Source organism: Chitinophaga lutea, assembly GCF_003813775.1.
Lineage (GTDB): Bacteria > Bacteroidota > Bacteroidia > Chitinophagales > Chitinophagaceae > Chitinophaga > Chitinophaga lutea.
This window is the reverse complement of the sequence record NZ_RPDH01000001.1, coordinates 2,132,083-2,247,425: the sequence shown is the minus strand read 5'-3', so window position 1 is coordinate 2,247,425 and position 115,343 is coordinate 2,132,083. Positions and strand designations below refer to the sequence as shown.

Below are 115,343 nucleotides of genomic sequence, written 5' to 3'. Positions count from 1 at the left end.
TCAAACTGGCTATGATTTCGCTGCACAAAACATTCCGCGAGCACAATTTCCGCTCCCGCATGCTGCTGCAGGTACATGACGAGTTGGTATTCGATGCGCACCTCGACGAGGTGGAAATTATCAAACCGCTTATCCTGGAAGGGATGCGCAATGCCATGCCCCTGGGCGTTCCCGTGGAAGCCGAGCTGGGCACCGGTAAAAACTGGCTGGAGGCGCATTAACCCGCGCTTCCCGCCTGTACATTTGTCATCCGAAATCTGTCAATTCTTTCCTGGCATGCCCCTTGCATTTCCGGAAATCCTTTACTAGTTTTCACATATGATCCAAACCTCAAGGTTACAGTTGTTGCCCTGCACGTTGAAATATTTTGAAGCGTTGTTGCACGGGAATGAAGCATTAGCTCAGATTTTAGGAGTAGATGTACCGGAAAACTGGACAGAATTTCCTGAAATGGTGTTGGTAGCTTACGATAAGCTGCGCAATGATCCGGCTTTACTGGGATGGTTCTTTTACCTGGCCATCCATAAGGCGGACAACCGCCTCATCGGCACCGGCGGCTTCAAAGGCCGCCCCACGCCCGATGGTGTGGTGGAGATCGGCTACGAAGTGTCTGTCGACTACCGGGAGCAGGGCTACGCCACGGAGATGGCGGAAGTGCTGATCCGTTTTGCATTCAACCACTCCTACGTTCAAAAAGTGATTGCCCATACACTCGAAGAATATAACGCCGCCGTGAAGGTGCTGCAGAAATGCGGCATGCATTTCGCCGGCGCGGTAAACGGCACCGATGCGGGAGAGCTCTGGCGCTGGGAAATTACCCGTGAACAATATGAGTCCGCCCGCGCCGCCCACCAGGCGTCCGATATGCCGTAAGCTTTAACCCGACCCGCCGCACTGCATGGAACCTTTCGAACAATTCAGACCGGTGCTGTTTTCCATCGCCTACAAAATGACACAAAGCGTGCAGGACGCCGAAGATATCCTGCACGACGTGTTTGAGGCCTTTGCCCGTCAAAACGCCGGCAGCATCGCCGTTCCCGAAAATTACCTCGTGAAGTCCGTGATGAACCGCAGCATTTCCCTGCTGGAAAAGCGGCAGCAAATGCAGTACCCCGGGGTGAACCTGCCGGAGCCCCTCTTCCAGGAACGGTACCCGCAGCTGCAGGCGCGCGACGTTTCCTTCGCGCTGCTGGTGCTGCTGCAAAAACTCGGGCCCGGCGAACGCGCCGTTTTTATCCTGAAAGAAACGCTGGATTACGGGTATCCTGAAATTGCCGGGATGCTTTCCCTGAAAGAAGAATATTGCCGCCAGCTGCTGCACCGCGCCAAAGACAGGATCCGCTCGGACAAAAAACGGTTCGAACCGTCTGACGAAGCCCGGAAAGCGCTGTACGGCGCGTACCTGCAGGCCTGCACGCAGGGAGAAGTGCAGCCCCTCATCAACCTCTTCCGCAACGATATCACCATTTATTCCGACGGTGGCGGCAAGGTATCCGCAGCGCGCCATCCCATTACCGGCCGCGAAGCCTGCACCGGTTTCCTCGAGGGCATATACCGCAAAGCCGGAACAGGCCTGGCTCCGAGGCTGATGATGCTCAACGGCGAAATCGGCATCGCCTTATACGATCATGCCACGGGGAAAGCGGAAACAGTGATCCTGTTCGGTATAGCGGACGATTTGATCGACGCGATGTTTTTTGTGCGCAACCCGGACAAACTGGCCGGCATCCCGGATCTCGCAGGTTGACGGCGGGCTTCCTGCTCATTCAGGAAAGCGGCGCGCAGCGTAAACACGAGCAGCGAAGCGAAGAGCACGCCCGTAGCGCCGATGGCGTACGAGCCTTTCAACCACCCCGTTTTCAGGTAATGCACCGCGGCGATATGCAGCGCCACCGCCGAAACAGCCAGAAAATAATACGGGATAAAGAAAAACGACATCACCGTGTCTGCCAGGCCGGCGGCGGCGAAATAAAAATCGGTGTCGATCCCCGCGCTTCTTCCATACATCACCGCCCCTACATGCACCACGAGGAAAAACGCCAGGTAGAGGCCGGAGGCCGTCTGCAGCCGCTCCACCGCCGTCCGCTTCTTTTTCCCGAACGCCAGCCCAAGGCCCGTCACGATTTGAGACAGCACGGCCAGCAGCAGGATGGTTTCCACCACCGGGTGCCGGTACACTTTCCGGAGCAGGCGCATCAGTTCCACATGCTGCGCCGCGCCCGCCAGCGCAGTTGCCTGGTTCGCCAGGTGGATGCCGATGAATACCGACAGTGTGATGCCGGAATAATAATGCCATGTGCGGGTACGGGAAACCGGTCTGTTCTTCATATGATTTTCTACAAGGACGGCGCAGCGCCTTTTTTGTGACAGCTTCGCCGTTTTTTATTTTTCCTGCATCATTTTCCCGGCGCTGCCGCTCATCAAACATCTGGTGCGCCGTAAGCCCGGTATCCATTACATTTGCCCATTATTACAACAAAATCTGTCTATAAAATGAGAAAAGCGTTGTTGATGGGCGTGGCCGTATGCCTGAGCATGGCCGCCGCCGCACAGGTGCCTCTGACGAACAAGGGGGGCAGCCAGTACCAGTTTACCGTACTCAAAAGTAACGACGCCTTCGGCGTGCAGAACCAGGGCCAAACCGGCACCTGCTGGTCTTTTTCGGGCCTTTCTTTCTTTGAATCGGAATTGCTGCGCAAAGGCAAGAGCAAAGATCTCAACCTGAGCGAAATGTTCGTGGTGCGGAAAATGTACCCGCTGAAAGCCGCTAATTACGTGCGCATGCACGGCAAAAGCAACTTCGGCGAGGGCGGCGGCTTCCCGGACGACCTGCTGTGCCTCCGCAACTTCGGCCTGGTGCCGCAGGATGCGTACGACGGCAACCGCGACAAAACCTATAACCACAGCGAAATGCTGAGCCTGCTCGAAGGCATGGTGAAAACCCTCGGCGATGCCAAAGCCGTGAATCCTTCCTGGCAGAAAGCGGTAGACGGCGTGCTCGACGCTTACCTGGGCGCCACTCCCGAAAAGTTCACCTACAACGGCAAATCCTACACTCCGCAGTCTTTCGCGAAAGACCTGGGGCTGAATGCAGACGATTACGTGATCATTTCCTCTTTCAACCATCACCCCTTCTACAGCCAGTTTGTGCTGGAAGTGCCGGATAACTGGAACTGGGAAAAAGTATACAATGTTCCTTTGAATGAATTCAACACCATCGCCGAGCAGGCAGTACTGAACGGCTACACCCTGGCATGGGCGGCCGATGTCAGCGAAAAAGGATTTTCGTTCAAAGACGGGCTGGCCATCGTTCCGGAAAAAGACTGGATGGATTACAACGAAAAAGAACGCCTGGCGCTCTTCACCGGGCCCGCGAAAGAAAAAGCGATCACCCAGGAAAACCGCCAGCTGGCATTCGATAATTTCGAAACGCAGGACGATCATGGCATGCACATCACCGGCCTGGCGAAAGATCAGCAGGGCAATAAATTTTTCATCGTGAAAAACTCATGGGGCACCAAAAACGAGTGTGGTGGCTATTTCTACGCTTCCCTCCCGTATTTTGCCTATAAAACCACCTGCTTCATGGTGAACAAAAACGCCATCCCGAAAGAGCTGGCGAAAAAGATGGGACTATAATACCGGTCATGCTATACCAAAAGAGCGGCCTCTGTATGAAGCCGCTCTTTTTTTATGCGTTATACCAGTTCTTCCCAGTTGCCCGCGCCTTCCCTGATCAGTTCCGGCTCCGGCCCGGTGCAGTCCACCACGGTGGAAGGCAAAATTCCACCCGGCCCGCCGTCGATCACAATGTCCACCAGTTTGCCGAATTTGTCGTGGATGATTTCCGGATCGGTGTATTCTTCCACGTATTCGTCGATGGGCAAAGATGTGCTCATAACGGGGTTGCCCAGTTCTTTCACCAGCGTGCGGCAAATGAGATTGTCCGGCACACGGATACCCACCGTATCGCGTTTTGTTTTCAGCATTTTCGGCACCTGCCTGCTCGCGGGCAGAATAAAGGTGTATGGCCCCGGCAGCGCTTTTTTCAGCAGGCGGAACAGCGGCGTATCCACACTTTTCGTATAATCGGTCAGGTGGCTGAGGTCGTAGCAGATAAAGGAAAAATGCGACTTCTTCGGATCAATGCCCTTGATGCGGCAGATGCGTTCCACCGCCTCGTGCTTGAAAATATCGCAGCCCATACCATACACGGTATCTGTGGGGTAAATCACCACCCCGCCGTCTTTCAGGCACTCGATGATCGTTTTCAGATTCCGTGGGTTGGGGTTTTGCGGATGCAGTTCTAATCTCATAATCCTGTTTTGTATATCTGTATAACAATCGGCACTACAGCAATGTTGCTTTTGAAAAATACGCAATAATCTTGCTAACTTTCCGCCCGGTATTGAAAAACACCTGGATGAAATTAAAAGGAATTGTCCCCAGAACCTGGCGGCTGTTAAAAAAAATATTTCTCATACTGTTCGTAGCACAACTGTTGTACATCGTTTTACTCCGCTGGGTAAACCCTCCCATCACGGCCACCATGATCAGCAGCTGGTTCAGTCTTTGGGGCTCCGATAAATCCTTTCAGCGCGATTATGTGCGGCTCGATGAAATGTCGCAGCACGTGAAACTGGCCGCCATTGCGAGCGAAGACCAGTTGTTCCCCGATCACGACGGGTTTGATTTCAAATCCATCGAGAAGGCCATGAAACATAATAAAACGAGCAAAAAGATCCGGGGGGCCAGCACCATCAGCCAGCAGGTGGCCAAAAACGTGTTTCTCTGGCAGGGCCGCAGTTACATCCGCAAGGGCCTCGAAGTCTATTTTACTTTTATGATCGAAAAGATATGGGGTAAAAAACGCATCCTCGAAATGTACCTCAACGTGGCGGAAACGGGCGAAGGCATTTTCGGCATCGAAGCCGCCGCCCAGGCGTATTATCATAAACCGGCCGCCAGCCTCAATCGCGAGGAATCCGCCATGATCGTCGCCTGTTTTCCCAATCCAGTAACGTACACGGTGGTGCCGCCGGCCCGTATCACTTACATCCGCCAAAGGAAAATTCTGCTGCAGATGCGTAATCTTTCAGGTGATCAGGATGTGATGGAGTTGGTGAAATAAGGTATTTGTTTAATGTCTTGTTAGGGATCTGATATTGATATGAATACTTTTTAAGCACTTTTCCTTCATTATCTCTGATTAATTTCAGGCGTCCCAATTCGTCATATAATTTATTACTCCAATAAATTTCATCGTGGCCTTCCTATTTGTTCGTTTGCATACTTTTCGTACGACAGAATTAAGCTTTCCCTACACGAAATTGGCAATTCAATTTCAAAAAAACGTCTTTCGGGATGTCCAAATTCTGAAATGAGAAACCGGGTCCCATCGCAAAGTACATGATTGATCACAAAGGTATCAATTTGACCACTGCTTTTGACTATTGCCAAGGAATCCAGGAAATCAATCTTCTGGGCTACAATTCCACCGGTCAAACCTGTTGAATTAACATAGTGGTACTTCCATTTTAATTTCATTCCGTTATTCCGTAAAACCAACCCTTGCATCTCGTTCACATCGCTTCCTTTATAGAACGTATAGTAAGACACGTAAACCGTATCTCCTGAAATACCGGTAATCTCGGATGCGTCTGGCAATAGACGAATAGTATCGACTAGTCTCCCTTTTTTAAAAATCTGTAGTATTCCTTTGTCGAGATCAAATTCGTCATGCCTTTCAATTACAACCATGTCACCTTTAGTGAATATCTGACCTATCGGTTTACTACTGACCGGGGAAAAATCACAAGAAGAATACAACAAGATCGAAAACAGTATGCTACTTCTCAGGACGTGTGCACTTTTCACAGTCACTCAAATAAATTTTGTAATAATTATCTTTAACCTATTGTGCGGTTATGATTCATTCGTATCCTAATATGCTGATTTCTTCAAAAATTATCCCGTCGGGTCAAGAACGCTGCCAGAAATCTCTATTTAATTAGTAAAAAACCTTCCGATCATTGCCACCCCTCCACGGCCGCAACCGCGGTTTTCAGTCTTTCTTCATAGCTGCCGCGGACGTCTGCCCAGGGCAGGCCGGAGTTGATCACGATGTCGCGGTAAATGTTGTAGAAATATTCGCGCTCTTCTGGCCGCGGGTGTTCCCGCTGGGGGTCGTCTTCCCAGGGAATGTCGATATAGGTCAGCAGGTAGCCGTTGTACCGGCGGCCGGCGATGAGGTCGAGGATGCGCGGGTCGCAGTCGCCGTACTTCGCTTCGCTCCACACTTTGATCACGTAGAGGTCGGTATCGCAGATCAGCAGCCCGCCCGCCTGCGCGGCCGCTTCGTCTTCGGCCCGCAGCTGTCCTTCCGCGATGGTCAGGAGATCGTTTTCTTCATACGGCCGGTTCAGCGTTTCGAGGTAACCACGCGCGAACTCTTTCACCCACACGGTGTTGAAATGCGCGGCCAGCTGGGCGCTCAGCGTACTTTTCCCGGTCGACTCCGGACCTATGACCACTATTTTTTTCAAGATTTATTTTCGTTTAGTTGCAGGCGGTAGAGCTTCAGCCAGTGAAAATACCCGTTTACCGCCACAATAAACAGGAAGATGGTTAAAAAGGCGTACAGCGGCTGGGCTTTGTAAAACAGCAGCGGCACCGCTACAAAGTTGGAGACGTTCAGGAAGATCCAGTTTTCGATCTTGCGCCGCGCCAGCAGCCACATGCCGCTCCAGGCGGTAGACGATACGAAGGCGTCGAGCACGGGCACGGTGGAATCGGAAAAGTGTTCCAGCACGAGGTAAATCACTCCCCAGCCGAGCAATGCGATGGCCAGGGCGATGCCCATCTCCCGGCCGTCGGTGCGCGATATTGCCACCTCTCGGTGCCTGCGGTCGCGGTGCGTCCAGTGGTACCAGCCGTACACGCTCATGATGAAATAATACACGTTCAGGGCCGCTTCGCCGTACAGGCCCACGCCGGGCTGCACGTAGGCGTATACGATCAGTACCGTGCTGATGATGCCGGTGGGGTATACCCACACGCTGTTCTGCCGCGAACACAGCACGCTCACCACGCCGAACAATACGGCCGTCACGTCGATCCACGTCATTTGCTGCAGCCCGTCTATAATGCCCTGTAAAAGTTGTTGCATATAAAAAATTGGGGTTGATGAAAAACTCATCAACCCTTATGAAGATTATTCTTTGTCGCCGATAAGCACACCGGACACGTTCCAGGCGCTGAAGCTGCCGCCCTCGGGTTTACCCAGCGGGATGGCCACCTGCAGCGTATGCGTGCCGGGTTTCAGGTCGTGCAGCGGGATCTCTACCGGCAGGGTGAGCGTGCCCGGGCACCAGTTGGATCGGCTCAGGTCGGACGACGAAAGGCCGTTGCCGAAATTGCCGGATGCCGGGTTGAGCAGGCGGTATGTGCCGCAGTCTTCGCGCCAGGGGGTAAAGTGGTACACTCTTTTGCCGTCCGCAAAAATCTCGTTCTGTTTCGGCACAAACTCGTCGCCGCCGCCCCAGCCGCCATGGCCGGTGGTGATATAACGCAGCTTCAGGTTCTTTACGCCTTCGGGAATGTTGACCGTTACGGTGAGGGAATCGGTGTCGAACATGGTGCCGTATTCCTGTCCCGCCATTTCCATGAGGTTGGTGCTGTTGAACACGGGCATGATCCAGGTTTTGGAGGCGGCGCTGTTTTCGCCGTCGTAACCGGGATAATATTTGAACTGGAGGCTGGCTTTGTGCCCGCCTTTATCGTAGTTGCCGATGAAGATGCCGATCCACACCTCGCCCTGCAGGCGCGGCAGCAGCGCGGTGATGTCCTGTTTGAACACGGCGGAGTCCGCCCAGTCGTACCCTTTGATTTTAGCCTGCGCGTTGAAGTGGCGCACGCCGAAGGGCGTGAAAAAGCGCATCAGTTCCAGCGGCGGCAGGTACTGGTCAGTAGCCGTTACGCCCTGGTATTTTTTGCCGTTGCGCGCGTTGTATAACGGCAGCGCCTGTACGCCTTTTTCAAGGCCGTCGAGGAAAGAAACCGCTTTGTCGGTGGGGATCATGAATACGGATCCCGTACGGTCGTACGCATCGCCGTTGGAGTACTGCACCAGTTCCGCAAACAGCCGCTGGCCCGGTTTGGCGGCGGGCAGGCTTACTTTTTTGAGGATAACGGTGCCGCCGGAAAAGCGGTAAACGGTGTTCAGCTGGTTCGGCGCCGGGTTGGCGGGATTGTTGCCGAAGGCGATCTGCTCGCGGTCGAATATACCGAGGGTGGTGTAGCGGCTTTCGATCACCTGGCGCTGGTACGTGGGCTCGTCTACCAGCGTGCCCCACGAAGCCGGCCACGACAGCTCTTCTTTGGTGACCGGGCGGTAGGTGATGTTTTTGGCGAAGGTTTCCGCGTTGCCGTTGCGGATGGTTTTCAGCACGAGGCCCAGGCCCGGCGCGATGGTGATGTTGGGCGTGCCTTTGATTTTCAGGTCGTTCGTGTACCAAACCTCGATGGTGTTGGAGCGGATGAAGACCTTTGCTTTTTTACAGGGGATGCCCAGGATGGTGTCTGTACCCGGCAGCAGTTCCGGTTTCACATATTCCGCGAAGGGTTTTTTCAGTGTATAGCCGCCCAGCACCTGGAAACTGGCCTGCTGGCCGGTGTGGAGGAATTGCTGCTCGGTTTGTTTGCCCTGCGGCGCCAGCCGCACCTGGGGGCCTTTGATAAAGAGTTGCTGTTCACTGCGCGTTTCTTTTCCGTTGTTCCGGAAACCGTACGTTACCACGGCTTCGGTTTGCTGTGCGTTCACGGGCGCGCTGCAAACGCCCAGCGCGCATCCTAATAAAATCCATCTCATGGGTGTAAAACTAAACAATCGTACACGAAAAAAGCGCAACCGGTAAGGCTGCGCTTCTAACACTATCATTCACTCAACTATGGCTTATTCAGCTTCCGCCACCACTTCTTTCACTTCGGGGATCATCCTTTTCATCATGCCTTCGATGCCGGCTTTGAGGGTGATCATGGAAGAGGGGCAGCCGGAACATGAGCCCTGCAGCATGAGGGTCACCACACCATCCTGGTAGTCTTTGAACTGGATGGCGCCGCCGTCCATTTCCACTGCGGGTTTTACATGATTTTCCAGCAATTCCTTGATACGTTGCACTACGTCGCTTTCGTCTCCGGTAAATACGGGACCTGCCACGATTTTATCTTCATTGATCACGGCGCGGTTGTCTTCCAGGTATTCCTTCAGGAATTGTTTGATGGTCGGGATCACATCCGTCCAGTCCGTATCGTTGGTTTTGGTAAGCGTAACGAAGTTGCTGCAGATGAACACACCCCTGATGAAGGGGAACGTGAACAGTTCTGCCGCCAGCGGCGAAGGTTCGGTGCTGGCCGCATCAGGGAAATCGATAGATTTATTCGGATACAGGAGCTTGTTCACCACAAACTTCATCGTTTCCGGGTTCGGCGTCATTTCCGTATAGATACTAATAATGGGATTTCCTGTTTTTATCATTATATACAATTTTCTCCCGCAAATTTAGCGAAAAATGGCGACACTTCCGGCCCTTCTTTTTCCCGGAAGAAACGGAGAAAACTAAAAAACGCTGATCTATTTAGTTATTTTTGCAATATGCAACTTACTAAAACTCTGCATGCCCGAAAGCGGATTGCGCTGATTGCGCACGACCACAAGAAGGCTGAAATGCTGGAATGGGCGGTGTACAACAAAACCGTGCTGGCCCGGCACGAACTTTATGCCACGGGTACTACCGGCAAAATCATCGAAGAGGCGCTGGACGTGTCCGTTCGCAAACTGCTGAGCGGCCCCCTGGGCGGCGATCAGCAGATAGGGGCTGCGGTGGCCGAAGGGCGCATCGACGTGATCATCTTTTTCTGGGACCCGATGGAGGCGCTGCCCCACGACCCGGACATCAAAGCCCTGCTGCGGCTCGGTGTGGTATGGAACATTCCCATGGCCAGCAACCGCGCTTCGGCGGACTTCCTGCTCACATCGCCCCTGATGCACCAGGAATATTCGGCCATACTGCCTGACTACAGCCAGTACCTGGGCCGCAAAGTATAACCCGCGCCGGCGGCTTCTTTCCCGGTATAATTCCACATTTTTGTTCATGTACTGCAGAGCGGAGGAAGGGTCTTTTCCCCTTTTGCCGGGTGGTTTTTGCCCGCTTGCCTGCCTCGATGCGAAGAATCCATCATTTTAAGCCCCATTTGCCGGCGTTTAGCGGCTTCCCACACACCGCCGGGCGCTTTTTCCACCTGTTCGGGTGTATTGTATGGATGTCAGTGCTTTGGTAACCCTATCCTCGTCCACTGTTCTCGCAATGCCCGCCTCCCTTGCCGGGAGGGGAAAATGTGCACGAGTGCAGCATATGGCTAAAATCGACCATGCCGCCATTTTTATCCTGTGCTGTAAAATTCCCCTTAACCCGCAGGGCAAAATGTGCATAAGTGTAGAATGTGGCTAAAATCGACCATGCCCGCCATTTTTATCCTGTGCTGTAAAAAATCCTCATTAACCCGCAGGCAAAAATGTGCATGAGTGCAGAATATGGGTGAATATCGACCGGGGGGCGTCATGTTATCCCGCTGCCCCGATCCCGGCCTGAAATTGTACGCGAATGGACAAAAATTTGATCTGAGTGGAGATTCTGAGGGCAAAAGACGAACCTACAACGAACCTACACTAGGGGAAAGACGAACCTACGCCCAAAAGGGAAGATTCGTTGTAGGTTCGTTGTAGCTTCGTTGTAGGTTCGTCTTTTACGGAGCCTTCACTTTGGCATGCCCCTGTTTATAATGCCGTAAAAGCACATCTTCCCCGAAATCGTTCTTCAGATCCCGGAAAGTGGTATGCACGTGATTGGCGTTGTTCTGGGTATTGTCGTATTCGATAATGAATGTGGGGCCCTGGATGCGGTAGTAGTGCCCGGCGCCCCAGGTTTTGCCGCCCGCCCAGGCAAAATGCAGGTTCGCCCAGCCGGCGGCGGTTATTTCTTTCCATAGCAAATCGGCCATCAGCTTGGTGTAACGGTCTACGTACACGGCCACCAGCTTTTTGAGCTGCTGTTGCTGGGCCGGCTGAAGCTCGGCATAGCCCAGTCCCGGCGGGTCCTGCAGCCAGGCTTTCCGTTTGTTGCCCGTGATGATGTCGGCCGGGGCTTTTTCGGCGATCACGGCTTTGGCGAGTTGGTCGCCGTTGAAGGTTTTAAGCAGGTCGAACGCCAGGAGGGATTCTTCTTTTAATATCTGTTGCCCTTTCTGCGGGCCGTCCGGCACAATGGCGGGGTTGGCGCCCATGAACGCCGGGGTGCCGGTGATCAGGGTGCGGTCGGCAGCCGAAAAATTGAGGGAGAGGTGATGCCCTTCCATCCGCCAGCCCCAGGGCTTGCCCGTAGCGGGCTCCCCGAAAAAGGAAAAATAATATTTACCCGGGTCGCGGTAACCATCGTCCGGGCCGCGGCCTTCGAGGGCGCGCAGGATGTGCTCGGTTTCCACGATGGCGGTGGCTTTTTTATAGCCTTCACCGCTGAGGCAGGTTTTCAGCAGCATATATGCCTTGCTGCGCTGGGCGTCGGTCATTTCTTTCAACGGCAGCCCTTTCCGGGCGCGGGGAACGAAATGCCAGTTGAAACGCTCTTCTTCGTCCCAGGGAAAACAGGCCTGGCGGCATTGTGCCGTGTCCAGTACGGCGATAAACGCCTTTGCGGCTTTTTCGATGTCGCCGGGAGCGGACTGTGAAAATGCCGTGCCCCGAAACAGTAATATAGATATGAGGAGGAAGTGACTTTTCATGCGCGTGGAATGTGTCGTATCAAAATACAACTGTTTTGGGAGGAATGGAAGTACCGGTAATTAAAGGCGACCGGGAACAGCGGTAACACCCCGCATGCTGCGACCCGGCGTTCCTTCCGGCCGTGCTTCATGACCGGCAACAATTACCAGCGGCACAGCCGTTGATAAAACAATGATGTGCAAATTCGCCGGGGTTGCCATGCCGGAGCATTCCGTCTTTTCCGAAACCGTGTACACGGCACAGCGCGGTACATCCATTCCCGGACAGCGTTGCGCCAGCCCCGGCCGGACGCTTGCTTTATACACGCAGGCTCAATGCCGGGTTTTCCCTGTTCATTCATCACTTATCAACAACCTTAAAACGCACTTAAATTTTTATCCTGCCGTTATTCCGGCGTCACATTTGCTGGTAATGAGTGTGTTCCGCATTTGGGATTTGGCACCCGGCGCTTTATTTTCGCAATTTTCAGGGATAAACGTAACAGGAAAAAATGGTGAAGTATCTATTGGCTGGATTATTATTGTGCGGCGGCATGGTGCAGCAAGGCAAAGGGCAGTTGCCTCCCAAAAGGGAATTGAGGGCGGTATGGGTGGCCACTATCGAGAACATCGACTATCCGTCGAGGAAAGGCCTCAGCTCACAGCAGCAACAGCAGGAGTTTATCGCCCTGCTCGACCGGCACCAGCGCAACGGCATCAACGCCATCATTTTCCAGGTACGCCCGGTGAGCGACGCGTTTTATGCTTCGCCCTACGAGCCCTGGAGCGAATATCTCACCGGCAGGCAGGGTCAGCCGCCCATCCCCTATTACGATCCGCTGGAGTTCATGGTCACGGAAACGCATAAACGCGGCATGGAGTTCCACGCCTGGTTCAATCCTTACCGCGCCATCGCCAACATCCGCACCAGCAGCGTTGCCCCCAACCACATCACCCGGCTGAAACCGCAGTGGTTCGTTACCTACGGCGACAAGCGGTACTTCGACCCCGGCATCCCCGAGGTGCGGACCTATGTGACCGATGTGATCCGCGACGTGGTGAAGCGCTACGACATCGACGCCGTGCATTTCGACGATTATTTTTACCCTTACCGGATCGCCAACCGCGAATTCCCCGACGGCAATTCTTACCGGACGTACGGCAAAGGCCGCTTCATCGACGACTGGCGGCGGTCCAACGTAGATACCATCATCCAGATGCTCGGCGCCGCCATCAAGGCGGAAAAACCCTGGGTGAAATTCGGCATCAGCCCCTTCGGCGTATGGCGCAACCGGGATAAAGATCCCGACGGCTCGGCCACCCGCGGCCTCTCCAACTACGACGACCTGTATGCGGACGTCACCAAATGGCAGCGCCTGGGCTGGATCGATTACCTCATGCCGCAGCTGTACTGGGAGTTCGGCCACCGGCTCGTTCCGTACGAGGTACTGGTGAACTGGTGGGGCGCCCACAGTTACGGCCGCCATATGTATATCGGCCACGGCGCTTACCGCCTGGGAAGCTCCGCCAGCTGGCGCGATCCCGGGGAGCTGCCGCGCCAGGTACAGGCTACCCGTGCCCTGAGCACCATCCAGGGCAGCGCTTTTTACAGTTCAAAGTCGTTCGACGGCAACCCCCTCGGCATTACCGACTCCATGCGCAACCACCTCTACCGCTACCCCGCCCTGCGGCCTACCATGCCCTGGCTCGACAATACGGCGCCCAAAGCGCCCTATTTCACGGACGCGTTCGAAAAACCCGACGGGCTGGAGATCCGCTGGGCCGACGACGACACCAGCGGTCAGACGCGGCAGTTCGTGCTGTACCGTTTCGAGGAGGGGCAGGTGATCAATATCAACGACCCCACGAAGATCATCGGGCTCATTCCGCAGATGCCCGACCCGATGGTGATCGACCATAGTTATATTAAGGGGCGTAGTTATATTTATATCGTTACCGCTCTTGACCGTATGCAGAACGAGAGCATGATCAGCGATCCCATGCGGGTTTTCGTGAAAAACGGGAAGGTGGAATTCGACTTCGAACCCTGACGCACATAGTTTTACACAACTTATTACCACGGCCGGGATCAACCCGGCCTTTTTGTTGCCCAAAACCCCTTTCAATTTTCATAAATTTCAAATAGACCGGCTGCCGATTTTAAATATTTCTAAATTTTTACCGTTTAATAGAGTTTTATGTAAAAAATACCGCGATCCTTTAGTATCTTTAAACCGTTCCCAAAAGCAATTACGGTACATCCACCCGGGGGAAAGTCCCTGACGGGGAGCGTGTATCTGAAAAGGAAAAAATCTATATAGCCAATGCGAAAAGTGAGCCAAGAGCAAGGTTTGTATCGTCCGGAATTTGAACACGACGCGTGCGGTACAGGCTTTACCGCACATATTAAGGGGCGCAAGTCCCACCAGATCATCCGGGATGCTTTGACCATGTTGGAAAACATGGAACATCGCGGTGCCTGCGGTTGTGAGCGTACGACAGGTGACGGGGCCGGTATTCTGATCCAGATGCCGCACGAGTTTTTATATGCGGAATGCCTGAAACTGGGCATTCGTCTCCCGGAAACCGGTAAATACGGTGTGGGCATGGTATTCTTCCCGAAAGAACCCCGCTGGCGCGAAGAGTGCCGCGAAATCATACAACGCTGCGCCGAAAAAGTAGGGCTCGACATCCTGGGCTACCGTAAAGTGCCCGTTCGTCCCGACGGCATCGGTGAAACCGCGCTTTCCGTTGAACCGGAAATCGAACAGCTGTTTATCGCCTGCCCCTACCAGATCTCCGACCCGGAAGAATTCGAGCGCAAACTGTTCGTGCTGCGTAATTATATTACCAAAACGGTACGGAACTCCATTCCGAAAGACAAAGCCGAGATCTATTTCGCCTCCCTCTCGCACAAGATCATCGTATACAAAGGCCAGCTCACCACTTACCAGGTAGGCCATTATTATACGGACCTGCGCGACGAAAGGATGGTATCCGCATTCGGGCTTATCCACAGCCGTTTCGCCACCAATACTTTCCCCAGCTGGAAACTGGCGCATCCGTTCCGGTACATTGCCCACAACGGTGAGATCAACACCCTGAAAGGCAACCTCAACTGGCTCCGCGCCGGCGAGAACAGCTTCGTGACCAAATATTTCACGCCGGAAGAGATGGAAATGCTCGCCCCGATCGTGGAAGAAGGCCAGTCCGACTCCGCCAGCCTCGATAACGTGATTGAACTGCTCAACCTCACCGGCCGCTCCCTGCCGCACGTGATGATGATGCTCATCCCCGAAGCATGGGATGGCAACGACGCGATGGACCCGGTGAAGAAAGCATTCTACGAGTACCATGCCTCCCTGATGGAACCCTGGGACGGCCCGGCCTCCATCTCTTTCACCGACGGCAAGATCATCGGCGCCACCCTCGACCGGAACGGACTCCGCCCTTCCCGCTTCGTGGTAACGAAAGACGATCGTGTGATCATGGCGTCTGAAGCCGGCGTACTGCCCATCGATCCGAAAAACGTGAAAGAAAAAGGCCGCCTGCAGCCCGGCAAGATGTTCGTGGTGGACATGGAACAGGGCCGCATCATCGGCGACGAAGAGCTGAAACAGTCCATCTGTTCCCAGCAGCCTTACGCCGAGTGGCTCAACAAATACAAGATCCGCCTCGACGAACTGCCGGAGCCCCGCGTTACTTTCACGCACCTCGAAAAAGAACAGATCTTCAAATACCAGCGCGCTTTCGGTTATTCCACCGAAGACCTGGAAACCATCATCGCCCCCATGGCGATCGATGGCAAAGAGCCGGTAGGCTCCATGGGTACCGATGTGCCCCTGGCGATACTCAGCGATCAGCCGCAGCACATCACCAGCTACTTCAAGCAGCTGTTCGCCCAGGTGACCAACCCGCCGATCGACCCCATCAGGGAACGCCTCGTCATGTCGCTGGCCACCTTCCTGGGCAACAACGGCAACCTGCTCGATGAAGATCCGCTGCACTGCCATAGCGTGGCGCTGCCGCACCCCGTGCTCACCAACTACGAACTGGAAAAGATCCGCAGTATCGATACCGGTATCTTCCAGGCTAAAACGCTGCATACCTATTTCAAGGCAGACGGGAAACCCGGCTCCATGGAAAAAGGCCTGGCGCGCCTGTGCCGTTACGCAGTGGATGCCGTGGAAGACGGATTTGAAGTGATCATCCTGTCTGACCGCGCCATCGACTCCGAGCACGCCGCCATTCCTTCCCTGCTGGCACTTTCCGCCGTGCACCACCATCTCATCCGCAAGGGTTACCGCGGCCAGGTGGGGCTGGTAGTAGAAGCCGGCGACGTATGGGAAGTACATCACTTCGCTACCCTGCTGGGTTTCGGCGCCACCGCCATCAACCCGTACCTCGCCCTCAGCACCATCCGCGATATGCGCCTGAGCGGCAAAATGCAGACGGAGATGGATGTGGACAAACTGAAAAAGAACTACATCAAAGCCGTGTGCGAAGGCCTGCTGAAGGTGTTCTCCAAAATGGGCATCTCCACCCTGCAATCATACCAGGGCGCGCAGATCTTCGAAATCCTCGGCATCAACAAAACCGTTGTTGATAAATATTTCACCGGCGCCGTATCCCGCATCCAGGGCATGGGGCTCGACCAGATCGCCCAGGAAACCCTGGCCAAACACTGGACCAGCTACGGCCGCAAGGACACGCCGGTTCAACGCCTGCCCACGGGCGGTGTGTACCAGTGGAAACGCAAAGGCGAGTTCCACCTCTTCAATCCGACTACCATTCACCTGTTGCAGTATTCAACACGGATGAATGACTATAACATTTTCAAGAAATACTCCAAAGCCGTGAACGAGCAGAGCGAAAAAGCCGCTACGCTCCGGAGCATGTTCACCTTCAAGCGCAACCGGCCTTCCGTGCCGCTCGAAGAAGTGGAATCGGCTGAAAGTATCCTGAAACGTTTCGCCACCGGGGCGATGAGCTTCGGCTCCATCAGCCACGAGGCGCACTCCACGCTGGCCATCGCCATGAACCGCATCGGCGCGAAAAGCAATACCGGCGAGGGCGGTGAAGATGAAATGCGTTATGAGTTATTGCCCAACGGCGATTCCATGCGCTCCGCCATCAAACAGGTGGCCTCTGCCCGCTTCGGAGTAACGAGCTACTACCTCACCAACGCAGACGAACTGCAGATCAAGATGGCACAGGGCGCCAAGCCCGGTGAAGGCGGGCAGTTGCCCGGCCATAAGGTAGACGACTGGATCGGCAAGGTGCGGCACGCCACACCCGGTGTGGGCCTCATTTCCCCGCCGCCTCACCACGATATCTATTCCATCGAGGACCTGGCGCAGCTCATTTTCGACCTGAAAAACGCCAACCGCGCCGCCCGTATCAGTGTGAAACTGGTATCCAAAGCCGGTGTGGGCACCATCGCAGCAGGTGTGGCCAAAGCACACGCCGATGTGATCCTGGTATCCGGCCACGACGGCGGTACCGGTGCTTCGCCCATCAGCTCCATCAAACATGCCGGCCTCCCCTGGGAGCTCGGCCTGGCCGAAACGCACCAGACCCTGGTGCGCAACAAACTCCGCAGCCGCGTAACGGTGCAGACGGACGGGCAGCTCAAAACCGCCCGCGACATCGCCATCGCCACCCTGCTGGGCGCCGAGGAATGGGGCGTAGCCACTGCCGCGCTGGTGGTAGAGGGTTGTATCATGATGCGTAAATGCCACCTCAACACCTGTCCCGTTGGCGTTGCCACACAGGATCCCGAGCTGCGCAAACGCTTTGCCGGCGACCCGCAGCACGTGGTGAACTTCTTCCACTTCCTGGTGGCCGAGTTCCGCGAAATCATGGCCGAACTGGGCTTCCGCACCGTGGAAGAAATGGTGGGCCAGGTAGAAGTGCTCAAAGTACGCGACAACATCACCCACTGGAAATACAAAAACCTCGATCTCTCCCCGATCCTGTACAGGGAACCCGCTTCAGACGAAACCGGGCTGTACAAAACGGAAGAGCAGGATCACGGGTTGGCCGAAGTGCTCGACTGGCAGCTGCTGAAAGCTTCCAAAACCGCACTGGACAGCAAAACCCGCGTGTACGGACAGTACAAGGTGAAGAATACGGACCGTACCATCGGTACCATCCTTTCCAACGAAATTTCCAAGATCTATAAAGGCGAAGGCCTTCCGGAAGATACCGTGCATTTCAAATTCACCGGTTCCGCCGGCCAGAGCTTCGGCGCGTTCAACACCAAAGGTGTAACGCTCGAACTGGAAGGGGAAGCGAATGACTACTTCGGCAAAGGGCTGTCCGGCGCCAAGCTCATTCTGTATCCCTCTACGGAAGCAGGTTTCAAAGCGGAAGAAAACATCATTGCCGGCAACGTGGCCCTTTACGGCGCTACCTCCGGCGAGGCGTACATCCGCGGTAAAGCCGGCGAACGCTTCTGCGTACGTAACTCCGGCGCCACGGTGGTAACCGAAGGCACCGGCGACCACGGCTGTGAATACATGACCGGCGGCAGGGCGGTGATACTGGGTGAAACCGGCCGCAACTTCGGCGCGGGCATGAGCGGCGGTCTTGCTTTCATTTACGATGTGAAGAACACGTTCGCCAGCCGCTGCAACCTGGACATGATCGACCTGGACCCGCTGGGCGAGGAAGATGCCGCACAGCTCCACGACCTGATCACCAAACACCACGCCTACACGAACAGCACCGTGGCCAAGTTCATCCTGAGCGATTGGGAAAACCAGCTGCGCCATTTCGTGAAAGTATTCCCGAAAGAATACAAGGCCGCGCTGAAAGCAGCTGCGCAAAAAGGAGTGAAGAGCAAAGCGTAACAATCAACTTTTAAAGAGATCAAGCAGAGACAGATATGGGCAAACCAACAGGATTTCTGGAATTTACAAGGGAACTGCCCGGCAAGGCAGCCCCTGAAAACCGGGTAAAACATTACAACGAATTTATGGAGCGCTTCGCTGAGCCCAAGCTCAACGAACAGGCGGCGCGCTGCATGAACTGCGGCGTACCTTTCTGCCACAGCGGATGCCCGCTGGGTAATGTGATCCCCGAGTTTAACGATGCGGTGTACCGTAAAGACTGGCAGGAAGCATACGATGTGCTCACCTCCACCAACAACTTCCCGGAATTCACCGGCCGCATTTGTCCGGCCCCCTGCGAAAGCGCCTGCGTACTGGGCATCAACCAGCCGCCGGTAGCCATCGAAGAAATCGAGAAACACATCATCGAAATAGCGTTCGACAAAGGACTGGTGAAAGCCAAAGCGCCCCGTATGCGCACCGGCAAGAAAGTGGCCGTGATCGGCTCCGGCCCCGCAGGCCTCGCCGCGGCAGCCCAGTTGAACTACGCCGGCCACAGCGTGACCGTGTTCGAGCGCGACGATAAACCGGGCGGACTGCTCCGCTACGGCATCCCGGATTTCAAATTGGAGAAATGGGTGGTAGAGCGCAGGATCAGCCTGATGGAAGAAGAAGGGATAGTGTTCCAGTGCAATGCGAACGTGGGTGTGAACGTTAGTGTGAATGACATCCTCCGTGAATACAATGCAGTTGTGCTGGCAGGTGGCTCCACCATCCCGCGCGACCTGGCCATTCCCGGCCGTGAGCTGAAAGGCGTGCATTTCGCGATGGACTTCCTCAAACAGCAGAACAAACGCGTCAGCAAGCTGGCCGTTGAAGGCGAAGATATCATGGCCACCGGCAAAAACGTGATCGTGATCGGCGGCGGCGATACCGGCTCCGACTGTGTGGGCACCTCCAACCGCCATGGCGCGGCCAGCATCATGCAGCTGGAATTGATGCCCAAACCTCCCGGCATGCGTACCGAATTTATGCCCTGGCCTACATATCCCATGGTGCTGAAAACCTCCACTTCGCACGAAGAAGGGGCCGACCGCAAATGGGCCATCGCCACCAAAGCGTTTATCGGCGACGAAAAAGGCAACCTCAAGGCGCTGAAACTGGTGGATCTCCAGTGGGCGCTCGGTGAGGGCGGCCGTCCCGCCAGCTTCGTGGAAGTGCCGGGCTCGGAAAGAGACGTTCCGTGCGAGCTTGCTTTGCTCGCCATGGGCTTCATACAACCGCAGCATAAAGGCATGATCGACGATCTCGGTGTGGAAACCGACGACCGCGGGAATGTAAAAGCAACGGAAAAAGCTTATCAAACCTCCATCCCCAAGGTATTCGCAGCCGGCGACATGCGCCGCGGCCAATCCCTGGTGGTATGGGCGATCAGTGAAGGACGGGAATGCGCGAGAAAGGTAGATGAGTTCCTGATGGGCAGCTCCCAGCTGGAGAGCAAGGATCATTCACTGATGTTCCTGTCCATGTAATCAATCAGATTTTAAAGTTTTCTCATAAGCAGGTTTAGATTTTGTTGTAACCTTCAGCCGGGCCGGGTTTTTACCCGGCCTTTTTTTTGCTGTACGGGATAATGTTACGGCGACTGTATTTTTCCCTAAATTTAGGGGACTAACCAAAACCTCACATTTTATGCGTTGGCAAGGACGCCGTGAAAGCGGCAACGTAGAAGACCGCCGCGGTTCGCGGGGAGGGCTGATTGCCGGTGGCGGCATCGGCACCATCGTGATCGCCCTGCTTGTTTATTTCCTCGGCGGCGACCCCTCACAGGTCGTGAATACGCAGCCCGGCGCGCCACAGGGGCAGTTATCCCCGGAACAGCAGGCCAAAGAAGAGGAATCGGCCAAGTTCGTGAAAGTGGTGCTGGCGGAAACGGAAGATGTGTGGAATAAAATCTTCGCCCAGAACAACCAGCAATACCAGGAGCCGAAGCTCGTGCTGTTTACCGAAATGGTACAGTCCGCCTGCGGCAATGCATCCAGCGCTTCCGGCCCGTTTTATTGCCCCGCAGACCAGCAGGTGTACATCGACCTGTCTTTTTACGACGAGCTGAAAAACAACCTGAACGCCCCCGGTGATTTTGCGATGGCGTATGTGATCGCCCACGAAGTGGGGCATCACGTGCAGAACCTGCTGGGCATTTCCGAAAAGGTGCAGCGCATGCGCGGCCGCCTCAGCGAAGCCGAATACAACAAGATGTCCGTAAAGCTCGAACTGCAGGCCGACTTCCTGGCCGGCGTCTGGGCCCATCATACCCAGCAGCTGCAGAACGTGATTGAGCCCGGCGATATCGAGGAGGCCCTCAACGCCGCCAACGCCATCGGCGACGACCGGCTGCAGAAACAATCCCGCGGGTACGTGGTGCCCGATGCCTTTACCCACGGCACTTCCGCCCAGCGCATGTACTGGTTCAAGAAAGGGTTCCAGACCGGCGACATCAAACAGGGCGATACTTTTAACAGCAATGAATGATCCGATATGAAAAAACAGGTTGTTTGGAAAGGTTTGTATTACCAGATCATGGAGTATTGTAATATCGAAACAACTGACACGGACATACGAATAGACGGCACCATCGTGGGTGTTGCGGATGATCTGCCGCTTTCCGTAACGTACGATATTGTGACAGACAGCGCCTGGCGGGTGGCCTCCCTCGAGATGGCCATTGAACAAGGCGGCGAGTGCACCTGGATTTCCATCCAGCGCGACCCCGACGGCAAGTGGACCCAGAGCGGCCACGCACGCCCCGAATGGGCAGACTGCATCGACATCGATATTTCCCTCACGCCCTTCACCAACACCCTGCCCATCAACCGCCTCCGGCCCGGCCCTACTGAAAGAACCCGGCTCGATGTGCTGTACATCAACGTGCTGAAGGGAGAAATCAAGCCTGTAGAGCAGCACTATACCCGGCTTTCAGAAAACGTTTACCTGTACGAAGGCGTAGTCCGCGACTTCAAGGCGGAACTGACGGTAGATGAAGACGGGGTGGTGACAACATACCCTGAATTATTCACACGCCTTCAATCCTGAAGGGAATAATACTTCCGCAATAAGTACTGGTAAGGAGCCGGATGATGATGCACAAAAATGTTTTTGCCGTCGAAGGGAAAGCGCCGGCGATATTCCGCATCCGCCAGCAACACGATGGGCGTGCCTGCCGTCATGTAATTATTACTGAACACATACTCCGGCTGCTGGAACTGCGGCAGGTGTTTTGCAGACAGCTTATACACAAATCCACCGAGATATTTACGGAACCGCCTAACAGAACGGTTCGTGGTGCGTGTGAGTTTATTGTATACCATGTTCCCGTACAACCGCACAAAAAACTTCTGCTTTTTCAGCGCGCCATTCAGGCTCACGAAGGGGTTGGCGTTGTTGAAATCTTTCACGGTCTGCAAAGAGAGCGGCGTTTCCGGCACCCAGTCTTCGCTGTTCACCACCCGGAAGCCCCAGCCGTCGCGGGTAAGATGGTCGAAATCGTAGGCGTAAAACAGGTTCCCCGGTTTGGGTGCCGCGCTGCAATAGGTTTTATAACGGATGTCTTTCGGCATATCGGCCAGGAATGCAAGGTAGGAACGGGTGAGAAATGCGATGGCCCCGCCCTGGCTGTGGCCTACGATCAGAAATTCTTTCGTGCCCGCGACATATAGCGCCCGGATGTGCTTCACCATATCGGGCGCCATAAATCCGAGTGCGGCCGTCCAGCCGGCATGTACATATGCTTTTGCCGTGTCTTTCGCCAGTTTGTAGGAAAAGCGGGTACTGTCGGTCAGCTGCAGCGTTCCCTGCGCGGGGATCATGGCAGCGTAGAAGTTGGCCAGCCAGCTTTCCGTTTTGCCGATGGTGCCGCGTATCTGGATAATGGCCACGCCGTCGCCGCGTTTCCATAGAAACCAGCGGTTATAGAATCCCACTTCGGGAGAGGTGTATAAATGTGTATAACCGGCCGGCGCTTTTTTATTATCGGCTGTATCTCCGGTTTGAGGGAGTTTCAACAGGTCGCTGTATTCGCGGGGGTCGAAGCCCGCCTTGAGCTGTTGCGCCTGCAGGGGAAAATACAGGCAGCTCAGTATTGCAAGGAATAAAAACCGCATTCCGCTTTTTCGTAAAATAACAAATAATGTGGCCGTTTGTTGTTTCTCCGTAAATTGCGGACATGGTCAACATCGTTACTGCGGAACCGCACCAGCTGCAGATTGTGCGCGACATTGCACTGGTCACCTGGCCGCATACTTTCCGGGAAATTCTCACGCCGCAACAGATCGATTACATGCTGAACATGATGTACAGCCCCGCCGCGCTGCAGCAGCAAACCGGCGAGAAGGGCCATGTGTTCCTGCTGGCGGAAGTGGATGGAACCTTTGGCGGATTCGCGTCGTATGAACTGCATTACAAACAGCAGCCCGTTTGCAAGCTGCATAAAATATACATTCTTCCTTCGATGCAGGGAAAACAGGTGGGCAAAGCGCTGCTCGGAGAAGTGGGCCGCATCGCCCGCGAGGCCGGCATGCTGCGGATATCGCTCAACGTGAACCGCGACAATAAAGCGACCGGTTTTTACGAACGCATCGGTTTCACCAAAACCGGGGAAGAAGATATCGACATCGGCAACGGTTTTTTTATGAACGATGCCATTATGGAAATGCCGCTTTAACGGAAACATCCTATGACGCCACTGCATTTTTTCCGGTACCTCCTGGTGGGTACCCTCCTGCTTTTTATGACTTCCTGCGCACGCAAGGTGACGGAAAGCGGGAAAGCTTCTTATTACGCCGACAAGTTCCAGGGCCGCAGGACCGCCAATGGTGAGATATTCCGGCAGCAGCGGATGACGGCGGCGCACCGCACGCTGCAATTCGGCGCCAAGGTCAAGGTCAAAAACCTCGACAACGGCCGGACCATTAAAGTGCGGATCAACGACCGCGGCCCCTTCGTGGCCGGGCGCATCATCGACCTTTCCCGGAAGGCCGCCAAAAAACTGGGCATGACCCAGGCCGGCGTGGCCAATGTGCAGATCATCTACAAACCTCAGAAAAAGGGCCGCCGGTAACGGAAATTTAGCGCAAAAGCCTTCCGATTAACAATTTTTCGTCATATATTGAGGGTAATTGATGTGTTCAATATGGATACCTGGTTTACCCTACCTACTGTTTCCGATGAACGCCCTCCTATGACCAATATTCCCGCTTACCCGGATTTTACGGTGACCCTTACCGGGAACGACTGGCGGCAGGCAGAGTTTATACATATCAGCAAGCTGTGCGCGGTTGGTGAGGAGATGGATGAAATCAAAGACGTCCGGATTAACCACAGCAAAGAATTTGCTGACGGGGTGCGGCAGTTTCATCGTTTATACACCCGCCGGCAGGTGGGGAATCCCGAGCTTTTTATCCCGCTTTACGAGCTCAAGATCTTTCTCAAAAGCAATATCGTCGGCAGCATCGCCATGGAAGAACATCCCGGTTTCGTGAAGCACGGCTTCGCCCTCTCTACCGCCGCCGGCTGTTATTACGGGCTCGAAGAAAACGGGGTGGTAAAATCGCTCTGCATCCACGGCGCCACGCTGGCGGCCGAAAGGGAAATCCCCCGGCTAGTGAAAAAATTCGCTTTGATCTACGTAAACTGGTGCGGCTGTACCATCCTCACCCCGTAAGGAATATTTCGTATTGACCGTTCCGTGTGAATACCGGCGTCCTTCATCGGCAGTTTTCCCCGGGGCGGTTTGGCATCGACGCCATGCTTTTACCTGTGGGGCGTTTCATCAGGCAATTGTCACTTTTTGCAGCCGGGCATTGCATCTGCGCGGGATAGCTGTTTTATTTGTGTACTTCAATAATGTTTGTATGATAAGATCTGGATACGCTTTGGTACTGCTGGGCCTGCTGGCATGCCCCGTTCTCAGCCTCGGGCAATCCGCACCGGTAGTGCTGCCCGGCTTTACGGCTTATGCCGTTCCCGAAGAAACCGGGGTGGACGTTTCTTCCCGCAATGGCGTCGTGAAATGGACAGACAGCGCCAATACCGTTAATTTTTATTTTCATGCCGCCACTCCCGGCGCCCTGAAACTTGCGCTGCAGGCCAAAAGCGATGCGCCCGCCAAAATAAAGGTGTCACTGAACGGTGTGGATAAAGTAGTGAACATTGCTAACGGCGCCGACTACACAGATATTCCCGTGCTGCAAACGAAACTGAAAAAACCGGGCTTCTATACCGTTTCGCTCAAGGGCATCGAAAAGCAGGGCAATGTATATGCGGACGTGAAAGGCATCACCCTCGAAGGCGCCGCCACGAAAGATATGCAGTTCAACCCCAAACCCTGGCGCCGTTCCGCGTCGGTCCACCTCAATTACACCGCGCCGGAAGGGAAACAGGTGGAATGGTTTTACGGCGAAATCAAAGTGCCTGAAGGGCAGGATAAACTCGGCACCTATTTTATGTCGTGCGGCTGGCACCGCGGTTATTTCGGTATGCAGGTGAACAGTCCCACCGAGCGCCGTATTATTTTCTCCGTTTGGGATTCGGGCAAAGAGCCGGACGACCGTGCCAAGGTGCGGTATGAAGACCAGGTGACGATGCTGGCGAAGGGCGACAGCGTTGTGGCCCACGGCTTCGGCGGAGAAGGCACCGGCGGCCACAGCCACTGGGTGTACAACTGGAAGGCCGGCGAAACTTACCGCTTCCTCATGCATGCCGTGCCCGTGGGCACCACCACGCAGTACACCGCTTACTTTTATGTGCCCGAGCACAAGGAGTGGAAACTCATCGCAAGTTTCCGCGCACCGAAAGACGGCAAATACATGGGGCACCTGTATTCCTTCCTCGAAAATTTCAGTTTTGAAAACGGGTTTCTTTATCGTAAAGGATATTTCGGCAATCACTGGATCAAAACCAATACCGGCGAATGGATCGAGCTGACCAAGGCCCGCTTCACCAACGACGCCACCGCCCGCGCCAAAGACCGCCTCGATTTCGGCGGCGGCTCCGAAAACGGGATGTTCTACCTCTGGACGGCCGGGTTTGTTCCCGCCGACGCCAAGCTGGGAGACATTTTCGAGCGGCCGGCGCTGGGTAAGCAACCGGAGATCGAATTGCCCAAGTTTTAGACAACCACCATTAAAATAGTATGCCCTCCGTTTGTTGCGGAGGGCTTTTTGTTTTTACTACGTTGCTGTTTTCGTCAGGTTGGTATGGGCTGCCTGCTGTACTCCTTTATGGAAAAGGCGCACAACCAGGCGGGATTCACCTCGCCCCGCCACATATAACTGCGGCGGTGCCTGGCATATGGATGATTGCCGGTAACGTCTGATAAAATTTTTATCGCCCCGATGCGCTCGCCAGGCTTTTACTGACCGGCTGCTTTGGCGACGAGCTGAGCGATTTCATAAAGGCGATGATATCCTGTTGCTCTTCTTTCGAAAGATGCAGCGAGTCCGTGGGCAGCGTCTGGTTGTCGAGCGTAATGCCGATGCCTGCGCCACCGCCGTTGTTGTAAAACTCCATCACTTCTTCCAGCGTGTTATACACACCGTTGTGCATATAGGGCGCGGTTTGCGCGATGTTCCGCAACGTGGGCGTTTTGAATGCAAACCGGTGATGGGCGATGCGATGCAGCCGGTATTTTCCCTCGTCCGGATCCGCCGCATGCGGGTTGTCGATGGCCGGTACGCCCAATACTTCCGCTTCCGCCTTTTCAAAGGTGGGCGGCACATTGCCGTTGAACAGCGGCACAAAATGACAGGTGCCGCACTTGGCCTTTCCCATAAACAGGTCGAAACCTTTTACGGCCGATGCAGTCAGCGCATTCCGGTTGCCCTGCATGTATTCGTCGAACGGGCTGTTCAGCGTGGTGAGCGAACGGATATAGGCGGCGATGGCTTTTCGTATGTGGGCTGCCGTTATATCGCCATGGTAAGCTTCGCGGAACAGCCGGCGGTAGAGGGAGTCGCGCTTCAGCAGCGCCGCGGCCGGTTCCAGCGAGCCGTGCATTTCCGATTTATTGGTCACCACGTCTTCCACCTGGTCTTCGAGGTAAGCCACCCGCTGGTCGTAAAACTGGCTGGGCTGCAATGCCGCGTTCAGCAAGGTGGGCGTGTTCCGGTGAATGGGCTCGTCGTTGAGCGATGCGGCTACACGCTGTCCGTCGGTGAATGCTTTGTCTGGCTGGTGACAGCTGCCGCAGGTACGTTGCCCGTTGCCCGACAGCGCCGGTTCGTAAAACAACCGGCGGCCCAGTTCCACCGCGGCCTCTTCCCCCGCCGCCGTTTGGTCGGAAGAATAAAACGCGGGGTTAAACGCATCCGGTTCAAAAACGTGCGCGGCCATCGGGTTGAAGAAACGTGGCTCCGTTTTCCGCGGCACGTTCAGCGCTTCCCTGCTCCGGGAAATTTTTTCCGCCAGCGGGTTCAGATAAGCCGTGATAAACTGCATCCGCGAAAACGCGGAAAAATCTTTCGCCGCTTTTAGTGCCTGGCTTGCGTTATAAAATAACGTGTTCGTTTCCTCGAACAGTTTTTTGTCCTTTTTTCCGATCCCGTCCTGGTAAAACAACCATACATCGCGCGTGCCGTTAAGCGCTGCCGCCGCCTCGGCGATGCTGTTCTGCGCAATCGGCGCATCAAATCCGCTGATGCCCAAAGCCGTGATGCGCAACAGTTCCAGCCGCATCGCATCAAAAATGTGTGCGTCGGTGGTAACGATGGATGCGGCCATCATTTTAAGGCGGTGAATATTGGCCAGCAGGCGTTGCGCTTCCAGGCGCATGGCCGCTGTATCGGCGGAAACATTGGGGAAAAACATTTCTTCCAACACCTGCAGCCCTTCCGGTTCGATCACCACACCGGGATTGTCCGGCTCCGCTTCCGGCAGGTTAGGGCCGTTGATCGCCTTTGCCGTAACAGGGTTATAATATTCCGCCATCACCTCGAGCTGTTTATAAGCCAGCCGGGTTTGCAGGAACCGTTCCTGTATTTCCGCCGCCGGGCGTTGCCGCTTCACGGCATGGAAAAGGCGATTGGCCGCATCGTCGAGCTCCGCGGCCCGGATGGTGTACCAGTTGCGCACGTTGCGCACTTCCACCGATATTTTACTCGCCTGCCGGCTGCGCACCATAATGAACAGCGCGGTAAAAATGATCGTCACAATAATGAACCCGTTTCGCATAAGCCACTGTTTTTAAAATGGAGAAATCCTCCCCGAAAGAGGAGGACGTTTCTCTCATACTTCATCGGGGTAAAAACGGTTACTTCGGAAGGCCTTTCAGTATTACAATCTGGCTTGCCTGATTCTCCGCCGCGCGTTTGCTGCCGCCGTCCGGATTCAGGTATTTGGTGCCTCTCCAGGAGTGCGGCTGTATGCACAGCGCAAATGTTCCTTCCACACCCACTGTTTCTGAAATATCGATCAGCGCGCCGTATTCCCAGCTGCCGAAGGCAGACGGTGTGGTGGGATTATACGTTTTCGTATCTGCGGTAGTGCGGCGGTGATCCAGTTCCAGCACCTGCTTCAGTTCGCGGGTGTTGATGTTGTACTGGTACACGATGGCATCGTGTGTTTCCGTACCGTAACTATTGGCGTCTTCCTGGATGTACACGTAATTATTCGTTACACAGATATTGTCGGGGTTCTGGAAATCTTTAGCGGGACCGGACTTGTCGTCGCCATCGAGCAGCAGTTCCAGTTTGCCTTTCAGGGGATTGGCGGCGTCCAGCTTCAGGCGATAGGTACGGCCGGCCACAGTGCGCGATCCGTCTGCGTTCACACCGGATTTTGCCTGGCCGGTCACATTGAAAAATATATCGCGGCCGCCTTCTGCAGAACCTTTGCGGTAGTCGATGTCTTCCACACGGCCAAAGCGGATGGCTTTGAGCACGTCTACTTTTGCATTGATGTCTGCACCGGTGAGCGCGGTGTGGTTATCGATTTTTACGAATTCCACGTCCACGGTGGTACCGGTTTTGATGTCGGTTTCTTTCTGGTTGCCGTCTGTGCGTTTCAGCATATAGAGGCTGCCGTTATCGAGGTCGCCAATGGTGTTGCTCAGGTACATGGCGAGTTGTCCGCCGGATGCCTTGTCGTCATCTTCGCCGATCAGGATGACTGTTTTACCGGCGTAGGTGGTTTTCGGCAGGGGTACGGCGTTTTCAGCGCTCCAGCGGCCGAGGCCGTTGTTGTCTCTGAATTTGGCCGCATTCGCGGGAATGTCGAGCGGGTCGAGGAGATTGGTTTTGGATTCTTCACCGCTTTCTCCGCAGGTGAGGTACATCGGGCCGAAGCCGTGCTCTTCGGGCGTAGCGAGGGTGGCGGAGCAAAGTCGCCACTGGCCGCCGTCTGAATTCAGGATGTACTCTCCTTTGATGGGCTTGAACGTTTTGTCGAGCGTAATGCGCGAAACGGCGAAGTTGTCTTCGTGGTTAACGATGAGATGATACACATCCCCCTGTTTCATCAGGCCCGAACCGTCTGCCGAACCGCCAAACACGAAGGCGGGGCTGCCGGCGAGCTTATCGTCGCTGCTGATGAGTGAAAAAATCTCCAGTTTGTCGAAGCCTGCTTTTTTAGTGATCAGTGCAGGAGTAACGGAATGGTTGGCAAATACGATGTCTTTGTTCGGCATTTTGCCCGGTGAATCGGAATCTTTGCAGGCGGTAAAACCAGCGCCCAATAACAATACAGCCGGAAAAATGAAATTCTTGCGGGAACGTGTGTGCATAAGTGAGGTCGTTTTCTGGGGGTGAAACTACGGTTCCCGTGTTACGCGGCTGTTATGGCAATCTTATCTAAATAAGAAGAATTGCCCGCCGCAAGCACCTATTTTATACTATTTTAGCAAAAAAACACCGGTATGGCCAAACGACCCTTACTGCCCATTCCAGATGCCATCAATCCGTTCAGGGTAAAGAAACAGCGGCTCATGAACTTTAACCCGGTAACGGCCACTACTTCGCGCAAGCCGGTTGATCATGTAAAAATTACCGTTTTTGAATACGATGAAAATCACGTCAAGGAAGAAGTAATGCCCGACGCGCAAAGCTGCATACGGTTCAACGGCACCAACGCCGTCAAGTGGATCAATGTGGACGGGGTGCGGCGGGAAGACGTGGAAATCATCTGCAACAACTTCAACATACACCCGCTGCTCATGGAGGATATTCTCAGCGAAGGGCAGCGCGCCAAGATGGACGAAATCAGGGAACATCTTTTCTGCCTGTTGCCCATGGTATATTTCAGGGCTGAAAGCGCTACGGTTGAAATTGAACAGGTGAGCATGATACTCGGTAAAAACATCGTCATCTCCTTCCAGGACGATCCCGATAAAGACGTATTCAATCCCGTCCGGGAAAAGATCCGCACCGGCGGCACCAAGCTGCGGAATAAAGGGGCGGACTACCTTTTATATACCCTGCTCGATACGATCGTCGATAATTATTTTGTTGTGATGGATAACCTCGGCGAGCGGATTGAAATCCTGGAGGAGATCATTCCCCGACAGCCTAATAACCGTACGCTGGCACGCATCAATTTCCTGAGAAAGGAAATGCTGCTCTTCAAACGGTCAATTGCGCCCGTGCGGGAGTTGATGAACGGGCTGATGAAATCGGAGAATAACTGGTTGAAAGAAGATACCGAAAAATATTTCAAAGACGTGTACGATCATATTGTACAGGCCAACGATCTCGCGGAAAGCTACCGCGACCTGGTGATGAACCTGCAGGAGCTTTACCACGTGCAGATGAACCAGAAGATGAACGAGGTAATGAAGGTGCTCGCCATTGTAACCACGCTGCTGGCGCCGTTGACGGTGATCACCGGTATTTACGGGATGAACTTTGACGTGATGCCGGAACTGAGAAGCCCATACGGCTATTTCATCGTGCTGGGCGTGATGCTGTTCATTTTTGTTTCCATGATTTTTGTGTTCAGGAAACGCGGCTGGTTCTGATCTTATTTTTTCTTGAATACCGGCACGGTTGAGCAGGGCTCGCCGTACATGATGCTCTTCACCACCGGGCGCAGCAGACGGGTGATTTCCACATAAGCCGCTTCCGTGATCGCCTTGTCTCCACAGCCTTTCACGACGATGCGCTTGTCCACATACTCCTGCGGATCGATGGCAGCTATATTTTTGATAAACAGCGTTTTATGCACAAATTCCTCGTCGCCGAAAGCGTAAAAAGCCGCAACGGGCTCGAGGTAACTGGCCACCAGCATATAGGCCCAGATGGGAACAATGGCATCGGCCGTGCAAACGATCGCTACGTTTTTTCCGCGGTATATCTCCCAATCAAGCGCCAGCAGGCCTGCACGGAAATCTTTTTCTTTCAGGATCAGTTCCATGAACAGGTGATCCTTCATATCAAAAACGGCCGTTTCCCCGGCCGGGTAGAATTTCTCCAGATCTATCGTGGTCAGTGCGCTTTGCGCAACCTTGTTAACAATCTCTTCCATATTGCAAATTTACGGATTCCGGGGCAATCGTTGGCGGGTACACAAGCTCCCGCGGCCAGGCACCGCTTTCGCCCCAAGCCCAATTGGGGCCGGAAGGAAGGGGATCGCTACGGTTATGGCATCTATAAATGACTGTCGGCTGACAGCCGTTACCGGGGCGATAAAAACAAAAAGGCCGGGACATGCCCGGCCTTTGTAGACTATATCTCTAAAAATCAATTCGATGTAAAGAATTCAGCGCGGTTGTCTTTCACGTCGCTTTTCTTCTTCAGCACCTGGAACAGTTGCTGGTCGGCCACCTGTTTCAGGTTCTGCTCATACGCCTGGCGCTGCTGGTTGTAGTCGGTTCCCGGAGCCGGTGCAGGCACATAGCTGTTCACTTTCACCACAAACACGCCGCCGTTACCCTGGATAGCCTCGCTCACTTTGGCTGTGCCCCATGCTTTATTAAAGGCGGCGCCTACTACACGCGGTTCAAAGCCCATGGAAGGAACGAACGGTGTAGAGAAATTCAGGGCGTCGGCCGTCAGTACCGGCTGGTTGGTGGCGGAAGCCGCCGCTTCGATGCTGGCAGGAGATTTCAGCTTGGCCATGATCTGTTCTGCTTTCTTCACTTTTTTCACTTCCGCTTCTACCTGCGGGCGAACTTCTTCGAGCGGGGCGAGGCCTTTGTTACGAACGCCGCTGAGCACCGCTACCACGAATTTATCTTCGAGCGTGAACACGGGGCTCACATCACCTTTATCTGCTTTATACGCCCAGTTCACGATTTCGCGGGAAGCACCAAGGCCGGGCAGTACGAAATCCATCGGCTGGATGTTATCCGCAATCCGTTTGTTTAGCCCTTTCTGCTGTACATTTTTTTCGAAAGATTTCTGATCGCTGTTTTTAGAAGCAAAATCGTTGGCCTGGCCCAGTGCATCGCTGCTGGTGGTATTGCTGGCGTCAACCGGTTTGGCGAGATAAGCGATTTTCACGGCAGGACCGAAGTTTTTCTGCTCCGTGATTTTCACGATGGCATAACCGCCCACGGCCAGTTTGATCACTTTCAGCTGACCGTTGGTGCCGGTGAAAGCGAAGTCTTTTACTTCTTTCAGTTCGTTGGCGAAATATCCGTTCGGGGTGAGGGTGTATTCACCGCCGGTTTGTTTGCTGCTCGGATCGTCGGAGAACTGGGTGGCCAGTGCCGCGATATCTGCACCACCGCTGATGGCGGCAGCCAGGCTGTCTGCACGTTTTTTCACTGCCGAGTCTAAGCCCGGTTGTGCGATCAGCACGATCTGGCGGAACTTCACAGTATCCGGCATCGTTTTGCGGTCGAGCATTTTTGCAAACACCAATACATTATTATCACGGTAGGGGCCGTAAGTGGCGCCAACCGGTAAGTCGATGATGGAATCTTTTGCAGGAACCTGGATGGCGCTGCGGGAAGCGTAGCCATCATAAAAAGCCAGTTCGGAGTTCAGTTTGATGAAACCGGCGATATCCGGTGTGGTATCCATTTCCGCTTTCAGTTTCAGCAGCTCGGTCATAGCAGCTGCGGTGTCTGCGGCGGTAGGCACCACATCGAAAGATACGTATTCCACTTTGCGGGTTTCAGGTACTTCAAAGCGGGCTTTGTTGTCCTGTATATATTTATTTAACTCCGCGTCGGTTACTTTGATGGTGCTGTCGGCGATAGTAGCATAAGGCACCTGCACGTAACTGATGTTTGCGTTCTGTGCATTGTCGGCAGCCTGTTGCGCGGCCAGCCATTTAGGGTAGTTAATACCCTGGTGTACCAGCGTAATATATTTAAGGTTCTTCTGGTATTCTGCGATGGCGTTATCGAACGCGAGGAGTTGCGCGCTTACTTCGCCGGTTTGATCCTGGCGGGCGTTTTCTCTTACGCGGTCAAAAATAGCGCGGTCGAACTGGCCCGTTTCCGGGTTGGTGAAATTCTGGAGTACCAGGGGGTGTGGATTCTTACCATTAATATGATCAGCTACTTCGAGCTGGGTTACTTCGATGCCCAACTCTTCATATTGCGCTTTCATGATGTGCTCGCGCAGAAACTGATCCCAGGCCTCTTCACGAATGTACTGCTGTGTTTCCTCATCGAGGCTGGCGCCCTGCATTTGCTGGCGCATCCGGTTTTGGGAGTTTTCTATCCGCTGCATGTAATCACGGTAGTCCAGCTCCTCTCCATTTACTTTACCTACCGTGGTAGATTGCCTGAACATGGAGTTAGAACCAAAGAATACATCCTGCAGCAAAAAGCTCACAATGGCCAGACATATCAAAACGATGATAACAACGGCGTACTTGTCCCTGATTTTCTGAATAACTGACATATAATATATAGTCTAAATTTTAGAGGTAGCAAAAATAGAATAAAATAGTTGTAACTGCAAAATCGCTTTTAATTGCTCCAAATCCAATACAGCAAAGGGTTTGAGCGGTATCTGGAGGGGCCGGTTTTTGCCTTCATTCACACTTTTTCCACATTTTGGTTTAGTTTAATACACAGGTATTGGTTGTTAAAAATTGCTCTTAAAGTCCGTCATTTGGCTGTTTCCGGCGAGGGAATGATTGAAATTCGGGTCTTGGTTATCCACAAAATAAGGATATCGCCCGTATAATCCACAACATTTTGTGAATACTTCCGGTGAAAATGCAAAAAAATTTGGTCGCGGCTGATTTCAGTTCCGGAGGTCCATTTTTCCACAAATGCTGTTAATAACCATGGGGTAAACACCGTTTTTTGTGGGAAAGGAGGCGTCCGGAAGAACGAACAACTAAATTTGTTATTCTTCCGGAAGGTAGTCCGGGGATTTTGAAAGTGGATAACCGCGCTGTCTTAACATTTTCTTAATACACACAGCCCGAAAAAGTTCTTCACGCAACTCCCTGTTAACACTGTGGATAAAGCCGGGCAAATTCAGCAGCAGCGCGAAAAACGGCTGTTAATTTCGTGTGAATAGGCGCTAAAAAAATAATAACAACTACATTTGTATACGGCGGGAAAATGAGTTTCCCCCATATTCACACCCATAGTAGTAGTGGGCTTTTCTTCTTTTTAAAAAGAAAAAAAATTATAGAGTATGATTACGGCATTAACGGAAGCAAAAAAAAATTTGCAAAAGCGGGGATTTTTGGATATAGGGGTGGATGTGCAGTTGGATCTCTTCGCTGAAATAGAGCGGCTTAAAAAAGAAAAGAACGCGATCATCCTCGCGCATTATTACCAGGAGCCTGATATACAGGATGTGGCCGATTATATCGGGGACAGCCTGGGGCTGAGCCAGCAGGCGGCCAAAACGGATGCCGACATTATTGTATTTGCCGGCGTGCACTTTATGGCGGAAACGGCGAAAATTCTCAGTCCACAGAAAAAGGTACTGCTGCCCGACCTGAAAGCGGGCTGTTCCCTGGCCGACAGTGCGCCGCCCGAGCTGTTCAAAAAGTTCCGCGACCAGTATCCCGATCACATCGTCATTTCTTATATTAACTGTTCTGCAGGCATCAAAGCGCTCAGCGATATCATTTGTACGAGCTCCAACGCCGAGAAAATCATCGAAAGCGTTCCGAAGGACCAGCCGATCATATTTGCACCCGACCGCAACCTGGGGTCTTATTTGATCAAGAAAACGGGTCGGGATATGGTATTATGGAACGGAGCCTGTATGGTGCACGAGATATTCAGCCTGGAGAAAATCACCAAACTGAAGATGCGCCATCCGAATGCGAAAATCATCGCCCATCCCGAATGTGAGGCACCGGTGCTGGCCATTGCAGATTTCATCGGGTCCACCACGGGGCTGCTGAAATTCACCCAGCGTGACGATGCTCAGGAATATATCGTGGTGACGGAGACGGGGATTCTGCACCAGATGCAGAAAGAGAACCCGGCGAAGACGTTTATCCCTGCGCCGCCGAATAACGCATGTGCCTGCAATGATTGTCCGCACATGAAGTTGAACACGCTGGAGAAACTGTACCTCTGTATGGAATACGAGCAACCTGAAATTACGATGGAGGAAAATCTCCGCCTGGCTGCGAAGAAGCCGATCGACAGGATGCTGGAGATCAGCGCACAAGCCGGATTATAATAATTCGGAGAGGAAGAATCTGATTGGAGGAAGCTGCTTACGGGCAGCTTTTTTCTTGCCTTTGAGATAAATAGTTTTATTGTTTGACCTATATATTTTCTTGTTAATCATTTTAATATATATTATAAAGTTTGTTTTTTGGATGCTTTGTGAAAGCGATGTTTTCGAATGAAATACTGAGTTTACCTGGGACTTTTTTATGAAGGGGGAATCGACCAATCGTCTGGGGAAGGTGTCGAGTGAAGAGCGTTTGCGGAGGTGTGTTTCTGTGTGAGTAAAATGAATATCGTTTCGCATAACTCGACGATGGATTTTAAGGAAGCGAGCTGAAAAGAATTTGTTCTTGTTGCATTTCATGGAATCTGATGTGATTGGATTTCATATCTGTTTTTCAGTGGTGGTATTTCGGTGGGGCAGTTTAGGAGAAGACGTAGCTGAAAAGTAATTTCTTCCAGTTGCATTTCATAAGACTGAGATGATTGGAGTTCATATCTGTTTTCAGTAGTGGTATTTTGGTGGGAGCGCATTTTAGGGAAGCGGAAAGAATTTGTTTCAGTTGCATTTCAAGGAGAGTTGATGTGATTGTAGTTCGCATCTTTTTTCAAGCGGGGATATTTCGCTGGAGTGCATTCTAAATCAATATGACTGACCGGGTGGATATAATTACAATTGGCTTGTGGCATTTCCATTTGGTGATGGATGTGGGATAAGTGGAATTGTTTTTTTAAAGATTTCTGTGAGGGGGCCCCTACCCTGGATTAAAGTTTTTGAATGAACAGAGATGAGATGAACGGGGTGGTGAAATAGAGTTTGGTTTTCCGATAAGCCGGCGCCTACTCGGGTAGGTTGGTTTGGGGAGGTGAAGGTGGTTGGGGAAGATTATTTTATGAATGAACAACTTGGAAACCTGGGGTAGAATGTAAGAAAATTCTGATGTAAATGAAGAAACTTGATGAGGATGGAACAAGGCGGCTCTCTTATTTTGATGTTTGTTTTTACTGCCCAGACCATTTCTTAGAATATTCCGGAACTTAAACGCCCAGGTAAATTCTGCACTCAAGGTGTCAAGCGATGTCGCGAGGCATTATAGGCTTCACCCAGTGGAACGATTCATCTGGAGGCTATAGAAGAAAATTGCCATTCAGATCAAACTGGCGAACAATGGAACATCGACCTGCTTAGGGGAATAATGTATATGGGCAGAGATAAAATGTAGGTAGTTGTGGGCTGTTCGACAAGGATGCAGTTGTCAGGTGTTAGTGATTCGGTGCGTTGAAACGGGTACAAGTTGACTTCAGCTTTTTTAAGGGAGGGTGCCTGGGGGTAAATATATGGGTGCCGGCATGATGTGTGATTTGAGGGGATAGTTATGAATCAGAACAGTGGAGGCTTCTACCCCTTCCTGAGGACTCATTAAGCCAAATAAAAAAGACGTCCCAACCGGCACGTCTTTAGAAAATCTTTGATGAGGAATCTACACAGCTACTTCTTCTACCCAAATATGATCTGCTTCTGTTTTGCGAAGCGAAAGATTATAACCGGCCACGATAATGCAGATAGGGTCGCCGAGGGGGGCTATTTTTTCAACCTTCACTGTTTCTCCCGGAACACATCCCATTTCCATCAGTTTTATATGGAGGTCACTTTTCTCAAATTCCCGAATCACTGCGCTTTTGCCAATCGTAAGAGACGAAAGTTTAATCATAAATATTTATTGAGCGAGTTAAAACCAATCTGTGACCAAGGCCCCAGCTATTACATAACAAAGGTATTGTACAAAGCCCAATATGCAAAAAACGGCCGTGGTAGATCGGGATTTTCACTATAATTTTACATTATGGCTATATATTTCTCAGCGCACGAGGTAAAGGTTGGGTTAAAGGATAGAACCCGGTTAAAAGCTTTCATCGCCGACTTATTTAAAAGGGAAGAACAGGGCTTATCCAATCTCCAATATGTTTTCTGCACGGATGAATACCTGCTACAGATCAACGAAGAGTTCCTGAAGCACGACACCTATACGGACATTGTTACGTTTGAATTGTCACCCGACCCGGAAGTGACCGAAGGGGAGATTTATATCAGCATCGACCGGGTGAGAGAGAATGCCGAGCAGTTTGAAGTGACCGAGAACTATGAACTGCACCGGGTGATGTTTCATGGGGCATTGCACCTTTGTGGATACAAGGATAAAACGAAGAAGGAGGAGGCCTTAATGCGGCAGAAAGAAGACGAGTATTTACAACTATACTTTCAGCAATAAAGAAGGATGTTCCACGTGGAACATTCTTCTTTATTTAAGTGAGGGTTCGGACGGCGGGGAATGGGTATGTTTCACGTGGAACATCTGTTACGTACCGAAATCGTAAGTCATCATGGGGATTTGTATGTTCCACGTGGAACATGAGGCTCTTTGGTTTAGTGTTCTTTCCCTCTGCAAGAGTTTTTCTATTCCCTTAAGCGTGTATTGTCGTTTGAATGAGAATCCTCCGGGTTATGGATAGGGCTTCCATTTAGGGAGTGACCCTAGAAGAGGTTCGGGAAAAGAATCTATTAACGGAGAGATTAGGAAAGAGAACCTTACGGTTGTTTTGCTGAAAAGAGATGCAGCTGCTATGGTTTGAGGTAAGCGTGGATGCGATTTCCCTTTAGGAAGGCCACTTTTTATAGAATTGGGTGGTTGTTCCCTTAGGGAAATAGTGGAGCATGCACCTTATCCTCCAGAGAACTTAAGTTTTGGTATTTGAAGGGTCTATTAATAACAATGAAGATCCTCGTTTGATGCCCAGCACATAAGTTTGAACCCTAAATAATACTCTTGGATCGGGTATCAGGCCCACTGTCGTACTTGGCTGTCTTCGAGCATCAAGCCTCCATGTTCATCTTCCTCCCCTTAGGTGGGAAAGGAAGATGTTAGGTATCACTGTAAACTCTGCTCCCCTCCCTGCCCGGGCGAGTGTGCTTTTGCATTACAAAGGCAGGTTTCTCGCTCACACATTACCATACGACCCCAAAAATCGATTGATCTAAATAGTATTTGCTCAGTTTGGAAGACACCATCCAGGAGTAGCTACTGGATACTATTAAATCATTTCCGGCAGATGCCCCATTTGTTCAAAGGTGAAACTGTTTTGTTCCACTGTATACTCCCTCCTATCAAATTGCGTTCCCTAAGGAAAGTGGAATGGGTATATTCTCTCTTCTTTGAAAAGAGAGGGAAATCACAAAACCACCCTAAATGCTGAAGTTCCTCGAGTCTCCCTCCTAAACCCTTCGATATAGCTCCTTCCCCTACAAAGCCCTCTCCTCCGCTTCCCCCTTCCAAAATCCACCCTCCCATCCATCTTTTATGCTTAACTTTGCACTTTCAAAAATCAAGTATGTTTCCTTCTTACGATGTTATTGTTGTCGGTGCCGGACATGCCGGGTGTGAAGCTGCCGCTGCCGCCGCCAACATGGGTTCCCGGGTGCTGCTGATTACCATGAATATGCAAACCATCGCCCAGATGAGTTGCAACCCCGCCATGGGTGGTATCGCCAAAGGACAGATTGTGCGCGAAATAGATGCCCTCGGCGGGTATTCCGGAATTGTGACCGACCAGTCGATGATACAATTCCGCATGCTCAACCGCAGTAAAGGCCCCGCTATGTGGAGCCCGAGAGCCCAAAGCGACCGGATGTTGTTTGCCACCAAATGGAGGGAAGCACTGGAGAACACCAAGCGGGTGGATTTCTACCAGGATATGGTAAAAGGCCTCCTGGTGAAAGATGGTATTTGCTATGGTGTAATCACCGGGCTTGGCCATGAAATCGAAGCAAAAGCGGTGGTACTCACCAACGGAACCTTCCTGAACGGCGTTATTCATATCGGTGATAAACAGTTCGGCGGGGGCCGTGTAGCGGAAAAAGCTGCCACTGGCATCACCGAACAGCTGGTATCCCTCGGCTTTGAAAGCGACCGGCTGAAGACCGGGACCCCTCCCCGCATCGACGGAAGAAGCCTCGATTATTCAAAAATGGAAGAGCAGAAAGGCGACGATGAGATGGTGGGATTCTCTTACATGGACGTTGAAAAGATCACCCCCGACAAACAAAGAAGCTGCTGGATTACCTATACTAGTGAAGAGGTACACAACATTCTGCGCACCGGCTTCGACCGGTCGCCCATGTTTCAGGGCCGCATCCAGGGCGTAGGCCCCCGGTATTGCCCGAGCATCGAAGACAAAATAAACCGTTTCGCCGAACGCGATCGCCATCAGTTGTTCGTAGAGCCGGAAGGATTTAATACCGTAGAGATCTATGTGAACGGATTTTCTACATCCCTGCCGGAAGATGTACAGCAAAAAGCGCTGCGCCTTGTACCGGGTTTTGAAAATGCGAGAATGTTCCGCCCGGGATATGCGATCGAATATGATTATTTCCCCCCTACCCAGTTGAAGTTTTCGCTGGAAACAAAGCAGGTGTCGAACCTGTTTTTTGCGGGTCAGATTAACGGTACCACCGGTTATGAAGAAGCTGCCTGCCAGGGTTTGATGGCGGGTATCAACGCACACCTGAAAGTGAAAGAGCAGGAACCGCTGATCCTGAAACGCAGCGAAGCGTACATTGGGGTGCTCATCGACGACCTGATCAACAAAGGAACGGACGAACCGTACCGCATGTTTACCTCCCGCGCAGAGTTCCGCACCCTCCTCCGACAGGATAATGCGGACCTTCGTTTGACGGAAAGAAGCTACAGATTAGGTCTTGCCACAGAAGAAAGAATGGAGAAAACCCGCGCAAAAATCTCCGGAGTGGACCAGGTAAAAGCTATTCTGAAAGAACTAGCGCTCGAACCGGAGGAAACAAATCCGTGGCTCGAGGCTAATGGTTCTGCCCCGCTCACGCAAAAACAGCGTGCGCATCAGGTACTGCTTCGTCCCGGTTTGGATATTATTTCAATGAAAAACAGCTTGCCGAAAGTGGAAAAAGTACTCGCAGGTTTCAATCGTGAAGTGCTGGAGCAGGTAGAAATCCAGGTGAAGTATGATGTGTATATCGAAAAAGAAAATGAACTGGTACAGCGTATGAGCCAGCTGGAAGACCTAGTCATCCCCGAAACGTTCGATTATTCGAAACTGGTTTCTTTATCGAACGAAGCCCGGCAGAAATTCACCAAAATAAAACCGCGCACGTTAGGACAAGCCAGCCGGATCAGCGGCGTCAATCCGAGTGACGTACAGATTCTGATGGTTTTTATGGGCCGGTGATTTTTATAAATCTTGCTGAAAAAAGAGGTGTGTTGATAACGCACCTCTTTTTTTGTGAATATATACCCAAAATTGCTGAAAAACACCCAAAAATTCATAAACAGTTGATTTTCAGTCGATAAATTGCTGAAAAACCACCTCCTCAAATTTCGACGATCTCCTCTTGGGTCGATAGTAGATATCAAAAGGCATCAAAATCCGTAAAAAAGGCTAAAAATGCGTTTTTTGAGGGATGGAGATAAAATGAGTGATTTTTCGGACTCAAAAATGAAACGAAGGCAACCGGCGTGACTTTGAACACGTACAATTGTGGAAGAAAAGAAAAAGAAGCGGTCACATTAAAAAAAGATGCAGTAACTTATGGACAACCGAAATGTTTCCACGTGAGACATTTTGGAGCGATAAGTTAGGATAGTAACAAAAACAGAGTGCAGGACATATTAGACATCATCGAGGGTTGCCGTCAGTGGAAGCGCGGCAGCCAGGAAGCACTTTACCGGCAATTCTTCGGATATGCCATGGCTATCTGTTTGCGTTACGCCAACAACAAAAATGAAGCTATCGAAATTCTCAACGATGGTTTCCTAAAAATTTTTAACCACATCAATTCTTACGATACCTCCAGGCCATTTAAAAGCTGGCTCAGTAAAATCATGGCCAATACCGCCATCGACCATTTGCGGAGCCGGAAAAAAATTTCGTTTGCCGAAGATATTTCCCAGGCTTATGATCTTGGCGTTACCGATGATAAAGCGCTGGACAAATTATCCTATGATGAAATACTCCTGTTGGTGCAAAACCTGCCGCCTGCATATAAAACCGTTTTCAACCTGTATGTGATGGAAGGTTTTCAACACCAGGAAATTGCCGCCATGCTGGGCATTTCGGAAGGAACGTCAAAATCCAATTTGTTTAAAGCAAAAAGGATTCTGAAGGAGAAGATAGAAGAAATTACATCCCTGAATAATAATCAAGACGCCGGTGAAATCGGTGCAAGCGTTCGAAAATGAGTGAACAGTTTGAAAATAGTATCCGTAAAAAGCTGCAGGAAGCAGACGTTCCATTTGATCCCGCTGCCTGGGACCAGATGAAAAAACGCCTGGACGATTCCGGCCGCCGGCGCGGTGCTTTTTACTGGTGGACGGCAGGTTTGCTCCTTCTCCTGGGCCTTGGCAGCTGGTGGTGGTTTTTAGAACAGCAGCCGGTGGATAAAAATGAATCAGATCGTATATCCGTTACCGATAGTTTGAATAAAGCCGGCGCCCATTCACCTGAAACACAGGAAAACATAAAAGACAGACCGGCCACACCACACCAAACCCCGGCTGCGGGAATTTCGTTGCCTGGTGCTTCCGGCACTATTGAGCCGGCAACATCTGCCGGCATCGATGTGGATAAACCGGCTGGAAATAATACAGCCACTCCTTCCGCCAGCCTTGCCTTAACACCGGCAAAGAAAAACACCACTATTGTGGATAACCTGCAGCAGAGAGGAGTGACCACCGCAAAAACGGAAAACAACCAGACAACGGTGGATAACACGGCACCTAAAAATCCGGTTGCGCCTGTTAACATCGTGCCCACGCCGGCTGGTTCCACGAAAGATTCTTCAAAGTTGACGGCGGGTGTGAATAACCCGAAAGCAACTAATATTCCCTCTGTGAAGACAACGCCGGCTCCCGCCAATCCCGTGAATGATTCTTCAAAAATCACGGCAGCTGTGGATAACCCTGTACAGGAAAAGAAGAAAAAACAGAAACGCGGTTTTGATGCAGGCATCACACTCGGCCCTGACTATAATGCAGTGCCGTCGCTGAAGCATGGCCGGATTGGGTTTGGGGGCGGCCTGCTGATCCGTTATCATATCAACAACAACTTCTACCTGAGCACAGGCGCTTCCTACAACAAAAAGCTCTACGGCGCGGAAGACAAAGATTATGACAGTCCCTACCCTACTTACTATAAAAAGATCGATGCGGATTGCAATGTGCTGGATGTCCCATTGAACGTACACTATACCTTCCTGCACAAACCCAAAAGCACATGGAGCGCAATGGTGGGAGCATCGTCTTATTTCATGATAAAGGAAAAGTATGAATACTATACTTTAAGCGGCGGCAAGTACAAACGGGAATTCAATAACAGTAACCAACATTATTTTTCCGTGCTGAACCTGGGCGTCAATTATGAAAGAAATACCAAAGGCGTCATTCAATGGGGTGTGCAGCCGTATGTGAAACTGCCGTTGGGTGGAGTTGGAGCAGGAAACGTGAAACTTTTGTCCGCCGGCGTTTCGTTCCAGGTAACGGTGGGAAAAAAAGACTAGTTTATTTTTTCTCGCGGATCTTTTTATAAACCCGGATCGCGATCAAGAGGCAGATCGTAAATATCACCAGACCGATCAACGCCCAAAGCATACTCAGCAAACTTTTCAGAACAACGAGAAACACAATCGCTACTAAAAATATTGTGGCTACTTCATTCCAGATACGAAGCTGTGTAGATGTATATTTCAGCCGTCCCGCCATCAGGCCTTTATAAATTCCATGCAGTAAAAAGTGATAAACATATAATCCCAGTACAAAGGCGAGTTTTATCCACAGCCAGCCGGGAATATCGCCCAGCAGTATTACCATCCAGGGCCCGAAGATCAATGTCAGCACGGCCGATGGCCAGGTAATCCCAAACCACAACCGTTTGATCATCGTTCCGAATTGTGTTTGCAGGATGCTGCGCTCGGGTTCAGGTTTATCCTGCGCTTCTGTATAATATATAAAAAGGCGTACGATGTAAAATAACCCGGCAAACCAGGTTACCACAAAAATGATATGCAACGCCTTGATGTATAAATACATAGTTTACAAAATTACATAAATTAAGTGTAGGGCTTCAAAGGCATTTCAGTTGTGAACCCATACATGTAAATCAACTGAACACGGCAAACATAATAGCACTGCAGTTTGACGTAGTTATCCACATCCCGGTATCCCAACCTCTTATGAAACCCTTACCAGGCGCGGCCGTTGATGCAGATACCGGTACAGTAGCCAGTGTATCACGATGCCAGCCGTAAAATTAGCGACGCTCCAGAAAGTCATCCAGCCGTTTTCTTTGTAAAAACCCGCTCCGAAAAACCAGCAGATGAAGTACACGTGGAACCATGCAGGCACCAGCCAGGTTACAATTGGTAAGCGGGTGCCAATGAGGAGGTTTCTTTTCCGGAAACCCAGGATAGCCATTGCCGCGAAAATTATCAGCAGCGTCACAAAACGGTGGGCACTGGTGATGCCGAATTGTTTCAGCCAGTCGGCCAGCGGAAATAAAGAAACGAACAGCGCCACCTGCGACAGCAGGATAGATAACAGCGGCGTGGAAATTCGCCAGACGTAGAGTCGCTTCCATGGCGACTTTTCAAGCAATCTTGCAAACACCGAATAATAAAAAACAACGAGCAGCCAGCCGTAAAAGTTGCCATATGGCACGCCAAACCACTGGCCGGTCAGTGAAAATTCAATGCCTGCGCGGTGTTCCCAGTCCCAATGCCACATGTGCAGGCGGTAGGCGACTACATCCATACTGAGATCGATGTTGATGGCCAGCAAAGTATCGATCGCGGCGGCGGCCCAAACCGGTAGTCCGAACGAATCCGTTATCAGCCTCGCCGTGTACATGATGACCGCCCAGCCCATGCCGATGCACAGGGGAATGTCGTTCGGCGCTGTACCGAACATCACCCAAAACTTGCCATACACGTAACCCCCGCTGGAAGCCACGTTCACGTATTCGAGCAATAACCCGAAACCCAGCCCGCCAAGCAGGTAGGCCATACTGCCGGCGCCCTTTTTCCAGGCGTGCATGCAGCAGAGCACGAATAAAACATACATGCACAGCTCTGTCAGCGGATAACAGAAAGCAGGAGGATAATCATATGGCATTCCGCGGAATGGAGGCATCGCTGAGTTTTTATAATTGTTCTTTGTCCATGTAGGAATTCGCACGACTGTCTTTCGCAAACACGTACACCAGCAGGGAAATAAAGATACACCCGGTTACATACCAGTAATAATAAGATTCGTGGCCGATATTTTTAAAATAAAGGGCAAGGTATTCTGCTGTTCCGCCAAAAATGGCCACGGTTAAGGCATACGGCAATCCCACGCCCAGTGCGCGCACTTCCGCGGGGAACAACTCTGCTTTCACCACCGCATTGATAGAAGTGTAGCCACTCACGATCACGAGCGCGCAGAGAATGAGATAAAAAGCCGCCCACACCGAACCCGCCTGGCCGATGGCACTGAGAAGGGGCACGGTAAACAGGGTACCCATCACGCCAAACCAGATCAGCAGCGGCTTCCGACCTATTTTATCGCTCAGCCATCCAAACATTGGCTGGATAGCGGCGTAGATCAGCATCAGGAAAAATGTGATGACGGTGGAATCTTCTTTTGACAGTTTCACCGTATTGACGAGGAACTTTTGCATGTACGTGGTGTACGTATAGAAAGCGATGGTACCGCCCAAAGTGAGGCCCACAACGGTTAACACGGCATAAGGATGTTTTTTCAGCAACACCTTCACCGAGCCGCGTTCTTTTGTTTTGCCTTCAAGTGCTACGGACTCGTGCATGTTGGTGCGGAGATAAAGCGCCACCAGTGCGAGTATAGCACCAATTACAAATGGAATACGCCAGCCCCATTCACTCAGCTCTGCCTGCGTAAGGAATATTTTCTGCAGCGATAACTGTATGCCCAGTGCCAGCAGCTGCCCGCCGATCATGGTTACGTATTGAAAGCTGGAAAAGAACCCCCGTTTGTCGGACGAAGCCACTTCACTGAGATAAGTAGCGGACGTACCGTATTCGCCGCCGATGCTCAGGCCCTGTAAAAGCCTCGCCAGCAGGAGCAAAACGGGCGCCGCCAAACCGATGCTGTTGTACGTTGGGGTGCAGGCGATGATCATCGAGCCGAACGACATGAGCAGCACGGATAATGTAAGCGCATCTTTCCGGCCGCGCTTGTCGGCAATGCTGCCGAACAGCCACCCTCCTATCGGCCGCATCAGGAAACCCACTGCGAAAATGGCGGCAGTATTCAGCAATTGTACTGTGCTGTTACTTTTTGGGAAAAAGGCAGGAGCGAAATAAAGTGCAAAAGCAGAATAGGCATACCAGTCGTACCACTCCACCAGGTTACCTACGGAACCGGTAAAGATGGCTTTCAGGCGCCATGCCGTAGTGGCATGTTGCGGAAGCGGGTTTGTGGTCATGAAATCAAAAATAAAAAAATTATATCCATTCCACAGGCAGGCCCATGAACCGGGAGAAATCCTTAGAGCGCTTCGTCATGGCTTTTTTCTGTGTGTCGCTGAAACTGGTGAATGGGATGGCTTCCAGTTGCAACGTATTCTTTTTCACAGTCCGTTTCCAGTTGCCCTTTATTTTTCCGTTGTTGACCACGATGGGTTGCAGGATGCCGTTCGGCGGAGTGAGTTTTTTCAATTCGGCTTCCCTTGCGAGCAGGCTTCTGTCTGCATAACCGGTGTAATATTCGTCGAAGCCCGGCAACAGTAACATTCCGGGAGTGGATGGCGGTGAGGCCGTAACCGGTTTCATCCAATACTCCTTACCGCCGGCTGTTATTTTTTCCACCTCGTTTCCCAGCGCCAGTATCGCTGCTTTGGCGGCTGTCAGTGTTTCCCCGCACCAGTAGGCAAAATCCTGCACCGTAGCCGGGCCGTGACCGCTGAGGTAACGCAGCGCCAGCGTGGATAACGTTTCCTCATTGTTTGCCTTTTTATCCACCGGCAGCCACTCGTCCAGCAGGGCGTACGTGAATTCTTTACCACGGCGCGGCGCGCAGCAGATCACCAGGTCCGTGCCTGCCCGGGAAATGAAGCTGTTCATGCGATGGCCGGACGTATCTATTTTCTTCTTTTCAAGTGCGGCTTTCAGTTCGTCGCGCGACAACTGTTTGCCGCCTTCGAGTGTTTTACGGATGACGTCGTGGCTTTTTCTGATCTGTGTTTCATCGAGGCCGTAGCTTTTAAATACCGACGCGAATGCCGAAATCATTCGCGGCTGGATGAGGCGGCCTATCCACCGTACGTCTTCCGGCGCGATGAAATGAATCGTACCGCGAAGGCTCGAAATCCGGATGATTTCTTTGGCGGCGAGGGCGTCGTCTACTGCTTCATCCGTCAGCCCGGGCACCCGCAAGCCGATGGACCATTTGGTGCCTGCATAGTCCTGTCCTTGCATGGCGCACAGTTGCAAAACCGCCTCCCTGGCTGTTTTGGCGGGAGAATGGGAGATGAATTGATTTAAAAGCCGGAGGGCGATGATTTCTTTGGCTGTCATAACATCGGTTTTCATGGCAGAGCCGATGTCCAAATTAAATGTTTATTTTACAGATAGATGCGGAAACTCCTGATATTACTTTTTTTGTTGCCCGGAATAACCCCAGCCGTTATTGCCCAAACAGACCCATGGACCGGCACATGGCGTGCGGAAAACAAACCCAACGGCGGACGTGTGTCCATTGTGATGGAACTGCGGATAGGCACGCCGGCACAAGGCGTTTTGTTCCCTGCCCAGATAAAACTGCAATACGGGAAATTTTCCGGAACGTACGAAGTACTGCTGGCCAAAAAGACGGATACGCAACTCGGCCTCGGCCGTGGGAAATATCCCATCGAACAGTCGCCTTTCAAACTGGGCATCTGGATGCTTTACCTCAACGGCACACTGGATTATAAGAACGGCGAGCTTTCGTTGCGTCGCGTGTGGATAGACAAAGGCGATATTTTTATGCGCGGCCTGTATGAGGATGACGAAATCTGGGTAAGCACCAAAGTTGACCTCCGCGATTTTCTGTATCGCCAGTCCATCACATTCAGGAAGATCAACAACACTCCCTGGACGCATCCGGACACCCGGCGGATCATCGATCCCGACCCCGACAGGGACAGTGTGTATTTTGGGTTGTACCAACGTATCCGGTCAAATAGTAAATCGGTGGAGATACAGGTGGAAGACCAGGAAAAATATGACCGCGATACCGTGACCCTGCTCCACAACGGCCGCGTCATTTTCAGTAAAACAGAAATCAACAACAGCAACCGCCGGCAGGTGGTCGAGCTGGATTCGGGCAGGAACATTTTCACCATTTTCGCCGACAACTATGGTGGCCTGCCGCCCAATACAGGCGAACTCCTGATAAAAATAGACGGCGAGGATTACCATTTAAACTTCACCGCCCGCCCGAATGTGTATGCCACTTTCCTCGCGGCGGACATCTATTACAACGCTGCCCAGGGAAAAAATCTTACCGGCCGCGCGTCCGAAAGAACCACTACTCCCTTGGCCACGCTTGAAGTAGATACGGCAAATGTAACGCTGGAGTTGTGGGATGGACAGGTGGAAGATGGCGATAGTATTTCGCTGCGCCTCAACGGAGAGTGGATAACCACGGGGTTCCCGGTGAAAAACAAGTTGCAGAAAATTCCGGTGAGATTGCGGCCAGGTGAAAACTCGCTGCTTTTCATGGCTGATAACCTGGGAAGCATACCGCCGAACACGTCGGAATTGCGCATCCGTTACGGCACAAAAACAAAAACGGTCGGGCTGAGCACGGATTTTAAAAAGAACAACGAGATAAAACTGATACTGAAAGAATAATCCATCATACGGAAAAGGGACTGACCAGCAATGTGGTCGGCCCCTTTTTATTCACAACAATTGAGCGCTAACGGGAAAAATGCCGGATGCAAAAAACATCACGCCAGCACATACGGCCAGCGTTGCGGCCGGGTGAGCATGGTGTTGGCTTCGTCGTCGTTTTTGAAAACTTCTTTCACCGGGTCCCAGAACAATTTACGTTTCAGCTTCATCCCTGCATGGTTCAGCAGGCAAACCGTACAGGCACGGTGTCCCACCTCAATGGGCGTGATGGGCGGCCTGCGGGAAATGATCGATTCGAGCCAGTTGCCATGATGGTCTTTACTGTCGATCAGCTGGATTTCATTTTCACCGATTACGGACGTGAGAATTTTCGGGTCGCTGGCGTCGAGCGCTTTCGAGTTTTTCGCTTTAGCGTTGGGATCGTTGGCGGTAGCGGAATAATTGCCGCGCGATACGAATATCCATCCTTCCGACCCGACGAATTTCACGCCGTTGGGATAGCTGTCGCTGGCCAGTACCTTCACGCCATTGGCATAAATGTTCTCGGATTTGAAGGGGCCGTGCACGTCCCACAGGTTGCCGGCCGGTGGAAACTCCGCGCTGGCGGTAATTTCGATCGGGCCGGTGTATTCGGTTCCCATCCCCCAGTTAACGATATCGAAGTGATGGGCGCCCCAGCCCGTGATCATGCCCGCACCGAACTGTTCGCAGCGCAGCCAGCCCGGTCTTGAAAAATCGTTGGTAGGGTGCACGCGTTTTAACGTGTAAGGCACGTACGGCGTTTCGCCCAGCCATTTTTCATAGTTGAGTCCTGCCGGGATGGGCATCTCCTGCTCCACAGTGCTTTGTGAAGGATCGTCGATGGGCAGGCCCACATAGATCGTATGCAGTTTGCCGATGCGCCCGTTGCGCACCAGCTCGCAGGCCCTTTTGAATTGCGGCATCGACCGTTGCTGGCTGCCGATTTGCAGTATGCGGCCGGATTTGTGGACCTCATTGCTGAGGAAGCGCCCTTCCGCGATCGTCAGCGAGGCCGGTTTTTGCATGTACACGTCTTTCCCTGCCCGTACGGCCTGAACTGCGGGCAGCACGTGCCAGTGATCGGGGGTGCTGATGATCACCGCATCGATATCCTTATTGTTCAACAGTTCCTGGTAATCCTCATACATCTTTACATCCTGCGCCTGCGATTTTTTCGCGTAATAATCCTGCACCAGTTTCTGCGCGGACTGGAGGCGGTTCTTGTCCAGGTCGCACACTGCCAGGATCCTGGCAGTGTCGTGTTTCCAGACGCCCGGCATATCGTGCTCGCGCGAAATACGGCCGTTGCCGATAGCGCCCACATTGATCCGGTTGCTCGGGGCCATAGGGCCTTTCACCACATGCGCCGGTACAATGGTGGGGATATTGATCAGCGCCAGCGAACCAACGGCGCCTTTGAGCGAATTTTTGAGGAATTTTCTGCGCGAAGATTCCTTACCAGTTTTCTTATTCATGTGGAATATGATTTTAAATGTTCATTAAAACCCGATGGCATTACCGCCGTCTACCGGCAACACTACGCCCGTAATATACTTGGCGGCGCGCGAGCTCAGGAATACGGCCGCCAGCCCAACGTCTTCCGGCTTGCCTAAATGCTGCATAGGTGTGCGGGATAGCACCCTGTTTTTCCTTTCGGGATCGTTGTTGAGCGCTTTGGCCGACATTTCCGTTTCAATAAATCCGGGCGCGATGCAGTTAATGCGGATGCCCAATGGCGACCATTCCACCGCCAGCGCTTTGGTAATGCCCTCTACCCCTGACTTGGCGGCTGTATAAGCCACCACTTTCGGAATGCCGTATTGGGAGGCCATGGAGCTGATCAGCAAAATGTTGCCCTTTCCGCGCGGCGCCATCCGGTTGGCCACTTCCCGGCTCAGGGCAAATACCGCCTGCAGGTTTACCTGCAGGATGTTCTGAAATTCAGCATCCGTCACCTCCAATGCAGGTTTTTTCAGATTGATGCCGGCATTATTTACGAGTATATCAACAGCGCCAAATTCCTGTTCAATGTTTTCAACAAACGCACCCAACCCCTCCAGAACGGACAGGTCACAAACCTTGTAAAACGCATTTTCCCCCAGCTGCGCAACTGCGGCCTGCAGCACGGCTTCGCGGCGGCCGGCGATCACCACGCGTGCACCGGCATTGACGAAGGCCTGCGCGATGGCGAGCCCGATGCCGGAACCGCCGCCCGTTACCAGGGCCAGGCTTCCTTTTAAAGTAAATTCACTCATGTGTTTATTTTTCTTTGGCAACGGCCAGGCCGGCTGTTGTAACATAGTACTTGGCCAGTATGTTTTTTATTTCCCATTCCGGCACCTTCCCTTCCTTCAGGAATTGCAGGTACCGCTGCATCACATCGGCAAAATGGGCCTCATGGCCAGTTTTCAGGGTGTCGGGTATCACCACCTTCCAGCGGCCGCCTTTATTTTCAAGGCTGATGCCCGGGTACTTGCCGGATAACTGCTGAACAACTGCCTGCAGATTTTGCGTATAGGCGGTTTCATTGGTTTTCGGTTCGATGTACAACTCCGGTTTCCAGTTTTCTTCTTTGCCCTGGTTGATCACCAGGCTGGCTTTGGTACCACGTACGATCGCATAATGGCTGTCGCCGCCGCCTTCGGGCGCCTGGTAGTTCCATAGCGCGGTTGCGCGGACGTGAACGCCTTTGAGCGAATAAAAAATGGAGCCATTGGCGGGCACATCGAGGATGGAATCCTGTTTCACAAAACCCTTCAGAAATGTGGGGAACGCCGTTTCGCCGGTGATGGCGGAAAACTGGGAAAGGGTCAGGGGCGTCCGCCACTTCTCGCCTTTTGAAATGTGGATATCCTGGCGGTAATCGATGACGGTCGTGTCGAAACAAATCCACTGCGCGAGGTCTACCAGGTGCGTGTTCACGTCCACGATGGCATCTCCCTGTTGTGAAGGATCAAAAAACCAGGAGGGCCGCTTCAGGGTTTTGCCCGAAACGGATTTATAGAAATGATGGATGCTTTCGATTTCCACGGCCGGCGCCTCGGGGGTACCTTTTTCCAGCTCGCCGAAAACACTGGCCTGGTGCAACAGTTCTTTCTGCAGCTTGTTCGTGATTTCAGAGCGTTCGGTCATGATGTCGTACACCAGCACTTTCTTTTCCGCGGCTGCCGGAAAAATCTGTTCCAGCTTTTTAAACCCTTCTTCCGAAATCACCATCGGCTTGTCGGCCAGCACGTGCATGCCCGCGTTCACCGCGGCGCTGATGTAATCCGTTTTCTGCTGGTTGTTGCCGGCCAGCACCACCACACTGCCTTTCTGTTGTTCCGTCATTTTTTGCAGGAAGTCCGAGCCGGTGTATACCTCTTCCTTCCAGTGCGTCGGGTTTTCGGACCGGGTGTTATATTGCTCAATCAGGCTCAGGTGGGCTTTCAGTTCGGGACCATCGGCCGCAAACACTTTCACCACGCTGTCGATGCCGGGGTACATGGACTTTTGCACCAGCGCCGCGTGGAAGTGGCCGGGCGCCAGGGTGATCAGATGTACCATGTTGTTGTCTTCTTTGGGCTGGCTGGTGTTGCAGGCCATTGTGGTGAGGGCTGCCGCCAGTACATAAGTATATTTCATTCGTTCAGTAATTTCAGTAACGTACGGGCGTATCGGGCGTGCTGGCGTAGGCGCGCGACAGGTTGCGGCCCTGCGTCTGACTCACCACCCAATGCAGGCCCTGGTAAAGGTGCTGCAGGTAGGTGGGCTCCTGGTAGTCTTTTTTGTCGTGGCCGAAAGTGGTGTACCATATATGGCCCCCGTCAAAATGCTGGTACCATACGGCGGGGTAATTGTTACCGAAGGAGCCTACATTTTTAACCAGTACCGAATCCGCCGGTTTGACTTTCAGGCTGCTCACGTCGTGGGCGATGAGGGTTTTGATGCCCGGGTACATCTCTTTGGAAAAATAGCATTCGTCTTCCCGTATCCATTCTTTCGGCACACCCTGCATCGAAGGGTGCGCTGGGTCGATCACCACCACTTTAAACGGCTGGAACTTCGCGTGCCAGGAAAAGGTGCCTCCCAGCATCATTTTGAACCAGGTCCATTTGCGTTCCGTGCCGATGGCGGAATGTACGCCCATGAAGCCGCCGCCAGACTGAATGTAGCGCATAAAAGCCACTTTCTGGGCATCGGTATCGAATACGTCGTTGTTGGTGCTCGTAAAAACAAGGGCATCGTATTTTTTCAGGTTGTCGTCAGAAAATACGGCAGGGTTGTCCGATACGTCTACTGCAAAACCGTGTTCCTGTCCCATTTTCTGAAAAGCCGCGGAAGCAAAGGGAATATTGTCGTGCACGTAGCCTTTCCCGTTTTTGGTATACACAAGCACATGCGTTTTTTTCCAGTTAACGGTTCCGGAAGTCACTTTCCCCGTGGTGCGGCAGGCAGAAAAACCGGCAAGCCCCGCGAGAATCAAAAAAAATAGAAAAGGTCTGGCAAAACTGGTGCTCATCATAAATTTTAATTAAGAGTGGAATTAGTTTGACATCATCTGCAGATGTTTAAAAGTACTTAACAACCACATGCAAAGCAACCCATGCCGCTTCCCGCGCGGGAAAGGGCTTTTATTACAACGATACCGGAATCGTTTGCATTAAATATATTACATTTAATAGCAGGAAAATTTAACAAATCATCAGTGGAGCACCGCAAAAACGCCGTCACGATAAAAGATATAGCGCAGCAGCTGAAAATGGCGCCCTCCACGGTATCGCGGGCGCTGCGGGGCAGCCGTGACATTAACCCGGCCACCCGCCTGTTGGTGCAGCAGGTAGCGGAAGAACTGCGGTACACCCCCAATCCCATCGCCCTTTCCCTGAAAGAAAAACGCAGCAAAATCATCGGTGTGATCGTGCCGGAGATCGCCAACAACTTCTGTGCGGCCACAATCGGCGGCATCGAGGATTATGCCTACCGGAAGGGATATCATGTGGTGATTTTCCAGAGTCATGAAGAATACGAGCGGGAAGTACAGAATGTGCGGCTGTTGACGCTGCGGCGGATCGACGGCCTCATCATTTCGCTGGCCAACAACACCCGGCAGTTCGGCCACCTGGAAGGCCTTCCCGCGCCCGTGGTGATGTTCGACCGGGTGCACGATGGGATTGCAGGCCCGAGGGTGGTTGTCGACGACTGTGCCGGCGCCTTCAACGGGGTAACGCATCTCCTTTCGCAGGGCTGCCGCAACATCGCCATTCTTTCGATGGCACCGTGGCTCTCCACTTCGCAAAAGCGTCTGCAGGGTTACCGTGACGCACTGGCTGCTCATGGGATTCCTGTGAACGAGGATCTGATCGTACAATCCTGCGAAACGGAGCAGGCCATACAGCAATTGTTCGACGGTACGGTGCGGCCCGATGCCCTGTTTTTTTCGATGGAACGCCTGGCGTTGATGAGCCTGCGGGTGCTGAAACGATTAGGTCTTCGTATTCCGGAAGATGTAGCCGTTGCAGGATTTTCAGATAACCCGGCCAGCGACCTCTTCTCTCCCGCCCTCACTACCATCCGTCAACCCACATTTGAAATCGGCCAGCGGGCGGCGGAGCTGCTGATCGATCAGATAGAAGGCACTGCCGTAGGCGCCGAAACCGTTCAGTTATCCACCATCCTCGATATCCGGTCCAGTAGTTTGAAAAAATAATATTAACCGCAGTTCCGTGGCACTTCGATGTTACAACTTCCAATGCCATGAATGCTGCCGCGAATTTCAATCGAAAAGTAATTGAGTCGCCGCTCCTTCCAGCGAAATGTGTTTATCAGATGATTTGTTACCCAGGTAAAGGTCGATTTTAATATAAAAAGCCCACCTCCCGCAAGAAAAGTATGCGGCAATTTTATTCCCCCGATAACGCGCTATTTGGAATAATTATCGTAGATTAATGTTTGATTGCAATCGATTGTATTTCCTGACAAAATACCGGCTTTAAGGCCCATAAGAACTGTATAGCGTAATAATTGATTTTCCACTAAAATGAAAACGTATGCAAAAGGCGAACTACCTGTTTGTGTTGATTGCATTGCTACTAACCCAGGCAGCGTACTCACAAAACAAACGCATTTCAGGCAAGGTGACCTCCGAACAAAACACCCCTATACCCGGAGCCACCGTTCAGATCAAAAACACCAAAATTGCCACCGCCTCCGCGGACGACGGCACCTTTTCCCTCCAGTCGCCCAACGACCGGGTCACGCTGGTGATTTCCTCCATTGGTTTCAGCACAAAGGAAACCGAAGCAACCGCAGGGTCACCTATTGCTGTACAATTGAAAGAAGACGCGAAAAGCCTCAGTGATGTGGTCGTAGTAGGGTACGGTTCGGTTCGGAAAATGGACCTGACCGGTTCGGTCACGTCCCTCAAATCCGCCCAGCTGCAGGAAATACCGGCAGTCAGCATCGAGCAGGCGATTTCCGGGCGCATGGCCGGGGTACAGGTGCAGCAAACATCAGGGCAGCCGGGTGCAGGCATCAGCGTGCGGATCAGAGGGGTCTCGTCCATCGCCGGGGGCAATGAGCCCTTGTATGTGATCGACGGGCTGCCGCAGTTCAATGACGATGTGCGCGGTGCCAACGGCCTTTCCACCATTAACCCTTCAGACATCGAATCGATAGAAGTACTGAAGGACGCGGCGGCTACCGCCATCTACGGTTCCCGCGGCGCCAATGGCGTGGTGATGGTCACCACCAAATCCGGTAAGGCCGGCCAGGCACGGGTAACCTTCGAAAGTTCATTGGGCTTCCAGAGCCTGCGCAGGAAACTGGATATGATGAACAGCACCGAGTATGTTGATTTTGCAAAAAAGTACTACACCAACTCCGGCCTGAATACACCGGCCGACCTGGCGAACTTCACTCCGTCGGTCAGCACGGACTGGCAGGATGAAGTGTTCCGCACCGCGCTGGTATCGAACAGTTCGCTGAATGTATCCGGTGGAACGGAGCGCACCCGTTACTTCGTTTCCGCGGGGTACACGGATCAACAGGGCATCGTTGATAACAGCGACTACAAACGGGCTTCCGTGCGGCTGAACCTCGACAGTAAAATCAGCGACCGCTTCAGCCTGCAAACACGGCTGATGGCCTCCCGTTCGATGCAGGACGGGTTCTCCCCGGCTGTAGGCGACAACACCCGCAACTTTGGTAAATCCGGGATCGGTTCCGTGTTGCGCTCCGTTACGACCGTAGGCATTAAAAATCCGGATGGCACTTATACGGATACGTCTCCCTTTTCCTTTAACGGCATCGACGTGGAAAACCCGGTTGCCGTAGCGCTTGAAGTACTCGACCGCAACACCACCACCCGTATACAGGGCGGCCTCGATTTTAAGGCGGTGCTCGCAAAAGGGCTGACCAATACCACCCGCGTTTCCGGGGACTTTTATCACATCCGCCGCGATCTCTATTTCCCGCGCATTTTGCCCAGTATGGGCAACGGCATCGGTGTGGCGGAGCTGGGGGAATATGACAAGACCTCTGCCCTGGTGGAGGATTACCTCGAATACCGGTACGATTTTTCACCGAATACATATTTGGAGGCGATCGCCGGGGTATCGTATCAGAAAGAAAGATTGAATACAGTAGACATTTCCGCTTCCGGCTTCGGCACCGACGAATTAAAAAGTTACAATCTCAGCTCCGCCAATTCCGTGAGCAAACCGGTGACCGACATCGTAGAAAGCACGCTGCTGTCGGCTTTCGGACGGGTGCGTTTTAACCTGCACAACCGGTACCTGTTCGCGGTGAGCCTGCGCAGAGACGGCGCGTCGGTATTTGCGGAAAACAACAAATATGGGGTATTCCCTTCTGTTTCCGCCGGCTGGCGCATTTCGGAGGAGGCATTTCTGAAAAGCGTGGAGTGGGTATCGAACCTCAAACTGCGCGCCAGCTGGGGCAAAGCAGGCAACCCGGCCATCAGGCCCTACCAGTCGCTCTACCTTGGCCGTACCGTCAACACCGCACAGGGCGCCGGAACCGGGCTGGCGGTGGGTCTTTCCCCCACCTTCCCCAACCCGAACCTGAAGTGGGAAACCACGACACAAACCGACATCGGGGTGGATTTCGGCGTGATCAACGAAAGATACCGGCTGACGTTTGACTACTACATCAAAAAAACGACGGATCTGCTGGCGCTGGTGCAGCTGCCCCCTTCATCCGGTGTTAGCGCCGGCATCGGCACGGGCCCCGATCAGATCATCGATAACGTTGGCGAAGTGGAGAACAAAGGATGGGAGCTTTCGCTCGGCGCAAATATTGTGAATAACAGCGACTGGTCTGTCAACGTGGATGTGAACCTGTCCGCTAACAAAAACAAGGTGACCAAAACGAAAGGCAACAAGGATATTCCCGCGATATCCGGGGGTAACGATGCTTCGGGCTCCAATAGCGTCATCCGTGTGGGACAGCCGCTATCTGCCTTCTTCGGCCCCCGCTTTGTGGGGCTCGATAAAGACGGTGTGCCCATCCACGAAAATCTCAACGGCGACAAGGATTCACAAGGGCGGGATGTAATCAATGCGCTGGATAACCAGATTATCGGTAGCCCCTATCCGGATTTGTACTACGGCATCAATCCCACTATCCGGTATAAACGGTTCACGCTGTCATCGATATGGGCCGGTGTGAGCGGGGCCACCATCAATAACGCCGGGCTGTTCGACCTGACAAACCCTTCGCCGGCTAACCAGTACAACAAAATGAAAGCCGCCGCCGAACTGTATCCCCGGCCCAGCCAGATCGCGGCCAATGCGCATTTGCGGTCGTCGCGCTTCATGGAAGACGCATCGTTTTTCCGACTGCGCAACGTGCGGCTCGATTATAACATCAACCTGCGGGGCAATAAAACGATCAGGAACTTCAATGTATATGCAAGCGGTCAAAACCTGCTCACCTTTACGGATTATTCCGGCTACGACCCGGAAGTGAACACATTCTCGGGTAATGACCGCCGGCAGGGAGTTGACCTCGGGGCCTATCCCGCCTCAAAAACCGTTACACTTGGTTTCAGTATCACATTCTAAAATGAAGAGTCATGCAACGCAAACATATTTTTACCTTTTTCATCACACTGGCGCTTATTTCCACCATACACTCCGCCTGTGATAAACTGCTGGAAGAAAAACCGAAAGCCACGGCCCAGCTCGACAAACTGGATGCGAGCACGCTGGAGCAATTGACGACCGGCGCATACGAACCATGGACGCGCAGCCGCGGCCGCCTCTGGGAATCTACCGTGGGCCTGGGTTTTGAGCTGATGGCCGAATATGCCGACGGAGGTGCAACGCAGCAGGGATGGAGCAACTACACGAACCTGTTGAACAGCCCTACGGCGATGAACCAGCCCTGGACCACGCTGTACGAGGCCATTGGCCGCGCCAATGCACTACTGGCAGGCCTCGACGCGAACACGACGCTACCTGCCAACCTGAAACAGAAGGCTTACGGGGAGATGTATTTTATCCGGGCAGTAAGTTACTTTTTTGCCGTGCGTACTTTCGGAAAGGTGCCTCTTCGCCTGAAACCTATCCCCAATGTAGATGACGTAGCGCTTCCCCTTTCAGAAGTGCCTGCTATTTACCAGCAGATTATTGCCGATCTCAAATTCGCTGAAACCGCTCTTCCCGCCAAAACCGACGCACCCGGCCGTGCTACTGCCGGTGCCGCCAAAACCGCATTGGCTGATGTGTATCTCACCATGGGCGATTATCAGAACGCGTATGCGAAAGCAAAAGAAGTGCTGGATAAAAAAGCGGATTACGGCTATGATCTCGAAGCTGATTTCTCCACCATTTTTTCGCCCACGCTGGCCACTAACCGCGAAGATGTTTTTTCCCTGAAGTTCTCGCAGGTGCTCGACAGGGGCGCATTCCTGGCTTCTTACTGGGCTGATGCCCAGGCGAAAAAGGCCGGCTTCTCCGTGAGAGGCAACAAATTCGGGGGAATCATTTCCGCGGCCCCGCTGATCAAAAACTGGGATAACAACGATCTCCGCAAAAAATGGAGCCTTTATACCACCTACATCATCGACGGGCAGGTAAAAAATGCGGAAGTGGAATCGGGCAGTTATGATATGAGAATGGGCAAGTACCGCGACCCTAATGCGCCGATCGATACCGGCAACGGCAATGATTTTTATTTCTGGCGTTATGCCGATGTGCTGCTGATACTGGCCGAAGCGGAGAATATACTCAACGGCCCTACCCCCGCTGCATACGGATATATTAACCAGATCAGGCGGCGGGCATACGGGCTCAGTATTGCCACACCCAGCCCGATAGCTGATCTGCCGGCCGGCCTGACGAAAACGGTTTTCCATGATATGGTGATCAGGGAAAGGGGATACGAATTTATCGGCGAATGCAAACGCTGGTTCGACCTGGTGCGCACGGGGAAGGCCGCAGCCGAAATAGCGGCTGTGCGTGCGGTGATACCCAATCCCAACAGGAAACCGGTACCGGCGAAATGGTTGTTCCCTATTCCAGACGTGGAAATTCAGAATAACCCGGCATTAAAATAATTGACAGGGCCGCGCGTAATGCGCGGCTTTTTTATTTCGTAAGAATCATTTTCTTTTTCCGTAGCAGAAAGGAATGAGGCGGGCTTCCACAGGCCGAAAGCAGGAAAGTCGAAAAGGAGGAATTCCCGCACCCTGAGCGGGTAAGGGCATAAAAAAAGAGGTCACTTTTGATGACCTCTTTTTCGTGGTGTGGGCCGGGATCGAACCGGCGACACAAGGATTTTCAGTCCTTTGCTCTACCAACTGAGCTACCGCACCAAGTACCCCTTTTTCGTAAGGGGACTGCAAAAGTAAGACAATCTTTTAAAAAACAAAAAGTTTATGCAAGAATTTCTTGTGTTTCCTGTTTTTCTTTCCGGAAATTTCAGCCGCCGCCCCAATGCTGTTGCGGTGTGGGCGGCGCTTTCATTCCATTTTTTTATAACGTCATTCGGGGTAATGTGCAGGCACACAACGATCAGTTTCCATATTCCACCAGGAACTTGATACGCATCAGTTTCAGCTGCTCGATGGTGTAATTGCCTTCCGTGAGCTCATCTTTTGCGATCTGCAGGCTGGATGTTTCGCAGCCTTTGAAGTATTCGATGATCTCATCCTGCGCATAGTCATCCAACTCTTCGTCGATACAATAATCGAGGTTAAGGCGGGTGCCGCTGGCCACGATGGTTTCCATTTCATCCAGCAACTGGGGAATGCTCAGTTCCTTATTTTTGGCGATAGTTTCCAGCGGCATCTTTTTATCGATGTTCTGGATGATGAACACTTTCAGCCCGCTTTTATTCACCACGCTCTTCATCACAAAATCGTCGGGCTTGGTGATATTGTTTTCTTCCACATACGCCGCAATCACGTCCACGAATTTTTTGCCGTAGCGGATGGCCTTGCCTTTGCTGACCCCCTGGATTTTTTCCAGCTCCTGCACGGTGGTGGGGTATTGGGTGGCCATGTCTTCCAGCGAGGTTTCGAGGAAGATGACGAACGGTGGAAGGTTCTTTTCTTTGGAAACCTTTTTACGCAGGTCTTTCAGCATTTCGAACAGCGCCGGGTCGGCCGACAGCTGTACCTCACCGGAAGTGCCGTCTTCATCATCGCCACCGCCGTCCTCATCGAACTGATGGTTCAGCGCAACGTAGATGGAGTATGGTTTTTTGATGAATTTTCGACCTTTTTCGGTGATCTTCAGCAGTCCGTATTCTTCAATATCCTTATCCAGCAACCCTTCCAGCATCATCTGGCGGATGAGGGAATTCCAGAAATGGGGGTCGAACTCCTTCCCCTCCCCGAACACGTCCAGTTTGTCGTGCCGGAAAGTGGTGATTTGCGGGTTTGTACGCCCTGTAATGATATTTACCACGTATTCGGTGCCGAAGCGCTCTTCGAGGCGCTGAATGGCCTTTAAAACGATTACTACGCGGTTCTTCACCTCGATCTTTTCTTTCGGGTTGCGGCAGTTATCGCATTTGCCGCAGTTTTCCTGCTCGTATTTTTCACCGAAGTAATGCAGGATCACTTTCCGGCGGCAAACGGCGCTTTCCGCGTAAGCCACGGTTTCGTTAATGAGCTGGGCGCCCATTTCCCTTTCGGAGAGCGGCTTATCGCGCATAAGGTGCTCGAGTTTCTGCACGTCCTTGTAGGAGTAAAAGCATACGCAAATCCCTTCCAGTCCATCGCGGCCGCCGCGGCCGGTTTCCTGGTAATAGTTCTCGAGGCTTTTCGGGATGTTGTAATGTATCACGAACCGCACGTCGGGTTTGTCGATTCCCATCCCGAATGCGATGGTGGCCACGATCACTTCCACTTCCTCGAGCAGGAACATATCCTGGCGCTGCGCACGGGTCCCGGAGTCGAGGCCCGCATGGTAGGCCACGGCCTTGATGCCGTTTGCCACCAGCATGTCTGCCAGCTCTTCGGTGGTTTTGCGGTTCAGCGTGTAGATGATGCCGCTTTTACCCTTGTGCAGGTGGATGAATTTGACGATTTCCTTGATGGTCTGCTCTTTTTTGCGCTTGGGCCTGATTTCGTAATACAGGTTGGGGCGGTTAAAAGACGACATGAAAATTTCAGGATTCCGCAGCTCGAGGTTCTTCACGATGTCGCTCTGCACCTTGGGCGTAGCCGTGGCCGTAAGGGCGATAACAGGCAGCTTGTCGCTGATCATGTCGATCATTTCCTTCAGGCGGCGGTACTCCGGGCGGAAGTCGTGCCCCCATTCCGAAATACAATGTGCCTCATCCACGGCGATGAACGAAATATCCAGTTCTTTGAAAAAATCGATGTTTTCCTGCTTGGTGAGTGTTTCCGGCGCCACATACAGCATTTTCGTTTTGCCGGATAGCAGGTCCGTGCGCACCTTTTTGATTTGCGCCTTGGTGAGTGTAGAATTGAGAAAATGCGCCACATTGTCTTTGCTGCTGTAAGAACGTATCAGGTCTACCTGATTTTTCATCAGCGCAATCAACGGGCTCACGATGAGCGCCACGCCGGGGCTCATCAGTGCTGGAAGCTGGTAGCATAAAGATTTACCGCCTCCGGTTGGCATGATCACGAATGTATCTTTTCCGGAAAGTATGCTTTTAATGATCTTCTCCTGATTCCCCTTGAAGGAATCAAACCCAAAGTGTTCGTGTAATGCATCCAACAAACTTACCTTTGCAACAGCCATCACATATTAATTTAACGAATGTAATTCAGTGTAAAACCGAACCGATAGATGAAAATTTTTCAACATGTTTTTTTGGGGGACACGAAATTACTTAAAAAACCAGTTTGTGTCAATATAAATTATATGATCGCTGCCCTTATTTAAAAAATGATAAATTTGTACCCATCGCATGAAACAGAAGACTACGGTAAACATCCGGGAAACAGCGAAGCGGACAATCAGGCTGGAATCAGCTGCCATTGGGAGTTTGGAGCAATTTATCAATGACGATTTTGAACAAACCGTGGAATTGATTGCCCATTGTCAGGGCCGTGTGGTGATGACCGGTATTGGCAAAAGCGCCATAATTGCCCAAAAGATCGTGGCAACGCTCAATTCCACCGGTACGCCGGCCCTGTTTATGCATGCTGCAGACGCTATTCATGGCGATCTGGGGATGATTACGCCCGAAGATGTGGTGATTTGCATCTCCAAAAGCGGCGAATCCCCGGAGATCAAGGTGCTGGTGCCCCTGGTGAATAACCTGGGCAACACGCTGGTGGCCATTGTGGGGAAACCTGATTCATACCTTGCCCGGTCGGCACATTTTGTGCTGAATACTTTCGTTACACAGGAAGCCTGCCCCAATAACCTCGCGCCTACCTCCAGCACCACGGCCCAAATGGTGATGGGCGACGCGTTGGCCGTGTGCCTGATGGAGCTGCGGGGCTTCACTGCGGAAGATTTCGCGAAATTCCACCCCGGCGGTACTTTAGGCAAAAAACTCTACCTGAAAGTGGCAGACCTCAGCCGCCTGCATCAGGTGCCGAAAGTGATGCTGGACAGTACGCTCAGGACCGTGATCGTGGAGATTTCGTCCAAAATGCTCGGTGTTACAGGCGTTGTGAATGAAGCGGGCGGACTGGAAGGGATTATCACCGACGGCGACCTCAGGAGGATGCTGGAAAAGAATATGGATGCATCGGGCGTGAAGGCGGCGGACATCATGAGCCGTAACCCCAAAACCATTCAGCACGACGAACTGGCGGTGAACGCGCTGGAATTGATGCGGGAATATGATATTACGCAATTACTGGTGATGAAAGGTGACCAGTATCATGGAATTATACATTTACACGATTTAATCCGAGAAGGAATTATTTGAGCGATGACATCAATGAACAAACATTTTTATGTGGCCATTATGGCCGGAGGTATTGGTAGCCGGTTTTGGCCTTATAGCCGCACGGACTACCCCAAACAGTTCCTGGACATCTTGAATACAGGTAAAACCCTGCTGCAATGGACCTATGAGCGTTTTTTGCAGTTTATTCCGGAAGAAAATATTTACGTGGTGACCCACCACCAGTATGCTGGTACGGTGGCCAAGCAGTTGCCCAACCTGCCCCAGGAAAACATTGTAAGCGAGCCCTCCCGCAAAAACACGGCACCCTGTGTAGCATATATTTCCCACAAGGTGCATAAGAAGGATCCCAAGGCCAGCATGATTTGTGCACCCGCGGACCATCTCATCATGGACGGGACCGCTTTTACCAGCACCTGCCTGAACGCGCTGCTTTTTGCGCAGAAAAATAATGCGCTGCTGACCCTCGGCATCAAACCCACCCGCCCCGATACCGGCTATGGGTATATCCAGTATGAAACACAACAGGTGGCCGATAATGTCTACCAGGTAAAAACGTTTACCGAAAAGCCCAACCTGGAACTGGCCAAAACGTTTCTTAAGAGCGGCGACTTCCTCTGGAATGCCGGCATTTTCGTGTGGAACACACACAGCATTCTGAAAGCCTTTGCTACCTACCTGCCCGAGATGGATGAGTTGTTCACGCAGGAAAACAGTGTGCTGAACACTTCAGGGGAAAAAGATGTGATCGAAAAAATTTATTCGCAGTGCACCAATATTTCCATCGACTATGGTATCATGGAAAAGGCGGACAATGTGTACGTCATTCCCGCCAATTTCGGCTGGAGCGATCTCGGCACCTGGGCCAGCGCCTACGAGAATCTTGAAAAGGATTACCTGGGCAACGCCGTACAAGGTAAAAACGTGATGGTGATAGACGCAACAAAATGTATGGTGAAAGCGCCTAACGACAAGCTGGTAGTGCTGCAGGGCCTCGACGATATGATTGTGATCGATACAACCGACGTGTTGCTGATTTGTAAGAAAGAAAACGAGCAGCAGATCAAAGAGTACGTGGCCGAAGTGAAACGGCACAAGGGAGACAAATACATGTAAGCATAAAAAAAACCGGAAGTGACTGCTCTTCCGGTTTTTAATTTATACAGGCATTTTACGCCGATACTCCCACTGCCTCCAGGGATTGTCCGATCCGCTTGGTGTGCTCATGGAATGTGACGGTGCCTGTTTCTACATCATACATGGCCCCGATAATCCCGACTTCCCCCTTCTCAATCATTTCTGCAAGAATGACGCTCTGCTCCAGGATGGCCTGTACAGATCGTTCAGTATGTATATTCGTCACCGCCTCCACGAACGCCTGGTTCGATGAGGTACGGTTTTCCCGGATAGTTTTTTCCTGGAAGATAGCGGGCCTTATTTTCCCGAGCAGGCCCGTGAGGTTACCCATTTCCACATGATCGCATGCGCCTTTAATCGCCCCGCAATGTGTGTGCCCCAGCACCACAATGATTTTGGAACGTGCCACTTTACAGGCGTATTCAAGACTGCCAAGCACGTTATCGGAAATAACCGCACCTGCCAGACGGATGCTGAAAATATCGCCTAGGCCCTGGTCGAAAATCAACTCCGCGGAAGTGCGGGAGTCCATACAGCTGACGATGGCGGCAAACGGCCACTGCCCTTCTTTTGTCTGGTTTACCTGCTGTAACAGGTTACGGTTGATGCGAAGGTTGTTCACGAAACGTTCGTTGCCCCTCCGGAGCAGCTCTAAGGCGGTTTCGGGTGTAAGGCTTTCCTGTGTGATTTTATTGTGCGCTTTCATTTTAATTCGTTTTTTAATCGGTGATTACTTAATTCATAGTCAGTTCTTTCAGCAGCTCCCTGTGTGTGCCATTGCTTACGACGCTGGCAGGTTTTTCTTTTTCAGGAGCTTCCAGGAAAACATGTTCTGTGTTGTTGATCTTGTATGCTTCTTTGAATCCTCTGAGCACAACTTTTATTTTTTTCTGCGGCGCTTTGATCTGTGAAAATTCGCGGATGATGTCCAGTACATCCTGGTCGATGTACACCGTTTTGCCGGCATCGATGACGATGGTGCTGTTTTCCGGCAGACGGTCGAGCGTCAGCAGGATATTGGCCTTGTTCAGGAAAGAAACTTCCTGCGACAGTTCCAGCCTGATCAGATCGCCGGTACGGTATTTTTCGCGCTGGAAAAAGTAAGGGCTTTTCATGTTACCCCACATGATGAACAGCACGCTGGTAGCCAGGCCCACGCCCACACCCACGAGCAGGTCGGTGAAAACGATCACCAGCACCGTTACCACGAAAGGTACCCACTGGTATTTGCCTTTTACAAACATCTGTTTGAAAACGGTGGGTTTGCAAAGTTTATAGCCGGTTACCAGCAGCACGGCCGCCAGGGTCGCCAGCGGAATCATGTTCAGCACGGCCGGAATCAGGGCCGCGCACACCAGCAGCAGAACACCGTGGCTGATGGCCGCTAATTTGGTACGGCCACCGGCATTAATGTTGGCCGATGAACGCACAATTACGGAGGTGATGGGAATGCCGCCCACCAGGCCACTGATCATGTTGCCCACACCCTGTGCTTTCAGCTCGCGGTTGGGTGAAGAGTAGCGTTTGAGAGGATCCAGTTTGTCGGTAGCCTCCAGGTTCAGCAGCGTTTCAATGGACGCTACCACGGCAATCGTTGCTGCGCTCAGCCAAACGGCGCCGTTGGTCAGCTGACCGAAGTCGGGGATGGTGAATTGTCCCACGAAATCATTGAACGAGCTGGCTACGGGCAGGCTCACGAGATGGCTTTGCTCCAGGCCCAGCGGCGAGCCGATGGCCAGGAAGAATTGGTTAAGGCCCACGCCTACCAGCACAGCTACCAACGCTGCCGGCACAGCTTTCAGTTTGGGGATTTTGGCCCAATACAGCAGTATCGCAATGGATATGATGGTAATGAGCACCGCGCCCCAATGGATATGATTCAGTGTACTGAGCAATGCGGTAAATGTGTTTTCGCCATCCGTCTGAATGAATGCAAAATCTCCTTCTGTATCCGCATCGTACCCGAAAGCATGCGGAATTTGTTTCAGGATGATAATGATACCGATGGCGGTCAGCATCCCGGTGATGACATTGGAGGGGAAATAGTTGGCGACGGAGCCGGCACGCAGGAAGCCCAGCACCAGCTGCATCAATCCGGCCAGTACGACGGCAAGCAGAAACGTTTCAAATGCCCCCAGAGAGGTAATGGCAGACAGCACGATGGCGGTCAAACCTGCAGCAGGGCCGCTCACACTCAATTGCGAGCCGCTGAGAGAACCGATAACGATGCCGCCGACAATACCGGCGATCATACCTGAAAACAACGGCGCTCCGGACGCAAGCGCAATGCCGAGACACAATGGAACGGCGATCAGGAACACTACAAGTCCCGAAGACAGATCGCCTTTAATATTGGAGAAAATAGAATTTTGCTTGTTCATGATGAACGTTAGTTTATGATTACACACCGGTATGCAGCAGTCATGATGCATATCGCCGAAGCTGCGGGACCTGCGAACCGGCCTGTATCAACGGATGATTACAGGCCACAACGCAAATCCGCGGGCATCGCGAAATCCGTGCGTAATGCTTGATGTAGAATAAAAACAAAGTCGGAAAGGCGGTTACTGCCTGGAATGGCAGCAACGCAACATGGCATTAACCCAGGTAATTGGGAGGTGGGGTCTGGATTTCCTGAATAGGGCTGGTCGGAATGTCTTCACGGTACCCGTATGAAAAAGTGTTCAGGAAAAGATTCGGGTTCATTTCGGTTTCGTAGTCCGAATAACGATGACAATTGATGTCATTATAAGAAAGTTTCACGCCTTTGGATGAGGAGCATCCGTCCACGTGTTCTTCCACGATCTGGTTATTAAACAGCAGTTTCCCTACTTCCTTTATGGGAAGCACCTGAATGCACATCAGGCTCATGAGAAATATACTGAGTAATCTTTTCATTCGGCTCGAATCCAGTTTATCGTTCCGCAAAAATAACTCCCAGGCACAAGAAATCATATTCTTCCATGTCAAAAAAATGTTAAATGACCCGCTAGCCCCTTATAAATCTGTCACTTATAGTAGTTCCGCGTCTTATCCCTCCCATTTGCCGCTCATCACAATTTAAAGAAGCACCATTTTGGGCACTTCTCACATAACGCTCACAGAATCAGCAGATTGTTGATGAGTAGCGGTAATGTTCTAAGCAAGTTATTTTGCATTGTTTGGTATTGTGTATTGCATAGTAGTATATTTTCTCTATCTTTGTGTTGTGAAGATGATAGAATGGTCATCTTCAACCGTAAATCAGATTTTTAAAGCTCACTTGCCATGAACATAGACAACACGCAATCACAGATGAGGAAAGGGGTGCTCGAATTTTGCATCCTGTCCATCATCAAGCAAGGCGAGGCTTACCCTTCAGACATTATTGAAAAAATGAAAGAAGCAAAGCTGGACATCCTGGAAGGGACACTTTATCCCCTACTGACACGCCTGAAGAACGCTGAGCTGCTCACCTATCGCTGGGTGGAAAGCAGTTCCGGCCCCCCGCGGAAATATTTTTCCATGACCGAAAAAGGAGAAGCCTTTTATTTGGACCTGGAAAGCACATGGAATGAACTGGCCAACGCCGTACACCAGCTCACCCAACAAAACAATACCATCCAATAATAATATCCATCCGGTAACCTAAAACCTAAATCAGTATTAGAAGATGAAAAAGATTATCAATATAAACTTGTCCAGCCGCCTGATCCCCATCGAGGACAGTGCCTACGAGATCCTGCGGCAGTACCTGGATAGCCTCAGGCGGTATTTCTCGCAGGAAGAAGGGGCGGAGGAAATTGTAGGAGATATTGAAAGCCGTATTGCAGAAGTATTTCAGGATAAGATCCGTAAAGGTGCGCATTGCATCACCGATGAGGACGTGCTCGCGATCAAAACCTCTATGGGTACGCCTGAACAGTTCGGCGACGAACCGTTGAACAGCACAGGCAGCAGCAAGAGCCAGTCTGCCGGTACGGAAAGCTTTTCAACCTATATCCGCCCCCGGAAACGTTTTTACCGCGATGGCGACAATAAAGTATTGGGTGGTGTGTGCAGTGGGCTGGCGGCGTACTTTAATGTAGACCCCATCGTATTCCGGATTGTTTTTGCCGTGATGGCCATCGGCCTGTGGGGCGGCGGCATCCTCCTGTATTTCATTCTCTGGTTTGCAACCCCTGAAGCATCCACAGCCGCGGAAAAGCTGGAAATGCGGGGGGAGCGCGTAGACCTCAATAACATCAAGGCCACCGTGCAGGAAGAGATGAATTCTTTCCGTTCCAGAATGGAAAGAATGGGAGACGATGTGAAAAATTTTTCGGAGGGCCGCGGGAAACAGTTCGGTAAAGACGCCGGAACTGCGATAGAAGGCTTCTTCAGGGGACTCGCAAACGCCATCGCATTCATCGCCAAAGGCTTCTTCGTGTTCCTTGCAGTAGTGCTGCTTTTTGTATCGGTAGTAGGGCTCATCGTTGCTGCTATCTTTTCCGCGGTCCTTTTCCCTATCAAAGACCTGATCCTGGACAACGGTGTACAGAGTATCCTCTTCTGGCCGGCGCTCACGCTGCTGATCGGCATCCCCATCCTGGCGCTCATCATGTTCCTGGTAAGGAAGATGGCCGGCATCCGCCAGACCAATAAATATTCCGGCTATACCCTCGGTTTCCTCTGGGTATTGGGCGTGATCTTTACCATCTGGCTGTGCATTTCCGTATCGCTCGACTTCAGCGTAAGGCCGCAGCCGGCAACGGAAAACTACGCCATCACCCAGCCCACTTCCGATAAGCTGGTTATCCGCAAAGCGGACGATATCGTGGAGATGGATGAAGTGAACATTTTCGACGGGCACCTGCGGGTGGTAGACGATACGGCCATTGTGGGCGATATCCGCATCGAATTTGACCGCAGTCCGAACGACAGCTTTGCCGTACGGGTGAAAAAAAGCTCCCGGGGCAGAACCTGGCGCCAGGCTACCACGCTCGCCAATGAAATCGAGTTCCAGCTGAAACAGCAGGATTCCGTACTGCTGATTCCTTCAGGGTTTTCCATCCCCCGCAGGTCGCTGTACCGCAACCAGCGTATCGACATCGAGATCCTGGTGCCTGTGGGCAAAAGAATCGTGGTGGACCGCGACGCCCGCTATTACTTCAACTTCGACCGCAACTGGCGGCATGAGTGGTGGGACGACCGCGACGCCGACTGGGATAACAATAACCAGATTGATGTGAAAATGAACGAAGACGGCTGGGAGCGCAAGGTGAACGTGGAAGAGCAACAGGAAAAGTCCCGCCAGGACTCCCTGCACCAGCATTACCGCTACAAGGGCCGTGAGCAGCAGGCGCCCGCCACCACGCCGGTGGAAGACAGCTCCGAAAAAGAGAAAAAGCAGTCGGCCAGCAGTCCTACCCTCCGCCTGGTGTCATTCCTCTTCTCTAACCCGGCTACCAATTACTAGCAATAAATCGTCACAATAAGTTTAGTTTCAATAAACTGAAGAACCGCGGTATCCACCGCGGTTTTTTCGTGTTACAACGTAATTTTCCCGATCCGATCACTCCGGTACCCTTATTATTGCTAGTTTTGCATATTCAAAAATCAGGAGATCAGATAAGGATGAAGGTACCAATTAATATTGCACTGGTAGGGAATCCAAACAGTGGTAAAAGCTCTCTTTTTAATGCGCTCACCGGTTTAAACCAGAAGGTGAGTAATTTCCCTGGTGTTACGGTCGACAAAAAGACTGGTACTGCCCGCATTTCCCAGCAATTGGAGGCGAATATCATTGACCTGCCCGGTACCTACAGCCTGTATCCCAAAAGTGCGGATGAATTTGTGACCTACGACGTGCTCCTGAACCCCTCCGGCAAAGACCGGCCCGACATGGTGCTGATCATCGCCGATGCCTCCAACCTCAAAAGAAACCTGCTCTTCTGCTCCCAGATCATCGACCTGAAAATGCCTGTGATTATCGGGTTGACCATGATGGACCTGGCCAAGAAAAAGGGTGTGGAGATAGATCTCGCCGGCCTCGAGCGTGAACTGGGCGTGCCGGTGGTGGCCATCAATCCCCGGAAAAACAAAGGCCTTCCCGCGCTGAAAAAAAACATCGAGCTAATCGCGCAGGAAAAATTCGGCGCTCCTGCGAGGGACTTCATCGAAAACCATGCGCTGGCACCGGCGGTGGTACACGAATTGAACCAACTGTTGCCGCTCAGGAGCGACTATGCTGCATTGCACGTGGCGGTAAATTACGACGAACTGACGTTTCTGGATAAACACAAACAGGCGGCGGTACGTGAGCTGCTGCAAAAAAATAATTTCAATAAAACCAAGGTACAGGGTGAAGAGATCATGCAACGGTATGCCCGCATCAAACAAATCATGCATGGTACCGTGGTAGAGACCGATCCCCTCCAACAGCAGCTGCAAACCGAACGGATAGACAACCTCCTGCTCCACCGCTTCTGGGGCTATGCGATTTTGCTGGCCGTATTGTTTTTGCTGTTCCAGAGCATTTTCTGGCTGGCCTCCTACCCGATGGACCTGATAGACGCAGGTTTCGGCTCACTCAGTGGCTGGCTTTCGAATGTATTGCCGGACAATCAGCTGAGCGATATTTTCATCAACGGCATCATCGCCGGTTTGGGCGGCATTGCAGTGTTCATTCCTCAGATCATGATTTTGTTCGGGCTGATCACGGTTCTGGAAGATACGGGCTACATGGCGCGCATCAGTTTCCTGACAGACCGGCTGATGCGCCAGGTGGGCCTGAACGGCAAATCCGTGATGCCCCTCATCAGTGGTGTGGCCTGCGCCGTGCCGGCTATCATGGCCGCCCGGAATATCGAAAACCGGAAAGAACGCCTCATCACCATCATGATCACCCCGCTGATGAGCTGCTCCGCGCGCCTGCCCATTTATACCATCATGATCGCCCTCGTCATCCCTGACAAAGCCGTGCTCGGCTTTATGAGCCTGCAGGGCCTGGCGATGATGATCCTTTACCTGCTGGGCTTTTTTATGGCGGTGCTGGTAGCGGCGGTGATGAAGCTGTTCGTGAAAATCAGGGAAAAAAGTTATTTCATCATGGAACTGCCCGTATACCGCGCGCCGCGCTGGAAAAACGTAGGCACCACCATGGTAGAGAAAGCAAAAATATTCGTGACGGATGCCGGCAAGGTGATCATGATCATTTCCATCGTTCTCTGGTTCCTGGCTTCTTACGGCCCTTCAGGGAAAATGGATGCCGTGCATACCAAATATGAACAGTTACAGGCGCAAACTACAGACAGCGTACAGCTTGCCGACATCGACCACCAGTTCCAGTCTGAAAAATTGTCTGCCTCGTACGCCGGCATTCTCGGCCATGCGATCGAGCCCGTGGTAAAACCGCTCGGCTTCGATTGGAAAATCGGTATTGCACTGATTACTTCTTTCGCTGCGAGAGAAGTATTTGTGGGCACGATGGCTACCCTCTACAGTGTAGGCGAAGCCGATGAAACAGATGCAACCCTCCGTGAAAAGATGGCATCAGCCACCCGCATCGACGGAACGCCGGTGTATACGCTGGCGACGGGCCTTTCCCTCATGATTTTTTATGCCTTTGCCATGCAGTGCATGAGCACGCTGGCCATCGTAAAACGTGAAACCAAAAGCTGGAAATATCCCATCATCCAGTTCGTGTACATGACGGCACTGGCGTATATCTGCAGTTTTATCGTGTACGAAATATTCAAATAAGCGAGCGGATTTCCCGTTGACGGTATTTCGACCTTTTCCTGTTAGCAGGAAAACAGGATTGCCTCAACTTCGCCATCATGCTGATTCGAATATTCAAACCCCGCCTGCAGTTCCTTCCGGCGGATTGCTTACATTTGAAAAAAGCCCTGCATGAAAAAGCTCCTGACAGCCCTGAGTTGTTTCATTTCCAGCTCCGCCTTTGCGCAGATCGACTCCGCACAGCTGATGAAAGATGTGCAAACCCTCGCCGCCGATAAAATGGAAGGCCGCAAAGCCGGTTCCCGGGGCAACCGGATGGCGCAGTTTTATTTGCTCGACCGGTTTAAGCAGGTGCCGCTGCAATCTTTCAACAATACTTTCGAACAGCCCTTTTATTTTACCCGCAGCGACAAACGCACCATGGGCACAAACCTTTATGGCTATGTGAAAGGCCGGGTGGACAGTTTTGTCGTGATTTCCGCTCACTACGACCATGTGGGAATCGGCAAGCCCAACCAGGAAAAAGACAGTATCTATAACGGGGCAGACGACAATGCCTCCGGCGTGGCCGTGCTGCTGGCCATTGCCAAATATTATGCGGCACACCCGCCGAAATACAACCTGATTTTTGCCGCATTCGATGCGGAAGAAATGGGGTTACAGGGTGCCAAAGCTTTTGTGGCCCGGCCGCCTGTGCCGCTGGCGCGCATCGTGGCCAACCTGAATATGGACATGGTAAGCCACAACGATAAAAATGAGCTGTGGGTGTGCGGCACCTCCCATTACCCGCAGTTGAAACGATATATAACGGCCGTTGCGCCAAACAGCCGGGTCAGCCTGCCGATGGGGCACGACCAGGAAAAAGACAGCAGCCAGAACTGGACGAACCAGAGCGACCATTACGAGTTCCACAAAGTCAAAATCCCATTTCTCTATTTCGGGGTGGAAGACCACCCGGACTATCACCAGCCTTCCGACGAATTCAGCCGCATCAATCCCACATTTTTCTACAACGCCGCCCAAGCCCTCCTGAACGTGGTGAAAGCGATCAACGAATAAAAAAGCGGCCCATTCAGGCCGCTCTTTTTTTCTATCAGAAGTTTGGTTTTTGTTCTATCAGCTGGTTGGCGTAGGCCTTCCGTTGCTGGGAACCTCCCACGAACCGCAGCAGGCTACGGGCTGTTGTTTCTCCCGCCGCCATGCGAGCCGGCGGCGTGCCCAGTATTCTCGTCAGCGCAGCATACAGCAGTGGCTCTTTTACGTCGCCCAGCGTACCCATGCGGAAACTTTCTTTTATTACTACGTCCGGCACAAAGCCCGTGGTGTAATCAGACTTGCCTTCGGCGTTGAAACTTTTCGTCACGATCGGTTGTAGCCCCCATGTGTTGCGGCGGTCGTCGGTTTTGTAAATGCTCCATGACCCTACGTTTTTGCCATAGGTGGTATCGCCCACGATGGCCACGGGCATGTAAGGCCGCAGGCCGTTGATAAGCAGCTCGCTGGCGGAAGCGGAACTGCGGCTGGTGAGTACCACCACCTGGTCCAGCTGGTTGCCGATATTGTTGGCTTCGGCGCTGAATTTCTGAATGAAATAACCTGCGCCGAGTTCCTTGGTGATTTCGGCAGTGAGGGTTTTATTGTATTCACGGCGGAAAAACACCTTATCGGCCGAGAACCCCTTTATGATATTGCTGGCCAGGTTGACGGTAGACCGGCTGTCGCCGCCCGGGTTGTAACGTAGGTCGAGCACCAGGGAGGTGACGCCGCGGGCTTTGAGGCGGCCGAACACTGCATCTACCTGATTGTCGTACAGGCTGGATGAATCTCCTTTATCTGGTGCAAAAAAGTTGTACATGAAGTACCCGATTTTTTTGCCGTTGATTTCGTACACCGAGTCGAGGTACACCGGGTTTTCGGCAAACTCCGCTACGGTGAGGTTGATGGGGTTGCCAGGAGCGGTGGAGCTGTCTTTACCGTCAGAGCCCGGAATTATTTTGGAAATGCGCAGGGTATGATTTTGTTCCAGTGCGCTGAGAAATGCATCCACGTCGGCGCCGGAGCTGTAGGTGTATTCTTTACCGTTCACGCCCCAGAACACGTCGCCTCTTTTGAGGCCTGCCGCTTCTGCGGGGGAATTTTTCTTCACATACTGGATTTGTGCGCCCAGCTTCGACTGCCCGAATAAAAAGAGCGACACGCTGTAGCCCGCTTCCTTGTTAACCCCGCTCAATGAAGCCAGCAGGGTTTTATAATCCTCCACGATCCATGAAAAGCGGTCGTCGGGGCGTTTCAGCAGCCCGTAGAAAAAATCGCCCGGCGCCTGGGTGCGGTCAGGATTGGATGGGATATTATCCGTCCAGTAATAGTCCGACTTCATACTCTCGTAAATCCAGTCGTTGACATATTTATTGTCGTTCTGAGGGCCGGGATCGGGGGCTGTTTTATTCTTCTTGCAGGAAAAAAGGGCCATTCCCGTAGTGGTGTAAAGCAGGTACCGTAGCGCTAAGCGTTTTGTCATATGGATCTGTGTTTCTAATGTCATGGAGCGGTTAATTCCGCTGTAATTTAACGGTTATCAGGCTATCCGGCTGCTTAAAAACGTCCAGTTTCCCCGTTTGGTAGCCTTTGCGGGTGAAACTCAGGCGGGTGCCTGCCTTCACGCCCTGAATATAAAAACGGCCATGGTTGTCGATATTCGCTTTGCGGTAGCCGCCACCGGACGATGCGGCTTTGACCTTACGGAGCGGTTTGCCCTGCTGATCCGTCACAAGTCCGGAAACATCGAACTCCTGTTCTTCCAGCTGGATCACGATCACCCGTACCCCGGGCAGCATACCGGCGGCCATCGCACGTTGGCCGCCAATCACGTCCATCTTCCGGATTTTCAGGCCCCGGAGGTCAGCAGAATCTGCCGGGAGACCGTTGACGAGGTAGATGGAACGGCTTTTTGCCGTATCGGTCTGTTGTGCAGCGGCGGCGGTGCTAACCAGGAGCAGTAATATTAAAAACGGATTCATATTTGAATTATTATATCCTTCCGTCCGCCGGTTTCACACCTTCGCCGATCAGTTCCTGCCTTATTTTCCTGCGCCACTCCAACTGCCGGGCCGCGTTCTGGCCGCTGTGCACCTCGTCGTCGTAAGCTTCCTGCATGCGGTTCATTTCCCGGAACGATTCGAGGTATTCGAACTGGATGCGGCTGTCGTGATCGTCCATCGTCAACGGCAGGCGCATGATTTTTTTCCGGAAGCGCTCGGCCACGAGGCGCGTGATGTCGAAATGAATTTGTTCGTGTTCCAGCGTGTGCTGGCTGGGAGGCATCGTGCGCGACCAGGAGGCGCTTTTGACCCAGAAAACCTGCAGGATGAGGGTGATTTCGAGCGTGTCGCGGAACCTGCGGGAGCTGCCGTCGAAAGCGAAGCTCGTAAAACTCACCGCCTCATTTCTGCTGCCCGGGCGGGGGGCGCCGCGATAATCGCGCGCCTGCACAGGGCGCTGGTGGTAAAAAAGCGTGTCCGAATTTTCATCTTCCGGCCGCGCATCCTCGACGAAGATGATTTTGATGATTTCGAGAGAGGATTTTCCCTGCGGTGAATATCCAAAATGACGGGCCCCGGGCGCTGGTGATGGGTTTCCTGTCAGTTTTCTTTCTGTTGTCGAACCGCGATCATCTGCATGCATCTTTGCATTTCCTCCCCCTGTGGGAACAGGCGGTTGCCCGACTTCAACGGCACCGGTACAGCACAAACAAAACAGCGTGAAAAGTGCGGAAAGCATAGGTAATAAAGTTCGTGAAAATTAGCCGGAAATCGCGCATCGGCCTACAAATACCCGAATTGGGCGGGAGCACAAAAATCCGTAATTTACGGTATTACCAAAACAATCATCCCATGTACGGCGGTGGATACATTTTTGACGAGCCCAACAAACGGCAGTTGAAAGACGAGCAATTGCATGACGACCCGGAAAAACTCGCGGAATTCGAAGCGCGCATCGACCGGGGCGAAAAAATCGAGCCGGGGGACTGGATGCCCTCCGAATACAGGCGGCAACTTATCCGCCTCATCGAACAGCACGCCCATTCTGAAATCATTGGCGCCCTGCCCGAAGGAACCTGGATTACCCGCGCCCCCGGGTTCAAGCGGAAGCTGGCGCTGATCGCCAAGGTGCAGGACGAGATCGGTCACGGGCAACTGCTGTACAATGCGGCGGAAACACTCGGCAAAAGCCGCGAAGCAATGATCAACGACCTGCTCAGCGGGAAATCAAAATATTCCAACGTATTTAACTACCCGGCTGAAACCTGGGCAGATGTAACCGTGATCGGTTTTTTGATAGACGCCGCGGCCATCGTGAACCAGGTGGCCAATGCCAAAGGTTCCTACGGCCCCTACTGCAGGGCGTTGGAAAGAATTTGTTACGAAGAGAGTTTTCACCTGAAGCAGGGGCACGATGCGTTCATCGAACTGGCCACCGGTACGCCGGCGCAGCGCGCGATGCTGCAGGACGCCCTCAACCGCTGGTGGCAGCCCATCATGCACTTTTTCGGCCCGCCGGATAAAAGTTCCGTGCACAGCGAAAAACTGATGCAGTGGAAAGTGAAAATGGCCAGCAACGACGAAATGCGCAACCAGTTTCTCGACACCTACGTACCGAAAATATGGGAGCTGGGCCTCACCCTGCCCGACGAAAACCTCCGTAAAAACGAAAGCACCGGCAGGTGGGAATTTTCAGACCCGGATTGGGACCTGTTCAAAAAAGTGATCAATGGCGGTGGCCCCTGTAACAAGGAGCGACTCGACGTGCGGAAATGGGCAGAGGAACACGGCCGCTGGGTAAGGAAAGCCCTCATGAACCCGGCAGATAAAACCGCCGCACCGGTGGCGTAAGGACTTGCAAAACGACCAGCATGGAAAACAACCAATCATTAGATCCCCGCGTAAACCGCCTGCAGCTAAGTGCTTCCGGAGAACCGGTAGTAGTGCAGGACGGTGAGAACTGGAATGTATTCGAAGTATTTCACCAGGAAAAAAGAGGCGCCCACCACGAGCACGTGGGCTGTGTACACGCCCCCAACGCCCAACTGGCGCTGGTTTTTGCCAAAGAGCAATTCGCCCGCCGGAAAAAATGCTTCAACCTCTGGGTCGTGCGCAGTGCAGACATCCTCGCTTTCAGCGCCGAAGATGAGGACATGTTCGCCAACAACCTCGATAAAACTTACCGCGACGCCAGCGGATTTAAAGTCATGGAAAAAATCAACCGCTTTAAAAAATCAGGAAAAGAATGAACCCAGCACTCCACTACCTGCTCACTGCCATGGCAGATGACGCGCTGATACAGGGCCACCGGAATTCGGAATGGACGGGCCTGGGGCCCATTATGGAGGAAGACATCGCCTTTTCTTCCATGGCGCAGGACAAGATCGGGCATGCCTGGGCCCTCTACCGTGTGCTGCACGAAGAGCTGGGCGGGACCGACCCTGACCGGTACGCCTTCCTGCGCAACGAAAAAGAATATAAATGCTGCCACCTGGTGGAACTGCCCAATGGCGAATACGACTTCAGCCTGATGCGGCATTTTTTGTTCGACCATGCCGAAGCGGTGCGCTACAGCCGGCTCGAACAAAGCACCTTTGCCCCGTTGCAACCACTCGCCCGAAAGCTGAAGGGCGAAATCAAATACCACACCCTGCACGCCAATGCCTGGATTTCGCAGCTGTGCCGGGCCGGCGAAGAAAGTTATGCCCGGATGCAAAGCGCACTCGACTACTGCTTTCCGCTGGCGCTGGGCCTGTTTGAGCCCGGCGACCATGAGCAGGAACTGGTCGCGGAGGGTATATACCCCGGGGAAAAAGCCTTGCAGGATCTGTGGTTGGACCGGATTTATAACATTCTGGCCCTTGCAGGCCTCAACCTCCCGGATGCAGGCACTACGGAACCGGCCTACGGCGGGCGCAAGGGATATCACACCGCGTTTCTGCAGCCGCTGCTCGGCGAAATGGGCGCAGTATTCCGCACAGATCCGGAGGCCATATGGTAATCAGCAAAGAAAATATCTACAAAGCCCTCGAGCAGGTGATGGACCCGGAAATTCCGGTGCTGAACGTGCTCGACCTGGGCATGATCACCGCCGTGGAGCTCGACGGGGAAACCGTGCATGTGAAGATGATACCTACCTTCGCCGCCTGTCCGGCTGTAGACATCATCCGGCGGAACATCCGTACCGTGCTGGAAAAGGAGCTGAACACCCCCGTCACCGTGGAAATCGATAAAACCGCGCACTGGAGCAGCAACCGGATGACCGATGCGGCCCGGCAGAAGCTGCTCGATTTCGGCATCGCGGCGCCCCAGGTGCATAACGGGGAGGCCTACTCGGAAATCCTCCTGCAAACCCCCTGCCCTCATTGCGGAAGCGACAATACCTACCTGCGCTCCCCCTTCGGATCCACGCTCTGCCGCGCCATCCATTATTGTAAGGACTGCGGGCAGGTGTTTGAGCATTTCAAGCCGCTCGAGTAACATTTTCTTGTATCTTGCCGCCATGAAAATTGGTTTATATTTTGGCTCCTTCAACCCTATACACACCGGGCACATGATTATCGCCAGTTTTATGGCCTATCATACCGACCTGGATAAGGTATGGCTGGTGGTTTCACCGCATAACCCGTTGAAAGCCTCTTCCTCCCTTCTCAACGAGCACCACCGTTTTCACCTCGCTGAAATGGCGGTACAGGATGAGCCCCGGTTGCGGGTGAGCAACATCGAGTTCTCCCTCCCCCGCCCGTCTTTCACGATCGATACGCTCACCTACATGACCGAGAAATTCCCGACCCAGCAGTTTGTCGTGATCATGGGCAGCGACAGTTTTCAGAACATTCCCCGCTGGAAAAATTACGAACAACTGCTCGCCAACTATGAAATCTATATCTATAACCGGCCCGGCCATGAAGTGAAAGATACTTTCGGCGCCAGGGTGACGATTGTGGATGCACCCTTGCTCGACATTTCAAGCAGCAACATCCGGAAGTGGGTACAGGAAGGCAAATCCGTTCGTTATATGGTGCCGGATCCGGTCTGGAAGTACATGGCGGAGAATAATTATTACAAAGGCTAGCAGTCAACAAACTGTGGAATTATTCCCCCGTTTGTTTCATTTTCTTTTCTTTCGAAGGATGTGTTTTGACGATTTTCACCTCTCTTTTCTTGACGAGGTATTCGTTGGAGTAGATGCGGATCAGCACGATAAACAATGAGATCAGCAGCGGCCCGAAAATGAGGCCTATAAAGCCGAACAGGCTTACGCCGATGATCACGCCGAAGATGGTGATCAGCGGGTGCACGTCCCCGATTTTTTTAGCCAGCATCATACGGAACAGGTTATCGCAGGTGCCCACCACCCCGAAGCCATAGGCCAGTACGGCGATGCCCTGCCAGGTTTCCCCCGCGGACAGCATATAAACGCCCATCGGCACATACACCGCTGCAGCCCCGATAATGGGCAGCATGGCGGTGAAGCTGGTCACTACAAACCAGAACACCGGTTCCGGCACCCCGAATATCAGGTACCCGATCAGCGAAACGATACCCTGGATGAGCGCGATGAGCGGGATGCCGATGGCGTTGCTGATCACCATGTTTTTGGTTTCTTTTCCTAACAGTTCCACATTTTCGTCTTTCAGCGGTATATATTCATACAGCGCTTCTTCCATTTCGCGGGCATGCACCAGCATGAAATAGAGGATAAAATACATGATGGCGACGGCGGTGAGGGTATTGAAAGTGGCGCCCACAAAGCCCGGCAGCACATTGGTGATATATTCCTGGAGCTTTTGCAGTCGGGCGGGCGTCATCAGGTCTATCCCGAAGGATTGCTCCAGGCGGCTGTTCATCGTCTCGATGCCTTTGATCAGCTCCGAGGAATGGGTAATCGCATAGGTCACCTTGGCGGTGAGCATATTGACGAGCATGCTGATGGGCAGCAGGATGATGAGAAAAGACAGGATCATGATCAGCGCCGCGGCCCAGGGCTTCCGCCACCGCCGGACTTCCACCAGCCGGAACATGGCTCGCCGGGACAGAATATAGAGCGTTATGGCCCCCAGGAAGCCCGGGAAAAAGGCGTACAGCTCTTTGAACAGCAAGATGCCGAGAAAGGCAATAATCAGTAGAAAAACAATTTGTTTGAGGCGTTCATTGTCCAGGTAGCTCATAGTGATTGCTTGGTAGTGGATTCAAACCTACGTGATTTTCGGAAATGCACAAACTATGCCATTGGGAGGGGGAGCGCGGCTCCACCGGGAACAATATGGTTGTTTTTTCTTTAAATCCCCGGGAGTGAACAATTATGGAACAAAGTTTGTAACCTTTAATGCGGAGTTGTAGGAACACCCCGTACTCCCTGGAACCCAAATCTTTCACATTTTAAAAACTATAAACTATGAGCAGAAGTTCAAAAGCAGTGGTATCTTTTATAGTAGGGGCCGCTGTAGGCGTAGCTGTGGGCTACTTTCTTAATTCCGACAAAAAAGACGAGCTGGTAGAAAAACTGAAATACCAGACAGGTAAACTGAAGGACAAATTCCGCGCAAAAAAGCAGCAATTCGAAGATGCTATTGAAAATGAATTAACTTAATGGTTACATTGTAGCATCTCAAAATTCACTTTGCATGGAAGATAATTTTTCCAACTATTTTTCAGAGACGGGCAAGGTAGCCAGGAATTACCTGGAAACCCGCCTGGACCTGATAAAACTGCAGGCAGCCGGAAAGCTGTCGAAAGCGTTAGGTCTGTTCTTTTCGCTGATTATGGCTTTCCTGCTGTTCTTTTTTGTAATTGTTTTCCTGGGAATGGTGGTTGGATTCTGGATCGGGGAAATGACAGACAGCTTTGCCATCGGATTTTCCTGTGCCGCCGGATTTTTTGTGCTGCTTTTCGTGATACTCATTCTTTTCCGCAAATCGATCATCCAACGACCACTCGCCAATATGCTGGCGGCCGAACTGGTTGAGGAGATTGAAGAAATGGAAGAACGCCGCGAAGAAAGAAGGGAAGAAAAACGCGAGGAGAAAGCAGCGGAGTAAAGAAAAAAACAACATCCTGATGAAACATTAATACGCGCCTGCACATGCCAAAAGTTAAAGTTAAGAACATGGAGCAGCTGGATATAGAAATCCAGCGATTGAAGGAGAAGACGCGCCGGCTCGAAAATGAGCTGGGTGAGCGGATCGATCACCTGAAAGGCAATTACAAATCCATGGCGATGAATACCGTTGTACCCGGTATCGCAAAAAGCGGCGTGCTGGGTATTGTTGGCGGCATCGCCAAAACGGCATGGAAAAGCGGCGCCACAAAATCGGTGCTGACGTCTGCCCTCATCACGGCCGCCGAATTCATCGGCGTGCGCCTGGGCATTAAATTATTTGATAACATCCGCAACAAGCGGCGCCGTAAAAAAGCCTCGGCTGCCCGTTCACACGAAGAAGAGGATGAAGGCTGAGCCGGGTCCTAGCCCCATACTTTTGTACCCTCACTGCAATTTGCACAAATATCAATATGCTTGCGCCCTTTGATGATCTGGCTGCGGAAACGCAGGTAGTTTTCGTTATGCCATAAGGTTCTGAAAGTACTGGTTTTCAGGTCGCCAAGGCGGTGCTGGGCATCTTTATCGAAGCAGCAGGGCACTACCAGCCCGTCCCAGGTAATCACCGGCGAATGCCAGAGGCGCCAGCAGTGATTGCCCAGTTTATTTTTAATGGCGTAAGTGCCGTCTTCGTTCTTTTTATAGCGGGAGTACTTGTCGATAGTGGGGATTAGCCGGTTGCCTTCTTCATAATCATATACCTGCGCGGTTTTGAAGCGCACTTCATCTACCCCGATTTCCGCCGCCAGTTTTTTAATGTCCTCTATTTGGTGCTCATTCGGTTTCACCACCAGGAACTGGAAGAAAACAAAGGGTTTGGTGGCATTCAGTTCTTTTTTCCACTTCACGATATTTTTAGCCCCTTCTATCACTTTATCCAGCTTGCCCCCCACGCGGTATTGCGTGTACACGTCCTGCGTAGTACCGTCGATGGAGATGATCAGCCTATCGAGGCCGCTTTCCACGGTTTTTCGCGCATTCTCGTCCGTAAGATAGTGTGCGTTGGTGGAGGTGGCAGTGTAAATGCCCTTGGCGGAAGCATATTTCACCATATCGAGGAAAGCCGGGTTCAGGTAGGGCTCTCCCTGGAAATAGAAGATGAGATACAACAGCTCTTTATGCAGCTCGTCGATGGTTTTTCTAAAAAAGTCGTTTTGCAGCATGCCGGTAGGCCGGGTGAACGCCCTCAGGCCGCTCGGGCATTCGGGGCACCGGAGATTGCAGGAGGTGGTGGGTTCGAAGGAGATCGAAATCGGAAAACCCCATTGCACCGGCTTGTTCGTCCATTTGCTCCAGTAGTAGCTGCCCAGCACCTTGCCGGCATTCCAGCCACGGCGAAAAGTGAACTTGGAAAGGAAATTCAATGCATCGTTGATGTTTGGTTTGGGCATGGCCTCGCGTTCTTTAAGGTATAAATTTACGACAACAATACGGCCTTTCATGCATAGCACAAAAAATTGCCCTATACTTGCTGCTGATTTTCATAGGATACCTATTGAGCATGGCTAAGAAGAAACGTACGCGCCCCTTTATTTACCTGATACTCATCCTGGCATTGGCGGGCGCCGCTACCGCGGCCTGGTGGCTGCTGCGACAGCGTACGCCACTGGAGTTCGTGCGGTACGAGGAGTTCGGAATCGATATTCCGGTGAATTATTCCGTGCATGGGATCGACATCTCGAAATTCCAGGGAAATGTGAACTGGCGGGCCGTTCGGCAGATGCAGGTCGATGAAATACGTATATCCTTCGCGTTTATAAAAGCTACTGAGGGCATCACCCGCCAGGACGCCACCTTCCAGCGTAACTGGGAAAAAGCAAAGGAAGCCGGCATCGTCCGCGGCGCCTATCACTTTTTTTACTCCACCCGTGACCCGCTCAAACAGGTCATCAATTTTAAAAATGTGGTCCAGCTTGAATCCGGCGACCTCCCACCGGTACTCGACATCGAAGTGCATAACAATCAGCCCCCCGCCGTTATCCGCAGTACTGCCCGCATCTGGCTCGAGGAAATGGAAAAGGCGTACGGCGTAAAACCCATCATCTACACCAATATTCATTTTTACGAAACGTACCTCGGGAAGGAATTTGACGATTACCCGTTGTGGGTGGCGCATTATTACCAGAAAGACAAACCGCGCAGTGCGCGTAACTGGGTTTTCTGGCAGCACAGCGACATCGGGCGGGTGAACGGCATCCGCACCACGGTTGATTTTAACGTGTTCCGTGGCGACAGTACCGATTTGATGAAGCTTTGTATTCCGTAACTTTATAAGATGGAAGAAGAATCGAAAGATAACCTGGACTGGCAGCTCCTGCAATTTTTCATCAAGATCGTGCGTACGGTTTTCGTGGGCCTCTTCTGGATGCTGGTCAATATCTTTTTCGGTTTATACCTGGGGTTCGCCGTGCCCGAAGAGTCCACCCCCCTGCGGATGTTCCTGTTTTACACCTGGCTGGTGCTCAGTCTTGCCGCCTTCATTTATTACATCTGGCGGATGTGGCGGCGTAAAATGCCGCCTCCCTGAGCCGGGGTTATTTTCCCGGCGCCGCGAACACCTGTGTCCAGACGCTGTTTGCACGGCCTACGCCCATTTCTTTGTAGTTCCCGCTCATGATGTTTTTGCAATGGCCTTCGCTTTTCAGCCAGCCGTTGATGACGTCCGCTTCTTTGGAAAAACCGGAGGCAATGTTTTCGCCCGACCATGAATAGCTATAACCGGCGGCTTTGATGCGCTGCTGCGGGCTGGTTCCTTCAGGGCTGCTGTGGGAAAAGTATTTGCGCTCCACCATGTCTTTACTGTGCTTGGCCGCGGCCAGTTCCAGCAGGATGTTCCACGAAAGCGGCTGCACCGGCGGCATGGCTGTGCTGCCGCAATTGCAGCCTTTCGAACGAACGTCGTTCACCAGCTGCAGCAGCAATTCCTTATTGACATTATTTTCCACTACCACTACCGTTCCCGGCTCCTCCGGCTCCGGCCGTGGTACCACGACAGTGTCTTTAGTGCAGGCAACAGCCAGCAGCAAACAGGCAAAAGGTATAAAACGGATCAGTTTGGTGAACATGAGAATCCCAGTTAAAAGTCAAAGTTTCAGGTACTGGGTTCTTGATAGGAAGAGGTTAAAGCACGTTGGCTTTTTCAGAGGAAGAGGGTTAAATTATCGCCAACAGCACTATTCTTCAGGGTGGATACAAAAGTAAGGCGCCGGTTTGAATAAACTAGCGCCCCTGTGCAAAAAAGATGTTAATGAAAATAACAAATTATAAATCAATGTAGTATGATGGCTAGACCCCTGGTTTCGGCGCCGCCATCTCCTGACTCCAGAAGTTGCCCACCTTTGCCACGCCCATCTCGATGAACTTGTTGCCCATCAATACTTTACAGTGCGTGACACTTTTGAACCAACCTTCTACCACGCTGCGTTCGTTCAGGATCCCCAACGCTATGTTTTCACCCCAGGCCTGCCACTGGTAGCCCATGCGGGCGATGCGCTGGCCTGCATTATTGCCGTTCAGGTCGTTGTGGCCGAAATAATCATTGTAAAGCATATCCTGGCTATGAAGGTAGGCTGCGCGCTCCAGTGCCGTGTTCCAGCGGATGGGCGGCGCCGGCGCCATAAAGGTGTCGCCGCAATTGCAGCCCTTCGCCCGGATTTCATTCACGAGTGCCAGTAATACTTCTTTATTGACCGGGTTGTTCATGATGAAGGTTGTATCCGCCACAGGTACTGGTGGCGGCGGTATGATCGATGTTAAAGGTTCTTTGCTGCACCCCACGAGTATGGTGCAACCGATTGCGATGCCTGCACACAGGCGTGCGAATCCAGTAATCATGTGTCTGAATAAGTTAAATAGTTAGAAACTAATTGATTCTCTGCGGTTTAGCGAAGGCTACGGTTTAAAATATGAGCATGGGGTTTTTCAAAGAGATGGATAAACCGTATTGAATACAGCATATGTCGTAAGGATATGCAAAGCTACTGCCGCATTTTGTAAAAGTCATCTTAACATCTGTAAAATTTCTGTTAACGCATTGATTGTTAATCAATTGCAAACAGCTGATGTAGGCATAGGCAGCGGGGCGACCTGGCTTTTATGTATCTGCATTTAATACAGCACCAAATATATATAATAAATATAAAATGTAAAAAAATAAATATAAATGAGTTGAAGGCGAAATGGTCCAGGGGTGGTATTTTTGTGGCCCGGAGCCCCAAGCCGGTTCGTAACCCCGGGCCTGCTCCTGTCACGGTATGAAACCTTTTGCAGCAATGATCGTCTTATTTGTACAGTTGGAGCAAGGCTGATGGAAAACGCTCGGCACAAATGCCCAACATGGATTTTTTTAAACGTTTCTGGAAGAAATACAGTACCAAACAGCCGCGTTACGCCCAGCTGGATTACAGTCGCTATTTCGAGCTGTCCGCTATAGGTGGAATGCGTCTCGAGCGCCGCTACCTGGGCAAGCTGGCGCTGCCGAAAGGGTATCTGTTGGTATGCGATCCTTTGCTGGGCCTGCACGATGCGCTCCCATACACACGGCGCGTTCCGCCGGGACAATACCCGGTGTCGCTGCTGGTGGCGACAGGCAGTCTGTCCAAAAAAAATGCAATGCTCCGGATGAGTTTTTCGGAGGAGCGGCCGCAACGCTGGGAGCTGGCGTTGTTGCCGGGCCAGGAGGCATCGCCGGATCATGCGGACGATGCGTATTACGGATTTACGGCGGATGCGGGTATTGGCTGCCTTTGCGATGCGCAGGTGCAGCAATACTTCAACCTGTATCTCGAACGTTTTTTTAAAGATCATCCGGACGGGAATGTATATTCGACGTTGTTTGCCGCCGCGTTTGAAAAAAACGGCGGGCTGGGCGCGAATTTTTACCTTCCCTCTTCCCCACAGATGAATGCCATGTTGTTTCATACGGGTTATGGCGATGGCATTTACCCGGCTTATTGGGGATTGGGAAAGAACGGTAATATTTGCAGCTTTGTAATTGATTTTCTCGTACTATAACCTATTCGCAATGTTTATCAGAATATTCCTGGTGCTGTTGCTGCCGGTTGCATTGCATGCCCAGACACCCGCCCTGGCCGAAGGCGACATTATTTTTCAGTCGAATATTTCCCCGCAGTGCAAAGCCATCGAGTTGGCCACACACTCCCGCTACAGCCACTGTGGGATAGTGTTTAAAAAGAACGATGGCTGGTATGTGCTGGAAGCTGTGCAGCCGGTGCGGGAAACCCCCTTCGCCGAATGGATCGCCAGAAACCGGGGGCGCTATGCCGTGAAGCGCCTGCGGGGTGCCGATTCTTTGCTGACGCCTGCAGTTGTTAATGAAATGAAAAGCGCCGGCGCAAAGTATCTCGGAAAAGACTATGACAGCTATTTTGAATGGTCCGACCAGCGGATTTACTGCTCGGAACTGGTCTGGAAAGTCTATAAAAAAGCAACGGGCCTGGAGGTGGGCCGTTTGCAGCCCATGCGGGAATATGACCTGAGCCATCCCCTGGTAAAGGCCACTATGCAGGAGCGGTACGGCAACAATATTCCCCTCGAGGAAAAAATGGTGTCGCCGGGCAACATATTTGACAGCAAGCTGCTGGAAACCGTGGTGAGCCGGTAAACACTCTGCCCCTCCACGTGTTATATTCCGGTAAATCAATCATATGAAAAAAATACTCTTGTTGCCCCTGGCTGCCATGGTGCTCTTCACATCGTGCCAGAACAGCCCGAAATCCGGGACGTCAGACAGCACACAAACATCCATTTCCGTACCCGCCACACCCGAAGGATATTATGAGGCTAACCTGCCCGCCGCCTCCAGCCCCGGCCGCCTCATCGCACTGAGCGTCGTAGACGGCGGGGAAGTGCAAATGACCACCGATTATCAGAACAGCACTCCCGAAATCGTGCAAATGGGGAATTGGGCCACACAGGATAGCGGCCGGCTGCTGGTCACCCTGGTGACGGTCGGCAGCGGGAATCCACAGAAAGACACGCTTTATTTTAAACAGGACGGCAAAAGCCTGCGGTATGAGGGTGCTAACTATGGTTCGGACGGCCTGACGCTGGTGCGCAAAGAAAAGCCCGCCCCGGCAACAAAAGAGCTGGTGATTTGGGTGAAGAGCGAAGCAGAGTGCGACCGCGGCCCAGGTTTCGGTAAAACGACCTGCTATGAGGTGCAATACGGCGACAAGCTCATGACGCCGGCTACGGAGCCCTGGGAAAAATTGATGGAACCGATCGATGGCTTTAAATACGAAAAAGGGCACCTGTATAAGCTCCGCGTAAACCGCATTCCCCGCGATCCGCGCATTCAGGATATAGGCGTATATGAATACAAACTCGTAGAGGTCATTTCGAAAGAAAAAACGAAATGACGCACATGTATGCCCCGGCAGCATATACATCATCTCCTTAATAAAAAAAACTCACCCGCAGCGGACACAACTCAATCCAATCGCAGATTTTGAAACTCCGGCTTGTGAAAAAATCCAAACCAGAAGGCGAACGCTTCGTTGTTATCGAGCAACCTGAACTTGTTTAGTATTGCCAGGGCAAATGCAACGCTCGCCGTACCGTTTGCCGTGATGAAGGGGCCCGCAGCCACGGCGGGTTTTTGGATGTAGTGCGATTCACCTTCGTATGCAGGCACAGCTTGTTTGAGCAGACCAAGGTCGTTGCTCGTGTGGGGCACATTGTCGAGCAGGCCTTCGTCAGCGAGGTACAGCGTGGCGTCGCAGATGGCGGCGATGGTTTTTCCCTCCTTCAGCATGGCTTTCACGAACGGTGTGATCTCTCGGTTGCGCCCCTCAGACCAGGCGCTGCCGCCGGGAATGATCAGGAGATCGGCCGCCGACGCATCCAGTTTGTCCAGGGAGGTTTGCGGAACAACCGTGAGATTGGCCGCGCTGGTAATGGCTTGGCCGCTGAGGGAAAAAGGAACTACTTCAAATGCAGTGAACTGTTGCAGCGCGGCGGCTGCCAAAGCGGGTTCCCAATCGGAATAGCCGTCAAATACAAATAGGTAACAACGTTTCGTTTTCATGTCTGGTGTTTTTAATGATACTACAAATTTCAGGCGGGGATTTGACAGCAGTATGTCAGCAGGGAAAACGAGGCTGGGAAAATAAATTGTGGGCGGGATTGGGTGGGGAAAACAAGCGGTATTTTGCGTTTTTCACGAGAAAACGCTAACTTGCCCCCTGAAATTTCTTAAAACTGTATATCATGTTGTTGAACGTTTTACTTAACGCTATTTACGAGGCAGGCAATAAGATCGGCCATTATGGTGCATGGTTTTTCATCATCCTGTTCAGTCTGATGTTTTTGTACGCCATGGTGAAGTACGTAAAACGTTAATCAGTTAGACGATATTAAATAGCAAAGGCTGCCTGATGGGGCAGCCTTTCTTTATTATGTGAAAAACCTAGAATGCTTCCGAAAGGGATAGATAAAATCCCGATTGTCTCTTTTCCCCGGGCCTTTTCTCGCCCCAGCCATAATCCAGCCGCACGGTGATACGGGCAGACTTGTCGTAGAAATAGCGGATGCCAAGGCCATAGTTGGGCTTGAGGCGGGAAAGCGAAAACCCGTCGTTGTTGAAAACCGTACCGGTGCCTGCAAATCCTGCCAACGCAAATGTCGGCTGCAGATCCACGAACCATAATTTGATACGGATCTTAGGATCCACGTAATAACGATATTCGGCTTGCGCGGCGAGGTAGTTCTGATCGCGGTAGCGGCCGGTATAATATCCGCGCATGATGTTATCGTTACCCAGCTCAGGCAGCAGGTAAAACGGCAACGTCTTCCCCTGGAGGCTTTGCGCGAGCCCATTCAGGCCCAGCGTACTTTTGCTGGTAATCGGAATAAACTGGCTGGCTTTGACCTCGAAACGCCAGAGCGGATGCTTGCTGAGAAACGATGGTGCATAAGCGGCGTTGAAACGGACATAAGTGCCGTTGGTGCAGTAATTCTGGTTATCGCGGTTGTCGTACACGCCGGTTACGCCCAGAAAAGTGGAATAACCGCCGGTTTTATCCACGAGGGAGCTTTCCGGGAAGATGCCTTTGTCATTGTCTGCTGTATACTTATCGTGTTGGTAAGTAACGGACAAGCCTGCGTAGAAATGGCTCGTGACGCGCTTTTCCGCCTCCACCGATATTTTGTAGCGTTTGTTGCCGATCAGCGACTGGTCGGCATGATGCGTGGTATCGCCGATGCCGTAATAATACACCGGGAAGTTGTGGTAACGCAGGTTGGTTTTGATGTGGAAGTCGTTGTTGCGTGTCCAGTTGTCGGTCTGGAAGTTCAGTTTGAACTGCTGCTTCGTAGTGAAAGTCACCAGTGCCGCCATGGTTGAGTTCCTGGTGAGGAGCGACGGGGTTTTCTTATCTGCATAATAAGAATAGAGGGCGGCTACGCCGAACTCGAACCCTTTTTCCGGAGAATAACCCACCACGGGTATCGGGAACACACTCGAACGCCTGAGCGTATCTTTTGTGAAGGGAAGATGATGAGGGTTTTCTTTTACCTGCAAAGAATCCTGGGCCTCCATACTTTGCGCCCCCAGCATACAAAAACTTAACACAGCTATCTCTTTCCGCATATATTGCAATATCCTTAAAATTCCTGAAATACGGAAACGGCCCTAAAGAGGGGCTTTTTTGCCTCGAAAGAAGCCTGCGATGACATTTGTGACAAATGCTACGTGTCCAAGGGTCATTGCGAAAAACGAGATCAAAACGATTCTCCCCCACCAGAAAGCCGAATCACTCCAGGTTGAATAATCAACAAAATAACGCTTGGGGAGCTGGTTACCCCCATGCACTCCTGCCTTACTTTCGAAAAAAAATGCAAAAAAGCAGGTCAGGATGAAAAAAAACAGCGTATAAACATGGATGTACTGCAGCACGCGCCACTGCCGGAACGAACGGGTAACCAGGTACACGGCCGTTTCGAATAGCACGATGGCGCCCAGCAGGCCAGTGAGGAAATATGGCCCAATTACAAAATAAGTATCGTGCAGGTGAATGTCGAAGGCATCGCTGAAAAGGAAAGCCCAAACTAATATGGGGACAATCAGCAGCGGAAGCAATACCGGCGGCAGGTAGAGTCTTTTGATCATATCGCGGCGTTGGTTTTTATATTTTCAAATCGCTGGTCTGTTATCAATGCTCCATTTTCAAACACGGTTTGCAGCAGGTCGGAATGTTGCGGATGGGAACCGGCAGCAACGGTTTCAAAACCGGCTTCGGTGCGGATGAGCTTTAACCGGCCCGCTTTTGATTTTTTGAATGAAGTGCGCAGTTGGCCATCGGCATCGAGCTCCGCGGGTGATTTCTGCACGTCTACACTGCGGCCATTGATTTCGGCGTAGGAACATTTCAGCGCAAACTCCTGCGTATCGCGGTTAACGCGTTGCAATAAAGCGCCGCCCATTCCCAGCACCAGGTTTTCGGCGCTGATGCCGGCTTGTTTCAGTGCCTTATAAATGACGGGTATGGATTCATAACTGATTCCGTCTCCCTGGATCACCCTCACTTGCGGCGGCAATACTTTGTACCCTTTTTCATTGACGCTGTGCCCGAATTTTGCCATCAGGATGTCGAACACGGCCAGCAGGGTTCTGACCGGATCCCCGGAATCCGGGCGGATCACGAGCGTGCCGTTGCGGGCGAGCACCTGGTCTTTCAGCAGGGTGCCCCAATACTCTTCGCACGCGCGGAAAATGTTGTAGGAATCCGATACACAGGCGATGGTCCCGGAAGGGAAGGTATCCAAAACATGTTTAAAGATGTCCGGTTCTCCTTTTTCACCCAGCAGCGTGACGATGGAATGTTCCGTAGCGGGGATAGACAGGCCGGGCGCCTTCGCCGCATGGTAGTATTTTTTCGCGAAGGTGGATGCGGCGAGGGTATCGCTGCCGCTGAAGTTGACCAGGTGCGCGCTTCCGCCCAACCCGGCGCTTTCCACCGAGCTCGCGCCCCTGAAACCGAAATCGTTCAGCACAAAATCGATTCCCGTAAAAGACGCAGTGCTGGCGGTGGCTTCGTAATACCGCTTCACTACTTTTTTTATCTCCCGGGAAAGGGTGGCCACCGTACAGGGGTACCACACCTGCATCAGCAGTGTTTCGAGGAAATTGGTAAGCCAGTAACAGGCCGGGTCGGTATTTTCGATGGTCATCAGGACCTGCTTCACCGGGATCACGCTGCCTTCCGCTACTGCTTTAATCCTGACCGGAAGTCGCCCCCCGTGTTTTTCGAGAATATACGTAAACCGAGCCGGGTCGTACACATCCTTCCGTCCGAACACCTCTTCCAGCTCAACACCCGCCGCCCGGATTTTTTCCGCGGTAACGACAGGGCCCGCGAGGTACGCTTTCAGAAAATACTGCAACCCGTAAAAAACGGTTTCATCAAACAGCCCTCCCCTGCTTTCCAGGTAAGAATAGATATGCGTGGTGCCTGGCACGTATAACTTATGATGGGAATATTTGTAGGCGTCGGCCAGGAGAATGAGGTTTGCTTCCATACACTGAGAATGCAGTCACGAAATGGACCGGTGAACGATCGGTAACGGGTTTTACGAAAATAACGGATTATCCCAATATTTCATGTAACCGGCCCCGTCGGCGGATTTTTAACCGGGATATGGTGAAAACGGGTGATCATTTTCCAGAAAATCAACACGAATAAGGGATTGCTATAATGCGCAATCGGTTTATTGTACCAGATACACAAAAAAATTTTTCTCATTGATTCCCAGCGGAAAAATTTGTGTCAAAAAGCGATAAAATTGAGTCTCAAATAATTAAGAGAAAATTTCGATGTATTCCTCCTTTTCTTTCAATTCGTTAAAGCGCTCCTGGTTGAAGCTGTATAATTGGGCGGGGCGGCCCTGAAGAGGGTGTTTTAATTTTTCCTGCTGGGTGGTCAACAGGCCGAGATTATGGATCTTTTTCTGGAAGTTGCGGCGGTCTACCGGGCGACCGTACAGCCATTCATAGAGTTTTTCAAGTTCGGAAACGGGGAACTTCGCTTCGAGCAGCTCGAACGCGAGGGGCTCGTTCCGCATGCGAATCCGCAGGTGGTCCAGTGCGGCGGCTATGACGGTTGCATGGTCGAAGGCCATCTGAGGCAACTCCCGTACTGGATACCAGCGCGCTTCTTTATTGCCCGCGCCGGGAATCAGCTTGGTAGCGGTAGGTTTGATCAGGCCTATATGCGCCACGCACAGCACACGGCCGCGAGGGTCCCGGTCCGGCGCGCCGAACGTGCGGAACTGTTCGAGGTAATTGGCGCGTAACCCGGTTTCATCGCGGATTTCACGGTGCACGGCATCTTCAACGGGCTCGTCGTTGCGGATGAAACCGCCGGGCAGGCCCCATTTAAAAATGTGTGGGGGGATGCTGCGTTTACTGAGCAGCACCATCATGCCTTCTTTAGAGGAAAAACGCAGCACAACGGCATCTGCCGTCACCCTGATGTGTTGATGAACTGGCAAGGGATAAGAGTTTTCTGGTTTACTGTCCGCTTACATACTGCTGTACCTGCGAAGTCCCTTTCCGGAGATTCACGAACAGCGGATTTTTTTGCGGATCGAATACTATGATCGTATTGGATTCCCAGGCATCCTGCGGGGCCGGCAGCACAATTTCCACCTGCAGCGCGTTGGCGCGGCGGAACATGAGGCTGTCTTTCTTCACATACCGGGCCTGGAAGTCGTGTTGCTGAAGATAGCGGATAATACTGTCGCGGCTGGCGTTCACGAGGCTGTCGGCCGTAGCGTGTTGTTCGCGCAGCACAAAACACTTGTCGCTGATCACTTCATAATTGGTGGTATCTGTTTTTTCGCGCACGGGATTACACGCAGCCAGCAGTGCCAGGGAAAATAAAAGATAACGCATACCGCAAGTTATAAAAACCACATTTAAAAAGCGATATCAAATACTTTCTCTTCTTTGCCGCGCTTTACTTTAACGGTGGTATGGTCGCCAGCCTTAAATACGGAGAGCGCGCTCATGTAGGATTCCACGTCACTCACCGGCTTTTCACCCAGTTGCACGATCACATCGCCGGGCACGATGCCGGCTTTCCTGGCGGGTTTACCATCGGAAACGCCTTCCACCCGTACACCACCTTTATTATAAGTATAGTCCGGCATGATGCCCAGCGTTACGGAAAATTTGGTGCTAACGGGCTGCCGGTCGCGGGTTTTGGTGAATGCCAGGCGCGGCTGTACGTTGGCTTTTTCAACGATGCTGTACACCAGTTTCACCACTTTGAGGCTGCCGTCATAGTTGATTTTGTCTGTATCGTCACTGGGCTTATGGTAATCGCCGTGGGTGCCGGTAAAGAAAAACAGCACGGGCACATCTTTGCGGTAAAATGCAGCATGGTCGGATGGGCCAGCGCCGGTGGAGTCGTAGCTGACCTTGATGCCGGGAGGAACAGCGCTTTTCAGGATGGCGTCCCAGGCGGGAGACGTGCCGACGCCACCGATCTGGAGACCTTTATCGGCAGTGAGGCGGCCTACCATATCCATGTTTACCATATAGTTCACGTCTTTCATGGGGATGCCGCCGTTATCGATAAAATATTTGCTGCCGAAGAGGCCGAGTTCTTCACCGGAAAAGGCCACCACGGCGTAATTGTTCTTTTTCAGGGACGACGCTTTCAGCATCCGGCCCAGCTCGATGAGGGCGGCCGTGCCGCTGGCGTTATCGTCGGCGCCGTTGTGGATGGCTTTTTCGGAAGGTGCCATGGAATTATGGTCTTCGCCATACCCGATATGGTCGAAGTGCGCGCCCAGTATCACGGTGGTGGCGGCGCCATTGTCGATATAACCTACTACGTTAGTACCGGTCCTTTTGCTGGGTTTGAGCTCCACTTCAAAATCCACCTGGAAACCGTTGGCATCGTCGGCACTGAATATTTTGCTCACTTCCGGGCCGGCCCAGATGGCGGGGATAGGAAGCGGGTCTACTTTTTCGTCGAGCCATTTCTGCACGGTAAATGTTGTTTCCGGCCCGTTGAAGAAAATAATGCCGGTGGCGCCGTTCTGTTTGGCTTCTTTGGTCTTTTTGATGTAAAACTCCATGGGGGCGCCGTGGGGGTTGATTTCGTCTTCCGCCGCTTTCACGTCAATGAGCCAAACGTTATCGAGGTCGTTCACTCCCGGCAGCACTTCGCCTTTGGCCGATTTTTGGGCACTGAAAGGCAGGGGGATAAAAGTTCCGGCCGCCTGCGGGCGGTGGTTCAGCAGCAGGCGTGTTTTGGGGCCGGCTTCTTTTCCTTCCCGCACGGTAAACTCCTGCAGGTAGCCGCTGGTGCCTTTCGGGCTAAGCCCCGCCTGTTTCATCTGCTCGGCGATGTAGGCCGCGGCCAGCTGCTCACCCGCCGTGCCAGTGCGGCGGCCCTCCAGTTTGTCGCTGGCAAGATAGGCAACGTGCAGCTGCAGGTTGCTCATGATTTTTCGGTCTGCTTTCTTTTGCGGATATGCTGCCAGCGTTAAACAAACAAGCGGGCACAACAGGTAGATCTTTTTCACTGCCGGGGAGTTTTGCCGCAAAAATAAGCTTTATCACGGGATTGTCTGACCGCCCGGCCCGCTTTGTTTTATACTCAAATTAAATACTAAATTTGCCGGGCTCTGAAGGAGTTACAACAAAAAAAGAAACATTACAGCATGAAAAACACACCATTTACACAGAAGCACATTGCGCTGGGCGCAAAAATGGCCCCTTTTGCGGGTTACAACATGCCCATCTCCTATTCCGGTATTAACGATGAGCATGCGGCCGTCCGCAACAGTGTGGGTGTGTTTGACGTGAGCCACATGGGCGAGTTTGTGCTGAAAGGTGAAAATGCGCTCGACCTCATCCAGCGGGTTACCTCCAACGACGCTTCCAAACTCACTGCCGGCAAGGCTCAATACAGCTGCCTGCCCAACAACGAAGGCGGCATCGTGGACGACCTGCTGGTATATTGTATCGAAGAAAACAAGGTATACATGCTGGTGGTGAACGCCAGCAATATTGAAAAAGACTGGAACTGGATCAGCCAGCACAACACCAAAGGGGTGGAAATGCACAACATTTCCGAGAAAACCGGCCTGTTGGCCATTCAGGGCCCCAACGCCACCAGCGTGATGCAGTCGCTGACCGACCAGGACGTGGTGAACCTGAAATACTACACTTTCGTCAAAGGCACTTTCGCTGGGGTCGACAATGTGCTGATCAGCGCAACCGGCTACACAGGGGCGGGGGGCCTGGAAATTTATTTCGAGGATAAGGACGGCGCAGCCGACAAGATCTGGGATGCCATTTTCGCAGCCGGCGCTTCCAAAGGCATTAAGCCCATCGGTCTCGGCGCCCGCGATACCCTGCGCCTCGAAATGGGTTTCTGCCTTTACGGCAACGACATCGACGACCGCACCAACCCACTGGAAGCCGGCCTGGGCTGGATCACCAAGTTTACGAAAGACTTTACCGCCCGCCCCATCCTCGAAAAGGTGAAGGCCGAAGGGGTACAGCAAAAACTGGTGGGCTTTGAAATGATCGACAAGGGCATTCCCCGCCACGATTACGAAATCAAAGACGCCGCGGGCAACACCATCGGCCGGGTGACGTCCGGCACCCAGTCGCCCACCCTGCAAAAGGCCATCGGGCTGGGATATGTTAAAACAGGCTTTGCAACACTCGATACAGAGATTTATATTGCAGTTCGGGATAAGCTCCTGAAGGCAAAAGTGGCAAAAGCGCCGTTTATCGGCTAAAACCCGGGTGCTTTTGCAATTTGGCGGAAAGGGGCAGCGTTATTGAAAACCATCGTTACCATACCATATCTTAAATTGTATTACTGCTATGCCGCTTATTCATCTCACCACGGTTATTCATGCGCCGTTGCCCAGGGTGTTCGACCTGAGCCGGAGCATTACGCTGCACAAGCGCAGCATGGAACATTTAAAGGAAGAAGCCATCAAGGGAAAAACCAGTGGGTTGATTGAATACGACGAAACAGTGACCTGGCGTGCAAAGCACCTGAATAAAATGAGGGAGCTGACCATGCGGATCACGGCAATGCAGAAGCCCGGATACTTTTGTGATGAAATGGAGCAGGGTGATTTCACCTATATGAAACACGAGCACTATTTCAAGGAGATCCACAACGGCACCATTATGATAGACATCATGGAGTTTGGGACGCCTTATGGCCGGATGGGCCGCTGGTTCGAAAAACTCTACCTGAGAAAATATATGAAGCGGCTGCTGCAGCTGCGCAATAAAATCATCAAGGAATATGCGGAAAGCGAAAAGTGGCGGGTGATCCTTGATTAAAAAAAGAAGCATGAGCGAGATTACAAAACCAAGGCTGGAAGTATGTTTATCACCGGCCCTTTTGCACCTGTTCGACGTGAAGAACAGCATTGTGGTGATTATTGATGTGCTGCGGGCCACCTCCACTATCTGTACGGCGCTCCATAATGGCGCGGCCAAAGTGATACCGGTGGCTACCGTGGAAGAATGTGTGAATATCGGGCGCCAGCTGGATGCCATTACCGCCGGCGAGCGCGATGGAAAAATTGCCGACGGCCTGCTGCACGGCAACTCCCCTTTCGAATACCCGGTTGAATTTATCAGCGGCAAAGTGCTGGTTTTGACTACAACGAACGGCACCAAACTGCTTCACATGGCCAAAGATGCGGTGCAGATCATCACCGGTTCTTTCCCGAACATCTCTTCCGTATGCGAATACCTCATTTCACAGGGCCAGCACGTAATATTGGGCTGTGCCGCGTGGAAAGACCGCGTGAATATGGAAGACACCCTTTTCGCCGGCGCCGTGGTGAGCCGGATCAAAGAGCATTTTGATGTCAACTGCGATTCCGCCCTGGCCGCCGAAACGCTGTACGAAAGCGCCAAAAGCGACCTGTTCGGCTTCATGAAAAAAGCATCCCACTACCAGCGCCTGGCCCGTTATGGACTGGAAGAAGATATCCGCTTCTGCCTCACGCCCGATGGCGCCGATGTGCTGCCCATTTTGCGGAACGGCGAGCTGGTTAAGGAAAAATAATACCCCGGCGCTGCTGGGTAAGAAAAAGGTGTTCCAGGCAACTGGAACACCTTTTTTATGTGAAGGTTTTGAGTTTACGCAGCTAACTGCCTGCGGGAGCGGAGATAGTTGTCCAGCGAATAAACGCCGCCGCCGTGGAGCAGGAAGAAAATATTCACCAGCAGCATGGTGAGCGGGGAATAGAATTCCATCAAACCGCCGCCGGAAGCCACTTTCATGATGGTGGCAACGATCATGGTGAGCACCAGCGAAAGCGCCGCGAAACGGGTGAAGAGCCCGAAAATCAGTAGTAGGCCGCCCGCGAATTCAGCGATGGTGGCCAGCAGACCCCAGAAAGTAGGCCAGGCGCTGATGCCGATAAAACTCATCGCGCTGCCCACACCCGTCCATACCTGTTCGCCACCGGCGATTTTTTGCCAGCCGAAAACAAAGAAGAGTACGCCGATTCCAACACGGAGGATCAGCAGGCCGAGATTTGAATTTTTAGAATTGTCGATGTTGAGTGTGTTTCCCATAGAAATAATTTATGCGAAATTACTTCCGGAACACCCCCGTCCGCAATGGATATTTTTTTGTTTCAGTTGCACATTTTTCAAATATATCCGGCCACACCCGCCCCGAAACGTGCTTTTCTCCCTTCAGCCCCTCTCTGTTTGAATTTTTATGCTTACTTTTGTGGATTGCCTTTTCATGAGCCGCGAACAGGAAAAAACGAACTCAGCAGACCGGAAAAATGATGCATCGCCTTATTGATATTTGTTTCTAACCCCGGCTTGTGCTAAAAAGGGGCAATAGCAAGGAAAGCATGTCGCTACCCCACTTATTAAAATATGTATATAATAACGGCACCGATGAGGTGATTCGCCGCGGCAAGCGCATTTTTGCCACGGGAGGGGTAGAATTGCTTGAAGGTGACCCGGTGCTGCGCTCGGCCACTTTCCGCGTGAAAAGCGATACGCACGCCAACTACTATAAGGTATCCATCAACAAATACCACGAGCCCTCCACGATGAGCGTTCGTTGCCAGTGCCCCTATAACCTGGGCGACATCTGCCGGCACGAAGCGGCCGCACTGTTCCAGCTGCAGGAAATGCTCGACCGGAACCACTTCGAATCATTTGAAACACAATATGATCAGCAGCATACGCTGATCAAAATGAAGTCGATCGACTTAAAAACCATCAAACTCCTTACTTCCAGCGCCATGATGGCGGATGCCGAGCGCATCCTCCGCAAGTCGCAGGCGGTCATCAAATCCGCGAAAGACGAAAAAGTGGAAGCGGAGCTGAAGGTCGACAATAAAAAATACCCGCTCATCCTGCAAAGGAACGAAGAGCGCAACTTCGATACGCACTGTACCTGCGACGAGCATGAGCACCCGCTCTGCGTGCACAAAACGGCCCTGTTCCTGCAACTGCTGAACGCCCACGGCCCTTTTTACTTCGATACGCTGCGCAACTGGGATAAAGAAAAGAACAAACTACTGTCGTCTTACGGGTATTCGCTGAGTGATGACCTGGAAGGCAAATTCACGTTTTCTTATATGAACGGGAAGCCGTTCCTGCGGGTGCTCGACCCTACTATCAAAAAAGTGGAAGCGCCCGTGGCCGTCAAACCGGAGCCGGAAGAGGAACAAACCATCACGACTACACGCCGGCTGGGCGTGGTGCTGAACGCGAACGACAAACTGTTCCCCTATTTCCAGGTGGAACTGATCAGCGGCGATGCGAACGAAGACGAGTCTGAATTCGTGTCGCTTGTAAACCGGATAGATTTGGGCAAGTACGTGGACTTTTACCTGTTCAGGGAAAAAGACCGCGACCTGATCACCCCTGTCCGGAAACTGCAGCAGGGCGAAGTGAGCAAGTTCCTCAACAAAAATTCCCCCTTTGCCGGCATCTGGGAAAACATCATGCACGAAAACGAAGATGGGCTGCCCATGGAAACCATGGAGCTCATCGTTGAATACCTGCATCCCAAAATAAACAAACTGTTCCCGCAGCTGGCCGAGCACCCCCTGGTGTTTTTGCTGCGCGAAGGGCAGCCGTTCAAAACAAAAAACCTGCAGCCGCTGCAGATAGAAGATATGCCGCTGGAGCCTTATTTCAAGGCCAGCCAGGTAGACGGGAACGTGGAGATCACCGCCTGGGTAGACATCGACGGGCAGGCTGTGAATGTGTCAGAGAACCAGTGGGCCAGCCCCCTGTTGTTCCTCCACAACGGCATTATGTACCAGTTCAAAAACCCGCAGGACAGTATCAGCATCATGCGTTATCAGCAGATGAACGCGCTGCGTGTGCCCTCGGGCGAATGGCAGGATTTTCTCAAGGAAGTGATGTTGCCCCTCGGTAAAAATTACCCCGTGCAGTTCGACGCCGCCCTGCTGGCGGAGGTCGACGACATCGTGCCCGAAACGCGGGTGTATCTCAAAGAACTGGGCGAAACTTTCGTGATCCAGCCCGGCTTCGCCTATCACGGGCACGAGGTGGAATGGAACGAAGAAACGCGCATCACCGTGCAGGAAGGCAATAAGGTGTTGGTCATTCACCGGAACAAGGAAGCCGAGAACGCATTTGTGGCCAAATTGCGCACCCTGCATACCAATTTTACACATCTCAACAACTATAACTATTTTTTCCTGCGGTCGAAAGAAGCGCTCAAGAACAACTGGTTCTTCCTCTTTTTCGACGCGCTGAAAGAAATGAACGTGCGTGTTTTCGGGTTCGAGCAGCTCCGGAATTTCCGGTTCAATCCGCAGAAACCCGTTACCAACCTGCAGATCAGTTCCGGCATCGACTGGTTCGATGCGCAGGTGGAAGTGCTGTATGGTGATCAGAAGGTGGGCATCCGCGATATCAAACGCGCGCTTGCCAACAAACAGAACTACGTGCAGCTGGCCGATGGTACGCTGGGCCTGCTGCCGGAAGAATGGCTGAAAAAATATTCCCTGCTCTTTAAAATCGGGGAAGAAAAAGATAAAGGCGCTGGCCTCAAACTGAGCAAGTACAACTTCTCGGTGATTGATGAGCTCTACGAGTTTATCGACGACGAAGCGATCCTGGTGGAGCTGGATGAAAAACGCCGCAAGCTGCTCCAGTTCGACGAAATCAGGAGCGTCAGCCTGCCCACGAACCTGCAAGCCAACCTGCGGCCTTACCAGGAAAGCGGTTTTCAGTGGCTGAATTACCTCGATGAGGTGAAATGGGGCGGCATTTTGGCCGACGATATGGGTCTTGGTAAAACCGTACAGGCCCTTACCTTCATCCAGCACTACAAAAACGAAAACGGGAAATGCCTCGTGCTGGTGGTTTGTCCCACCACACTGATCTATAACTGGGAAAACGAGATCCGGAAATTCACGCCCGAAATCACTTATCACATCCATCACGGCCCGGCGCGCCTGCGTAACCCGGAAGAGTTGCAGGCCTTCGACATCCTGATCACCACTTACGGTACGCTGCGCAGCGATGTGCAGTTGCTGATGAAAATGGAGTTCGATTATGTGATACTCGATGAATCCCAGGCGATCAAAAACCCGCAGTCGAAAGTGACAAAAGCGGCGCAACTGCTCAACACCCGCAACCGTATTGCGCTGAGCGGTACGCCCATGCAGAACAACACCTTCGATATTTATGCGCAGATGAACTTCCTCAACCCCGGCATGCTGGGCAGTGTGGACTTTTTCAGGAATGAATTCGCCACGCCGATCGACAAATTTCAGGACGAGGAACGCAAAGAGCACCTGAAAAAACTGATCTACCCCTTTATACTCCGCCGCACCAAAGAGCAGGTGGCAAAGGATCTGCCGGAGAAAATCGAAACGGTGATTTTCTGCGAAATGGATCCGGAACAGCGCCATATTTACGATGCGTACCGCAATACGTACCGCTCCAAAATTCTCGGCGTGATCGAAGACCAGGGAATGGAACGCAGCCAGCTCACCATTCTGCAGGGCCTCATGAAACTGCGGCAGATCTGCGACTCGCCGGCCATTCTCAACGAAACGGAAAAGTACCCCAACCATTCCGTGAAGCTGCATGAGCTTACCCGCGAAATCGCCGAGAACATCGGGCATCACAAGGTGCTGGTGTTCAGCCAGTTCCTGGGCATGCTGGGCCTCATCCGCGACCGGCTGGCCCATATGAAAATCCCGTACGAATACTTCGACGGCAGCACGTCTACGATGGACCGCGAAAAAGCTATCCAGAACTTCCAGAACAACGACGATTGCAGGGTTTTCCTGATTTCGCTGAAAGCGGGCGGCGTGGGTCTCAACCTCACGGCGGCCGACTATGTGTACATCGTTGACCCCTGGTGGAACCCGGCAGTGGAGCAACAGGCGATCGACCGTACGCACCGTATCGGCCAGACGAAAAATATCTTCGCTTACAGGATGATTTGTAAAGACACGGTGGAAGAGAAAATCCTGGAACTGCAGGAAAGGAAAAAATCACTGGTCAAGGAGATCATTGCGGACGACAGCGGCTTCATCAAGAAACTCACCAAAGAAGACGTGCTGTATCTATTCAGCTAATAAGGTTTATCACATTCCCGGGGGGATTGTCAACTTTGCTTGATAATCAATATAGTCCGCACTGAGCCATGCACTCCACGCTGCAAGAGGGGCCATCAGGTTCTGCATTGGATACCTTCAAGCGGTTGAGTACAAACGCCTTTGGAAACCAACGTGCTCCCCATCCGGTGAGTGGGGCGTCTACTCTGCATTGGACAGCTTTAACCGGCTACTACTGTTTCCTGAAGTACAAACGCCTCATGAAGTCAATGTGCTCCCCACGCTGTGAGCGTGCCTTCTACTCATCATTGGACAAGCATCAACCGGCTACTGAGTACAAACGCCTCATGAAGTCAACGTACTCTCCACGCCGTGAGTGGGTCCTCTGGTTCTGGATTGAACTGTTTCAACCGGCCGCCAGGTACTACCGTTTCCGGAAGTACAAACACCTCATCAAATCCCCACGCTGCAAGCTGGTCATCTAACCTGCGCCGAACCAGCCTGGCCCGGCTGCTGAGGCCACAGATGCCGGTGCCGGCAGCACAACTCCTCAGGAAATCAGCTTATACCCCACACCCCGGATGTTCACAATCTGTATCCGTGGGTCGTCTTTCAGGTACCTGCGAAGGCGGGTGATGAATACGTCCATGCTGCGGGCGTTAAAGAAGTTATCGTCGCCCCAGAGGTCCAGCAGGATGGATTTCCGTTCCATGACCTGGTTGCGGTACCGGCAAAGCCGCCAGAGCACTTCGGCTTCGCGGTGCGACAAAAATTCCTTGTGGTTATTGCGGGTAAGGGTTTGTTTCGTGTAGTTGAACGCGTACTGCCCGATGAGGATTTCATCGTCGCCGGGCTGCGGTGCCGGCTGGAAGCGGCCTATCAGTGATTTGATGCGCACGATCAGCTCGTCCATGCTGAAGGGTTTTTTCAGGTAATCGTTGCCGCCCAGTTCGAAACCTTTGACCACGTCAGCAGTCTGTGATTTGGCGGTGAGGAAAATAATGGGAATGGACTTATCTGTTTTCCGGACTTCTGCCGCCATGGAGAAACCGTCCATGTCCGGCATCATGATGTCGAGCACGAGAATGTCCGGTTTATGCTGCCGGTACAGTCGCAGGCCTTCCTGCCCGTTGTGGGCGCAGAACATGCGGAATCCCCTCATTTCGAGACTGTCTTTTACGATCTGCGCCAGTTGTTTTTCATCTTCTACCAGCAGTACGGTAGCGTCCATAAGATTCTGTTTTTCTAAATGGTAGCGGCTATCCGGAAAGGATGCCGGCGTTATTTGCGTATCGTTTCTTTTTGATGTTGCAAGGCTTCGTTCCGCGTGAGGCTCACCATTTACCCGGTCTTTGCTTTCATATTTTTCATCTCCGGCCCCCCCCCATTTATCCGACTCCCTGTTGTGCAGAATCCTTATTCGACATCTCCGCAGAATTCAGCACTTACTCGTCTTCTGTTCTCATAGTTCGACTCTTCATCGGTCCCCCTATGCTGCCTCCTGTTGTGCAAAATCCATATTCATCATCTCCGCAGAAATTCCATTTATCGGGTCTCTTGTTTTCCAAATCATACTCTCCATCTCCACAAAGGGTACCATTGAACCATGAACCCTCCGTCCCTGCAGGGCCCGTATCCACCGGCCTTCTGCATCCCAGGGAAATAAGCCCTCACCCCAATGGAATTTCCAGCGTGAACTCGCTCCCCTTTTCCGGCAAACTTTTAACGCGCACAGCGCCGCCATGCATCTCCGCGATCTTTTTCACATAGCTAAGCCCCAGCCCGAAACCCTTTACGTTGTGCAGGTTGCCGTTGGGAACGCGGAAGAATTTTTCGAAGATGCTTTCCTGGTAACTGTACGGAATGCCAATACCGTTGTCTTTCACGGTCACTTTCAGGTGCTGTGCTTCTTTGGCGATTTGTATGTGCACAACGGCGGGGTCGCCGGAATATTTAATGGCATTGTCAACGAGGTTGTTGATGGCATTGGCCAGGTGCGTACGGTCTGCCACCACTAAGGGGTCTGACAGTACGGTGTAGCTGAAATCGACGTTCTTGGCGGCTTTCAGCCGGTGATTGGCCACGATGCTGCTCACCAGGTCGTTGATGTCTGTGGTTTCATAATTCAACTCGAAATTCTCTTTTTCTTCCGCGGCGATGTGCAATACTTTTTCCACGAGGTCGCTGAGGCGCTGCAGTTCCTGCCGCGAAATGGCGAGATAGGATTGTGTCTTTTTCGTGTCGTTGAGGGCGTTGAAGTTCTGCATGGCTTCCACCGCGGCAGACACCGTGGCGATGGGCGTTTTCAGCTCATGCGTCATGTTGTTGATAAAGTCGTTCTTGACTTCCGAGAGTTTTTTCTGTTGCAGGATGGTGCGCAGCATGTAGATGAAGCAGCCTACCGTCAGCAGCAGCAGCGCGGCGGAACCCAACAGCGTTCCCAGCATCTGTTGAAGGATGTGGCGCAGAGGGCTGCTGAAGCGCGCCCGCACGGCGTATTCGCTGAAAGGGTTGAAGGGAATGACGAAAGACTGCAGTGGGTCCGGCTTGCCGGTATTGATGGCGTCCAGCACTTCGGGGGTCATGTTGATGGAATCCAGCTCATACGCCGTGGTAATGCCGCGCGACGCCAGTTCCCGGCCGTACACGGAATCGAGGCTTTTGACAGACATGCGGCTGTTGTAGTATTTGTTCGCCATCAGCATGTCGGAAATATCCTTCGAAAGAGAATCCGAGTAAACCCTTTTGATGGAGTCGCCCGTAAACAGGCGCAGGTGTAGCCGGCCTTTGTCGGCCTGGATTACCCGGGTAACGGTGACGCCCTGCGCCACCATACCGGAGTCGCTCCAACGGGTGTCGGTCTGCAGGTTGATCATGCGCGGCCTGCCGATAACGGCACCCCTTTCCGCCGGTATCGCCCGGGCAAAGAGGCGGTGCACATCGCCGAACTGTTTGTTCTGCACGGCCGTGCGGAGCGCATCGTTGATGTCGCGGTTAAAGTCCTGCAGCCTTACATGATAGGCGTTATAAATCCAGTATCCCTGAAAGATGAAAACACCCAGGATGCAGGAGCACATTAAAACCAATATTGTCCGGATTCTGTTCCGCATGGTTGTAAAACTATCCAATCCCCGGCAACTGCAAACGGGGCTTAACATTAATTAACACTAAATAGTACTGGTTAACCATCGTGCCGGGCGAGAAGCCGCAATTTTATCGCCTAAAACCGAAAGTCATGAAAATACTGTTGTATGCCCTGCTTGCGGGCGCATTGCCGGCCGCGGCGCAGCAAACGTCCGGCGTGATCGAATACGAAATGACGGCCCGCGTGGAGGCCGGTTCGTTCAGGATTGTAGCCTACGGGCCCGGTGGCAGCCCCGCCCCAGCCGATGCGCCGATGCCCGACCTGCCGGACATCATCACCACGAAACAGACACTGACTTTTTCAGGCGGCCGGGCCCGGATTGAAACCGAGGGCATGTCTAACCGCATCATGATGTCGGCCGGCCCCGGCCCCGGTGGCGGCGCGGTTCAATCCGCAGTGGCCGTTGGTGGCGCTCCTTCGGTAACGGTCAGCGGAGCGGGGCCCGGCATGCGATCTGCCGCACTGCGCCCCCCTGTCAGTAACACCACGTATATTGATCTGGCAAACAGGAAGTATATATCCGTTACGGAAGAGAAAGCCGACAGCGTGGTGACGGGCGCCTGGTACACGGAAGAAGACTACAAACAGCCCGCCGCATTCAAAACCTCCGGGAAAACCAAAAACATTGCCGGGTACAACTGCAAACGGGCAACGGTGAAGGTGGGGGAAGAAAACTTCGTGGTATGGTATACGGAAGACATTCCCGTGCTGTTTTCCCCCGTGAACGGCGTATTGCCCGAAAAGGGCGTGGTGTTAGCCATTGAAAGCAGCAAACGTTCCTTCATAGCCAAAAAAGTGACCCTGAAGCCCGTATCCGAAGCAGAGGTAAGCCCTCCGGCCAATGCGCAGAAAGTAACGCCCGAAGAGCTGAAAGAGAAACGGCGCCAGATCATCGAAAAATTCCACAACGATCAGTTAGAGAAACTCCGGTAGTTTAAGACACAGACACCCTTATGAAACATCGACTTTTACCCTTATTGGCGGCGCTTATGGCCATTATTTCGGTTGCCCGGGCACAGCAGCGCGACAACCGCATCACCGGTGTGCTGACAGACCGCGTCAACCGCGAGCCTCTCCCGAATGCGGCGGTGGCGCTGCTGGCCGCAAAAGACTCCGCGCTGGTTACTTCTGTGGTGGCCGATGCCAAAGGCGCTTTTACGATCAAGGGCATGCAGCCCGGCAAATATGTGCTGATGGTGACTTACATGGGGTACAACCCGCTGGCCCGCAATGTGCAGATACACGATACAACGGGCCTGGTGTCGCTGGGAACGCTGGCGCTGCTGCGGAAAGGGCTGAATTTGCAGGAAGTGGAAGTGGTGGAACAAAAACCTCCCATCACCATTAAAGAGGATACGGTGGAATTCAACGCCGGTTCCTTCAAGGTCAGGGAAAACGCCGTGGTGGAAGACCTGCTGAAAAAGCTGCCCGGCATCCAGGTGGAGAAAGACGGCACCATCAAGGCTAATGGCGAAACGGTGAAACGGGTGCTGGTGGACGGGAAACCGTTCTTCGGCGACGACCCCAAAATGTCGACGCGCAACCTGCCGGCCGACGTGATCGATAAAATACAGCTGATCGACCGGAAAAGCGACCAGGCCCAGTTCACGGGCATTGCCGACGGCGAAACGGAAAAGGCGCTCAACCTGACGATCAAACCGGACCGTAAGAAAGGCATGTTTGGCCGGGCTACGGCGGGGTATGGTTCCGACCAGCGGTTTTCGGCGAACGCCAACCTGAACCGCTTCCGGAACACGCAGCAGCTGGCAGTGGTGGGCATGGGCAATAACGTGAACAACACCGCCATGGGTGGCGGTGGCGGCGGGCGCGGGATGATGATGAACAGCGCCGGCGCGGAAGGGGTGGCCCGCAACTGGATGGGCGGCATCAACTACAGCGATAACCTCGCCAAAGGGCTGCGCCTCAGCAGCAGTTATTTTATGAACGATACGCGGCGGGAAAATGAAAAAAGGGTGGAGGGCGAAACGAGGCTTACCCCCGATTCCTCACGGTTCAACAACAACCTCAACGGCAGCCTCAACAACTCCGCCAATCACCGGGTGAATGCACGCATCGAATATGAGATCGATTCTTTCCATTCGCTGATCGTAACGCCGAACCTCACCTGGACCACCGGCAATACCTACTCCGAAAATCAAACGACCACCCTGCTCAACAGCGATACGCTCAACACCGGCCGCAGCCTCACCCGGTCTACGATGCAAACGCCGAACCTGAACGGCTCCGCCCTCTTCCGCAAAAAGTTCCGGAAAAAAGGCCGCACGTTCAGTACGAACCTCACCTTCGGCGCCGGCAGCACCGAATCCGAGTCGCTTAACCAGTCGCGCACGGCGTACTATGAACAGAACGCCACACGCAAGATCGATACGATCGACCAGAAAGTAATGCAGCGCAACGCATCGAACAACATCGGCGTGCGGATGAGTTACACCGAGCCGATTTTTACCGATCGCTTCCTGGAGCTGAATTACGGGTACGCCTACAATTTCAATTCGTCCAACCGGCGTACCTACAACCGCAGCAAACCCGGCGAGGGGTACGATGTGCTCGACGACAGCCTGTCCAATTCATTCGATAACATGTATAGCAACCACCAGGCGGGGCTGAGCGTGATGACGCAGAAGCTGCGGTATAATTACACGCTGGGCATGAATGTGCAGTTCAACAACCTCAACAGCGAAAACCTCAGCAAACACACGGAGATCCGCCAGAGCACGGTCAATGTTTCGCCGCTGGCGCATTTCAACTACAACTTTTCATCGAAGAAACGCCTCCGCGCTTCGTATCGCGGGCAAACGAAACAGCCTACGCTGGAGCAGCTGCAGCCGGTGCCGGATAACTCCAATCCCCTGTTTGTCAAAGAGGGCAACCCGGACCTGAAACCATCGTTCTCCAACAACCTGAACATCAGCTACAATGCTTATAACCAGGAGCAACTGCGCAGCTTTTTTGCAGCCCTGAACGGTTTGTACGTGCTGAACCAGATCGTCAATTCCAATACGCTGACGGCGGATGGCCGCCAGGTGACGAAACCGCTCAACGTGAACGGCAACTACAATCTCAGCGCTTTTATGGTCAACGGGTTTTTCTTCAACAAAAAGCAGCGCACGTCCGTCAACTCCAATACCATGGTGAGCTACAACCGGGACATCAGTTTCCTGAACAGCCGGGAGAACTTCACCAACACGCTGAACATCACCCAGGGCGCCACTTTCAACTACATGCACGAAGAGCTGTTCGACGTGGCGGCTGGCGGCAGCGTGAATTACAACCGCGCGCGTTTCAGCGTGGATAAACGGAATAATACGGATTACTTCAACTTCGGCCTCAACCTCGACTTTAACGTGAACCTGCCGTTGGGCTTCATGATCGGCGGCGATGTGGATTACATTGCCAATACCGGGCGCAGCGCCGGTTACAACCAGCAATACACGATGGTGAACGGGTTTGTTTCAAAAACGCTGTTCGCCAAAAAACAGGGCCAGCTGCGATTCCAGGTGTACGACCTGCTGAAGCAGAACGTCAGCGTGAACCGTACGGTGAGCGGCAACTATATCGAAGATTCGCAGAGCCAGGTGCTACGCCAGTACTTTATGCTGAGTTTTACCTGGTTTATCAACAGTTTCGGCGGGAAAGCATCCGGCATGAGGATGGGAATGCCCCCGCCGCCTCCGGCGATGTAGACAGAGGATGTTTTCCCGGAAAGCATTTCGCCATATTGCCACCCGCGGCAAAACTGCGATGATTTACCTGGCGGTCTTGCTTTCCGGGTCGTCTGCGAGCGGGAGCGTGCGCTTCGTCAGCATGCAGGGTGTTCCATCACAAGTTACCTGGTAGTGCGCCTAACGACTGCCATTTGGAGGAAGTGCGCCGTCCGCCAGCATGCTCTAACAAGCCCCCCTATCCCGCCGCTACCCCCTCAAATCGAAACGCGGCATCAGCCGGTATGCTGCAATTACCGGGCAGGCCAATCCCTGAAAGAATGCTACATTCGGTAAAAACCGACACATATGCCGGCAGGTTATTCAGGCACGCCGTTGTACCGGAAATTAGGGGTCAGGCCCGGTTCCACACTGAGCGCCAGGCATGCGCCCGCGCACTATAAATCATTGCTGGAAGGTTTGCCGGAAGATGTGAAATGGGTGAAAGGGAAGGCGGACCTCGTGCATTTTTTCGTGCAGCAAAGGGAGGTGCTCGAAGCGGCATTACCGTCGCTGATGGCCGACATCCCGAAAAACGGCACGATATGGATATCCTGGCCCAAAAAATCGTCGGGAGTGGCAACGGATGTTACGGAAGACGTTATCCGGGCAGCCGCCCTGGCTTTGGGGCTGGTAGATGTGAAAGTTTGCGCGGTAGATGAGGTGTGGTCCGGTCTCAAGCTCGTTTACCGGCTCGCAAATCGTTGATCATCCGCTTTTTGGGACTGTCTTGCCAGTATTGTGTCAGATACACCACCAGGCGGGCAATCGTAAAAGTGGGGATAAAGTCCAGGCCGGGGAACAATTCTTCAATGAAATTGAAAATACTGCCGAAAGCGCCCACGGGGCCGCCGAACATTCTGTAGAAAATGAGGGCCGAGATAGGCGCCCAGATCACATCACTCACCTCACCCAGCATCGGCACCGCGTAACTGGCCGCACCAAGCAGGTCCATCAGCAGGCAAAGTAATAAACTGGGGGTAGCTCTTCTTTCCATACGCACACGTTTTATACATATAATCAAATAGCCTACCAAAATGTTACTCCCCGGGCCGGACAATTCCGCCGCCCAAAACGGCCGGTGTCCGGAAAGCCTTACCGGTATTGGATTTATATACGAACGGCATTCGTCACATGGTTTTATGGGAAAGAAAATAGCGTACTTCCACGCATCCGGCTTGCATCCGGCCGATAATTCGATTAAATTCACTGCCGGTAAACCCGTCACGTTATGACAAATCATTCCCGCAGAGATGCGATCAAAAAAGTAGCAACCATGGCACTGGCAAGCACCGCCTTCACCTCCCTGTCCAACCGCGTGGCCGCGCACGAGCAGGCGGTGGACGAAAAACTGAAAGGAAAAATCAATCACTCCGTTTGCGCGTGGTGCTATAATGGCATCCCGCTAGAAGACCTCTGCAAGGCCGCCGGCCAAATCGGCATCCAGTCGATCGACCTGCTGGGGCCCAAAGACTTCGATACGGCCAAAAAATACGGCCTTACCTGCGCCATGGTGGCACTCAACCATAAAGACTGGGGCATCACCCGCGGCTGGAACCGTAAGGAACATCACGAACCGCTGATCAAGGTATACGAGCAGCTCATCGACGAAACGGCCAAAGCCGGCTTCACCAACCTCATCTGTTTCTCCGGCAACCGAGGCGGCATGGACGACCAGCAGGGCATCGAAAACTGCGCCGCCGGCCTCAGAAAACTGATGAGCTACGCGGAGAAAAAGAAAGTGACCATCGTCATGGAACTGCTCAACAGCAAGGTAGATCACGCCGATTACCAGTGCGACCATACGGCCTGGGGCGTGGAATTGTGTAAAGCCATCGGCTCGGAGCGCTTCAAATTATTATACGACATCTATCATATGCAGATCATGGAGGGGGATGTGATCCGCACCCTGCAGGCCAGCCAGCAGTACATCGCCCATTATCACACCGGTGGCGTGCCGGGCAGGCATGAAATCGACGAAACGCAGGAGCTGTATTACCCGGCGATCATGAAAGCCGTGTACGAAACCGGTTTCAAAGGGTTCGTAGCGCAGGAATTCGTGCCGAAACGGGAGGATAAACTGGCTTCCCTGAAGCAGGGCGTGCTGATCTGCGACGTTTAATATTTCCAGTCTTTCCGCAGCATACCCATCACCACCATGTCTACATACTGGCCGTGCAGTTTTGCGCTCTGGCGCAGCACGCCTTCTTTGGCAAACCCGAGTTTGATGGGTATCTGCGCGCTTTTGTCGTTCTGCAGCACAAAGCGCACTTCCACCTTGTTCAGCCGTAAAGCGGCAAAGGCATACCCGATGAGGACTTTGCAGCAGCTGGTAACGATGCCTTTGCCCTGGCAGGCTTCCGCGAGCCAGTAGCCGATTTCCGCTTTTTGCAGCGCATGATCCCAATCGTGTAGGTCAATCACTCCGCACAGCTCGTTGTTGTGCCAGATGCCGAACGCCACGGCGGTTTGTTCGTTCGCTTTGCGCAGCATCAGTTCGATGAAACGGAGCGAGTGTTCTTCGGTGGTATTGTAGTCTACCCAGGGCAGGAATTTACGCAGGTGCTTACGCGAAAGGTTGACCAGTTGAAACAGGGCGGGCGCGTGTGCCGGTTGAAGCTGCCGTAAGCTGGTAGTATCGTTTACAAGGAGTTCTAGCATAATGAGGCGGGGTAAACATAGGAAAAATACCGTTAAACAAAAACAGGTAACCCGCCCTTTGGCAGATTACCTGTTGATTTTGATTATGACGGTACTGTACTACTAGCGTTTTGAAATCAGCTGCTGTTTGGTCATATCCTTCACCACCTGCTGGCTGTAAACCACGGCCATTCTGGCGGCGGAAGAAGGGTCGAAGGTTTCCGTCTGTACGGAATAAAGCAGCTGTTTGTCTTTCAGGTTATACAGGTTGCTTTCCAGAAAATAACGGGTGTTGGTGGTGTAATACCCCGGTTGGTACACCCTGTCGTACATGCTGTTGTAATACCACCAGAACCTGCCGTAATACGGCGGGAAGGGGCGGTAGAACGGGCTCCTGTCGGGCACATAATTCTTTTCCTTGCTTTTGTCGAGCATCACGATGGTCATCACCTGGTCGATATCTCGCTGGCGGATTTTATTCATCGCCTTCTGTTCGTTCAGGCCTTTGAATGCAGCGGGGCCGTATTCCTGGTAAGCCGACACGGCGTTGTAGCCGCGTTGCCTAAGGGCGGATACCATTTCCTTTTCCATATTGGCGCGCAATCCGCCTTCTTTATCGGATACCAGCGCCATCACCATCACTTTCTGATCGGGATGCAGGGAAACCTCCGGCTCTTTCCACGAAGAGGTGACTTTGGTGCCGGAACAGGCAGCCAGGAAAAGCACTAATCCTGTCAGCACCCCCGCAGTTAAATATCTCATCTTGTTCTTCATAGTGCTGTGTTTTTGTACAGGTAAGACGGCAAACAGGGTGCAAAAGATACACCGCCCGACCGGGTTTAACATATTTTTGGGGGAACTGTTAAAGGTTTGAAAAGGGCTGGTGCGCCGGGAATTGCCAATTTATTAAGCTTTTTGTTAAAGTGTTGACGCTGTTGAAAGCCAGTGTTTTAGGTAAGCTTCTCCAAAGCCCCTCCGGGGATGCGCCGTAGATGAAGCATAGCCTCTGTATAGATGAAGCGTAGATACCTTCGTTTGCAATTATGTTGCAATTCAGATGAAGGAATAGGAATTTTCAGGTCTTGTGCCAACACGTCTATACTGCCGTAGCTACTGGCGCCGGGATTTGGTTGCAACAAAAAGGGCCGACCTTGGTCAGCCCTCGTATGATTTTCCCGGGTGAATCAGTAGTTGATCACCTGTTCTTCGATGGTTTGCGGAATTTCCCTGAACTGGTACAGCTGTGTGCGCAGCTGCGGTTCGAAGCCTGCTTCGCGGATGGCATCCTGGATGCTCCGGTAAGTGAAGCGGTGCGGTGCGCCGGCGGCGCTTACCACATTTTCTTCGATCATGATGGACCCGAAATCGTTCGCGCCGGCGTGGAGGCAGAGTTGCGCCACGGCCTTGCCCACCGTCAGCCAGCTGGCCTGGATGTTTTTGATATTGGGGAGCATGATGCGGCTCAGGGCGATCATGCGGATGTACTCTTCCGAAGTGGTCATGTTATGCACGCCACGGATACGGGCCAGCAGGGTGTCCACGTCCTGGAACGTCCAGGGGATGAAGGCTGTGAAGCCGTAGTGCCCTTCCGGTTTTTCGCTTTGTACCTGTCGGATGGCCACCAGGTGCTCAAAGCGCTCAAGCACGGTTTCCACGTGGCCGAACATCATGGTGCCGGAGGTGGCGATGTTCAGTTTGTGGGCGGCGCGCATCACGTCAAGCCATTCCTGGGCGCCGCATTTGCCTTTCGAGATCAGGCGGCGTACCCGGTCGTTGAGGATTTCCGCGCCGGCGCCGGGCAGGCTGTCCATGCCCGCTTCCTGCAGCGCGCGGAGCACTTCTATATGGGTGCTTTTTTCGAGTTTGGTGATGTGCGCCACTTCCGGGGGGCCCAGGGTGTGCAGGCGGAGGGTGGGATACAGTTCCTTCAGCTGGCGGAAAAGGTTCGTGTAAAAACTGAGGCCCAGTTCCGGGTGGTGGCCGCCCTGCAACAGCAGTTGATCGCCCCCGTATTTCAGGGTTTCGTCAATCTTGCGCTTGTATTCCTCGATGTCTGTGATATACGCTTCCGCGTGGCCGGGAATGCGGTAGAAATTACAAAATTTACAGTTGGCCGTGCACACGTTGGTGGTGTTCACATTCCGGTCAATCTGCCAGGTCACTTTGCCGTGCGGCACCTGTTGCTTCCTCAGTTCGTTGGCGATCTGCATCAGTTCCGTCAGGGGAGCGTGCTCAAACAGGTACACACCCTCTTCTGCCGTCAGGAATTCAAAATGCTGGGCCTTTTTGTATAAATCCTCTAATTGCATCTTGAAAACAAAGGTAGGGCTTCCGGACAACTATTTTGCCACTTGTAATAATTAGGTGCGCGTAGAAGGGATAGAAACGTTAAATTTATAAAAATCGAGATGCGTTGCGTCTTTCCTTATGCGTTTTCAGACATTTCACGTTTTAATCCTCTGCCTGCTGATTTTCAATATTGACGTACGGGCCCAGGAACCAGAGAGCATCAACCAGGAACCGGAAGCCCGGTTCATCACCCGCTTTCCCTTCAAGCAGTATTACGGGGGCGTGGTGGTGATCTCCGCACGCCTTCAGCATTACCCCGATACCCTGCAGTTCCTGCTCGACACCGGCAGCGCCGGCATTTCGCTCGATACCTCCACCTGTATCAGACTGGGCGTCAAACTCACGCCGTCCGATAAAATCGTGCGTGGCCTGGGCGCCAGCAAAAACATCTCCTTTGCCGTGGATCATTCCCTCCACCTGCCCGGTCTTACGGTCGACAGTCTCGATTTCCACGTGAACAACTACGAACTGATCAGCCAGGTGTACGGCATACAGATAGACGGCATTATGGGTTACAGCCTGCTGAGCAAATACATCGTGCAGGTCGATTACGACAAGGAAGAAATTGTGGTATACAGCCAAGGCCGTTTCCGTTATCCGAGGGGCGGGTACCTGATGAAGCCCAACCTCACCTTCATTCCCGTGGTGCCCGCGCCCATGCGCAGCGGCAAGCGGAATGTGAACCACCGGTATTACTTCGACACCGGCGCCGGGATGTGCCTGCTGCTGAGCACGCAGTTCGTGAAAGACAGCGCGCTGCTGGTAAAACGCAAGGCCAAGGTGATACCCACGGAAGCGCAGGGGCTCGGCGGTAAAATGCAGATGTTCATCACCACCATGAACGAATTCAGGATTGGCAACTACACCTTCCGGAACGTGCCTACCTACCTGTTCGACGATATTACCAACATCACCTCATACCCCTCGCTGGGCGGCATGATCGGGAACGATCTCCTGCGGCGCTTCAACCTCACCCTTAACTACGCCCGCAAGGAGATACACCTCCTGCCCAACACCCACTTCCGCGACCAGTTCGACTATTCCTACACCGGCCTCATCATTTACCTGATCGATAACCGCATTGAGGTGACGGACGTGATCAAGAACTCCCCGGCCGAAAAAGCCGGCTTCAGGCCCGGCGATATCATCCTGGCCGTGAACAACAATTTCACCAGCAACCTCCAGGTTTACCGCGATATACTCAAGAACATCGGCACCCGCCCCACCCTGCTGCTGATGCGCAACGGGGAGCTGATGCTCAAAAAGCTGCCCATCCGCAGTATATTGTAGCTATTGGCATTTGTCGTAAATTTGTATGTTTGGGCTGGCCGCTCCGGCGGTTGCAGCCATCATGTATTTTTTCAAAAAAGGATATGATTCATTACAATAAATTCACATTGGACAACGGGCTGAGAGTACTCGTGCATGAAGACGCCACTACGCCCATGGCGGTGGTCAACGTGCTGTACGACGTTGGCTCGCGCGATGAAAACCCCGCGCAAACCGGTTTCGCACACCTGTTTGAGCACCTGATGTTCGGCGGCTCCATCAACATCCCCGAATACGACGAGCCGCTGCAGATGGCCGGCGGGGAAAACAACGCCTACACCACCAGCGACCTTACCAACTATTACATAGAACTGCCGGCGGAAAACATCGAAACGGCCTTCTGGCTCGAAAGCGACCGGATGCTCTCCCTCGCGTTCTCCGAAAAAAGCCTCGACGTGCAGCGGAAAGTGGTGTGCGAAGAATTCAAAGAACACTACATCAACAAACCTTACGGCGATGTATGGCATAAAATGCGCGAGCTGGCTTACAGCAGCCATCCCTACCGCTGGATGACGATCGGGAAGGAACTGTCGCACATCGAAAATGCCCGCCTCGACGATGTGAAGTCGTTTTTCTTCAAACATTACCGCCCCGTGAACGCCATCCTGGTAGTAGCCGGGAAGGTGACCACCGAACAGGTGAAGAAGCTGGCGGAAAAGTGGTTCGGCGATATCCCCACCGGTGAAAAATACGTGCGCAGCATCACGGCGGAACCGCCGCAAGCGAGCGCCCACCTGCTGGAAGTGACCGGCAAAGTGCCGCTGGACGCGCTGTATAAAACGTATCACATTTACCCGCGGCAGGATCAGCGGTATTATACGGCCGACCTGATTTCCGACATCCTCGGCGGCGGCGGTTCCTCCCGCCTCCATCAAACGCTGGTGAAAGAAAAGAAACTGTTCAGCAACATCGAGTGTTACCACTTCGGCACCGTAGATGCGGGTTTGCTCAGCATCGAAGGCAAGCTGGTAAAAGGTGTGAAGATGAAAGACGCCGAGCGCGGTATCCAGGAAGAACTGGAAAAACTGCAACAGACCGTTATCCCCGA

At 52.5% G+C, this 115,343-nt stretch carries 102 protein-coding genes and 1 tRNA gene (2 of these 103 only partly in view); 56 read left to right on the top strand and 47 right to left on the bottom strand.

From position 1 onward, the window contains the following. The 4 genes from polA to EGT74_RS09055 form a co-directional block, all read left to right on the top strand. Positions 1 to 221, top strand: the 3' end of a protein-coding gene (polA, locus tag EGT74_RS09070; RefSeq protein WP_123846189.1) for a DNA polymerase I. 2,605 nt of this gene lie to the left of the window's left edge; 221 of the gene's 2,826 nt are visible here — the last part of the coding sequence; its start codon lies off the left edge, out of view; the stop codon is at positions 219 to 221. Positions 222 to 318: 97 nt separating this feature from the next. Continuing rightward, complete coding sequence (locus tag EGT74_RS09065) at positions 319 to 873, top strand: GNAT family N-acetyltransferase (RefSeq protein ID WP_123846188.1); 555 nt, start codon at positions 319 to 321, stop codon at positions 871 to 873. A gap of 25 nt (positions 874 to 898) precedes the next feature. After that, positions 899 to 1,747, top strand: a complete 849-nt coding sequence (locus tag EGT74_RS09060) for a sigma-70 family RNA polymerase sigma factor (protein WP_123846187.1) — start codon at positions 899 to 901, stop codon at positions 1,745 to 1,747. A 746-nt stretch (positions 1,748 to 2,493) separates the two neighbouring features. After that, positions 2,494 to 3,639: a C1 family peptidase gene (locus EGT74_RS09055; RefSeq protein ID WP_123846186.1), complete on the top strand. Its 1,146-nt coding sequence runs from the start codon at positions 2,494 to 2,496 to the stop codon at positions 3,637 to 3,639. 59 nt (positions 3,640 to 3,698) lie between these two features. Here the strand turns inward: EGT74_RS09055 and EGT74_RS09050 are convergent, their stop codons facing one another. Beyond that, positions 3,699 to 4,316, bottom strand: a complete 618-nt coding sequence (locus EGT74_RS09050) for an L-threonylcarbamoyladenylate synthase (RefSeq protein WP_123846185.1) — start codon at positions 4,314 to 4,316, stop codon at positions 3,699 to 3,701. Positions 4,317 to 4,423: 107 nt separating this feature from the next. Here EGT74_RS09050 and mtgA point away from each other — a divergent pair, with 107 nt between their 5' ends. Beyond that, complete coding sequence (mtgA, locus tag EGT74_RS09045; RefSeq protein ID WP_123846184.1) at positions 4,424 to 5,131, top strand: monofunctional biosynthetic peptidoglycan transglycosylase; 708 nt, start codon at positions 4,424 to 4,426, stop codon at positions 5,129 to 5,131. 128 nt (positions 5,132 to 5,259) lie between these two features. Here mtgA and EGT74_RS09040 read toward each other — a convergent pair whose 3' ends face one another. The 5 genes from EGT74_RS09040 to EGT74_RS09020 all read right to left on the bottom strand — a co-directional run bounded on the left by EGT74_RS09040 (position 5,260) and on the right by EGT74_RS09020 (position 9,535). After that, on the bottom strand, positions 5,260 to 5,760 hold the full coding sequence (locus EGT74_RS09040) for a hypothetical protein (protein WP_123846183.1): 501 nt from the start codon (positions 5,758 to 5,760) through the stop codon (positions 5,260 to 5,262). Positions 5,761 to 6,029: 269 nt separating this feature from the next. Then, positions 6,030 to 6,545 (bottom strand): AAA family ATPase, encoded by a 516-nt coding sequence (locus EGT74_RS09035; RefSeq protein WP_123846182.1) that lies wholly within the window; start codon positions 6,543 to 6,545, stop codon positions 6,030 to 6,032. Next, complete coding sequence (gene pnuC, locus EGT74_RS09030; protein WP_123846181.1) at positions 6,542 to 7,168, bottom strand: nicotinamide riboside transporter PnuC; 627 nt, start codon at positions 7,166 to 7,168, stop codon at positions 6,542 to 6,544. Before pnuC ends, EGT74_RS09035 begins: the two co-directional genes overlap by 4 nt. A 45-nt stretch (positions 7,169 to 7,213) precedes the next feature. Continuing rightward, entirely contained in the window at positions 7,214 to 8,869 is a 1,656-nt protein-coding gene (locus tag EGT74_RS09025; RefSeq protein ID WP_123846180.1) for a PNGase F N-terminal domain-containing protein, read from the bottom strand. An 84-nt stretch (positions 8,870 to 8,953) separates the two neighbouring features. After that, on the bottom strand, positions 8,954 to 9,535 hold the full coding sequence (locus EGT74_RS09020; RefSeq protein ID WP_123846179.1) for a NifU family protein: 582 nt from the start codon (positions 9,533 to 9,535) through the stop codon (positions 8,954 to 8,956). A gap of 117 nt (positions 9,536 to 9,652) precedes the next feature. On the opposite strand from EGT74_RS09020, the gene EGT74_RS09015 reads away from it, so the two are divergent. Beyond that, the gene (locus EGT74_RS09015) at positions 9,653 to 10,105 is read left to right on the top strand and encodes a methylglyoxal synthase (protein WP_123846178.1); all 453 of its coding nucleotides are present in this window, start codon (positions 9,653 to 9,655) and stop codon (positions 10,103 to 10,105) included. 698 nt (positions 10,106 to 10,803) lie between these two features. Here the strand turns inward: EGT74_RS09015 and EGT74_RS09010 are convergent. Next, entirely contained in the window at positions 10,804 to 11,835 is a 1,032-nt protein-coding gene (locus EGT74_RS09010; RefSeq protein ID WP_123846177.1) for a DUF3500 domain-containing protein, read from the bottom strand. A gap of 506 nt (positions 11,836 to 12,341) precedes the next feature. On the opposite strand from EGT74_RS09010, the gene EGT74_RS09005 reads away from it, so the two are divergent. From EGT74_RS09005 to EGT74_RS08985, 5 genes are all read left to right on the top strand, one after another. Next, positions 12,342 to 13,865, top strand: coding sequence for a glycoside hydrolase family 10 protein (locus tag EGT74_RS09005; protein WP_246008159.1), 1,524 nt, complete (start codon positions 12,342 to 12,344; stop codon positions 13,863 to 13,865). A 273-nt stretch (positions 13,866 to 14,138) separates the two neighbouring features. Further along, positions 14,139 to 18,668: a glutamate synthase large subunit gene (gene gltB / locus EGT74_RS09000; protein WP_123846175.1), complete on the top strand. Its 4,530-nt coding sequence runs from the start codon at positions 14,139 to 14,141 to the stop codon at positions 18,666 to 18,668. Positions 18,669 to 18,703: 35 nt separating this feature from the next. Further along, on the top strand, positions 18,704 to 20,179 hold the full coding sequence (locus EGT74_RS08995) for a glutamate synthase subunit beta (protein WP_123846174.1): 1,476 nt from the start codon (positions 18,704 to 18,706) through the stop codon (positions 20,177 to 20,179). A 160-nt stretch (positions 20,180 to 20,339) separates the two neighbouring features. Beyond that, a complete protein-coding gene (gene ypfJ / locus EGT74_RS08990) occupies positions 20,340 to 21,179 on the top strand; it encodes a KPN_02809 family neutral zinc metallopeptidase (RefSeq protein ID WP_123846173.1) in 840 nt (279 codons plus the stop codon). Between the two features lie 6 nt (positions 21,180 to 21,185). After that, positions 21,186 to 21,740, top strand: a complete 555-nt coding sequence (locus EGT74_RS08985; protein ID WP_123846172.1) for a putative glycolipid-binding domain-containing protein — start codon at positions 21,186 to 21,188, stop codon at positions 21,738 to 21,740. Here the strand turns inward: EGT74_RS08985 and EGT74_RS08980 are convergent. Further along, the gene (locus EGT74_RS08980; protein WP_123846171.1) at positions 21,731 to 22,807 is read right to left on the bottom strand and encodes a lipase family protein; all 1,077 of its coding nucleotides are present in this window, start codon (positions 22,805 to 22,807) and stop codon (positions 21,731 to 21,733) included. The genes EGT74_RS08985 and EGT74_RS08980 overlap by 10 nt on opposite strands. 62 nt (positions 22,808 to 22,869) lie before the next feature. On the opposite strand from EGT74_RS08980, the gene EGT74_RS08975 reads away from it, so the two are divergent. The 4 genes from EGT74_RS08975 to EGT74_RS08960 all read left to right on the top strand — a co-directional run bounded on the left by EGT74_RS08975 (position 22,870) and on the right by EGT74_RS08960 (position 25,816). Further along, positions 22,870 to 23,367 carry a GNAT family N-acetyltransferase gene (locus EGT74_RS08975; protein WP_123846170.1) on the top strand — a complete coding sequence of 166 codons (498 nt, stop codon included), beginning with the start codon at positions 22,870 to 22,872 and terminating at the stop codon, positions 23,365 to 23,367. Between the two features lie 12 nt (positions 23,368 to 23,379). Then, entirely contained in the window at positions 23,380 to 23,763 is a 384-nt protein-coding gene (locus tag EGT74_RS08970) for a septal ring lytic transglycosylase RlpA family protein (protein WP_123846169.1), read from the top strand. Between the two features lie 120 nt (positions 23,764 to 23,883). After that, entirely contained in the window at positions 23,884 to 24,366 is a 483-nt protein-coding gene (locus EGT74_RS08965; protein WP_123846168.1) for a hypothetical protein, read from the top strand. Positions 24,367 to 24,556: 190 nt separating this feature from the next. Next, positions 24,557 to 25,816 carry a DUF3472 domain-containing protein gene (locus tag EGT74_RS08960; RefSeq protein WP_123846167.1) on the top strand — a complete coding sequence of 420 codons (1,260 nt, stop codon included), beginning with the start codon at positions 24,557 to 24,559 and terminating at the stop codon, positions 25,814 to 25,816. 211 nt (positions 25,817 to 26,027) lie between these two features. On the opposite strand, the gene EGT74_RS08955 is transcribed toward EGT74_RS08960, so the two are convergent. Both EGT74_RS08955 and EGT74_RS08950 read right to left on the bottom strand, forming a co-directional pair. Further along, positions 26,028 to 27,872, bottom strand: coding sequence for a cytochrome c peroxidase (locus EGT74_RS08955; RefSeq protein WP_123846166.1), 1,845 nt, complete (start codon positions 27,870 to 27,872; stop codon positions 26,028 to 26,030). 79 nt (positions 27,873 to 27,951) lie between these two features. Continuing rightward, the gene (locus EGT74_RS08950) at positions 27,952 to 29,421 is read right to left on the bottom strand and encodes a PhoX family protein (RefSeq protein WP_181954737.1); all 1,470 of its coding nucleotides are present in this window, start codon (positions 29,419 to 29,421) and stop codon (positions 27,952 to 27,954) included. A gap of 132 nt (positions 29,422 to 29,553) precedes the next feature. Between EGT74_RS08950 and corA the strand changes: the two genes are divergently transcribed. Beyond that, complete coding sequence (corA, locus tag EGT74_RS08945; protein WP_123846165.1) at positions 29,554 to 30,651, top strand: magnesium/cobalt transporter CorA; 1,098 nt, start codon at positions 29,554 to 29,556, stop codon at positions 30,649 to 30,651. A 2-nt stretch (positions 30,652 to 30,653) separates the two neighbouring features. Here the strand turns inward: corA and EGT74_RS08940 are convergent, their stop codons facing one another. Together EGT74_RS08940 and EGT74_RS08935 are read right to left on the bottom strand one after the other, a co-directional pair. Continuing rightward, positions 30,654 to 31,157 (bottom strand): DUF2480 family protein, encoded by a 504-nt coding sequence (locus EGT74_RS08940; RefSeq protein WP_123846164.1) that lies wholly within the window; start codon positions 31,155 to 31,157, stop codon positions 30,654 to 30,656. Positions 31,158 to 31,372: 215 nt separating this feature from the next. Then, a complete protein-coding gene (locus EGT74_RS08935; protein WP_123846163.1) occupies positions 31,373 to 33,490 on the bottom strand; it encodes a peptidylprolyl isomerase in 2,118 nt (705 codons plus the stop codon). A gap of 801 nt (positions 33,491 to 34,291) precedes the next feature. Between EGT74_RS08935 and nadA the strand changes: the two genes are divergently transcribed. Further along, entirely contained in the window at positions 34,292 to 35,248 is a 957-nt protein-coding gene (nadA, locus tag EGT74_RS08930) for a quinolinate synthase NadA (protein ID WP_246008158.1), read from the top strand. Between the two features lie 1,474 nt (positions 35,249 to 36,722). Here the strand turns inward: nadA and EGT74_RS08925 are convergent. Continuing rightward, on the bottom strand, positions 36,723 to 36,953 hold the full coding sequence (locus EGT74_RS08925; protein ID WP_123846161.1) for a FeoA family protein: 231 nt from the start codon (positions 36,951 to 36,953) through the stop codon (positions 36,723 to 36,725). 132 nt (positions 36,954 to 37,085) lie between these two features. On the opposite strand from EGT74_RS08925, the gene ybeY reads away from it, so the two are divergent. The 4 genes from ybeY to EGT74_RS08905 all read left to right on the top strand — a co-directional run bounded on the left by ybeY (position 37,086) and on the right by EGT74_RS08905 (position 42,823). Then, positions 37,086 to 37,511 (top strand): rRNA maturation RNase YbeY, encoded by a 426-nt coding sequence (gene ybeY, locus EGT74_RS08920; RefSeq protein ID WP_123846160.1) that lies wholly within the window; start codon positions 37,086 to 37,088, stop codon positions 37,509 to 37,511. 1,117 nt (positions 37,512 to 38,628) lie between these two features. Further along, positions 38,629 to 40,497, top strand: a complete 1,869-nt coding sequence (gene mnmG, locus EGT74_RS08915) for a tRNA uridine-5-carboxymethylaminomethyl(34) synthesis enzyme MnmG (protein ID WP_123846159.1) — start codon at positions 38,629 to 38,631, stop codon at positions 40,495 to 40,497. A gap of 428 nt (positions 40,498 to 40,925) precedes the next feature. Beyond that, entirely contained in the window at positions 40,926 to 41,507 is a 582-nt protein-coding gene (locus EGT74_RS08910) for an RNA polymerase sigma factor (protein WP_123846158.1), read from the top strand. Next, entirely contained in the window at positions 41,504 to 42,823 is a 1,320-nt protein-coding gene (locus tag EGT74_RS08905; RefSeq protein WP_123846157.1) for an outer membrane beta-barrel protein, read from the top strand. The genes EGT74_RS08910 and EGT74_RS08905 overlap by 4 nt, the downstream gene beginning before the upstream one ends. 1 nt (position 42,824) lies before the next feature. Here EGT74_RS08905 and EGT74_RS08900 read toward each other — a convergent pair whose 3' ends face one another. The 4 genes from EGT74_RS08900 to EGT74_RS08885 all read right to left on the bottom strand — a co-directional run bounded on the left by EGT74_RS08900 (position 42,825) and on the right by EGT74_RS08885 (position 46,852). Continuing rightward, positions 42,825 to 43,352, bottom strand: a complete 528-nt coding sequence (locus EGT74_RS08900) for a CopD family protein (protein WP_123846156.1) — start codon at positions 43,350 to 43,352, stop codon at positions 42,825 to 42,827. Between the two features lie 141 nt (positions 43,353 to 43,493). Beyond that, positions 43,494 to 44,450 carry a carotenoid biosynthesis protein gene (locus EGT74_RS08895; RefSeq protein ID WP_123846155.1) on the bottom strand — a complete coding sequence of 319 codons (957 nt, stop codon included), beginning with the start codon at positions 44,448 to 44,450 and terminating at the stop codon, positions 43,494 to 43,496. Between the two features lie 10 nt (positions 44,451 to 44,460). Then, positions 44,461 to 45,762: an MFS transporter gene (locus EGT74_RS08890; RefSeq protein ID WP_123846154.1), complete on the bottom strand. Its 1,302-nt coding sequence runs from the start codon at positions 45,760 to 45,762 to the stop codon at positions 44,461 to 44,463. Between the two features lie 19 nt (positions 45,763 to 45,781). Further along, positions 45,782 to 46,852, bottom strand: coding sequence for a winged helix DNA-binding domain-containing protein (locus EGT74_RS08885; protein WP_158618068.1), 1,071 nt, complete (start codon positions 46,850 to 46,852; stop codon positions 45,782 to 45,784). 87 nt (positions 46,853 to 46,939) lie between these two features. Here EGT74_RS08885 and EGT74_RS08880 point away from each other — a divergent pair, with 87 nt between their 5' ends. Continuing rightward, a complete protein-coding gene (locus EGT74_RS08880; protein ID WP_123846152.1) occupies positions 46,940 to 48,172 on the top strand; it encodes a hypothetical protein in 1,233 nt (410 codons plus the stop codon). Positions 48,173 to 48,270: 98 nt separating this feature from the next. On the opposite strand, the gene EGT74_RS08875 is transcribed toward EGT74_RS08880, so the two are convergent. From EGT74_RS08875 to EGT74_RS08860, 4 genes are read right to left on the bottom strand one after another with little or no spacing between them, the layout of a single operon-like run. Further along, positions 48,271 to 49,671: a Gfo/Idh/MocA family protein gene (locus EGT74_RS08875; protein ID WP_123846151.1), complete on the bottom strand. Its 1,401-nt coding sequence runs from the start codon at positions 49,669 to 49,671 to the stop codon at positions 48,271 to 48,273. A gap of 24 nt (positions 49,672 to 49,695) precedes the next feature. Further along, complete coding sequence (locus EGT74_RS08870; protein WP_123846150.1) at positions 49,696 to 50,451, bottom strand: SDR family NAD(P)-dependent oxidoreductase; 756 nt, start codon at positions 50,449 to 50,451, stop codon at positions 49,696 to 49,698. Positions 50,452 to 50,455: 4 nt separating this feature from the next. Beyond that, positions 50,456 to 51,820, bottom strand: a complete 1,365-nt coding sequence (locus tag EGT74_RS08865; RefSeq protein WP_123846149.1) for a putative oxidoreductase C-terminal domain-containing protein — start codon at positions 51,818 to 51,820, stop codon at positions 50,456 to 50,458. Positions 51,821 to 51,833: 13 nt separating this feature from the next. After that, positions 51,834 to 52,568, bottom strand: a complete 735-nt coding sequence (locus EGT74_RS08860) for a ThuA domain-containing protein (protein WP_220392829.1) — start codon at positions 52,566 to 52,568, stop codon at positions 51,834 to 51,836. 315 nt (positions 52,569 to 52,883) lie between these two features. Here EGT74_RS08860 and EGT74_RS08855 point away from each other — a divergent pair, with 315 nt between their 5' ends. The 3 genes from EGT74_RS08855 to EGT74_RS08845 all read left to right on the top strand — a co-directional run bounded on the left by EGT74_RS08855 (position 52,884) and on the right by EGT74_RS08845 (position 58,754). Then, positions 52,884 to 53,885, top strand: a complete 1,002-nt coding sequence (locus EGT74_RS08855; protein WP_220392828.1) for a LacI family DNA-binding transcriptional regulator — start codon at positions 52,884 to 52,886, stop codon at positions 53,883 to 53,885. Positions 53,886 to 54,225: 340 nt separating this feature from the next. Then, the gene (locus EGT74_RS08850; RefSeq protein WP_123846147.1) at positions 54,226 to 57,258 is read left to right on the top strand and encodes a SusC/RagA family TonB-linked outer membrane protein; all 3,033 of its coding nucleotides are present in this window, start codon (positions 54,226 to 54,228) and stop codon (positions 57,256 to 57,258) included. An 11-nt stretch (positions 57,259 to 57,269) separates the two neighbouring features. Continuing rightward, positions 57,270 to 58,754, top strand: a complete 1,485-nt coding sequence (locus EGT74_RS08845) for a RagB/SusD family nutrient uptake outer membrane protein (RefSeq protein WP_123846146.1) — start codon at positions 57,270 to 57,272, stop codon at positions 58,752 to 58,754. A 185-nt stretch (positions 58,755 to 58,939) separates the two neighbouring features. On the opposite strand, the gene EGT74_RS08840 is transcribed toward EGT74_RS08845, so the two are convergent. Next, positions 58,940 to 59,012 (bottom strand) — tRNA-Phe (locus EGT74_RS08840). A gap of 199 nt (positions 59,013 to 59,211) precedes the next feature. Further along, positions 59,212 to 61,416: a DNA helicase RecQ gene (recQ, locus tag EGT74_RS08835; RefSeq protein ID WP_123846145.1), complete on the bottom strand. Its 2,205-nt coding sequence runs from the start codon at positions 61,414 to 61,416 to the stop codon at positions 59,212 to 59,214. Positions 61,417 to 61,585: 169 nt separating this feature from the next. Here recQ and EGT74_RS08830 point away from each other — a divergent pair, with 169 nt between their 5' ends. Together EGT74_RS08830 and EGT74_RS08825 are read left to right on the top strand one after the other, a co-directional pair. Next, positions 61,586 to 62,560, top strand: a complete 975-nt coding sequence (locus EGT74_RS08830) for a KpsF/GutQ family sugar-phosphate isomerase (RefSeq protein WP_123846144.1) — start codon at positions 61,586 to 61,588, stop codon at positions 62,558 to 62,560. A gap of 3 nt (positions 62,561 to 62,563) precedes the next feature. After that, positions 62,564 to 63,655, top strand: a complete 1,092-nt coding sequence (locus tag EGT74_RS08825) for a mannose-1-phosphate guanylyltransferase (RefSeq protein ID WP_123846143.1) — start codon at positions 62,564 to 62,566, stop codon at positions 63,653 to 63,655. Positions 63,656 to 63,710: 55 nt separating this feature from the next. On the opposite strand, the gene EGT74_RS08820 is transcribed toward EGT74_RS08825, so the two are convergent. The 3 genes from EGT74_RS08820 to EGT74_RS08810 all read right to left on the bottom strand — a co-directional run bounded on the left by EGT74_RS08820 (position 63,711) and on the right by EGT74_RS08810 (position 66,574). Further along, the gene (locus EGT74_RS08820) at positions 63,711 to 64,382 is read right to left on the bottom strand and encodes a carbonic anhydrase family protein (protein WP_123846142.1); all 672 of its coding nucleotides are present in this window, start codon (positions 64,380 to 64,382) and stop codon (positions 63,711 to 63,713) included. 28 nt (positions 64,383 to 64,410) lie between these two features. Continuing rightward, positions 64,411 to 66,057, bottom strand: coding sequence for a SulP family inorganic anion transporter (locus EGT74_RS08815; RefSeq protein WP_123846141.1), 1,647 nt, complete (start codon positions 66,055 to 66,057; stop codon positions 64,411 to 64,413). A gap of 217 nt (positions 66,058 to 66,274) precedes the next feature. Then, a complete protein-coding gene (locus EGT74_RS08810; protein ID WP_123846140.1) occupies positions 66,275 to 66,574 on the bottom strand; it encodes a hypothetical protein in 300 nt (99 codons plus the stop codon). A 369-nt stretch (positions 66,575 to 66,943) separates the two neighbouring features. Between EGT74_RS08810 and EGT74_RS08805 the strand changes: the two genes are divergently transcribed. From EGT74_RS08805 to EGT74_RS08790, 4 genes are all read left to right on the top strand, one after another. Further along, a complete protein-coding gene (locus tag EGT74_RS08805; RefSeq protein ID WP_123846139.1) occupies positions 66,944 to 67,285 on the top strand; it encodes a PadR family transcriptional regulator in 342 nt (113 codons plus the stop codon). Between the two features lie 43 nt (positions 67,286 to 67,328). Further along, complete coding sequence (locus EGT74_RS08800; protein ID WP_123846138.1) at positions 67,329 to 69,113, top strand: PspC domain-containing protein; 1,785 nt, start codon at positions 67,329 to 67,331, stop codon at positions 69,111 to 69,113. A 158-nt stretch (positions 69,114 to 69,271) separates the two neighbouring features. Continuing rightward, positions 69,272 to 71,398: a ferrous iron transport protein B gene (gene feoB, locus EGT74_RS08795; RefSeq protein ID WP_123846137.1), complete on the top strand. Its 2,127-nt coding sequence runs from the start codon at positions 69,272 to 69,274 to the stop codon at positions 71,396 to 71,398. A 150-nt stretch (positions 71,399 to 71,548) separates the two neighbouring features. Then, a complete protein-coding gene (locus EGT74_RS08790) occupies positions 71,549 to 72,436 on the top strand; it encodes a M28 family peptidase (protein WP_123846136.1) in 888 nt (295 codons plus the stop codon). 34 nt (positions 72,437 to 72,470) lie between these two features. Here EGT74_RS08790 and EGT74_RS08785 read toward each other — a convergent pair whose 3' ends face one another. Genes EGT74_RS08785 through EGT74_RS08775 form a run of 3 tightly spaced genes read right to left on the bottom strand, consistent with a single transcriptional unit; the run spans position 72,471 to position 75,058 of the window. Further along, positions 72,471 to 73,895, bottom strand: coding sequence for a S41 family peptidase (locus EGT74_RS08785; protein ID WP_158618067.1), 1,425 nt, complete (start codon positions 73,893 to 73,895; stop codon positions 72,471 to 72,473). Positions 73,896 to 73,926: 31 nt separating this feature from the next. After that, the gene (locus EGT74_RS08780) at positions 73,927 to 74,394 is read right to left on the bottom strand and encodes a carboxypeptidase-like regulatory domain-containing protein (RefSeq protein ID WP_123846134.1); all 468 of its coding nucleotides are present in this window, start codon (positions 74,392 to 74,394) and stop codon (positions 73,927 to 73,929) included. Between the two features lie 10 nt (positions 74,395 to 74,404). Further along, complete coding sequence (locus EGT74_RS08775; RefSeq protein WP_123846133.1) at positions 74,405 to 75,058, bottom strand: DUF922 domain-containing protein; 654 nt, start codon at positions 75,056 to 75,058, stop codon at positions 74,405 to 74,407. A gap of 209 nt (positions 75,059 to 75,267) precedes the next feature. On the opposite strand from EGT74_RS08775, the gene paaA reads away from it, so the two are divergent. The 5 genes from paaA to nadD are packed head-to-tail and all read left to right on the top strand — an operon-like array spanning position 75,268 to position 78,490. Next, entirely contained in the window at positions 75,268 to 76,266 is a 999-nt protein-coding gene (gene paaA / locus EGT74_RS08770) for a 1,2-phenylacetyl-CoA epoxidase subunit PaaA (protein WP_123846132.1), read from the top strand. Positions 76,267 to 76,286: 20 nt separating this feature from the next. After that, positions 76,287 to 76,664: a 1,2-phenylacetyl-CoA epoxidase subunit B gene (locus EGT74_RS08765; RefSeq protein ID WP_123846131.1), complete on the top strand. Its 378-nt coding sequence runs from the start codon at positions 76,287 to 76,289 to the stop codon at positions 76,662 to 76,664. Next, complete coding sequence (gene paaC / locus EGT74_RS08760) at positions 76,661 to 77,416, top strand: 1,2-phenylacetyl-CoA epoxidase subunit PaaC (RefSeq protein WP_123846130.1); 756 nt, start codon at positions 76,661 to 76,663, stop codon at positions 77,414 to 77,416. Before EGT74_RS08765 ends, paaC begins: the two co-directional genes overlap by 4 nt. Further along, complete coding sequence (gene paaD / locus EGT74_RS08755; protein ID WP_123846129.1) at positions 77,410 to 77,895, top strand: 1,2-phenylacetyl-CoA epoxidase subunit PaaD; 486 nt, start codon at positions 77,410 to 77,412, stop codon at positions 77,893 to 77,895. The genes paaC and paaD overlap by 7 nt, the downstream gene beginning before the upstream one ends. 22 nt (positions 77,896 to 77,917) lie before the next feature. Beyond that, positions 77,918 to 78,490 (top strand): nicotinate (nicotinamide) nucleotide adenylyltransferase, encoded by a 573-nt coding sequence (gene nadD, locus EGT74_RS08750; protein WP_123846128.1) that lies wholly within the window; start codon positions 77,918 to 77,920, stop codon positions 78,488 to 78,490. 19 nt (positions 78,491 to 78,509) lie between these two features. Here nadD and EGT74_RS08745 read toward each other — a convergent pair whose 3' ends face one another. Further along, positions 78,510 to 79,586 (bottom strand): AI-2E family transporter, encoded by a 1,077-nt coding sequence (locus EGT74_RS08745; RefSeq protein WP_123846127.1) that lies wholly within the window; start codon positions 79,584 to 79,586, stop codon positions 78,510 to 78,512. Positions 79,587 to 79,813: 227 nt separating this feature from the next. Here EGT74_RS08745 and EGT74_RS08740 point away from each other — a divergent pair, with 227 nt between their 5' ends. Genes EGT74_RS08740 through EGT74_RS08730 form a run of 3 tightly spaced genes read left to right on the top strand, consistent with a single transcriptional unit; the run spans position 79,814 to position 80,872 of the window. Further along, the gene (locus tag EGT74_RS08740) at positions 79,814 to 80,008 is read left to right on the top strand and encodes a YtxH domain-containing protein (RefSeq protein WP_123846126.1); all 195 of its coding nucleotides are present in this window, start codon (positions 79,814 to 79,816) and stop codon (positions 80,006 to 80,008) included. A 34-nt stretch (positions 80,009 to 80,042) separates the two neighbouring features. Next, positions 80,043 to 80,456: a hypothetical protein gene (locus tag EGT74_RS08735; RefSeq protein ID WP_123846125.1), complete on the top strand. Its 414-nt coding sequence runs from the start codon at positions 80,043 to 80,045 to the stop codon at positions 80,454 to 80,456. Between the two features lie 44 nt (positions 80,457 to 80,500). Continuing rightward, positions 80,501 to 80,872 (top strand): hypothetical protein, encoded by a 372-nt coding sequence (locus tag EGT74_RS08730; RefSeq protein ID WP_123846124.1) that lies wholly within the window; start codon positions 80,501 to 80,503, stop codon positions 80,870 to 80,872. An 8-nt stretch (positions 80,873 to 80,880) separates the two neighbouring features. Here EGT74_RS08730 and EGT74_RS08725 read toward each other — a convergent pair whose 3' ends face one another. Continuing rightward, entirely contained in the window at positions 80,881 to 81,906 is a 1,026-nt protein-coding gene (locus EGT74_RS08725; RefSeq protein WP_123846123.1) for a radical SAM protein, read from the bottom strand. Between the two features lie 110 nt (positions 81,907 to 82,016). Between EGT74_RS08725 and EGT74_RS08720 the strand changes: the two genes are divergently transcribed. Both EGT74_RS08720 and EGT74_RS08715 read left to right on the top strand, forming a co-directional pair. Then, a complete protein-coding gene (locus tag EGT74_RS08720) occupies positions 82,017 to 82,781 on the top strand; it encodes a glycoside hydrolase family 25 protein (protein ID WP_123846122.1) in 765 nt (254 codons plus the stop codon). A 9-nt stretch (positions 82,782 to 82,790) separates the two neighbouring features. Further along, the gene (locus EGT74_RS08715) at positions 82,791 to 83,042 is read left to right on the top strand and encodes a hypothetical protein (RefSeq protein WP_123846121.1); all 252 of its coding nucleotides are present in this window, start codon (positions 82,791 to 82,793) and stop codon (positions 83,040 to 83,042) included. Positions 83,043 to 83,049: 7 nt separating this feature from the next. On the opposite strand, the gene EGT74_RS08710 is transcribed toward EGT74_RS08715, so the two are convergent. Further along, positions 83,050 to 83,580, bottom strand: a complete 531-nt coding sequence (locus EGT74_RS08710) for a CAP domain-containing protein (RefSeq protein ID WP_220392827.1) — start codon at positions 83,578 to 83,580, stop codon at positions 83,050 to 83,052. A 220-nt stretch (positions 83,581 to 83,800) separates the two neighbouring features. Next, positions 83,801 to 84,217, bottom strand: a complete 417-nt coding sequence (locus tag EGT74_RS08705) for a CAP domain-containing protein (RefSeq protein ID WP_158618066.1) — start codon at positions 84,215 to 84,217, stop codon at positions 83,801 to 83,803. Between the two features lie 633 nt (positions 84,218 to 84,850). Here EGT74_RS08705 and EGT74_RS08700 point away from each other — a divergent pair. From EGT74_RS08700 to EGT74_RS08690, 3 genes are read left to right on the top strand one after another with little or no spacing between them, the layout of a single operon-like run. Further along, positions 84,851 to 85,528, top strand: coding sequence for a DUF4241 domain-containing protein (locus tag EGT74_RS08700; protein WP_158618065.1), 678 nt, complete (start codon positions 84,851 to 84,853; stop codon positions 85,526 to 85,528). A gap of 10 nt (positions 85,529 to 85,538) precedes the next feature. After that, positions 85,539 to 86,138 (top strand): YiiX family permuted papain-like enzyme, encoded by a 600-nt coding sequence (locus tag EGT74_RS08695; protein WP_123846118.1) that lies wholly within the window; start codon positions 85,539 to 85,541, stop codon positions 86,136 to 86,138. A gap of 43 nt (positions 86,139 to 86,181) precedes the next feature. Beyond that, positions 86,182 to 86,895 (top strand): DUF4377 domain-containing protein, encoded by a 714-nt coding sequence (locus EGT74_RS08690; RefSeq protein ID WP_123846117.1) that lies wholly within the window; start codon positions 86,182 to 86,184, stop codon positions 86,893 to 86,895. A gap of 71 nt (positions 86,896 to 86,966) precedes the next feature. Here EGT74_RS08690 and EGT74_RS08685 read toward each other — a convergent pair whose 3' ends face one another. Then, positions 86,967 to 87,563 (bottom strand): DJ-1/PfpI family protein, encoded by a 597-nt coding sequence (locus tag EGT74_RS08685; protein ID WP_123846116.1) that lies wholly within the window; start codon positions 87,561 to 87,563, stop codon positions 86,967 to 86,969. A 182-nt stretch (positions 87,564 to 87,745) separates the two neighbouring features. Between EGT74_RS08685 and EGT74_RS27255 the strand changes: the two genes are divergently transcribed. Next, positions 87,746 to 87,877 (top strand): hypothetical protein, encoded by a 132-nt coding sequence (locus tag EGT74_RS27255; RefSeq protein WP_262697103.1) that lies wholly within the window; start codon positions 87,746 to 87,748, stop codon positions 87,875 to 87,877. A 67-nt stretch (positions 87,878 to 87,944) separates the two neighbouring features. Here EGT74_RS27255 and EGT74_RS08680 read toward each other — a convergent pair whose 3' ends face one another. From EGT74_RS08680 to EGT74_RS08655, 6 genes are all read right to left on the bottom strand, one after another. Continuing rightward, positions 87,945 to 89,075, bottom strand: coding sequence for a BamA/TamA family outer membrane protein (locus EGT74_RS08680; protein WP_158618064.1), 1,131 nt, complete (start codon positions 89,073 to 89,075; stop codon positions 87,945 to 87,947). A 93-nt stretch (positions 89,076 to 89,168) separates the two neighbouring features. Beyond that, on the bottom strand, positions 89,169 to 89,645 hold the full coding sequence (locus EGT74_RS08675; RefSeq protein ID WP_123846114.1) for a hypothetical protein: 477 nt from the start codon (positions 89,643 to 89,645) through the stop codon (positions 89,169 to 89,171). Continuing rightward, positions 89,642 to 91,054 carry a nicotinate phosphoribosyltransferase gene (locus tag EGT74_RS08670; RefSeq protein WP_123846113.1) on the bottom strand — a complete coding sequence of 471 codons (1,413 nt, stop codon included), beginning with the start codon at positions 91,052 to 91,054 and terminating at the stop codon, positions 89,642 to 89,644. The genes EGT74_RS08675 and EGT74_RS08670 overlap by 4 nt, the downstream gene beginning before the upstream one ends. Positions 91,055 to 91,333: 279 nt before the next feature. Further along, positions 91,334 to 92,026: an NUDIX hydrolase gene (locus EGT74_RS08665; RefSeq protein ID WP_123846112.1), complete on the bottom strand. Its 693-nt coding sequence runs from the start codon at positions 92,024 to 92,026 to the stop codon at positions 91,334 to 91,336. A gap of 19 nt (positions 92,027 to 92,045) precedes the next feature. Then, positions 92,046 to 92,429: a hypothetical protein gene (locus EGT74_RS08660; protein WP_123846111.1), complete on the bottom strand. Its 384-nt coding sequence runs from the start codon at positions 92,427 to 92,429 to the stop codon at positions 92,046 to 92,048. Positions 92,430 to 92,452: 23 nt separating this feature from the next. Beyond that, a complete protein-coding gene (locus EGT74_RS08655) occupies positions 92,453 to 94,072 on the bottom strand; it encodes a M20/M25/M40 family metallo-hydrolase (protein WP_123846110.1) in 1,620 nt (539 codons plus the stop codon). A gap of 138 nt (positions 94,073 to 94,210) precedes the next feature. Here EGT74_RS08655 and gcvT point away from each other — a divergent pair, with 138 nt between their 5' ends. The 3 genes from gcvT (at position 94,211) to EGT74_RS08640 (ending at position 96,597) form a co-directional block, all read left to right on the top strand. Next, the gene (gene gcvT, locus EGT74_RS08650; RefSeq protein ID WP_123846109.1) at positions 94,211 to 95,299 is read left to right on the top strand and encodes a glycine cleavage system aminomethyltransferase GcvT; all 1,089 of its coding nucleotides are present in this window, start codon (positions 94,211 to 94,213) and stop codon (positions 95,297 to 95,299) included. 88 nt (positions 95,300 to 95,387) lie between these two features. Beyond that, a complete protein-coding gene (locus tag EGT74_RS08645; RefSeq protein WP_123846108.1) occupies positions 95,388 to 95,861 on the top strand; it encodes an SRPBCC family protein in 474 nt (157 codons plus the stop codon). Positions 95,862 to 95,871: 10 nt separating this feature from the next. Then, the gene (locus EGT74_RS08640; protein WP_123846107.1) at positions 95,872 to 96,597 is read left to right on the top strand and encodes a 2-phosphosulfolactate phosphatase; all 726 of its coding nucleotides are present in this window, start codon (positions 95,872 to 95,874) and stop codon (positions 96,595 to 96,597) included. Between the two features lie 74 nt (positions 96,598 to 96,671). Here EGT74_RS08640 and EGT74_RS08635 read toward each other — a convergent pair whose 3' ends face one another. Next, positions 96,672 to 97,112, bottom strand: a complete 441-nt coding sequence (locus tag EGT74_RS08635; RefSeq protein WP_123846106.1) for a DoxX family protein — start codon at positions 97,110 to 97,112, stop codon at positions 96,672 to 96,674. Between the two features lie 290 nt (positions 97,113 to 97,402). Here EGT74_RS08635 and EGT74_RS08630 point away from each other — a divergent pair, with 290 nt between their 5' ends. Next, entirely contained in the window at positions 97,403 to 101,131 is a 3,729-nt protein-coding gene (locus tag EGT74_RS08630) for a DEAD/DEAH box helicase (protein ID WP_123846105.1), read from the top strand. A 326-nt stretch (positions 101,132 to 101,457) separates the two neighbouring features. Then, positions 101,458 to 101,595 carry a hypothetical protein gene (locus EGT74_RS26875; protein ID WP_158618063.1) on the top strand — a complete coding sequence of 46 codons (138 nt, stop codon included), beginning with the start codon at positions 101,458 to 101,460 and terminating at the stop codon, positions 101,593 to 101,595. 65 nt (positions 101,596 to 101,660) lie between these two features. Here EGT74_RS26875 and EGT74_RS08625 read toward each other — a convergent pair whose 3' ends face one another. Together EGT74_RS08625 and EGT74_RS08620 are read right to left on the bottom strand one after the other, a co-directional pair. Further along, positions 101,661 to 102,341, bottom strand: a complete 681-nt coding sequence (locus EGT74_RS08625; protein ID WP_123846104.1) for a response regulator transcription factor — start codon at positions 102,339 to 102,341, stop codon at positions 101,661 to 101,663. 439 nt (positions 102,342 to 102,780) lie between these two features. Beyond that, entirely contained in the window at positions 102,781 to 104,187 is a 1,407-nt protein-coding gene (locus EGT74_RS08620) for a sensor histidine kinase (RefSeq protein WP_158618062.1), read from the bottom strand. A gap of 158 nt (positions 104,188 to 104,345) precedes the next feature. On the opposite strand from EGT74_RS08620, the gene EGT74_RS08615 reads away from it, so the two are divergent. The 3 genes from EGT74_RS08615 (at position 104,346) to EGT74_RS08605 (ending at position 108,685) form a co-directional block, all read left to right on the top strand. Then, positions 104,346 to 105,188, top strand: coding sequence for a GLPGLI family protein (locus tag EGT74_RS08615; protein ID WP_123846102.1), 843 nt, complete (start codon positions 104,346 to 104,348; stop codon positions 105,186 to 105,188). Between the two features lie 56 nt (positions 105,189 to 105,244). Continuing rightward, complete coding sequence (locus EGT74_RS08610) at positions 105,245 to 107,959, top strand: outer membrane beta-barrel protein (RefSeq protein ID WP_158618061.1); 2,715 nt, start codon at positions 105,245 to 105,247, stop codon at positions 107,957 to 107,959. Between the two features lie 327 nt (positions 107,960 to 108,286). Beyond that, on the top strand, positions 108,287 to 108,685 hold the full coding sequence (locus EGT74_RS08605; RefSeq protein WP_123846100.1) for a DUF3052 family protein: 399 nt from the start codon (positions 108,287 to 108,289) through the stop codon (positions 108,683 to 108,685). Here EGT74_RS08605 and EGT74_RS08600 read toward each other — a convergent pair. Beyond that, the gene (locus EGT74_RS08600) at positions 108,654 to 108,974 is read right to left on the bottom strand and encodes a hypothetical protein (protein WP_220392826.1); all 321 of its coding nucleotides are present in this window, start codon (positions 108,972 to 108,974) and stop codon (positions 108,654 to 108,656) included. The two genes, EGT74_RS08605 and EGT74_RS08600, sit on opposite strands and share 32 nt — an antisense overlap. Before the next feature lie 234 nt (positions 108,975 to 109,208). Here EGT74_RS08600 and EGT74_RS08595 point away from each other — a divergent pair, with 234 nt between their 5' ends. Continuing rightward, positions 109,209 to 110,099: a hydroxypyruvate isomerase family protein gene (locus EGT74_RS08595; protein WP_123846099.1), complete on the top strand. Its 891-nt coding sequence runs from the start codon at positions 109,209 to 109,211 to the stop codon at positions 110,097 to 110,099. Here the strand turns inward: EGT74_RS08595 and EGT74_RS08590 are convergent. From EGT74_RS08590 to mqnC, 3 genes are all read right to left on the bottom strand, one after another. Then, a complete protein-coding gene (locus EGT74_RS08590) occupies positions 110,096 to 110,638 on the bottom strand; it encodes a GNAT family N-acetyltransferase (RefSeq protein ID WP_123846098.1) in 543 nt (180 codons plus the stop codon). The two genes, EGT74_RS08595 and EGT74_RS08590, sit on opposite strands and share 4 nt — an antisense overlap. 102 nt (positions 110,639 to 110,740) lie before the next feature. Next, positions 110,741 to 111,391: a hypothetical protein gene (locus tag EGT74_RS08585; RefSeq protein WP_123846097.1), complete on the bottom strand. Its 651-nt coding sequence runs from the start codon at positions 111,389 to 111,391 to the stop codon at positions 110,741 to 110,743. Between the two features lie 410 nt (positions 111,392 to 111,801). Then, on the bottom strand, positions 111,802 to 112,926 hold the full coding sequence (mqnC, locus tag EGT74_RS08580) for a cyclic dehypoxanthinyl futalosine synthase (RefSeq protein ID WP_123846096.1): 1,125 nt from the start codon (positions 112,924 to 112,926) through the stop codon (positions 111,802 to 111,804). Positions 112,927 to 113,044: 118 nt separating this feature from the next. Between mqnC and EGT74_RS08575 the strand changes: the two genes are divergently transcribed. Both EGT74_RS08575 and EGT74_RS08570 read left to right on the top strand, forming a co-directional pair. Continuing rightward, positions 113,045 to 114,256 carry an aspartyl protease family protein gene (locus EGT74_RS08575; RefSeq protein ID WP_123846095.1) on the top strand — a complete coding sequence of 404 codons (1,212 nt, stop codon included), beginning with the start codon at positions 113,045 to 113,047 and terminating at the stop codon, positions 114,254 to 114,256. Between the two features lie 83 nt (positions 114,257 to 114,339). Next, positions 114,340 to 115,343: the 5' portion of a M16 family metallopeptidase gene (locus EGT74_RS08570; RefSeq protein WP_123846094.1), read on the top strand. The gene runs 241 nt beyond the window's last position; only the first 1,004 of its 1,245 coding nucleotides appear in the window; it begins with the start codon at positions 114,340 to 114,342; its stop codon lies off the right edge, out of view.

Bases quoted from the DNA above. Each gene is read 5' to 3' on its own strand.
- EGT74_RS09065 (WP_123846188.1), top strand. From the start codon at position 319: ATGATCCAAACCTCAAGGTTACAGTTGTTGCCCTGCACGTTGAAATAT.
- EGT74_RS09060 (WP_123846187.1), top strand. From the start codon at position 899: ATGGAACCTTTCGAACAATTCAGACCGGTGCTGTTTTCCATCGCCTAC.
- EGT74_RS09055 (WP_123846186.1), top strand. From the start codon at position 2,494: ATGAGAAAAGCGTTGTTGATGGGCGTGGCCGTATGCCTGAGCATGGCC.
- EGT74_RS09050 (WP_123846185.1), bottom strand. From the start codon at position 4,316: ATGAGATTAGAACTGCATCCGCAAAACCCCAACCCACGGAATCTGAAA.
- mtgA (WP_123846184.1), top strand. From the start codon at position 4,424: ATGAAATTAAAAGGAATTGTCCCCAGAACCTGGCGGCTGTTAAAAAAA.
- EGT74_RS09040 (WP_123846183.1), bottom strand. From the start codon at position 5,760: ATGGTTGTAATTGAAAGGCATGACGAATTTGATCTCGACAAAGGAATA.
- pnuC (WP_123846181.1), bottom strand. From the start codon at position 7,168: ATGCAACAACTTTTACAGGGCATTATAGACGGGCTGCAGCAAATGACG.
- EGT74_RS09025 (WP_123846180.1), bottom strand. From the start codon at position 8,869: ATGAGATGGATTTTATTAGGATGCGCGCTGGGCGTTTGCAGCGCGCCC.
- EGT74_RS09020 (WP_123846179.1), bottom strand. From the start codon at position 9,535: ATGATAAAAACAGGAAATCCCATTATTAGTATCTATACGGAAATGACG.
- EGT74_RS09015 (WP_123846178.1), top strand. From the start codon at position 9,653: ATGCAACTTACTAAAACTCTGCATGCCCGAAAGCGGATTGCGCTGATT.
- EGT74_RS09010 (WP_123846177.1), bottom strand. From the start codon at position 11,835: ATGAAAAGTCACTTCCTCCTCATATCTATATTACTGTTTCGGGGCACG.
- gltB (WP_123846175.1), top strand. From the start codon at position 14,139: ATGCGAAAAGTGAGCCAAGAGCAAGGTTTGTATCGTCCGGAATTTGAA.
- EGT74_RS08995 (WP_123846174.1), top strand. From the start codon at position 18,704: ATGGGCAAACCAACAGGATTTCTGGAATTTACAAGGGAACTGCCCGGC.
- ypfJ (WP_123846173.1), top strand. From the start codon at position 20,340: ATGCGTTGGCAAGGACGCCGTGAAAGCGGCAACGTAGAAGACCGCCGC.
- EGT74_RS08985 (WP_123846172.1), top strand. From the start codon at position 21,186: ATGAAAAAACAGGTTGTTTGGAAAGGTTTGTATTACCAGATCATGGAG.
- EGT74_RS08980 (WP_123846171.1), bottom strand. From the start codon at position 22,807: ATGCGGTTTTTATTCCTTGCAATACTGAGCTGCCTGTATTTTCCCCTG.
- EGT74_RS08975 (WP_123846170.1), top strand. From the start codon at position 22,870: ATGGTCAACATCGTTACTGCGGAACCGCACCAGCTGCAGATTGTGCGC.
- EGT74_RS08970 (WP_123846169.1), top strand. From the start codon at position 23,380: ATGACGCCACTGCATTTTTTCCGGTACCTCCTGGTGGGTACCCTCCTG.
- EGT74_RS08965 (WP_123846168.1), top strand. From the start codon at position 23,884: ATGACCAATATTCCCGCTTACCCGGATTTTACGGTGACCCTTACCGGG.
- EGT74_RS08960 (WP_123846167.1), top strand. From the start codon at position 24,557: ATGATAAGATCTGGATACGCTTTGGTACTGCTGGGCCTGCTGGCATGC.
- EGT74_RS08955 (WP_123846166.1), bottom strand. From the start codon at position 27,872: ATGCGAAACGGGTTCATTATTGTGACGATCATTTTTACCGCGCTGTTC.
- EGT74_RS08950 (WP_181954737.1), bottom strand. From the start codon at position 29,421: ATGCACACACGTTCCCGCAAGAATTTCATTTTTCCGGCTGTATTGTTA.
- corA (WP_123846165.1), top strand. From the start codon at position 29,554: ATGGCCAAACGACCCTTACTGCCCATTCCAGATGCCATCAATCCGTTC.
- EGT74_RS08940 (WP_123846164.1), bottom strand. From the start codon at position 31,157: ATGGAAGAGATTGTTAACAAGGTTGCGCAAAGCGCACTGACCACGATA.
- EGT74_RS08935 (WP_123846163.1), bottom strand. From the start codon at position 33,490: ATGTCAGTTATTCAGAAAATCAGGGACAAGTACGCCGTTGTTATCATC.
- EGT74_RS08925 (WP_123846161.1), bottom strand. From the start codon at position 36,953: ATGATTAAACTTTCGTCTCTTACGATTGGCAAAAGCGCAGTGATTCGG.
- ybeY (WP_123846160.1), top strand. From the start codon at position 37,086: ATGGCTATATATTTCTCAGCGCACGAGGTAAAGGTTGGGTTAAAGGAT.
- mnmG (WP_123846159.1), top strand. From the start codon at position 38,629: ATGTTTCCTTCTTACGATGTTATTGTTGTCGGTGCCGGACATGCCGGG.
- EGT74_RS08905 (WP_123846157.1), top strand. From the start codon at position 41,504: ATGAGTGAACAGTTTGAAAATAGTATCCGTAAAAAGCTGCAGGAAGCA.
- EGT74_RS08900 (WP_123846156.1), bottom strand. From the start codon at position 43,352: ATGTATTTATACATCAAGGCGTTGCATATCATTTTTGTGGTAACCTGG.
- EGT74_RS08895 (WP_123846155.1), bottom strand. From the start codon at position 44,450: ATGCCTCCATTCCGCGGAATGCCATATGATTATCCTCCTGCTTTCTGT.
- EGT74_RS08890 (WP_123846154.1), bottom strand. From the start codon at position 45,762: ATGACCACAAACCCGCTTCCGCAACATGCCACTACGGCATGGCGCCTG.
- EGT74_RS08885 (WP_158618068.1), bottom strand. From the start codon at position 46,852: ATGACAGCCAAAGAAATCATCGCCCTCCGGCTTTTAAATCAATTCATC.
- EGT74_RS08875 (WP_123846151.1), bottom strand. From the start codon at position 49,671: ATGAATAAGAAAACTGGTAAGGAATCTTCGCGCAGAAAATTCCTCAAA.
- EGT74_RS08870 (WP_123846150.1), bottom strand. From the start codon at position 50,451: ATGAGTGAATTTACTTTAAAAGGAAGCCTGGCCCTGGTAACGGGCGGC.
- EGT74_RS08865 (WP_123846149.1), bottom strand. From the start codon at position 51,820: ATGAAATATACTTATGTACTGGCGGCAGCCCTCACCACAATGGCCTGC.
- EGT74_RS08850 (WP_123846147.1), top strand. From the start codon at position 54,226: ATGCAAAAGGCGAACTACCTGTTTGTGTTGATTGCATTGCTACTAACC.
- EGT74_RS08845 (WP_123846146.1), top strand. From the start codon at position 57,270: ATGCAACGCAAACATATTTTTACCTTTTTCATCACACTGGCGCTTATT.
- recQ (WP_123846145.1), bottom strand. From the start codon at position 61,416: ATGGCTGTTGCAAAGGTAAGTTTGTTGGATGCATTACACGAACACTTT.
- EGT74_RS08830 (WP_123846144.1), top strand. From the start codon at position 61,586: ATGAAACAGAAGACTACGGTAAACATCCGGGAAACAGCGAAGCGGACA.
- EGT74_RS08825 (WP_123846143.1), top strand. From the start codon at position 62,564: ATGACATCAATGAACAAACATTTTTATGTGGCCATTATGGCCGGAGGT.
- EGT74_RS08820 (WP_123846142.1), bottom strand. From the start codon at position 64,382: ATGAAAGCGCACAATAAAATCACACAGGAAAGCCTTACACCCGAAACC.
- EGT74_RS08815 (WP_123846141.1), bottom strand. From the start codon at position 66,057: ATGAACAAGCAAAATTCTATTTTCTCCAATATTAAAGGCGATCTGTCT.
- EGT74_RS08810 (WP_123846140.1), bottom strand. From the start codon at position 66,574: ATGAAAAGATTACTCAGTATATTTCTCATGAGCCTGATGTGCATTCAG.
- EGT74_RS08805 (WP_123846139.1), top strand. From the start codon at position 66,944: ATGAACATAGACAACACGCAATCACAGATGAGGAAAGGGGTGCTCGAA.
- EGT74_RS08800 (WP_123846138.1), top strand. From the start codon at position 67,329: ATGAAAAAGATTATCAATATAAACTTGTCCAGCCGCCTGATCCCCATC.
- feoB (WP_123846137.1), top strand. From the start codon at position 69,272: ATGAAGGTACCAATTAATATTGCACTGGTAGGGAATCCAAACAGTGGT.
- EGT74_RS08790 (WP_123846136.1), top strand. From the start codon at position 71,549: ATGAAAAAGCTCCTGACAGCCCTGAGTTGTTTCATTTCCAGCTCCGCC.
- EGT74_RS08785 (WP_158618067.1), bottom strand. From the start codon at position 73,895: ATGACAAAACGCTTAGCGCTACGGTACCTGCTTTACACCACTACGGGA.
- EGT74_RS08780 (WP_123846134.1), bottom strand. From the start codon at position 74,394: ATGAATCCGTTTTTAATATTACTGCTCCTGGTTAGCACCGCCGCCGCT.
- EGT74_RS08775 (WP_123846133.1), bottom strand. From the start codon at position 75,058: ATGCATGCAGATGATCGCGGTTCGACAACAGAAAGAAAACTGACAGGA.
- paaA (WP_123846132.1), top strand. From the start codon at position 75,268: ATGTACGGCGGTGGATACATTTTTGACGAGCCCAACAAACGGCAGTTG.
- EGT74_RS08765 (WP_123846131.1), top strand. From the start codon at position 76,287: ATGGAAAACAACCAATCATTAGATCCCCGCGTAAACCGCCTGCAGCTA.
- paaC (WP_123846130.1), top strand. From the start codon at position 76,661: ATGAACCCAGCACTCCACTACCTGCTCACTGCCATGGCAGATGACGCG.
- paaD (WP_123846129.1), top strand. From the start codon at position 77,410: ATGGTAATCAGCAAAGAAAATATCTACAAAGCCCTCGAGCAGGTGATG.
- nadD (WP_123846128.1), top strand. From the start codon at position 77,918: ATGAAAATTGGTTTATATTTTGGCTCCTTCAACCCTATACACACCGGG.
- EGT74_RS08745 (WP_123846127.1), bottom strand. From the start codon at position 79,586: ATGAGCTACCTGGACAATGAACGCCTCAAACAAATTGTTTTTCTACTG.
- EGT74_RS08740 (WP_123846126.1), top strand. From the start codon at position 79,814: ATGAGCAGAAGTTCAAAAGCAGTGGTATCTTTTATAGTAGGGGCCGCT.
- EGT74_RS08735 (WP_123846125.1), top strand. From the start codon at position 80,043: ATGGAAGATAATTTTTCCAACTATTTTTCAGAGACGGGCAAGGTAGCC.
- EGT74_RS08730 (WP_123846124.1), top strand. From the start codon at position 80,501: ATGCCAAAAGTTAAAGTTAAGAACATGGAGCAGCTGGATATAGAAATC.
- EGT74_RS08725 (WP_123846123.1), bottom strand. From the start codon at position 81,906: ATGCCCAAACCAAACATCAACGATGCATTGAATTTCCTTTCCAAGTTC.
- EGT74_RS08720 (WP_123846122.1), top strand. From the start codon at position 82,017: ATGGCTAAGAAGAAACGTACGCGCCCCTTTATTTACCTGATACTCATC.
- EGT74_RS08715 (WP_123846121.1), top strand. From the start codon at position 82,791: ATGGAAGAAGAATCGAAAGATAACCTGGACTGGCAGCTCCTGCAATTT.
- EGT74_RS08710 (WP_220392827.1), bottom strand. From the start codon at position 83,580: ATGTTCACCAAACTGATCCGTTTTATACCTTTTGCCTGTTTGCTGCTG.
- EGT74_RS08705 (WP_158618066.1), bottom strand. From the start codon at position 84,217: ATGAACAACCCGGTCAATAAAGAAGTATTACTGGCACTCGTGAATGAA.
- EGT74_RS08700 (WP_158618065.1), top strand. From the start codon at position 84,851: ATGGATTTTTTTAAACGTTTCTGGAAGAAATACAGTACCAAACAGCCG.
- EGT74_RS08695 (WP_123846118.1), top strand. From the start codon at position 85,539: ATGTTTATCAGAATATTCCTGGTGCTGTTGCTGCCGGTTGCATTGCAT.
- EGT74_RS08690 (WP_123846117.1), top strand. From the start codon at position 86,182: ATGAAAAAAATACTCTTGTTGCCCCTGGCTGCCATGGTGCTCTTCACA.
- EGT74_RS08685 (WP_123846116.1), bottom strand. From the start codon at position 87,563: ATGAAAACGAAACGTTGTTACCTATTTGTATTTGACGGCTATTCCGAT.
- EGT74_RS27255 (WP_262697103.1), top strand. From the start codon at position 87,746: ATGTTGTTGAACGTTTTACTTAACGCTATTTACGAGGCAGGCAATAAG.
- EGT74_RS08680 (WP_158618064.1), bottom strand. From the start codon at position 89,075: ATGGAGGCCCAGGATTCTTTGCAGGTAAAAGAAAACCCTCATCATCTT.
- EGT74_RS08675 (WP_123846114.1), bottom strand. From the start codon at position 89,645: ATGATCAAAAGACTCTACCTGCCGCCGGTATTGCTTCCGCTGCTGATT.
- EGT74_RS08670 (WP_123846113.1), bottom strand. From the start codon at position 91,054: ATGGAAGCAAACCTCATTCTCCTGGCCGACGCCTACAAATATTCCCAT.
- EGT74_RS08660 (WP_123846111.1), bottom strand. From the start codon at position 92,429: ATGCGTTATCTTTTATTTTCCCTGGCACTGCTGGCTGCGTGTAATCCC.
- gcvT (WP_123846109.1), top strand. From the start codon at position 94,211: ATGAAAAACACACCATTTACACAGAAGCACATTGCGCTGGGCGCAAAA.
- EGT74_RS08645 (WP_123846108.1), top strand. From the start codon at position 95,388: ATGCCGCTTATTCATCTCACCACGGTTATTCATGCGCCGTTGCCCAGG.
- EGT74_RS08640 (WP_123846107.1), top strand. From the start codon at position 95,872: ATGAGCGAGATTACAAAACCAAGGCTGGAAGTATGTTTATCACCGGCC.
- EGT74_RS08635 (WP_123846106.1), bottom strand. From the start codon at position 97,112: ATGGGAAACACACTCAACATCGACAATTCTAAAAATTCAAATCTCGGC.
- EGT74_RS08630 (WP_123846105.1), top strand. From the start codon at position 97,403: ATGTCGCTACCCCACTTATTAAAATATGTATATAATAACGGCACCGAT.
- EGT74_RS26875 (WP_158618063.1), top strand. From the start codon at position 101,458: ATGAAGTCAACGTACTCTCCACGCCGTGAGTGGGTCCTCTGGTTCTGG.
- EGT74_RS08625 (WP_123846104.1), bottom strand. From the start codon at position 102,341: ATGGACGCTACCGTACTGCTGGTAGAAGATGAAAAACAACTGGCGCAG.
- EGT74_RS08620 (WP_158618062.1), bottom strand. From the start codon at position 104,187: ATGTGCTCCTGCATCCTGGGTGTTTTCATCTTTCAGGGATACTGGATT.
- EGT74_RS08615 (WP_123846102.1), top strand. From the start codon at position 104,346: ATGAAAATACTGTTGTATGCCCTGCTTGCGGGCGCATTGCCGGCCGCG.
- EGT74_RS08610 (WP_158618061.1), top strand. From the start codon at position 105,245: ATGGCCATTATTTCGGTTGCCCGGGCACAGCAGCGCGACAACCGCATC.
- EGT74_RS08605 (WP_123846100.1), top strand. From the start codon at position 108,287: ATGCCGGCAGGTTATTCAGGCACGCCGTTGTACCGGAAATTAGGGGTC.
- EGT74_RS08600 (WP_220392826.1), bottom strand. From the start codon at position 108,974: ATGGAAAGAAGAGCTACCCCCAGTTTATTACTTTGCCTGCTGATGGAC.
- EGT74_RS08595 (WP_123846099.1), top strand. From the start codon at position 109,209: ATGACAAATCATTCCCGCAGAGATGCGATCAAAAAAGTAGCAACCATG.
- EGT74_RS08590 (WP_123846098.1), bottom strand. From the start codon at position 110,638: ATGCTAGAACTCCTTGTAAACGATACTACCAGCTTACGGCAGCTTCAA.
- EGT74_RS08585 (WP_123846097.1), bottom strand. From the start codon at position 111,391: ATGAAGAACAAGATGAGATATTTAACTGCGGGGGTGCTGACAGGATTA.
- mqnC (WP_123846096.1), bottom strand. From the start codon at position 112,926: ATGCAATTAGAGGATTTATACAAAAAGGCCCAGCATTTTGAATTCCTG.
- EGT74_RS08575 (WP_123846095.1), top strand. From the start codon at position 113,045: ATGCGTTTTCAGACATTTCACGTTTTAATCCTCTGCCTGCTGATTTTC.